This window comes from Luteibacter mycovicinus, from assembly GCF_000745235.1.
Taxonomy (GTDB): domain Bacteria; phylum Pseudomonadota; class Gammaproteobacteria; order Xanthomonadales; family Rhodanobacteraceae; genus Luteibacter; species Luteibacter mycovicinus.
The window spans coordinates 3027672-3143014 of the sequence record NZ_JQNL01000001.1 but is presented as its reverse complement, the minus strand read 5'-3'; the positions used below and the strand labels follow the sequence as shown (position 1 = coordinate 3143014).

At 64.7% G+C, this 115343-nt stretch carries 100 protein-coding genes and 1 pseudogene (2 of these 101 cut by a window edge); 48 read left to right on the top strand and 53 right to left on the bottom strand.

Annotated elements, in window-relative coordinates:
• Both FA85_RS13745 and xth read right to left on the bottom strand, forming a co-directional pair.
• Positions 1-1456, bottom strand: the 5' portion of a protein-coding gene (locus FA85_RS13745) for a hybrid sensor histidine kinase/response regulator (RefSeq protein WP_051943973.1). Its footprint begins 707 nt before the window's first position; the window shows 1456 of its 2163 coding nt (coding positions 1-1456); it begins with the start codon at positions 1454-1456; the stop codon falls past the left edge of the window.
• Positions 1457-1566: 110 nt separating this feature from the next.
• Positions 1567-2472: an exodeoxyribonuclease III gene (xth, locus tag FA85_RS13740; protein ID WP_036115924.1), complete on the bottom strand. Its 906-nt coding sequence runs from the start codon at positions 2470-2472 to the stop codon at positions 1567-1569.
• Positions 2473-2965: 493 nt separating this feature from the next.
• Here xth and FA85_RS13735 point away from each other — a divergent pair, with 493 nt between their 5' ends.
• Positions 2966-5992: a TonB-dependent receptor gene (locus FA85_RS13735; protein ID WP_036115926.1), complete on the top strand. Its 3027-nt coding sequence runs from the start codon at positions 2966-2968 to the stop codon at positions 5990-5992.
• Positions 5993-6090: 98 nt separating this feature from the next.
• Here the strand turns inward: FA85_RS13735 and FA85_RS13730 are convergent, their stop codons facing one another.
• The gene (locus FA85_RS13730; RefSeq protein WP_051974353.1) at positions 6091-6483 is read right to left on the bottom strand and encodes a hypothetical protein; all 393 of its coding nucleotides are present in this window, start codon (positions 6481-6483) and stop codon (positions 6091-6093) included.
• A 256-nt stretch (positions 6484-6739) separates the two neighbouring features.
• Here FA85_RS13730 and FA85_RS13725 point away from each other — a divergent pair, with 256 nt between their 5' ends.
• Positions 6740-7516, top strand: a complete 777-nt coding sequence (locus FA85_RS13725) for a ferredoxin--NADP reductase (RefSeq protein WP_036115929.1) — start codon at positions 6740-6742, stop codon at positions 7514-7516.
• Positions 7517-7586: 70 nt separating this feature from the next.
• Here the strand turns inward: FA85_RS13725 and FA85_RS13720 are convergent, their stop codons facing one another.
• Positions 7587-8249 (bottom strand): protein kinase family protein, encoded by a 663-nt coding sequence (locus FA85_RS13720; protein WP_197056546.1) that lies wholly within the window; start codon positions 8247-8249, stop codon positions 7587-7589.
• 83 nt (positions 8250-8332) lie between these two features.
• Between FA85_RS13720 and FA85_RS13715 the strand changes: the two genes are divergently transcribed.
• The 3 genes from FA85_RS13715 (at position 8333) to FA85_RS13705 (ending at position 11423) form a co-directional block, all read left to right on the top strand.
• Positions 8333-9103, top strand: a complete 771-nt coding sequence (locus tag FA85_RS13715; RefSeq protein ID WP_036115931.1) for a DUF3298 and DUF4163 domain-containing protein — start codon at positions 8333-8335, stop codon at positions 9101-9103.
• Complete coding sequence (locus FA85_RS13710; RefSeq protein ID WP_036115934.1) at positions 9103-9585, top strand: DUF456 domain-containing protein; 483 nt, start codon at positions 9103-9105, stop codon at positions 9583-9585. The genes FA85_RS13715 and FA85_RS13710 overlap by 1 nt, the downstream gene beginning before the upstream one ends.
• Positions 9586-9656: 71 nt before the next feature.
• Entirely contained in the window at positions 9657-11423 is a 1767-nt protein-coding gene (locus FA85_RS13705; protein ID WP_036115935.1) for a DUF885 domain-containing protein, read from the top strand.
• A 99-nt stretch (positions 11424-11522) separates the two neighbouring features.
• On the opposite strand, the gene trhA is transcribed toward FA85_RS13705, so the two are convergent.
• Complete coding sequence (gene trhA, locus FA85_RS13700) at positions 11523-12188, bottom strand: PAQR family membrane homeostasis protein TrhA (protein ID WP_036115938.1); 666 nt, start codon at positions 12186-12188, stop codon at positions 11523-11525.
• Between the two features lie 111 nt (positions 12189-12299).
• Between trhA and FA85_RS21010 the strand changes: the two genes are divergently transcribed.
• Together FA85_RS21010 and FA85_RS13690 are read left to right on the top strand one after the other, a co-directional pair.
• Positions 12300-13127 carry a universal stress protein gene (locus tag FA85_RS21010; protein ID WP_051943977.1) on the top strand — a complete coding sequence of 276 codons (828 nt, stop codon included), beginning with the start codon at positions 12300-12302 and terminating at the stop codon, positions 13125-13127.
• Positions 13128-13288: 161 nt separating this feature from the next.
• The gene (locus FA85_RS13690) at positions 13289-13957 is read left to right on the top strand and encodes an energy transducer TonB (RefSeq protein WP_036115941.1); all 669 of its coding nucleotides are present in this window, start codon (positions 13289-13291) and stop codon (positions 13955-13957) included.
• Between the two features lie 42 nt (positions 13958-13999).
• Here the strand turns inward: FA85_RS13690 and FA85_RS13685 are convergent, their stop codons facing one another.
• Positions 14000-14293 carry a hypothetical protein gene (locus tag FA85_RS13685; RefSeq protein ID WP_036115944.1) on the bottom strand — a complete coding sequence of 98 codons (294 nt, stop codon included), beginning with the start codon at positions 14291-14293 and terminating at the stop codon, positions 14000-14002.
• 163 nt (positions 14294-14456) lie between these two features.
• On the opposite strand from FA85_RS13685, the gene FA85_RS13680 reads away from it, so the two are divergent.
• Both FA85_RS13680 and FA85_RS13675 read left to right on the top strand, forming a co-directional pair.
• Entirely contained in the window at positions 14457-15035 is a 579-nt protein-coding gene (locus FA85_RS13680) for a cysteine dioxygenase (protein ID WP_036115946.1), read from the top strand.
• A gap of 46 nt (positions 15036-15081) precedes the next feature.
• Entirely contained in the window at positions 15082-16449 is a 1368-nt protein-coding gene (locus tag FA85_RS13675; protein ID WP_036115948.1) for an FAD/NAD(P)-binding protein, read from the top strand.
• A 160-nt stretch (positions 16450-16609) separates the two neighbouring features.
• On the opposite strand, the gene FA85_RS13670 is transcribed toward FA85_RS13675, so the two are convergent.
• Both FA85_RS13670 and FA85_RS13665 read right to left on the bottom strand, forming a co-directional pair.
• Positions 16610-17623: a zinc-binding alcohol dehydrogenase family protein gene (locus FA85_RS13670; RefSeq protein WP_036115951.1), complete on the bottom strand. Its 1014-nt coding sequence runs from the start codon at positions 17621-17623 to the stop codon at positions 16610-16612.
• Between the two features lie 22 nt (positions 17624-17645).
• On the bottom strand, positions 17646-18830 hold the full coding sequence (locus tag FA85_RS13665) for an MFS transporter (RefSeq protein WP_036118385.1): 1185 nt from the start codon (positions 18828-18830) through the stop codon (positions 17646-17648).
• Between the two features lie 115 nt (positions 18831-18945).
• Between FA85_RS13665 and cls the strand changes: the two genes are divergently transcribed.
• The gene (gene cls / locus FA85_RS13660; protein ID WP_036115954.1) at positions 18946-20367 is read left to right on the top strand and encodes a cardiolipin synthase; all 1422 of its coding nucleotides are present in this window, start codon (positions 18946-18948) and stop codon (positions 20365-20367) included.
• A 152-nt stretch (positions 20368-20519) separates the two neighbouring features.
• On the top strand, positions 20520-21281 hold the full coding sequence (locus FA85_RS13655; protein WP_036115955.1) for a carboxylesterase family protein: 762 nt from the start codon (positions 20520-20522) through the stop codon (positions 21279-21281).
• Between the two features lie 58 nt (positions 21282-21339).
• On the opposite strand, the gene FA85_RS13650 is transcribed toward FA85_RS13655, so the two are convergent.
• The 5 genes from FA85_RS13650 to FA85_RS13630 form a co-directional block, all read right to left on the bottom strand.
• Complete coding sequence (locus tag FA85_RS13650) at positions 21340-21732, bottom strand: hypothetical protein (protein WP_036115958.1); 393 nt, start codon at positions 21730-21732, stop codon at positions 21340-21342.
• A 30-nt stretch (positions 21733-21762) separates the two neighbouring features.
• A complete protein-coding gene (locus FA85_RS13645) occupies positions 21763-22995 on the bottom strand; it encodes an MFS transporter (protein ID WP_036115960.1) in 1233 nt (410 codons plus the stop codon).
• Between the two features lie 92 nt (positions 22996-23087).
• Positions 23088-24101 (bottom strand): Gfo/Idh/MocA family oxidoreductase, encoded by a 1014-nt coding sequence (locus tag FA85_RS13640; RefSeq protein WP_036115962.1) that lies wholly within the window; start codon positions 24099-24101, stop codon positions 23088-23090.
• 2 nt (positions 24102-24103) lie between these two features.
• Positions 24104-25096 carry an inositol 2-dehydrogenase gene (gene iolG, locus FA85_RS13635; RefSeq protein WP_036115964.1) on the bottom strand — a complete coding sequence of 331 codons (993 nt, stop codon included), beginning with the start codon at positions 25094-25096 and terminating at the stop codon, positions 24104-24106.
• Entirely contained in the window at positions 25089-25955 is an 867-nt protein-coding gene (locus FA85_RS13630) for a MurR/RpiR family transcriptional regulator (protein ID WP_036118388.1), read from the bottom strand. The genes iolG and FA85_RS13630 overlap by 8 nt, the downstream gene beginning before the upstream one ends.
• 202 nt (positions 25956-26157) lie before the next feature.
• Here FA85_RS13630 and FA85_RS13625 point away from each other — a divergent pair, with 202 nt between their 5' ends.
• The 9 genes from FA85_RS13625 (at position 26158) to FA85_RS13585 (ending at position 37763) form a co-directional block, all read left to right on the top strand.
• Entirely contained in the window at positions 26158-27201 is a 1044-nt protein-coding gene (locus FA85_RS13625) for a sugar ABC transporter substrate-binding protein (protein ID WP_051943979.1), read from the top strand.
• A 17-nt stretch (positions 27202-27218) separates the two neighbouring features.
• Positions 27219-28379 carry an ABC transporter permease gene (locus FA85_RS13620; RefSeq protein WP_036115966.1) on the top strand — a complete coding sequence of 387 codons (1161 nt, stop codon included), beginning with the start codon at positions 27219-27221 and terminating at the stop codon, positions 28377-28379.
• 11 nt (positions 28380-28390) lie between these two features.
• Positions 28391-29179, top strand: a complete 789-nt coding sequence (locus tag FA85_RS13615; RefSeq protein ID WP_036115970.1) for an ATP-binding cassette domain-containing protein — start codon at positions 28391-28393, stop codon at positions 29177-29179.
• Positions 29180-29194: 15 nt separating this feature from the next.
• Positions 29195-31165, top strand: a complete 1971-nt coding sequence (locus tag FA85_RS13610) for a bifunctional 5-dehydro-2-deoxygluconokinase/5-dehydro-2-deoxyphosphogluconate aldolase (RefSeq protein WP_036115973.1) — start codon at positions 29195-29197, stop codon at positions 31163-31165.
• Positions 31162-33087 carry a 3D-(3,5/4)-trihydroxycyclohexane-1,2-dione acylhydrolase (decyclizing) gene (gene iolD / locus FA85_RS13605; protein ID WP_036115975.1) on the top strand — a complete coding sequence of 642 codons (1926 nt, stop codon included), beginning with the start codon at positions 31162-31164 and terminating at the stop codon, positions 33085-33087. The genes FA85_RS13610 and iolD overlap by 4 nt, the downstream gene beginning before the upstream one ends.
• Positions 33084-33992 (top strand): myo-inosose-2 dehydratase, encoded by a 909-nt coding sequence (gene iolE, locus FA85_RS13600; RefSeq protein WP_036115977.1) that lies wholly within the window; start codon positions 33084-33086, stop codon positions 33990-33992. The genes iolD and iolE overlap by 4 nt, the downstream gene beginning before the upstream one ends.
• A complete protein-coding gene (iolB, locus tag FA85_RS13595) occupies positions 33989-34786 on the top strand; it encodes a 5-deoxy-glucuronate isomerase (RefSeq protein WP_036115979.1) in 798 nt (265 codons plus the stop codon). The genes iolE and iolB overlap by 4 nt, the downstream gene beginning before the upstream one ends.
• A 27-nt stretch (positions 34787-34813) precedes the next feature.
• Positions 34814-36337 carry a CoA-acylating methylmalonate-semialdehyde dehydrogenase gene (locus FA85_RS13590; protein ID WP_036115981.1) on the top strand — a complete coding sequence of 508 codons (1524 nt, stop codon included), beginning with the start codon at positions 34814-34816 and terminating at the stop codon, positions 36335-36337.
• Between the two features lie 115 nt (positions 36338-36452).
• A complete protein-coding gene (locus tag FA85_RS13585) occupies positions 36453-37763 on the top strand; it encodes a carbohydrate porin (protein ID WP_079521736.1) in 1311 nt (436 codons plus the stop codon).
• Between the two features lie 97 nt (positions 37764-37860).
• Here FA85_RS13585 and FA85_RS13580 read toward each other — a convergent pair whose 3' ends face one another.
• Positions 37861-38052 carry a CPXCG motif-containing cysteine-rich protein gene (locus tag FA85_RS13580; protein ID WP_036115984.1) on the bottom strand — a complete coding sequence of 64 codons (192 nt, stop codon included), beginning with the start codon at positions 38050-38052 and terminating at the stop codon, positions 37861-37863.
• 111 nt (positions 38053-38163) lie between these two features.
• Here FA85_RS13580 and FA85_RS13575 point away from each other — a divergent pair, with 111 nt between their 5' ends.
• The 4 genes from FA85_RS13575 to msrB all read left to right on the top strand — a co-directional run bounded on the left by FA85_RS13575 (position 38164) and on the right by msrB (position 40970).
• The gene (locus tag FA85_RS13575; RefSeq protein WP_036115986.1) at positions 38164-38874 is read left to right on the top strand and encodes an HAD family hydrolase; all 711 of its coding nucleotides are present in this window, start codon (positions 38164-38166) and stop codon (positions 38872-38874) included.
• Between the two features lie 165 nt (positions 38875-39039).
• Entirely contained in the window at positions 39040-39957 is a 918-nt protein-coding gene (locus FA85_RS13570; protein WP_240003822.1) for a YihY/virulence factor BrkB family protein, read from the top strand.
• Complete coding sequence (locus tag FA85_RS13565) at positions 39954-40301, top strand: glycine zipper 2TM domain-containing protein (protein ID WP_051943981.1); 348 nt, start codon at positions 39954-39956, stop codon at positions 40299-40301. The genes FA85_RS13570 and FA85_RS13565 overlap by 4 nt, the downstream gene beginning before the upstream one ends.
• Before the next feature lie 78 nt (positions 40302-40379).
• Complete coding sequence (gene msrB / locus FA85_RS13560) at positions 40380-40970, top strand: peptide-methionine (R)-S-oxide reductase MsrB (protein ID WP_036115988.1); 591 nt, start codon at positions 40380-40382, stop codon at positions 40968-40970.
• 91 nt (positions 40971-41061) lie between these two features.
• Here msrB and FA85_RS13555 read toward each other — a convergent pair whose 3' ends face one another.
• Together FA85_RS13555 and FA85_RS13550 are read right to left on the bottom strand one after the other, a co-directional pair.
• Complete coding sequence (locus FA85_RS13555; RefSeq protein WP_036115991.1) at positions 41062-43398, bottom strand: S9 family peptidase; 2337 nt, start codon at positions 43396-43398, stop codon at positions 41062-41064.
• A gap of 117 nt (positions 43399-43515) precedes the next feature.
• Complete coding sequence (locus tag FA85_RS13550; protein ID WP_036115993.1) at positions 43516-44328, bottom strand: SDR family NAD(P)-dependent oxidoreductase; 813 nt, start codon at positions 44326-44328, stop codon at positions 43516-43518.
• A gap of 173 nt (positions 44329-44501) precedes the next feature.
• Between FA85_RS13550 and FA85_RS13545 the strand changes: the two genes are divergently transcribed.
• Positions 44502-44960: a PA2169 family four-helix-bundle protein gene (locus FA85_RS13545; protein WP_036115995.1), complete on the top strand. Its 459-nt coding sequence runs from the start codon at positions 44502-44504 to the stop codon at positions 44958-44960.
• Positions 44961-45463: 503 nt separating this feature from the next.
• On the opposite strand, the gene FA85_RS13540 is transcribed toward FA85_RS13545, so the two are convergent.
• The 5 genes from FA85_RS13540 to FA85_RS13520 all read right to left on the bottom strand — a co-directional run bounded on the left by FA85_RS13540 (position 45464) and on the right by FA85_RS13520 (position 49910).
• Positions 45464-45985: a hypothetical protein gene (locus FA85_RS13540; RefSeq protein WP_036115997.1), complete on the bottom strand. Its 522-nt coding sequence runs from the start codon at positions 45983-45985 to the stop codon at positions 45464-45466.
• Positions 45986-46045: 60 nt separating this feature from the next.
• Positions 46046-46819, bottom strand: coding sequence for a YdcF family protein (locus FA85_RS13535; protein WP_036115999.1), 774 nt, complete (start codon positions 46817-46819; stop codon positions 46046-46048).
• 66 nt (positions 46820-46885) lie between these two features.
• Positions 46886-47257, bottom strand: coding sequence for a response regulator transcription factor (locus FA85_RS13530; protein WP_036116002.1), 372 nt, complete (start codon positions 47255-47257; stop codon positions 46886-46888).
• Positions 47258-47331: 74 nt separating this feature from the next.
• Positions 47332-47976, bottom strand: a complete 645-nt coding sequence (locus tag FA85_RS13525; RefSeq protein ID WP_036116004.1) for a response regulator transcription factor — start codon at positions 47974-47976, stop codon at positions 47332-47334.
• Positions 47973-49910, bottom strand: coding sequence for a PAS domain-containing sensor histidine kinase (locus FA85_RS13520; RefSeq protein WP_051943983.1), 1938 nt, complete (start codon positions 49908-49910; stop codon positions 47973-47975). Before FA85_RS13520 ends, FA85_RS13525 begins: the two co-directional genes overlap by 4 nt.
• Positions 49911-50164: 254 nt before the next feature.
• On the opposite strand from FA85_RS13520, the gene FA85_RS13515 reads away from it, so the two are divergent.
• Complete coding sequence (locus tag FA85_RS13515) at positions 50165-50725, top strand: helix-turn-helix transcriptional regulator (protein WP_176167815.1); 561 nt, start codon at positions 50165-50167, stop codon at positions 50723-50725.
• A gap of 3 nt (positions 50726-50728) precedes the next feature.
• Here the strand turns inward: FA85_RS13515 and wrbA are convergent, their stop codons facing one another.
• Positions 50729-51328 carry an NAD(P)H:quinone oxidoreductase gene (gene wrbA, locus FA85_RS13510; RefSeq protein ID WP_036116006.1) on the bottom strand — a complete coding sequence of 200 codons (600 nt, stop codon included), beginning with the start codon at positions 51326-51328 and terminating at the stop codon, positions 50729-50731.
• A 102-nt stretch (positions 51329-51430) separates the two neighbouring features.
• On the opposite strand from wrbA, the gene FA85_RS13505 reads away from it, so the two are divergent.
• The 3 genes from FA85_RS13505 to FA85_RS21940 are packed head-to-tail and all read left to right on the top strand — an operon-like array spanning position 51431 to position 52901.
• A complete protein-coding gene (locus FA85_RS13505) occupies positions 51431-51700 on the top strand; it encodes a hypothetical protein (protein WP_036116009.1) in 270 nt (89 codons plus the stop codon).
• A 59-nt stretch (positions 51701-51759) separates the two neighbouring features.
• Positions 51760-52716: a hypothetical protein gene (locus FA85_RS13500; protein WP_036116011.1), complete on the top strand. Its 957-nt coding sequence runs from the start codon at positions 51760-51762 to the stop codon at positions 52714-52716.
• Positions 52717-52724: 8 nt separating this feature from the next.
• Positions 52725-52901 (top strand): hypothetical protein, encoded by a 177-nt coding sequence (locus FA85_RS21940; RefSeq protein WP_156108800.1) that lies wholly within the window; start codon positions 52725-52727, stop codon positions 52899-52901.
• A 37-nt stretch (positions 52902-52938) separates the two neighbouring features.
• Here FA85_RS21940 and FA85_RS13495 read toward each other — a convergent pair whose 3' ends face one another.
• Positions 52939-54507: an alpha-amylase family glycosyl hydrolase gene (locus FA85_RS13495; protein WP_036116014.1), complete on the bottom strand. Its 1569-nt coding sequence runs from the start codon at positions 54505-54507 to the stop codon at positions 52939-52941.
• Between the two features lie 166 nt (positions 54508-54673).
• Here FA85_RS13495 and FA85_RS13490 point away from each other — a divergent pair, with 166 nt between their 5' ends.
• From FA85_RS13490 to FA85_RS21000, 3 genes are all read left to right on the top strand, one after another.
• Positions 54674-56329, top strand: a complete 1656-nt coding sequence (locus FA85_RS13490) for an alpha-amylase family protein (RefSeq protein ID WP_036116016.1) — start codon at positions 54674-54676, stop codon at positions 56327-56329.
• A 111-nt stretch (positions 56330-56440) separates the two neighbouring features.
• Positions 56441-57208, top strand: coding sequence for a helix-turn-helix domain-containing protein (locus FA85_RS21005; RefSeq protein ID WP_051943987.1), 768 nt, complete (start codon positions 56441-56443; stop codon positions 57206-57208).
• 130 nt (positions 57209-57338) lie between these two features.
• Entirely contained in the window at positions 57339-57788 is a 450-nt protein-coding gene (locus FA85_RS21000) for a MarR family winged helix-turn-helix transcriptional regulator (protein WP_051943988.1), read from the top strand.
• 4 nt (positions 57789-57792) lie between these two features.
• On the opposite strand, the gene FA85_RS13475 is transcribed toward FA85_RS21000, so the two are convergent.
• Positions 57793-58422: a LysE family transporter gene (locus tag FA85_RS13475; RefSeq protein WP_036118416.1), complete on the bottom strand. Its 630-nt coding sequence runs from the start codon at positions 58420-58422 to the stop codon at positions 57793-57795.
• Positions 58423-58550: 128 nt separating this feature from the next.
• On the opposite strand from FA85_RS13475, the gene FA85_RS13470 reads away from it, so the two are divergent.
• Together FA85_RS13470 and FA85_RS13465 are read left to right on the top strand one after the other, a co-directional pair.
• A complete protein-coding gene (locus FA85_RS13470) occupies positions 58551-59855 on the top strand; it encodes a NupC/NupG family nucleoside CNT transporter (RefSeq protein ID WP_036116018.1) in 1305 nt (434 codons plus the stop codon).
• A gap of 3 nt (positions 59856-59858) precedes the next feature.
• A complete protein-coding gene (locus FA85_RS13465) occupies positions 59859-60707 on the top strand; it encodes a PfkB family carbohydrate kinase (RefSeq protein ID WP_036116020.1) in 849 nt (282 codons plus the stop codon).
• Positions 60708-60854: 147 nt separating this feature from the next.
• On the opposite strand, the gene FA85_RS13460 is transcribed toward FA85_RS13465, so the two are convergent.
• The 10 genes from FA85_RS13460 to FA85_RS13415 all read right to left on the bottom strand — a co-directional run bounded on the left by FA85_RS13460 (position 60855) and on the right by FA85_RS13415 (position 72071).
• Complete coding sequence (locus FA85_RS13460) at positions 60855-61250, bottom strand: type II toxin-antitoxin system RelE/ParE family toxin (RefSeq protein ID WP_036116022.1); 396 nt, start codon at positions 61248-61250, stop codon at positions 60855-60857.
• Positions 61251-61472: 222 nt separating this feature from the next.
• On the bottom strand, positions 61473-64106 hold the full coding sequence (locus tag FA85_RS13455) for a M1 family metallopeptidase (protein WP_036116025.1): 2634 nt from the start codon (positions 64104-64106) through the stop codon (positions 61473-61475).
• 114 nt (positions 64107-64220) lie between these two features.
• Positions 64221-65477: a tetratricopeptide repeat protein gene (locus FA85_RS13450; protein WP_051943989.1), complete on the bottom strand. Its 1257-nt coding sequence runs from the start codon at positions 65475-65477 to the stop codon at positions 64221-64223.
• A gap of 87 nt (positions 65478-65564) precedes the next feature.
• Complete coding sequence (locus FA85_RS13445; protein WP_239740010.1) at positions 65565-66458, bottom strand: SDR family oxidoreductase; 894 nt, start codon at positions 66456-66458, stop codon at positions 65565-65567.
• A 217-nt stretch (positions 66459-66675) separates the two neighbouring features.
• Positions 66676-68610 (bottom strand): response regulator, encoded by a 1935-nt coding sequence (locus FA85_RS13440; RefSeq protein WP_036116030.1) that lies wholly within the window; start codon positions 68608-68610, stop codon positions 66676-66678.
• Entirely contained in the window at positions 68597-69448 is an 852-nt protein-coding gene (locus FA85_RS13435; RefSeq protein ID WP_036116032.1) for a sensor histidine kinase, read from the bottom strand. The genes FA85_RS13440 and FA85_RS13435 overlap by 14 nt, the downstream gene beginning before the upstream one ends.
• A complete protein-coding gene (locus FA85_RS13430) occupies positions 69445-70458 on the bottom strand; it encodes an ATP-binding protein (RefSeq protein WP_036116035.1) in 1014 nt (337 codons plus the stop codon). Before FA85_RS13430 ends, FA85_RS13435 begins: the two co-directional genes overlap by 4 nt.
• Positions 70449-70853 (bottom strand): anti-sigma regulatory factor, encoded by a 405-nt coding sequence (locus tag FA85_RS13425; RefSeq protein WP_036116037.1) that lies wholly within the window; start codon positions 70851-70853, stop codon positions 70449-70451. The genes FA85_RS13430 and FA85_RS13425 overlap by 10 nt, the downstream gene beginning before the upstream one ends.
• Entirely contained in the window at positions 70850-71212 is a 363-nt protein-coding gene (locus tag FA85_RS13420) for an STAS domain-containing protein (RefSeq protein WP_036116042.1), read from the bottom strand. The genes FA85_RS13425 and FA85_RS13420 overlap by 4 nt, the downstream gene beginning before the upstream one ends.
• Before the next feature lie 4 nt (positions 71213-71216).
• The gene (locus FA85_RS13415; protein ID WP_036116045.1) at positions 71217-72071 is read right to left on the bottom strand and encodes an STAS domain-containing protein; all 855 of its coding nucleotides are present in this window, start codon (positions 72069-72071) and stop codon (positions 71217-71219) included.
• 140 nt (positions 72072-72211) lie between these two features.
• Between FA85_RS13415 and FA85_RS13410 the strand changes: the two genes are divergently transcribed.
• Positions 72212-72562: a response regulator gene (locus tag FA85_RS13410; protein ID WP_036116048.1), complete on the top strand. Its 351-nt coding sequence runs from the start codon at positions 72212-72214 to the stop codon at positions 72560-72562.
• 14 nt (positions 72563-72576) lie between these two features.
• Here FA85_RS13410 and FA85_RS13405 read toward each other — a convergent pair whose 3' ends face one another.
• Together FA85_RS13405 and FA85_RS13400 are read right to left on the bottom strand one after the other, a co-directional pair.
• Positions 72577-72960, bottom strand: a complete 384-nt coding sequence (locus FA85_RS13405) for a nuclear transport factor 2 family protein (protein ID WP_036116050.1) — start codon at positions 72958-72960, stop codon at positions 72577-72579.
• A complete protein-coding gene (locus FA85_RS13400) occupies positions 72957-73880 on the bottom strand; it encodes a LysR family transcriptional regulator (RefSeq protein ID WP_036116052.1) in 924 nt (307 codons plus the stop codon). The genes FA85_RS13405 and FA85_RS13400 overlap by 4 nt, the downstream gene beginning before the upstream one ends.
• A 112-nt stretch (positions 73881-73992) precedes the next feature.
• Between FA85_RS13400 and FA85_RS13395 the strand changes: the two genes are divergently transcribed.
• From FA85_RS13395 to FA85_RS13385, 3 genes are all read left to right on the top strand, one after another.
• On the top strand, positions 73993-75057 hold the full coding sequence (locus FA85_RS13395; RefSeq protein WP_036116053.1) for an aldo/keto reductase: 1065 nt from the start codon (positions 73993-73995) through the stop codon (positions 75055-75057).
• Between the two features lie 83 nt (positions 75058-75140).
• A complete protein-coding gene (gene cycA, locus FA85_RS13390; protein WP_156108801.1) occupies positions 75141-76523 on the top strand; it encodes a D-serine/D-alanine/glycine transporter in 1383 nt (460 codons plus the stop codon).
• Between the two features lie 280 nt (positions 76524-76803).
• Positions 76804-82398: an autotransporter-associated beta strand repeat-containing protein gene (locus tag FA85_RS13385; RefSeq protein WP_036116056.1), complete on the top strand. Its 5595-nt coding sequence runs from the start codon at positions 76804-76806 to the stop codon at positions 82396-82398.
• Between the two features lie 37 nt (positions 82399-82435).
• Here FA85_RS13385 and FA85_RS13380 read toward each other — a convergent pair whose 3' ends face one another.
• Together FA85_RS13380 and FA85_RS13375 are read right to left on the bottom strand one after the other, a co-directional pair.
• A complete protein-coding gene (locus FA85_RS13380; protein ID WP_036116058.1) occupies positions 82436-83569 on the bottom strand; it encodes a hypothetical protein in 1134 nt (377 codons plus the stop codon).
• Positions 83570-83608: 39 nt separating this feature from the next.
• Complete coding sequence (locus FA85_RS13375) at positions 83609-84931, bottom strand: lysozyme inhibitor LprI family protein (protein ID WP_036116060.1); 1323 nt, start codon at positions 84929-84931, stop codon at positions 83609-83611.
• Between the two features lie 248 nt (positions 84932-85179).
• On the opposite strand from FA85_RS13375, the gene FA85_RS20995 reads away from it, so the two are divergent.
• Entirely contained in the window at positions 85180-85857 is a 678-nt protein-coding gene (locus tag FA85_RS20995; RefSeq protein ID WP_051943990.1) for a restriction endonuclease, read from the top strand.
• A 46-nt stretch (positions 85858-85903) separates the two neighbouring features.
• On the opposite strand, the gene FA85_RS13365 is transcribed toward FA85_RS20995, so the two are convergent.
• A complete protein-coding gene (locus FA85_RS13365) occupies positions 85904-91339 on the bottom strand; it encodes an autotransporter-associated beta strand repeat-containing protein (RefSeq protein ID WP_036116063.1) in 5436 nt (1811 codons plus the stop codon).
• A gap of 559 nt (positions 91340-91898) precedes the next feature.
• Here FA85_RS13365 and FA85_RS13360 point away from each other — a divergent pair.
• Positions 91899-92264 carry an outer membrane protein assembly factor BamE gene (locus FA85_RS13360; RefSeq protein WP_036116065.1) on the top strand — a complete coding sequence of 122 codons (366 nt, stop codon included), beginning with the start codon at positions 91899-91901 and terminating at the stop codon, positions 92262-92264.
• 71 nt (positions 92265-92335) lie between these two features.
• Here FA85_RS13360 and FA85_RS13355 read toward each other — a convergent pair whose 3' ends face one another.
• The 3 genes from FA85_RS13355 to FA85_RS13345 form a co-directional block, all read right to left on the bottom strand.
• Positions 92336-92803, bottom strand: a complete 468-nt coding sequence (locus FA85_RS13355; protein ID WP_036116068.1) for a hypothetical protein — start codon at positions 92801-92803, stop codon at positions 92336-92338.
• A gap of 67 nt (positions 92804-92870) precedes the next feature.
• On the bottom strand, positions 92871-94226 hold the full coding sequence (gene yjjJ / locus FA85_RS13350) for a type II toxin-antitoxin system HipA family toxin YjjJ (protein ID WP_239708953.1): 1356 nt from the start codon (positions 94224-94226) through the stop codon (positions 92871-92873).
• A 110-nt stretch (positions 94227-94336) separates the two neighbouring features.
• Entirely contained in the window at positions 94337-95260 is a 924-nt protein-coding gene (locus tag FA85_RS13345; RefSeq protein WP_051943992.1) for a LysR substrate-binding domain-containing protein, read from the bottom strand.
• Between the two features lie 81 nt (positions 95261-95341).
• Between FA85_RS13345 and FA85_RS13340 the strand changes: the two genes are divergently transcribed.
• From FA85_RS13340 to FA85_RS22180, 5 genes are all read left to right on the top strand, one after another.
• Positions 95342-96544, top strand: a complete 1203-nt coding sequence (locus FA85_RS13340) for an MFS transporter (RefSeq protein WP_051943993.1) — start codon at positions 95342-95344, stop codon at positions 96542-96544.
• An 11-nt stretch (positions 96545-96555) separates the two neighbouring features.
• Positions 96556-97317 (top strand): glucose 1-dehydrogenase, encoded by a 762-nt coding sequence (locus tag FA85_RS13335; protein ID WP_036116070.1) that lies wholly within the window; start codon positions 96556-96558, stop codon positions 97315-97317.
• 175 nt (positions 97318-97492) lie between these two features.
• A complete protein-coding gene (locus tag FA85_RS20990; protein ID WP_051943995.1) occupies positions 97493-98392 on the top strand; it encodes a restriction endonuclease in 900 nt (299 codons plus the stop codon).
• Positions 98393-98627: 235 nt separating this feature from the next.
• Positions 98628-98957, top strand: a complete 330-nt coding sequence (locus tag FA85_RS22185; protein WP_197056544.1) for a hypothetical protein — start codon at positions 98628-98630, stop codon at positions 98955-98957.
• Positions 98958-100075: 1118 nt separating this feature from the next.
• Positions 100076-100909 carry a metalloregulator ArsR/SmtB family transcription factor gene (locus FA85_RS22180; protein ID WP_081907590.1) on the top strand — a complete coding sequence of 278 codons (834 nt, stop codon included), beginning with the start codon at positions 100076-100078 and terminating at the stop codon, positions 100907-100909.
• Between the two features lie 19 nt (positions 100910-100928).
• On the opposite strand, the gene FA85_RS13320 is transcribed toward FA85_RS22180, so the two are convergent.
• From FA85_RS13320 to FA85_RS13290, 7 genes are all read right to left on the bottom strand, one after another.
• A complete protein-coding gene (locus FA85_RS13320; RefSeq protein ID WP_428977064.1) occupies positions 100929-101858 on the bottom strand; it encodes an alpha/beta hydrolase in 930 nt (309 codons plus the stop codon).
• A gap of 188 nt (positions 101859-102046) precedes the next feature.
• Positions 102047-103264 (bottom strand): aminotransferase class V-fold PLP-dependent enzyme, encoded by a 1218-nt coding sequence (locus FA85_RS13315; protein ID WP_036116075.1) that lies wholly within the window; start codon positions 103262-103264, stop codon positions 102047-102049.
• Positions 103265-103478: 214 nt separating this feature from the next.
• Positions 103479-103919 (bottom strand): lysozyme inhibitor LprI family protein, encoded by a 441-nt coding sequence (locus FA85_RS13310; protein WP_051943998.1) that lies wholly within the window; start codon positions 103917-103919, stop codon positions 103479-103481.
• Between the two features lie 104 nt (positions 103920-104023).
• Positions 104024-106651, bottom strand: a complete 2628-nt coding sequence (locus FA85_RS20985) for a T6SS phospholipase effector Tle1-like catalytic domain-containing protein (RefSeq protein ID WP_051943999.1) — start codon at positions 106649-106651, stop codon at positions 104024-104026.
• A gap of 16 nt (positions 106652-106667) precedes the next feature.
• A complete protein-coding gene (locus tag FA85_RS21925; protein WP_156108802.1) occupies positions 106668-107243 on the bottom strand; it encodes a hypothetical protein in 576 nt (191 codons plus the stop codon).
• 171 nt (positions 107244-107414) lie between these two features.
• Positions 107415-107693 carry a hypothetical protein gene (locus FA85_RS13295; protein WP_036116077.1) on the bottom strand — a complete coding sequence of 93 codons (279 nt, stop codon included), beginning with the start codon at positions 107691-107693 and terminating at the stop codon, positions 107415-107417.
• A 475-nt stretch (positions 107694-108168) separates the two neighbouring features.
• Entirely contained in the window at positions 108169-108828 is a 660-nt protein-coding gene (locus FA85_RS13290) for a hypothetical protein (protein ID WP_156108803.1), read from the bottom strand.
• 135 nt (positions 108829-108963) lie between these two features.
• Between FA85_RS13290 and FA85_RS13285 the strand changes: the two genes are divergently transcribed.
• Both FA85_RS13285 and FA85_RS13280 read left to right on the top strand, forming a co-directional pair.
• Positions 108964-109227, top strand: coding sequence for a hypothetical protein (locus tag FA85_RS13285; RefSeq protein ID WP_036116084.1), 264 nt, complete (start codon positions 108964-108966; stop codon positions 109225-109227).
• Positions 109224-109517 (top strand): hypothetical protein, encoded by a 294-nt coding sequence (locus tag FA85_RS13280; protein ID WP_036116086.1) that lies wholly within the window; start codon positions 109224-109226, stop codon positions 109515-109517. Before FA85_RS13285 ends, FA85_RS13280 begins: the two co-directional genes overlap by 4 nt.
• A 29-nt stretch (positions 109518-109546) precedes the next feature.
• Here the strand turns inward: FA85_RS13280 and FA85_RS13275 are convergent, their stop codons facing one another.
• The 4 genes and pseudogenes from FA85_RS13275 to FA85_RS13260 all read right to left on the bottom strand — a co-directional run.
• A complete protein-coding gene (locus tag FA85_RS13275) occupies positions 109547-110089 on the bottom strand; it encodes an energy transducer TonB (RefSeq protein ID WP_156108804.1) in 543 nt (180 codons plus the stop codon).
• 117 nt (positions 110090-110206) lie between these two features.
• Positions 110207-110851, bottom strand: a complete 645-nt coding sequence (locus FA85_RS13270; RefSeq protein ID WP_036116088.1) for a hypothetical protein — start codon at positions 110849-110851, stop codon at positions 110207-110209.
• Positions 110852-110893: 42 nt separating this feature from the next.
• Positions 110894-112603, bottom strand: coding sequence for a hypothetical protein (locus FA85_RS22175; protein WP_051944007.1), 1710 nt, complete (start codon positions 112601-112603; stop codon positions 110894-110896).
• Between the two features lie 644 nt (positions 112604-113247).
• Positions 113248-114897: pseudogene (locus FA85_RS13260) on the bottom strand (type IV secretory system conjugative DNA transfer family protein); the annotation flags it as partial.
• Between the two features lie 297 nt (positions 114898-115194).
• Between FA85_RS13260 and FA85_RS21520 the strand changes: the two are divergent.
• Positions 115195-115343 carry the 5' portion of an HNH endonuclease gene (locus FA85_RS21520; protein WP_156108805.1) on the top strand. 754 nt of this gene lie beyond the right edge of the window, so the window shows 149 of its 903 coding nt (coding positions 1-149); it begins with the start codon at positions 115195-115197; its stop codon lies beyond the right edge, outside the window.

Here is a 115343-nt window from a genome sequence, read left to right as displayed (position 1 = left end):
GCTCGAGGATACGACCGACGATCTCGCGGTTGGCCGCGTTATCGTCCACCACCAGGCAGTGCTGGGGGGCGACGCGACCGCGATGCTCGTCGAGCAGGTCGACCAGCGGCGTCTCCGCCACGCTTCGCGAACCGGCGGCCGCGCGGCGCAAGGGAAAACGCCAGACAAAGATGGTGCCGCCCATCGGATTGTCCATCACCTCGAGCGAGCCACTCATCTGCTCGGACACGTTCCGGACGATGTAGAGACCCAGGCCGACGCCTTCCTGGCGCCGGCTCTCGCCACCGCTGAGCTGATGAAAGGGATCGAACACGCGCTGCTTGTCGGCGTCGGCGATGCCGATACCGGTGTCGCTCACCGTACAGGCGATGGTCGGATCATGGCCGCCGACGCCTTCGCGCAACTCGATGCGCACGTCCACCGAGCCGCCGGGCGGCGTGAATTTCACCGCGTTGGAAGCCAGGTTCGACAGCACCTGCTCGATACGGCCCGGGTCGCCGCTGAATACGCCTTCCACCGATGCGTCGCGGGAGACGCTGAAGGTGACACGCTTCTCTGCCGCGTAAGGACGGCACACCGCGCCCACCGTACTCAGGACTTCGTCGAACGCGAACGTCTGGTGGCGCAGGTTGAAACTGCCGCCGGCAAACGACGCTACATCGAGGACGGCGTTCACCCGGTGGAGCAAGGCATTGGCATTGGTCGCCAGCAGCGCGACCAGGCCGCGCTGATCTTCCGACATCACCGAGGTGTCGATCAGAGACGCCGCATGAATGACCGTACTCAGAGGCGTACGCATCTCGTGACTCATCATCGAGATGAACCGGTGCTGCGCTTCACGCGACGCGATCGCCTCGGCGGACACTTCGCGCAAGGCATACATCATCCGGTAAAGCATCACCGGCAACACGATGACCAGAGCCAGTGCGTATAAGGCGTAGGCGGGACGACCCAGCCAGTAGCCATCGGGCGCCACGACCGCGAGGATCGCGACCGAGGCCACTACGCTGGCGGCGAACGCGCGGCGGCTGTACCTCACCCCGACGGCCACGGACAGGAACGGAAGGACGGCCGTCACCGTGATCACCAGCATGAACGCGGCCTTGAGCAGCACGGCCACGATGACGAAATTGGTGACGTTGCCGATAGCGTCGATCACCGGTGTCTCGCGTGGCGCCCCGGCACGGACGAACAGCATCCAGAAGGTGCTGAGGACGAACATCAGGACGGCGACCGGCACGACGTGATGCGATTCGGTGGCCATGGGCACCGGGCCATGCAGCCACGCGGCACTCCAGACGACGACGAACCCGAGGATCACTGCACGCATCAGCGAGACGTGGTACTCGCTGAAGCTGGCCACGATACGGTCGATGCGCGGATTGCGCAGACGCTTCGCGACCTCGCTGAGCATCACTGGCTCGGCGCGTTTACCGCTACCGCCATCGATCTTCATGCCAGCCTGAACCCGCGACTTCCCCCGATAACCTCCTAGTCTATGATCTTGCGCGCCGCTGGCAAGTGCGGGTAGCGCATTCATATTGGTAAATTCGTTTACGTCGGAACTTACGCAGTCTGCCCGGATTTCCTGAGGACGGTCTTTTTTGCGGCGGTCTTTTTCGTGGCCGTCTTTTTCGCGGCCGTCTTTTTCGCGGCCGTCTTTGTTGCCGCCGTCTTTTTCGTCGCCGCTGTCCGGGCCGGCTTGCCCAGTTCGACCCACACCGGCGCGTGATCGCTGGCCTTGGGCAGATCGCGTACCCATCGGTCGACATCGGACTTCTTTAGCCGGGTCGCCAGATCCGGCGACAACAGCAGGTGGTCGATCCGCAGCCCCCGGTTGCGTGGCCAGTGCTGCCGGAAGTAGTCCCAGAAGGTGTAGATGGTTTCGTCCGGATGCATCTGGCGCAGGGCGTCGGTCCAGCCCTGGGCCAGCAGACGCTCGTAAGCATGACGGCTTTCGGGCTGGAGCAAGGCGTCACGTCGCCAGTTTTTGGGGTCGTAGATGTCGCCGTCGGTCGGCACGACGTTGTAGTCGCCGGCCAGTACTACCGGATGACCGGAATCCAGCAATTGCCCGGCGTGCTGGATAAAACGCTCGAACCAGGCCAGCTTGTAATCGAACTTCGGGCCTGGCCACGGATTGCCGTTGGGCAGATAAAGGCAACCGACGAGAACGCCATGGGCCGCCGCTTCGAGGTAGCGGCTCTGGAGGTCCTTTCTGTCGCCCGGCAGGCCGCGGCGGCTCTCCACGGGATCGGTACCCTTCGCGAGGATGGCCACGCCATTCCAGGAGGCCTGCCCGGCCCAGAGGGCACCGTAGCCTGCGTCATGGATCTCCGCGACGGGAAACGCCTTGTCCACCGCCTTGAGTTCCTGCAGGCAGACGATGTCCGGCGCCTCGCGCCCGAGCCACTCCAGCAAGTGCGGAAGCCGGGAGCGGATGCCGTTGACGTTGAAAGTGGCGATCTTCATGACGCAGGACTTTTCCCGACCCGGGGTGGACAGCCGGTGACGGCGGCACGTTGATGCACCTCTGGCCTGCGCGACCTTTGGCACGCCTTTTGCCTCGATCCAAATGTAGACGGTGCGTGAAGGTTTGAGACCTCTGAAAATCCGCGTTTCGAAAAAATTTACACCCCTTGCGGATATGCCATTGGGCACCTTTGCGGCAAGACGTCGCGCCGGCATAAAAGCACCCAAATACCCATAGTTACACTTAATTTTGCTGCGGCGCAGCAAGACGTTTAGACGGCTGGACGGCCATCCGCCCAGACGGTGCGTGCTCTGGACAACCCGAATCGCCTCATGTACACCTTGCGTTAAGTCCATTTGGATCGAGGCAAATGGGCGTGTCGCGACGGAGCGCGGGGAGGGGTCTTTCGGCTCCGTGCAAAGCGACAGGCGGGGGCCTGTCGTTACGGCCCCGTGTTGCCGTCAATTAATGGCATCACTTTCCGGGGAAGGCATGAAGAACCATTTTCTCACTCGCAGGAGCGCACTCGCACTGGCGGTCTGTACCTGCCTGGGTGGCGTTTCGAGCGTTTACGCACAGTCGACGACGGGTAGCATCAACGGCAGCGTGCCCGCAGGCGCCAATGAGACCGTCGTGGTCGAGAGCGGCACCGGCTTCCGTCGCGAAGTTCCGGTGGACGCACGCGGCCGTTATGCCGTTAACCAGATTCCGCTCGGCACGTATACCGTGACCCTCATGCGCGATGGCGCAGCGGTCGATACACGCAAGGACGTGAGCCTGCGCGTGGGTGCGAGCACCGATATCTCGTTCAATGCAGCGAGCGCCGCACCTGCGTCCGATGCGACATCACTCAGCGGCGTCACGGTCACCGGCACAGCCCTTCCGAATATCGACGTCACGTCGGTCGATTCACGTACCGTGATCACATCCGAGCAGCTTGCCAAGCTGCCGTTGGGTCGCAGTGCGGAAGCGATCGCCCGCCTTGCACCTGGCGTGGTCAACAACGGCGGCGGATTCGCGAGCGACACCGGCCGCTCGGTCGCCAGTTTCGGCGGCGCCGCGGCCAATGAAAACGCTTACTACGTCAACGGCTTCAATACGACCGATCCACTCAACGCGGTGGGCGGCTTGCAGTTGCCCTATGGCGCCATCGACCAGCAGGAAGTCTATACCGGCGGCTACAGCGCACAGTACGGGCGTTCCGACGGCGGCGTCATCAGCCAGGTCGGTAAGCGCGGCACGAACGAATGGCACTTTGGTGCTCAGGTCCTTTGGGAGCCCGCCTTTGCTCGCGCAAGCGCTGACGACCTGCACTATGCGCGCGTCCCCGCTACCGCACCCGCGGGCAATCTTTACCAGCCAAAGAGCCAGAATGACCAGTGGACGACCACGGTCAGCGCTTATGCAGGCGGCCCGCTGATCAAGGACAAGCTGTTCTTCTTCGTCGCGGGTGAGTTTGAAAAATCCGGCCGCCGTAACGTGAACGCCGTGGGCAATAACACCCCGGCATCGACCAACGACTATAGATCACCGCGGTGGTACAGCAAGCTCGACTGGAACATCACCGATAGCAACATCCTCGAACTGACCGGCGCGTCCGACAAGCGCGAAGGTTCGGGCACGCGATACAACTACGACTACGCCAATCTTAACCGGACCAGCAAGATCGGTCCCGTCGATAACACGAAGACCGGCGGCGACCTGTATGTCGCCAAGTACACGAGCTACATCACGGACAACCTGACCCTCAGTGCCATGTACGGCCAGATGCGCTCGAAGAACTACGACCAGCCGGGCGACTATGACCCGACGTTGGCCCGGGTCGATAGCTCACAATTCCAGAATCCCGCACTGAACGGCGGCACCGCCATTCGCAATAATCAGGTCGATGACATCAGTCAGCCGGGCCGTAGCAATAAGGCGACGAACTTCCGTTTCGATGTCACCTATACGCTCGGTGACCACACGATTGCTGTCGGCATCGATAACGTCAAGTCGCGGGCAGACGACTTCGGCACGGCTAGCCCGGGTCCTGGATACGCCTGGAACTACGGCCAGCAGGCGGACCCCACGCAGCCGATTTCCGATGCTCCGGGCATCAACTTCGTACCGGGTACGGCCGGTTATGCCAACGGGGCGGGCGGCTACTACGTCAGCCGCAACGTCGTAAACAACCTGGTCAATGTGCGCTCGGATCAGCGGGCTCAATACATCGAGGATAAGTGGCAGGTCACGGACACCGTGCTGCTGTCGCTGGGCGTCCGCAATGACCAGTTTACCGACTACAACCAGTTCGGCCAGGCATTCATCACGCAAACGAAGCCGCAGTGGGCGCCTCGACTCGGCGCATCGTGGGACGTTAATGGAGATGGCAGCTTCAAGGTCTTCGGCAACGCCGGGCGTTACTACCTTGGCCTTCCTCTGAATCCGGCCACTGGCGCCGCCGCAGGCTATACGGCGACACAGCAGTACTACACCTACAGCGGAATCGATGCGACCGGTGCGCCGACGGGCCTGACTCAGATCAGCCAGCCAGTCTCGGCAAACAATTCGTACGGCATCCCACCCGATCCCCGTACGGTTGCGGGCAAGGGCCTGAAGGCTGAGAACCAGGATGAGTACATCCTCGGCTTTGACAAAACCTTCGGCGACCATTGGGTTTACGGTGCCAAGCTGACCAAGCGCGTGCTCAACTCCGCGATCGACGACTTCTGCGATGTCGGCCTCGTTACGGATAAGGCGGCGGCTCTCGGCTATGACATCGCATCGACGAACAGCTGCTACCTGATCAACGGTGGTCATTCCAACACCTTCACACTGATCGATACCGGCGGGAACGCCGTCAAAGTGCCACTCAGCCGCGAAGAAATGGGCTTCCCCGCGTTGAAGCGTCGCTATTACAGCCTCGAACTGTTCACCGAACACAACTTCGACGGTGTCTGGTACGGCAAGTTCGACTACGTGTTCTCACGCAGCTACGGCAATACCGAGGGTCAGGCTCGTACCGACACTCGCCAGGATGGTGCGGCCGGCAGCGTCGACTGGGATAACCGCTATGTCATGGAGAACGCCAACGGCCCGCAGGGCAATGACCATACCCACGTCTTCAAGGCGTATGGCTACTGGCAGTTCGCACCGGAATGGCAGCTGTCGGGCAACGTCCAGGCGATTTCCGGCGCACCGGAAGTCTGCACGGGCTACTACGGCGCGGGGCATACCGATCCGGTGTCCTACGGCAGCTCCTACCGCTATTGCAACGGCGAGCCGTCTCCCCCGGGTAGCCATGGCCGCCTGCCCTGGACGTTCCAGCTCGACCTCGGCGTGACCTACCGTCCGTCGTGGGGCGACCAGAAGCTCGCGTTCTCTGCGAACGTGTTCAATGTCCTAAACCAGCAGCGGGCGACGTTCCGTTATCCGGCAAGCGAAGGCCCGGCCAACACGCTCAATACGATCTACCGCGTACCGCTCTACACGCAGGATCCGCGTTACGGCCGTCTCGCCGTCACTTACGACTTCTAAGAAAGCGTAAACCCAGATCCCTGTGCAACTCTTGCGCCCCTTCCCGGACACCGGCACCTCCCCGGCCGATGTCCGGGGATCGGGCGCTCTTTTTTTGCTCAGCGGGCCTCGCCCGAGGCCGCCACCACCATCTCGATGTAGCCCAGAATCTCGGGAACCGGCAGGTCGAATATGCCCGCGTCGCCGTTGTCATAGGCCTGGCGCCACACGGCGTAGCCGTCTCGCCAGCCTTCATCGGCGTCGGCGGGACCGTCGGTGGTGAGCAGACTGGCGTCCAGCGTGGCGCGGGACACGGCGGCGTGGTTCATCGCCGGCTGCAGGCCGCCGGGTACGCGATGGTTGCGCAGCTTCACGCCGAGGATGGAAACATGGAAAACCTCGCCGTCTTCCGGCTCGTGGTCGATCTTGCGAATCGCTACACGGGAATCTTCCTCGCCGGGACGGGTCCGGTAGGTCCAGGCCTGGCCGGGGGCATAGGCGGGTTTCGTCACGATGGTTTCCTTGGGGCGCCTACAGACTGAGCATCTTAGCGGAAGCTTAAAGGCCAGCGCCCGGCCCCGCCCGAAGCGGCCTGTGGCGGAATGCCGTATCCTTACGTCCATGAGCGCGCAGCCGATGTAGGGTGCGACGCGTCGCGCGAGGCAGCGCGGCCCGGCGGGCCGCTTCCCCAGCCAAGAACCCCCAAGGGCTCCCGCGCACGGCGCGGAGGCTCCGTCCCTTCTTGTCTTTACCGAGGTTCAACGCACCATGGTGGCACTGGCGACCGAGCACGTGATCGACGTGCATCACTGGAACGACACCCTTTTCAGCTTCCGCACCACGCGGGACCCGGGTTTCCGCTTCGAAAGCGGTCACTTCGTGATGATCGGCCTGGAAGTGGACGGGCGGCCGCTGATGCGCGCCTATTCCATCGCCAGCGCGCATTACGAAGAGCATCTGGAGTTCTTCAGCATCAAGGTGCAGGACGGCCCGCTGACCTCACGGCTGCAGCACCTGAAGCCCGGCGATCCGGTCATCGTGAGCCGCAAGCCCACGGGCACGCTGGTGCTGAACGATCTGAAGCCGGGCAAGCGTCTCTACCTGCTGGGCACCGGCACGGGCCTGGCGCCGTTCATGTCGATCATCCGGGATCCGGAGACCTACGAGCGCTTCGACACGATCGTGCTGGCCCACGGCGTGCGTCACGTCAACGACCTGGCCTACTCCGACTACATCGAGAACGAGCTGCCGAAGCACGAGTACCTGGGCGACCTGGTGCGCGAGAAGCTCATCTACTACCCGACGGTGACCCGTGAAGCATTCCGGAACCGGGGACGCATCACCGACGCGATCGCCGACGGTGAGATGGCCCGGACGACCGGCCTGCCGCAGATCAATCCGGCCGAAGACCGCGTGATGCTTTGCGGTAGTCCCTCGATGCTGGAAGACATCTGCGTGTTGCTGGATGGCGAGGGCTTTCAGGCGTCGCCGCGGACGCGGGAGCCGGGGGATTACGTGATCGAGCGGGCGTTTGTGGAGAAGTAACGGAGCGTTTCGAGGAGTGGGGGGGTGCGGCGTCTTCGCTGCGTTGGCTTTTCGCGCGCGGGGCGCGCTCCTACTTGCGTATACGGCCCTGGCCTTCGTTGTCCCAGTAGCCGAAGATGCGGCGGGCGATGAGTTTGTAGAGACGTTTGCCGGTGGCCCGCCACAGGCGTGAATGCGGTGCCGGCTGGGCCAGGATGGCCTGCTGGCGCGCTGACAGGCGGTCCGGGGCATAGGTTCGCTTGTGTTTGAGCAGGTGGCGCAGGTCTTCCCGCGCCAGCAGGCGGAACAGCGAACCACGCCGGCCACGCGTCCAGGCAATCTGGAAATCCACCAGACCGGGCGTGCCGTCCTCGCGCACCAGCCAGTTCGGCTCCTTGGCGAGATCGTTGTGGACGATGCCGCGACGGTGCAGTGCGGCCAGCAGGCGAAGGGCCCGTGTGTAGTAGGCGGGGTCCAGCGGCCGGCCCAGCTGCATCGGCTGTCCCGCCATGTAGCTGCGCTCGAGCATCCGGCCATTCCACGCGAGTAGCCGTGGCACGCCGTCGATACCGTCCAGGCGCAGCAGCGCCCGCGCCTCGCGCGCGGCGGCGCGGCGTGCGAACCAGCGCGCCCACCAGCGTGCGGCAGCGATGTCGCGGCGGATAAGAACGACACCGTCGCGTTCCACGCGCTCGATGCGGCCGAGTTCGTCAGCCTTGAGCAGGGTGACAATTTCCGTCGTTGCGCTATGCACGCCCTTCCTTCGATTCGTTGACGCGCTCTGCGCTGCGCGGCAGCTACGCTAAGATGACGATTCTCGCAGGGAGAGAATGCCGAATGTTGTCGCGACACATCCTGTCGCTGTGTCTTGTCGCCGTCGGACTCGCCGCCTGCCAGGATGGCGCGGACCGTTCGAACGTCGGGAAGATGCCATCGCCATCCAGAGCGACCGCGCACAAGGATACCCAATCCAGCCAGGAAGGCCTCTACACGATGGAAGTGAAACTTCCCCAGCTGCCTACGTCGGCCGCGCCCTTGCGCGCCACGATCGAGCGCTACGTGGAGCGGCAGAAACGCGCCTTCCTCGACAGCCTGGATGCCCCGGGTGCCCGCGAGCAGGCGAAAGAGCTGCCCTGGGACCTCAACCTGGACATCGCGGTCGCGGCTCGCACCGATCGCTTCATCAACGTGCAGGTCGACGGCTCCGCCTTCACCGGCGGCGCTCACCCCGCGCCCATCGTCGACAGCTTCACCTACGACCTGCGGAAGCGGCGCGTCGTGGGCATTCGCGAGCTGTTCGACGATGCGCACGCGGCGGAGGGCGCATTCGCCACCGAGGCCCGGCGCCAGCTGCTGACCGCGCTGGACGATCAGGACGACCCGCTGTCTTCGGACAGCCAGCAGATCGACGCGGGTACGGCGCCGGACAAGGATCACTACCGCGTGTTCACCCTCCTCACGGGGCCCGACGACAAGGTGCACGGGCTGACCTTCATCTTCCCGCCGTATCAGGTCGCGCCGTATTCGGCAGGGCCACAGGCGATCGATGTATCCAGCGACGCGTTTTCGGCCTATCTGAAACCCGAATACAGAGAGGCTTTCCGCTGATGGACCTGTTCCTCTACCTGCTCGCCGCCGCCCTGATCGTTGGGGGCGTGGCGGGCGCGGTGCTGCCGATCCTGCCTGGCATCCCCATGATCTTCGGCGGCATCTGGCTCGCCGCCGCCGTGGACGATTACCAGCACCTGGGCGGGGGCTGGCTGGTGGCGATCGGCATCGTCGGCGCTGTGGGGGTCGCGCTGGACTTCGTCTCCGCCTCGCTGGGGGCAAAGAAAATCGGCGCCAGTCCGCGCGCCTTGTGGGGCGCGGGCATCGGCACGACCGTCGGGATGTTTTTCGGCCTGCCCGGCTTGCTGCTTGGCCCCTTTCTGGGCGCCGTGGCGGGCGAGTTGTGGTCGGGCAAGAGCGTGCTGCGCTCGGCCCATGTCGGTGTCAGCACCTGGTTCGGCATGTTGCTGGGCATCATCGCCAAGGCCGTGCTGTCGTTTCTGATGCTGGGAATGGCTGCCCTCGCCCTGCTCTTCAGCTGACCGCCGAAAGGCACATTGGCGGCCCCGACCCGCAAAGGCTAGTCTCGCCGGACTTCACCGGGGAGACACGCATGTTCAGACGACTGACCCTAGCGGCCGCGATCACGTTCGCGGTCGGCACCCTTCACGCCGAAACCGCGCCGCCGGCCTGGATCGCGCGCAGCAACGCCGATGCCCAACCGCTGCTGGACCTCACCGCCCGCTTCAGCCCCGAGTCCGCCACGGACATCGGCCTGAAAGGCTACGACGAGAAGACCGCCGATCTCGGGCCCGACGTGGACAAGCGCCAGCGTGCCGCGCTGGTCGAGGTGCGTCAGCAGGTCGCCAGACGCCTCGCCGAGGAGAAGGACCCCAACGTCAGCCAGGACCTGCAGATCCTGGCCAAGCAGATCGACGGCAACATCGAGGGTATCGATCTCAACGACAAGTATCTGCTGCCCTGGTTCGACGCCGGGCAGATGATCTTCAGCGGTGAGTTCTCTCTGCTGAACGCGCAGAGCACCCCGGAGCAGAATCAGGCCGCGCTGGGGCGGCTGAAGTGCTATGTCGGCATGGCGGCCGGTTGCACGCCACTGGTCGACCAGGCCAGGGCACGCACGACGGAGCGCCTGGGCGAAAAGGGCCTGCTCGGTCCGGTCAAGGCCGATGTCGAACAGAAGCTGGGCAACACGCAGCGCTATGTCGACGGCATCCGCAAGCTGTTCGCGGAGAAGAAAGTCGCCGGCAGCGACGAGGCGATGAACAAGCTCGACGCGCAGCTGAAGCAGTACAACGCGTGGGTGAAGAAGACGGTGCTGCCTCGCGCGCGTACCGACTTCCGCCTGCCCGAGCCGCTTTATGCGTACAACCTCAGGCAGGTCGGGCTCGACATCGCCCCGCGCGACCTGATCGGCCGCGCGCAGCTGGAATTCATGGAGACCACGTATGCGCTGCAGATGCTGGCGCCCGTCGTCGCCAAAGCCGAGGGTCTTCCCGATGGCGACTACCGCGACGTACTGAAAGCGCTGAAGAAAAAGCAGCTGGCGAAGGACAAGGTCGAGCCGGTGTATCACGAGGTACTGGGCAAGATCGAAAACACCATTCGCACGCAGCGCATCGTCGAATTGCCGAAGCGCCAGATGGCGATGCGCGTCGCCTCCGAAGCGGAGAATGCGCGCACACCCGCACCGCACATGGATCCGCCGCCCTTCGTCGGCAATACCGGCCAGCGTGGCACCTTCGTGCTGACCACCGGCAACCCACCGGCCGACGGCGACGCGACGCAGACCTACGACGACTTCACCTTCGAGGCGGCGGCATGGACGCTCACCGCGCATGAAGGACGGCCAGGCCACGAGCTGCAGTTCGCCGCGATGGTGGAACAGGGTGTATCGCTGACGCGCAGCATGTTCGCCTTCAACAGCGTCAACGTCGAGGGCTGGGCGCTGTATTCCGAAGCGGAGATGATGCCGTACGAGCCGCCGGCGGGTCAGTTCATCGCGCTGCAGTTCCGCCTGTTGCGTGCGGCGCGGGCGTTCCTGGATCCGATGCTCAACCTGGGCCTGGTGTCGCGCGATCGTGCGCACGACATCCTCGTGCACGACGTCGGCTTGTCCGAACCGATGGCCCGGCAGGAGCTTGATCGTTACACGCTCAATTCACCGGGGCAGGCGACGGCTTATTTCTACGGCTATACGCGCATCCTGCAGTTGCGCGCGGAGACGCAGACGAAGCTGGGCGACAAGTTCGACCGCAAGGCCTTCAATGATTTCCTGATCGCGCAGGGACTGTTGCCGCCAGACCTGCTGGCTGACGCCGTGCGTACGCGGTTCGTGCCGGCCGTATTGAATAAAAAATGACCGCCGCAAGGCGGTAACTACCTGTAGGAGCGCGCCTTGCGCGCGATGTTTTGGTGTCGCACGCGAGGCGCGCTCCTACAGATCGGCGGCCGGGACCGTTCAATGCCCCGGGGCATCCGGAATCACATAAAGCAGGATCGCCAGGTAGTGCAGCACACTGCCAGCGAGCACGAACACGTGCCAGATCGCATGGTGGTACGGCATCTTCCGCGCCATGTAGAACGGCACGCCGCCGGTGTAGCAGAGGCCGCCGGCCAGAAGCAGCAGAAGGCCGCCTGTCGGCACATTGGCACGCAGCGGTTCGATCGCCACCACGGCCACCCAGCCCATCGCCACGTACATCGCGACGGCCGCCTTCCGATAGCGTTTCAGCAGACCGAGCTCGGCGAGACTGCCGATGATCGCGACGCTCCAGATCGTCACCAACAGCCCCCAACCCCAGGCACCCGGGAGCGCCAATAACGTAAACGGGGTGTACGTGCCGGCGATCAGCAGGAAAATCGCGATGTGGTCGCAGGTGCGCAGGACGCGCTTCGCCATCGAACCTGGGATCGCGTGATACAGCGTGGACGCCGCGTAAAGCAGGATCAGGGAGCCACCGAATACCGAGCTGGCCACCACGGCCCGCGTGCCGCCGTACATGGCCGAGAACGCCACGAGCACGGCAAGCCCCGCGATGCTGAGCACGAGCCCGATCGCGTGGATCACGCTGCTGGCGACTTCTTCACCGAGGGGATAGCGCGGCTCTGCGCTGTCGAAGGACATGGGCTTTTCCGGAATACGTCGAACCCCGAGGGTAACCGATCCGGGGCGTTATTGAGAAAAGGTCGCAACTGGGACATTGACCGCACCGCCCCCGTCGTTGTTCCATGGGCCATGACCCTCGAACTGCTCGTGCATATCGCCCGACTTCCGCCGCAAGGCGCCGGCCTGCGTGCGGCCCTCAGTCTGGCGGCACGAATCGGTTCACGGCTCGACGCGCTGCACGTGGTCGACCTTCCCGCCGCCGCCTTCACGGTGCCGGAAGCCGTACCGATGCAGCTGGACGCGGTGCGCCAGCGCGCCACCGATGCAAAAGCGGTGTCGGGCGACTGGGCGACGCTCATGGCAGCCCGCGGTCTGAAGGGAAACTGGCGCGTCGGCAACGGCGACACGGTCACCCTGCTTACGCACGCGGCGGCGGGTTACGACCTGCTGGTGATGGAGCGTTCTTCGACGATGCGTGGCGATGCGCCGGTGGGTTTCGGTATCGTCTCGCGCACGGTGTTCGGTTCCAGTCGTGGCGTGCTGGTGGTCCCCGAGGCGGCGCCGGTGGAAACGCTGGGGGAGCACGTGCTGATCGCCTGGAGCGGCAGTCGCGAATCGGCACTGGCGGTGCGATCGTCGTTGCCCCTGCTGCGCAAGGCCGCACGCGTAACCGTCATCGACGGCAGCCGCGATGAAGACCTCGGGACCTGCGCGTTGCCCGACACCGACATCTGTGGCTGGCTCGACACGCACGGGGTGAAGGCCGAGGTGCGGCGTCTCGATGAAGGTGCACGTCCATCGCCGGGTCCCGCACTGCTCGAAACCGCGCATGCGGAAAAGGCCGATTTGATCGTGATGGGGGCCTGGGGACGGTCGCGGCTGTCGGAGATGGTCCTGGGAGGGACGACCCGGTATCTGTTCATGCAGTCGGATGTGCCCATGCTGGTAGCGCACTGATTGCGTCACCGCTAACCGGTATAGCCATCCAGACGTCCGCTATTGCAACTTCCCGCGAAGCCTGCCTAATCTGCCATCGGACCTGAACACGATCCCCGCCAGTCCCCGCTGGCCGTGTTCCCGACCGCGCTGCTCCTTCCCCCCATCGCAGGAGGTGGCTCATGTCGTTCGCTCGTCCGCACGTCCTTGCCGGAGTGCATCCGGATACCGTCCGCATCGTCGCGATGAGCGCGGCGATCGCCCTCAACGCCGCCGCGCTCATCGCCGTCATGCGGCCGATGGTGGCGGATATCGCCACGGCGCCCCTCGTCCAGGAACCCATACGTCTCATCGAGCACCTGACGGAGCCGACGCCGGTTCCGCCGCCGCCGATCGATCTCAAGCCGTTGCCGGTCAGACCGCCCCATCCGGTGACGACCGTGACCCGGCATGTCGAAAGCCCGCCCGTGCAGACGGCGGTGCCGACGGATGAGGGAACGGCGCCCATGGTGCCTCCGGCGCCCGTTCAGGTCGCTCCCGTCTCACCACCCGCTGTCCAGCCGGCGCCCGTCGAGGCCACGCTGGCTTATGTCTCGGCGCCCGCGCCGACCTACCCGCGCGCCGCTATTCAAGGCCGCATGCACGGCACGGTGACCCTGCGCGTACTGGTGGACGAAAGCGGTAAGCCGCTGGACGTGGTGATCGAGAGCAGCAGCGGCCATCCCGTGCTCGACAAGGCGGCACGCGATCAGGTGCTGGCGAAGTGGCACTTCCAGCCGGCTCAGCAGAACGGCCAGAAGGTTCAGGCCTGGGCGCGCATCCCAATCAGCTTCGACCTCAGGAATCTCTGAGGTCAAGGCGAGGGGAGCGACGCCCGTCGCTCCCCTTCATGCTCAACGCGAGGCGGGCATCACCACCACGTCCGGGCGACGGCGGGTGGCGCGTGCGACGGCCCAGACGATCAGCGCCAGCGCGGCGACCGGCAACAGCACCGGGATCAGGGCCAGGGCGACCATCGGAGCGACAAGGAGCAAGGCCAGCCCACCGATGGCGGCACCGATCAGACTGGCGAACACGCTGAAAACGCCGCCGATGATGCCGAAGACCAGCTTCAGCACCGCGCCGATGAGGGCGAATACCAGCCAGAAGCCGGCGGCCATTACGACAAGCGAGGTCAGGACGATCATGGCGTTGCACTCCGTGGAAGGCCGCCCGGTGGGCGGGTTCATGGCCTTGGATGCACGTACGGAATCGAAGGTTTAAAGCGTCAGTCGAAAGCGCGGGGTTACGAGGGTTTAACGGACGCCATGCTCCACTTCCCGCCAGTCGATTCTTGGGACGGCCCAGCACATGGGTAAGCGTTTTTCCATCGTCAGGGCCTTGCGCGACATCGCGTTCGACCTGTCGGATGTGGGGCACCCGGATCTCGCCTCCATGGGGCGGGAGGTCGGTCGTGCGCTCCACGCACACAGTAATGCGCTGACCGATCTGCTCGGCCCGCTGCGCGAACGCCGGAAGGGCTTCGAGCGGTGGATCCTGGCCGAGCGGTCGAAGCCGGCGGTCAGCGTGATGATCATGGTCTGGCCGCCCGGCTACGCCACGCCCGTGCACGATCACGGCGGGTTGTGGGGCCTCGAGGCCACCATCTCGGGCGCACTCGAGGTCGAATCGTTTGAAAAGGGCGAGGACCGGCATTCGCTTCGCAGTATCGGCCGCACCTGGCTGGGCCCGGGCGACGCGACCTGGTTCGACTCGACGGACACCCATGCCCATCGCTGCCGCAATTTGTCGCGGCATGACACGGCCCTCACGCTTCACGTGTACGGTGGCGATCTGGCACAGTACCTCGCGTATGAGCAGCCCGGTCCTTCGGGACACTGGATCGCACGACCGAGGCAATCGATCATCGCGGGACGCCTGACGGCCTGACGGTCTACGGCCCTCCACCCCAGCCATCGGGCGAAGGACCAAAAGCATGTTTCATAAAGTCGCCATCATCGGCGGTGGCGCTGCAGCGGCGACGCTGGTAAGTGAGTTGCTGGAGCGGCGTACGCCCCAGCCCTTGCATCTGGACTGGTATGCCGGCGCGCCGGATGCCGGGCGCGGTGTCGCCTACGGCACGCCCTCCGGGCGTCATCTGCTCAACGTCCGCGCGGCGTCCATGGGCATGTTCGTCAGCAAACCCGGCGGTTTTCTCGAGTACGCCCAGGGTCTCGACCCGAAGGTGAAAGGCTCCGACTTCCTGCCGCGCAGGCTGTACGGCGATTTCCTGCGCTCGCGCGTCGAGCAGGCGGTCATGAATGCCCGTTCGTTCGGGCACGATATCAACGTGCATCCGTTCGAAGCCGACTCACTGGTGCCCTCGTCCGAAGGCGTCACCATCGGCTTCGGCGATGAAACGTCGCGCGCGGACGCGGCGGTGCTGGCGATCGGCTCCCTGCCCCCGCGCCCCCTCGCGGGCGTGGAAGACGCCGCGATCGCCAGCGGTCGTTACGTGACGGATCCCTGGCCGTTCATGGCCGCGGCGCAGGACGACGACCGTCCGTTGCGCGTGCTGGTGATCGGCCTCGGCCTGACCGCGGTGGACGTCCTGCTGGAGCTGTCGGCGCATTGGCCGAAGGCGCACTTCACCGCTCTGTCGCGCCACGGCAAGCTGCCCGAGCCGCACCTGGCCGCCGCGTCGGCGCCCACGGATGACGGCACCGAACTCATCGAAGCCATGCGGGACGATCCCAACGTCCGTGCCTGGCTGCGCCGCCTGCGCGAAGCCACGGCCGGCGCGGAAGACTGGCGCACGGTCGTCGACGGCATGCGTCCGCATACCCAGGGTCTGTGGCGCGAGCTACCTGCCGCCGAGCGTGCCCGCTTCCTGCGTCATGCGCGCTGGGCATGGGAACGTGCACGCCATCGCATGCCGCCGCAGGTGGCCGCGTCGGTGGCGAAGCTCGAAGCCGAGGGCCGTTTCGAGCGCGGCCGCGGTCGCATGCGCGCGGTGAGGTTGTCGCAGGAAGGCAACCTGGATGTCGTGCGCGCCCTGCCAGGCGGTGGCGAATCCACGGAGTCTTACGATCTGGTCATCCAGACCGTCGGCCTGAATACCGACACTCAGCGCACGGAGCATCGTCTCGTGCGCCAGCTGGTGGTCGACGGGCTCGTCCAGCCCGATCCGCTGGGCATGGGCCTCCGCGCCGTGCCTGACGGCCACCTGCTCGATGGCAACGGCAAGGCGCGCGCCAACCTGTTCGCCATCGGGAGCATGCTGCGCGGGACGCTGTGGGAGTCCACCGCCATCCCGGAAATCCGCAAGCAGGCGCAGAACGTCGCCACCATGCTAATCGACTAAATGTAGGAGCGCGCCTTGCGCGCGACAGGGGGGTGCCCTGCGCGCAACAGGGAGTGTTCTGCGTCGCCGCCTTGTTGGCTTTTCGCGCGCGGGGCGCGCTCCTACGCGCGCGCGGGGGGCACGCTCATGCGCGCTCGAGGGGGCGCGCTCCTGCCGGTTGTCAGAATCCTTCCAGGACAATTTTTCCGATCGCCTTGCCGCTCTCGAGCAAAGCGTGCGCGCGACGCAGGTTGTCCGCATTCACCGTGCCCAGGTTCTCTCGCACGGTGGTGCGGATGACGCCCGCGTCGACCAGATTGGCCACCTCGTCGAGGATGCGACCCTGCTCGGCCATGTCGTCGGTGCGATACATCGACCGCGCGTACATGAACTCCCAGTACAACGAGAGGCTCTTGCGCTTCATCAGGCGTACGTCGATCGCCTCGGCCGGGTCGTCGATCAGGCCGAGTTTGCCCTGCGGCTTGAGCACGTCGACCAGCGCGGCATAGTGCTTCTCGGTGGCGGTCAGGCTGAGCACGTAGTCGACGCCCTCCGGAGCGACCGCGCGCACTTCGTCGGCCAGCGGCTTCGAGTGGTCCACCACGTGATGCGCACCCATCGACTCGACCCACGCACGCGTCTCGGGGCGCGATGCGGTACCGATCACCGTCAGGCCGGTGAGCCGGCGGGCCAGCTGCACCGCGATGGAGCCCACACCGCCGGCGGCGCCGACGACCAGCAGGGTCGCGGGGCGGCCCGTCGTGCCATGTGGGATGCCCATGTGATCGAACATCAGCTCCCACGCGGTCAGTGCCGTGAGCGGAAGTGCCGCCGCCTCGGCCATAGAAAACGTCGACGGCTTGCGGCCGACGATGCGTTCGTCGACCACGTGCAGCGCGCTGTTGCCACCGGGACGCTCCAGCTCGCCCGCGTACCAGACGCTGTCGCCCACCTTGAACCGAGTGACCTCGTCGCCGACCGCCATCACCGTACCGGCGACATCCCAGCCAAGGACCTTGTCGGCACCGGCGGGGTCGACGTTGCGGCGGATCTTGGTATCCACCGGATTGACCGAGACGGCCTCGACCCTGACCAGCAAATCGCGGGCGCCCGGCGAGGGGTCCGGCAGCTCGACATCCAGCAGGCTTTGCGTATCGGCGACGGGCAGCGACTTGCGGTAGACGACGGCTTTCATGCGTTACTCCTGGGAACGGGTATCAGGTGCCTGCGGGCACCGCCGGTGAGGCGCGGCGCTCCAGGGCGACACTGACCATCGTAGCAAGCAGCCCCGTGACGGTAACCGCAGCGCCCGCCAGACTTACCGTCGGCATCGGGAACCCGGCGGCCAGCACCGCGCCGCCAAGCCATGCGCCGCCGGCGTTACCGAGGTTGAACGCGGCGATATTGAGCGTCGAGGCGAGGTTGGGCGCATCGCCCGCCACATGCACCACGCGGGATTGCAGCGGCGCCACGGTGGCGAACGCGGCGATCCCCCAGACGAATACGGTGACGATGGCGCCCACGGTCGAATGCATCGTCCAGGCGAACACCGCCAGCAGCAGCGACAACACCACGAGGATGCCGATCAGCGACGGCATCAGTTTCCAGTCCGCCAGACGCCCGCCGAGCATGTTGCCGATCGTCGTGCCCAGACCGAACAGCACCAGCACCGCTCCCGTCCAGTGCGGGCTCACGTGCGATTCCTGTTGCAGGATCGGCGCGATATAGGTGAACACGGTGAAGACGCCGCCGAAACCGAGCACGGTCATCGCCAGGGCGATCAGTACCTGCGGTTCGCGCAGTACGCGAAGCTCGCGCGCCATGTTCGGGGCCTTGAGGTGGGGCAGCGCCGGGACCAGCCGGGCCACCGCGATCGTCGCGATCACTCCGAGCACCGTCACCGCCCAGAAGGTCGAGCGCCAGCCCGCCCACTGGCCCAGAAACGTACCGAAGGGAACGCCGAGCACGTTCGCAAGGGTCAGGCCGGCGAACATCAAAGCGATGGCTCGCGACCGCTGGTTGGCCGGCACGAGATGGGCAGCCACGATGGCGCCGATTCCGAAGAACGAGCCGTGGCAGAACGCGGCGACCACGCGGGCACCCATCAGCACCTCGTAATTCGGAGCGATGGCGCAGAGCAGGTTGCCGAGGATGAACAGGCCCATCAACAGCAGCAGAGCGCGCTTGCGTTCCAGCTTCGCCGTCAGCGCGGCCAGCAGGGGGGCGCCGACCGCCACGCCGAGGGCGTACCCGGAGACCAGCATGCCGGCCTCCGGGATGCCTACTTTCAGGTCGGCGGCGACTTCGGGCAGCAGGCCCATGATCACGAACTCGGTGGTACCGATGGCGAACGCGGCCACCGCAAGTGCCAGCAAAGGCAGGCGGGACGAAGAGGCATGCATGGGACGGGCTCGATGGAAAGCGATGACGTCCATTGTCCTCGCGAGCCATTCGTGTAAAAACACTCAACCGCGACAAACACTGTTGTCGCAAACTGGAAAGTGGAGACCCCGGCGCATGATCGCCACGCTCATCGCCATCGCCGCGCTATGCCTGCATGCCGCGGGCGTGCTCGCCGCCATGCACGCGGTCATGAACGCCCGCACGGCGCAGGGCGCCTTCGCGTGGGTGCTCGGGCTGGTCCTCGTTCCCTACGTCACGCTGGTGCCTTATCTGTTTCTCGGCGCCAGCCACTTCGGCGGCTACGTCGACCTGCATCGCCAGCGTCAGGCGCGCTTCTTCATGCTGCACGAAGAAGCCGCGCATCCGGGCCACACCGGCCTGCTCGCGCCGTCGGTCCCGGTACACGACGACCGCTACGACGCGATCGGGCGGATGATCAACAGCGCGATGCACGGGGGGCACGCCCTGGCCCTGCATATCGACGGGGAAGCCGCCTTCACCGCCATGTTCGCCGCCATCGCCCGGGCCGAGCGCTACGTGCTGGTGCAGTTCTTCATCATTCACGACGACGTTCTGGGCCGTCGACTGCGCGACGCGTTGCTCGAGCGCGCCGCGGCGGGCGTGCAGGTCTGCCTGCTTTATGACGGCATCGGCAGCCATGCCCTGCCCGACCGCTATGTGGAATCGCTGCGCTCGGGCGGTGTCGAGGTCCGTCGCTTCGCCACGCGACGCTGGCGCAACCGCTTCCAGCTCAACTTCCGCAATCACCGCAAGGTACTCGTGGTCGATGGCGAGCGTGGTTTCGTCGGCGGGCTCAACGCGGGTGACGAGTACCTTGGCGCGAACCCGCCGCTATCACCCTGGCGCGATACGCATATGCAGATCGAGGGGCCCGCCGTGGCCGATCTGCAGCGCGTGTTCGCCGAAGACTGGTACTGGGTCACCGGGGAACGCCCTCCCTCGCTGCCGCCGCCGGAGCGGTGCGGCCGTGCGTCGACGATGATCGTGGCGACCGGGCCCGCGGACCGGCAGGAGAGCTGCTCGCTGTTCTTCACCCAGGTCATTCATGCGGCGCGGCGGCGCGTATGGATCACCACGCCTTACTTCGTGCCGGACCCGTCCGTATTCGCCGCGTTACGGCTTGCCGTGTTCCGCGGGGTGGACGTGCGCATCCTGATTCCCAGCCGGCCGGACCACCGCACGGTGTTCATGGCGAGCACGCTGTATGCGCACGAGGCGATCGTCGCCGGTATTCGCATGTTTCGTTACCAGCCCGGCTTCGTCCATCAGAAGGTGATGCTGATCGACGAGGACACGGCGGTGGTGGGCAGCATGAACCTGGATAACCGAAGTTTCCGGCTGAACTTCGAGATTGCGGCGCTGAATGTCGATGAGGCGTTCGCGGGTGAGGTCGAAGCCATGCTGGAAGCGGATTTCGCGAAGTCCGACGAGGTCAATGCCAATGACTACCGGCGGCTGTCGTACCTGCGGCGGGTGGCCTTGCATGTGGCCCGGCTGTTCGATCCGGTGCTCTAACGGGCACGCATGCGACCGACGGCCCTGTCTCCCTTCGCCTGTAGGAGCGCGCCTTGCGCGCGACACCTTTTCGCGAGAGCCTTGAGAGACAACGCAAGAACATGTCGCGCACAGGGCGCGCTCCTACATTGGTACCCGACGGGATTCAGTCCATGCTCCGCACCCTCGCCTTCCTCACCGCCATGACCGCCGTCGGCGCCTCCGCCGCGCCCGCGCAGTTCGTCGAGCGCAGCGTCGACGTCGCCGGCAAGACCTACCGTTATCAGGTCTTCGTCCCCGCCGACATCAAGCCCCACCCGGCCGTCGTGCTGTTCCTGCATGGCAGCGGCGAGCGCGGCAGCGACAACCAGAAGCAGATGTCGCAAGGCCTGCCGCCGTGGCTGAAGCAGCACATGGATTTTCCGGCGGTGGTCGTGATGCCCCAGGCCCCGGACGATACCGCCTGGACCGACAAGGCCGATGCCGACATGGCGATGGCGGCGATGGAAAAGAGCATCAGCGAGTTCCATGGCGACCGTAAGCACCTCTACCTGACCGGCCTTTCGATGGGCGGCTTCGGCTCATGGCAGCTGGCGGTGGATCATCCCGGGACGTTCGCCGCGGCGGCGATCATCTGTGGCGGAGTGACGCCGCTGGAAGGCGAAGGCCAGCGCCTTTACGTGCACGGTGTACCGGCGGGCACCGATCCGTCGGCGTGGGTCGCACAGAAGATCGGCAAGCTGCCGGTGTGGATTTTCCACGGTGGCGACGACAACGTCGTGCCGACCGAGCAGTCGCGCAAGATGAATGCGGCGCTGCTCGCGCGGAAGGCCGAGGTGAAGTACAGCGAGTTCCCGGGGGTGAATCATGGCTCGTGGGAAAAGGCGTATGCGACGCCGGAGCTGTGGAGCTGGATGTTTGGGCATGCGCGCTGACGGCATTCACGCGTGTCGCCGGATTGAATCGCGCGCGGGGCGCGCTCTACATTGACGGTCAGCTGTTGCGCATGCCGTGCATCAGCTGTTTGAAGCCGCCGGAGAAAATCGCCCAGCCGAGGCAGACGCCGATCAGCGCACCCATCAGTTCGAACGACACGCGCAGGCCGATGCTGTCGGGATCGTGCACCGCGGCCAGCTTCAGGCGGATCAGGGTCGGCGACTGGATGGGGACGAAGTTGAAATAGAACAGGTCCCACAGGTCCTGCCCGGCGGCGAGCAATACCGACAGGGCGAACGCGACGCTGAGGTCCTTGCCATGGCTCCAGCCGTTGCTCTTGCCGAACGCCCGGACCAGCGCATAGAGGATGAAGCCGACCAGCAGCGCGATACCGCCGGTTTCGAGGGCACCGATGATGCCGAAGCCGGTCCAGCTGCGATCGTAGGGCATGGAGGGAACTCGTGAGGGGTCAGGACCTCATTATGCCCTTGCGTCGGCCGGTTTCCCGCGTGCGTTCCCATCGCGGCCAAAACGCAGATAAAGCGAGGCGGAGAGGATCACCGCCGCGATCGAGGCGAAACCCGCCAGCAGGAAGATCGCCGGGTAATCGTAGATGCCTGCGACCCATCCACCGACCGGACCGGTCAGGCCCAGGGCAACGTCGAGGAAGACGGAATACGCACCGAGCGCCGCGCCCCGGTTGTGCGTGCTGACGCGGCTGACCGCCTCCACACCCAGCGCCGGGAACAGCAGGGCGAAGCCCGAGCCGGTCAATGCCGCACCGATCATGGCCGCGTGCGGGGTCACGCCCAGCCACAGCACCATCAGGCCCAGCGCCTCCACCGCCAGCGAGACCATCGCAACGCGGTAGCCGCCGAAGCGATCCACCGCATTGCCGAACACCAGGCGCACGCCGATGAAGCAGCTGCCGAAGACCGACAGCGACACCGCGGCGCCCTCCCAGCCCCGGCTGGCGTAGTAAAGCGCCACGAAGGTCGACAGCGAGCCGAAGCCGATCGACCCCAGCGCCAGACCGGCGCCATAAGGCATGACCCGCGAGAGCACGCTCCGGAAAGGCAGGCGCTCGCCGTGGCTGGGTGCCACCGCCGCCTTGGCCAGGGCGATGGGGAGAGCCACCAGACCGAGCGCGAAGGAGATGACGCCCAGCGCGATGAAGCCATAGTCACGGGCCAGGATCACGCCAAGCGGCGCGCCCAGGGCGATCCCGCCGTAGGTAGCGATGCCGTTCCACGAGATCACGCGCGCAGTGTGCTCGCCGCCGATGCCGCCGATACCCCAGGTGATGGAGCCCGTGCCGACCCAGCTTTCGGCGAACCCCAGGCCCAGACGACTGAGCAGGATCAGCACCAGCGACAACGCGGGAATCTTCGGCACCAGCGCGGCCAGAGCGAGGAACAGGCCCGCAAGGGCAAGCACCACCAGACCGGCGAGCACCGTGCGCTTCGGCCCCATCGCATCCGCCATCCGTCCCGCGTGCGGCCGGCTCAGCAGCGTCGCGAGGTACTGCGCGCTGACCGCCAGACCGGCGAGAACCGTGGAGTACCCCAGCGTCAGGTGTGCGAAACCCGGCAGCACGGCCAGCGGAATGCCGATGCAGAGGTAGCAGATGAAGGTGAAGACGACGGCGGAAAGAATCCGCGCCGTCACGGCGAAACGCCGCCCGCGTTGGGGAACCAGGGATGGGAGAGACATGATGGGCCGATTATAGCGCCTCGATGCTGCACTGCGGCACGGCGCCGGGTGAAGCGTTTTTCATGGTCACGCCGGCGGTCGATGGTCGCCGGTCACAGGAGGACCGGCTGCCCGCTTTGCAGCGACTCGCGCAACGCCACAGCGATCCGCGTTGCCTCCACCGCATCGTCCATCGTCAGGTCGAACGGGGTGTCGTCGAGCACCGCATCGACGAAGTGCTTCGCCTGAGTCACGAACGCCGGCGCGAAACGCTCATAGAACGACGGGACCACGGTATTGCGCACGCCATTGGCATCCGCAATCTCCACCCGGTCCGCCCGCGGGTTACGCCCGATGCTGACCCGTCCGGCCGTCCCCGTCACGTCGGTATGCGTGTCATGCCCGTGGGCCTGCGTACGCGACGCATAGAACATGGCCATCCGGCCGCCTTCGAACTCGACGATGGCGATGCCGTTGTCCACGTCGCCGATGTCCTCCAGCGGCGGATACATCGCCACCGTACCGGTCGAATAGACCTTGGTCGCCTTCGGCCGGCCCAGCAGCCAGCGAGCCAGATCGACATCGTGCACGCTGCAATCGAGGAAGATGCCGCCGCTGGTCGGGGCGAACTTCAGGAAGGCGCCGCTCGGGTCGGCGAGATCCGTCGTCTGTGAGTACACCAGAAACGGACGACCGATGCCGCCGCCTTCGATGTGCATGAAGGCATGGCGGTAGCTTTCGTCGAAGCGGCGGACGAAGCCGACCATCGCCCGCTTGCCGGCCTTCGCCGCGTGGGCGGCAGCCCGGCGGCAGTCTTCCAGTTCCAGGGACAGCGGCTTCTCGCAGAACACGTGCTTGCCGGCGTCCAGCGCCTGCTCGATCTGCGTTGCGTGCAGCGAGGTGGGCGTGACGAGGAACACGGCGTCCAGCGAAGGGTCGGCCAGCATCTCCTCATACGAGGTGTGGATGGTCTCGACGCCCAGCGTGTCACGCGCCCACGCGCGCTCCGCCTCGACCGGGCTGCACACCGCCGCGAGCTCGGCGCGAGGCACGGCGCGCGCGAGGTTTTCTGCATAGCGCTGACCCAGGCGACCGAGGCCGGCCAGACCGATACGGAGGTTGGCCATCGTCAGATGCTCACCTCGACGACCTTGCCTTCGCGCCATGAGCGCGCGGCGGCTTCCGCCAGTTCCAGCGACTTGATGCCATCGGCAATGGTGGTACGAACGGGCGTGCCCGCGGCCAGCGCGTCGAAGAAGTGCGCAATCTCGGCCGCGTAGGCTTCGCGATAGCGCTCGAGGAAGAAGTGCTCCGGCAGGTCATGCGCGATGCTGGTCGACGTGTGCGAGACGACCTGGGTCGGCGCGACATTGCCCGCCTGCAACATGCCTTTGCTGCCGAGCACTTCGAAACGCTGATCGTAGCCGTACGCGGCGCGGCGCGACGTGTTGATCTGGCAGAGCTTGCCGCTCTTCGTCCGGATGGTGACGGCGGTGGTGTCGATATCGCCGGCTTCCTCGATCGCCGGGTCGGTCAGACAGCTGCCCATCGCGTGCACGCTCACGGCCTCGTCGGCCAGGATCCAGCGGAAGATGTCGAAATCGTGGATCAGCATGTCCTTGAAGATGCCACCGGAGCTCTTGATGTAGCTGACCGGCGGCGCGCCCGGATCGCGGCTGGTGACGATCAGCAGTTCAGGCGTACCCACTTCACCGGCATCGAGGCGCTTCTTCAGTGACGCAAACGTGGGATCGAAGCGGCGCTGGAACGCGATCATGCAGGTGACGCCCGCTTTCTCGACGGCGGCCTGGCACGAACGCGCACGCTCCACGTCGAGGTCCACCGGCTTCTCGCAGAAGATCGCCTTGCCCGCGGCGGCCGCGCGATGAATCAGGTCCGAGTGCGTGTCCGTGCTGGAGCCGATGACCACGGCACCGACCGCCGGATCGTTCAGCGCTTCATCGACGCTGGCGACCTTCGCACCGTGTTTGTCGGCGAGTTCCTGAGCGGAGGGCGCGTGCACGTCGATCACATAGCGCAGGCGCGCTTCGGGATGGCGGGCAACGTTGCCCGCGTGGATCTTGCCAATGCGACCGGCACCGAAAACGGCAACTTCAATCATCGTATTCTCCTCGGGGAAGTGTTTCTTCGACAGTCAGTTCGAGCTTGTAGGCCAGCGCGACGAACAGCGCCTGGCACAGGCACATGGTGCTGGTGAGACCGCGGAAGGCGAATGCGCTGCCCTCCTTCACCTTGAGCAGGACATCCGAGTGACGCGCCAGCGGACCGAGATCGCTCTCGGTGATGCCGAGCACGCCGGCCTTGTGCTGTTGCGCCACGCGCATGGCGTAAAGGGTTTCCTTGCCGAACGGTGGAAAGCTGATCGCGATCAGTGCATCACCCTTTCCGATGCTGCGCAACTGCTCGCGGAACATGCCACCCAGCCCGTTGACCAGGTGCACGCGCTTCTGCGTGTGCTGAAGTGCGTAGGCAATGTATGTGGCGATCGCGAATGAGCGGCGCACGCCGATCACGTAGATATTCTCCGCAGCGGCAAGCATGTCCACCGCTTTCTGGAAACGCACCTCGTCGATTCCGGCGGCGAGTTCGTCGAGACCGGCGCGGCTGGCGTCGATGAAGCGCGAGGCGATCTCCGCCGCCGGCATGCTGCCGGTGCCGCCCTTGATGACACTGCGGATGCGCTGTTTGTAGCTGCGCTGCGGCGCCGTCTGCGCGGTGAACGCGTTGCGGAACACCGCCTGCATCTCGGTGAAGCCCGAGTAGCCGAATCGCTGGGCGAAGCGGACGACCGCCGACGCGTGCACGCCACAGCCTTCGGCGATCTCACCGACGCGCTGGACCATGATGGAACTGCGATGTTCCTCAAGGTAACGGGCGACACCCTGCAGCTGGCGCGGCAGGGCCTCGAATTCATCGGCGATGCGCTGCATGAGGGCATCGGCTTCGCTGCGTTTGGCCATCAGGCGCTCCACGGGGGACCGGCGGCATTCAAGCACGATATGGAACAGATTTTCCATTTATTTTTTTGCTGCAATGCAAATTGCAACCATGGAAAAGCAGGTCCATGCTCGGTCCGCTTTCGGCAAAAACAGCGGCCGCCCGGCCGTCGTCGCAGTTCGATATCCATCACCCGACCGCACGGCGGTCATCTGTGGAGGCCATATGCGTTCCAAACTGATCCACGCCTCGTTGGCGGCAGCTCTTGCCCTCGGTCTCGGCCTCGCCGCCCCCGCCTCCCAGGCGGCGCCCGGCGACCGGTATGTTCTCGTCACCCACGCCGCCGACTCGGATTCGTGGTGGAACACCATCAAGAACTCCATCAAGCAGGCGGGTGAGGATTTCGGCGTCGAGGTCGACTACCGCGGCTCGGGCAATGGCGACCTGGCCGAAATGGCCCGCCAGCTCGAGTCCGCCGCCGCCCGCAACTACAAGGGCGTCTCCTTCGATATCGCCAGCTTCGCCGTGCTGAAGGCACCGGCGGCCAAAGTCTCCGCGAAGGGCATTCCCATCGTCACGATCAACTCGGGCACCCCGGACGAGAGCAAGAAGCTGGGCGCCATCATGCACGTGGGCCAGGGCGAATACGACGCGGGCAAAGCCGCTGGCGAACGGGCCAAGGCCAAGGGCATCACCAGCTTCGTCTGCGTCAATCATTACGCCACCAACAATGCCTCGTTCCAGCGTTGTCAGGGCTTCGCCGAGGCCATCGGCGTGAAGGACTGGCGCAAGACCTCGATGATCGACAGTGGCATGGACCCGACCGTGGTCGCCAGCAAGGTCAGTGCCTACCTGCGCAGCAACCCGAAGACCCAGGCGATCCTCGCCCTCGGCCCCAACGCCGCGGAGCCGACCATCAAGGTGGTCAACGACATGCACCTGGCCGGCAAGATCGACTTCGGCACGTTCGACCTGTCGCCCGCCATCATCAACGGCATCAAGTCCGGCACGATCCAGTACGCGATCGACCAGCAGCCCTACCTGCAGGGCTATATGGGCATCGCCGCGCTGGTCATCGCGCACGACCAGAACACCAAGGACCCGGCCAAGATCATCGAGGCGCTGAAGGCCAACCCGAAGTTCCAGGCCCGCCTGAAGCAGTACGACCTCAAGCCCGTCTACACCGCCACGGGCGTCAGTTCAGGCCCCGCCTTCGTCACGAAGGACAACGTGTCCACCGTCGAGAAGTACGCCGGCCAGTACCGCTGACCGTCGGGGAGTGAACCATGAGCGCCATCAATGAGAGCGTTTCCAACATGATCCAGGAAAACCGCGCGACAGCGCCGGAAGCACCGACCTCCACGGACGAACGCGTACGGCGGATCTCGCCGTGGCGCATCCTGCTCGACCGGCCCGAACTGGGCTCGATCGCGGGTACCGTGCTCGTCTTCGTCTTCTTCGGCATCTTCGCCGGCGGATCGGGCATGTTCGCGCTCGATGGCGTGATCAACTGGGCCCAGGTGGCGGGCTACCTCGGCATCCTCGCCGTAGGTGCCTGCCTGCTGATGATCGCCGGCGAATTCGATCTGTCGATGGGTTCGATGATCGGTTTCGCCGGCGTTCTCGTCGCCATCCCGCCCATGTACATGGGCTGGCCACTGTGGGCGTCGGTACTGTTCGCCTTCGCCGGATGCATGGCGCTCGGCGCTCTCAACGGCTACCTCGTGGTCCGGACGAAGCTGCCGTCCTTCATCGTCACCCTCGCTTTCATGTTCATCCTCCGCGGCCTGACCCTGGTGCTGTCGACCGGCTTCGCCAACAGCACCATCGTCAGCGGCGTGGGCGACAAGTTCGCCGAAGACCCGGTCATCAACGCGCTGTTCTCGGGCACCACTCTGCACTGGTTGTTCACCGGTCTGGCCGGCATGAACCTCATCGAGAAGCTGCCCAGCGGCGACCCGGTCGTCGGCGGCATCCCCAAGGTGCTGGTGTGGTGGCTCGTCATGGGTGTCGCAGCGGGTTTCGTCCTGGCCCGCACGCGCTTCGGCAACTGGATCTACACCGTCGGAGGCGACTCCAACGCCGCCAAGAACGTCGGTGTGCCGGTGCGCCGCGTGAAGATCTCCCTGTTCGTGCTCTCCGCGTTCTGCGCCTGCCTGTTCGGCGTGCTGCAGGTGGCCGACGTGGGCTCCGCCGCGGCCGATCGCGGCCTGCAGAAAGAGTTCGAAGCCATCATCGCGGTCGTCATCGGCGGCACCTTGCTCACCGGCGGCTTCGGCTCGGTGATCGGCGCCTGCTTCGGCGCGCTGATCTTCGGTGTCGTGCAGATCGGCATCTCGTATACCAACATCGATTCGGACTGGTACCGCGTGTTCCTTGGCGGCATGTTGCTGCTGGCGGTGCTGTTCAACCACTACATCCGCAGCCGCGCTGCGAGCACGAAGTGAGGAGCGCCACCATGGCCGACGATTACATTCTCGAACTCGACGACGTCAGCAAGTTCTTCGGTACCGTCATCGCGCTGCAGGGCGTGACCCTTCGCCTGAAACGCGGCGAGGTGCATTGCCTGCTCGGCGATAACGGTGCCGGCAAGTCCACCCTGATCAAGACGCTCGCCGGCGTGCACCAGCCCAGCAGCGGCGAATATCGTGTCGAAGGCAAGGCGGTGAGGTACAACTCGCCGCGCGAAGCGCTCGACGACGGCATCGCCACGGTCTACCAGGACCTGGCCCTCGTTCCGCTGATGAGCGTGGCGCGCAATTTCTTCGCCGGACGTGAGCCGCGCAAGAAGATGTTCGGCGTGATTCCGGTCATCGACATGCAGTACGCCAACGAAACCGCACGCGACAAACTCGCGGAGATGGGCATCCGCGTGCGCGATGCCGGCCAGCCGGTCGGCACGATGTCCGGCGGCGAACGGCAGTGTCTCGCCATCGCCCGCGCCATCCACTTCGGTGCGAAGGTGCTGATCCTCGACGAGCCCACGGCGGCGCTGGGCGTCAAACAGTCGTGCAACGTGCTCAAGCTCATCCACAAAGCCCGCGAGCGCGGCATCTCGGTGATCTTCATCACCCATAACGTGCACCACGCCTACCCCATCGCGGACAGCTTCACGCTGCTCAACCGCGGCCAGTCCATGGGCACCTTCGCCAAAACCGACGTAACGAAGGAAGCGGTGCTCGACATGATGGCCGGCGGTACCGAGATCCAGAGCCTGGTCGACGAACTGGAAGGCCGCGCGGCCTGAACACGGATAACCCCCATGCGTAGTCTCCTTCCCCGCTCCCCCTCCCGCCCCATCGATGTCGCCTGCCTCGGCCGGCTCGCGGTGGATCTCTACGCCCAGCAGATCGGCGCGCGCCTCGAGGACGTCACCAGCTTCGCCAAGTATCTGGGCGGGTCGTCGGCCAACGTCGCTTTCGGCACGGCTCGGCTAGGCCTGCGCTCGGCGATGCTCGCCCGCGTCGGCGACGATCATATGGGGCGCTTCCTCACCGAGACACTGGAAGCCGAAGGCTGCGACATCAGCCAGGTGAAGACCGATCACGAGCGGCTCACCGCGCTGGCGATTCTCGGCATCAAGGATCGCGAGACGTTCCCGCTGCTGTTCTATCGCGAGAACTGCGCGGACATGGCGCTGACGCCCGACGATATCGACGAGTCGTTCATCGCGCGCTGCCGTGCGCTGGCCGTCACCGGCACACACCTGTCGCAACCGGGCGTGCATGCCGCCGCCACCCGCGCGATCGAACTGGCGCGCAAGCACGATGTACGCACGGTGCTCGACATCGACTACCGGCCGGTGCTCTGGGGTCTGACAGGACGCGGCGAAGGCGAGCGCCGGTTCGTCGCCGCGGAGCATGTCACCGCTCATCTGCAGGCCAGCCTGCCCGGGTTCGACCTCATCGTCGGCACCGAGGAAGAGTTCCACATCGCCGGTGGCAGCGAGGACCTGCTCTCGGCACTCCGCGCGGTTCGCGGCATCAGTGCCGCGACGCTGGTCGTGAAGCGCGGTGCCGTCGGCTGCAGCGTCATCGAGGGGGTCATCCCTTCGGACATCGACGACGCGCCGACGTACAAGGGCTCGCGGGTCGAGGTACTCAACGTGCTCGGCGCCGGCGATGCCTTCCTCTCCGGCTTCCTTACCGGGTGGCTGGATGGTGAATCCATCGAGCGCTCGTGTGCCTACGCCAACGCCTGCGGTGCCATCGTGGTGTCCCGCCACGCCTGTGCGCCGGCGATGCCCGGTCGCGCTGAACTCGATGCCTTCCTGTCGCGCGACGGTGGCATCCGTCGCCCGGACCTCGATGCCGAGCTCTCGCATCTGCATCGCACGGCCGTGCCGCGCAAGGCGTGGAACGAGCTGTATGTATTCGCTTTCGACCATCGCACGCCCTTCTTCGAGCTGACGCGTGCCGCCGGCGGTGAGGAAGCACGCCTGCCACGGCTGAAAGAGCTGCTGGTCGAGGCGGTGGCGGCGACCGAGCGCGCCGGACAGCTACACGGACACATTGGCCTGCTCGCCGACGACCGCTACGGTCAGGATGCGTTGAACGCCGCGACCGGGCGTGGCTGGTGGATCGGCCGCCCCGTGGAAGTGCCGGGGTCCAACCCGCTGGAACTGGAGCGTGGCCGGTCCATCGGCAGTCAGCTGATCTCGTGGCCGGCGGAGCACGTCATCAAGTGCCTGGTCGCCTTCGATCCGGATGCCACGCCAATGGATCGCGTGGAGCAGGAAACGCAGATCCGCTCGCTCTACGACGCGGCGAAGATCAGTGGCCATGAGTTGCTCCTGGAAATCATTCCTCCGGGCTGCAAGGACCCTTCGCAGCGCGACGAGCTGGTGCTGCGCTCCATGAAGCGTATCTACAACCTCGGCATCCGTCCGGACTGGTGGAAGCTTTGCCCGCCGCAGCGGGGGGCGTGGGCGGCGATCGACGCCCTGATCGCCGAACGCGATCCGCACTGCCGCGGCGTCTTGCTGCTGGGCCTGAATGCGCCGGTGGAACAGCTGGCCGCCGGATTCGCCGACGCGCTGGAGAGCGTGACCTGCCGCGGCTTCGCCGTGGGGCGCACGCTGTTCAGTGAGCCGGCCAAAGCGTGGCTGTCCGGGACGATCGACGATGAGGCGCTGGTGAGCCAGGCGCGCGCGGCGTTCGAACGGATGATCGCGTTGTGGCGCGAGGGACGGCGGGTGCCGCAGGAGCGAGTCACTGAAGGTGCGGCGGCATGAACAGGCTGGAATCGTCAACCGGCCTGGCTCCCACCACCGCCGGTGCGACCGTGCGGCTCACGACGGCGCAGGCACTCGTACGGTATCTCGCGGCGTTGCACGGGCGCGATGCGGACAGCGATGAGTCGGCGCCGTTGTTCGGCGGCGTGTTCGCCATCTTCGGGCATGGCAACGTGGCGGGACTGGGCGAAGCGCTGTATGGCATCCGCGATGAACTGCCGACGTACCGTGCGCATAATGAGCAGGCCATGGCGCATGCCGCGATCGCGTATGCCAAAACGCATATGCGTCGACGCATGATGGCGGTGACGACATCGATCGGCCCGGGCGCGACCAATCTGGTGACCGCGGCGGCGCTGGCCCATGTGAACCGTCTGCCGGTGCTTCTGCTGCCGGGCGACATTTTCGTGTCGCGTGCGCCGGATCCGGTGCTTCAGCAGCTCGAGGACTTCTCCGACGGCACGGTGTCGGTCAACGATTGTTTTCGTCCCGTCTCCCGCTACTTCGATCGCATCATGCGTCCGGAGCAGCTGCTGACGGCCCTGCCCCGGGCCATCCGTGCGCTGACCGACGCCGCGCTGTGCGGCCCGGTGACGCTGGCGTTACCTCAGGACGTCCAGGCCGAGGCATACGACTGGCCGCTCGCCTTCTTCGAACCGCGTGAGATCGTGTTCCGCGCCCCGCAGCCGACCGACGATGAGCTGATGCACGCGCTGGATGCCATCGAGGCGGCCGAGCGCCCGGTCATCGTCGCCGGCGGCGGCGCGTTGTACGCGAAAGCCACACCGGAACTGCTCGCCTTCGCCGACAAGCACGGTGTGCCCATCTGTGAGACGCAGGCGGGCAAGGGCGCCCTGCCCTGGAATCATCCGCTGCATCTCGGCCCCGCGGGCGTCTGCGGGTCCACCGCGGCGAATGCCCTGCTCCGCGAGGCGGACCTGATCATCGCCGTGGGTACGCGACTGCAGGACTTCACCACCGGCTCCAACGCCCTGTTCGCTCATGTGCCGATCCTCTCGGTCAACGTCAACACCTTCGACGCGCTCAAGGGCAACGGCCTGGAGGTGATCGGCGATGCGGCGCGCGTGCTCGACGACCTCAGCTTCGGCCTGGAGGACTGGGCCGCTCCCGAAGCGTGGACGCTGCGCGCCCGGGACGTCGCGCGTGAGTGGGTCGACATCGTTTCCCGCATCACCGATGCGCGCCAGCCACCGGAAGGCCGTCTGCCCTACGACGGCGAAGTGATCGGCGCGGTCCAGCGTTCGTCGCCGCTTTCCGCACGTAGCGACATCGTCGTCTGCGCCGCCGGGACGCTGCCCGCCGAGCTCGAGAAACTGTGGCGCACGGAGACGCCCGGCGGGTACCACATGGAATATGGGTTCTCGTGCATGGGCTACGAGATCGCCGGCGGCCTTGGCGTCAAGATGGCCAGGCCGGATCGCGAAGTCATCGTCATGGTCGGCGACGGCAGCTACCTGATGATGAACTCGGAGATCGCCACCTCGGTGATGCTGGACGCCAAGCTCATCATCGTGCTGCTGGACAATCGCGGCTACGGCTGCATCAACCGCCTGCAGCAGGCCACCGGCGGCGCGCCGTTCAACAACATGTTCGACAACTGCGTCCAGGGAAAGCACGGTGCGCCGACGGTCGATTTCGCCGCCCACGCCCGCTCGCTGGGCGCCATCGCGGAACACGTCGCCGATATCGCCGGCCTAGAAGCCGCCATGGAGCGAGCCCGCGCCGCCGACCGCACCTACCTGATCAGCATCGACACCGACCACACGCGTACGACCGACGAGGGCGGCGTATGGTGGGACGTGGCGATCCCCGAAGTTTCCACGCGGGAGGCCGTGCGCGAGGCGCGCAGCGGCTACGAATCCGCCATCGTGGGCCGCAAGGCCAGGAACACGCCCGTATGAAGAACGATCCCATCCGTATCGGCATCAACCCGATTTCGTGGAGCAACGACGACCTTCCCTCGCTCGGCGGCGAGATCCCCTTGTCGACCGCTCTGACCGAAGGCAAGGCGATCGGTTACGAAGGCTTCGAGCTGGGCAATAAATTTCCCAGGGATCCCGTCGAGCTGCGTGACCTGATGGCCGGCTACGGACTCGACGTGGTGTCCGGCTGGTACTCCGGGCGTGTCGCCGAGCGCTCTGCGAAAGAAGAAATCGTCGCCGTCGAGAAGCATCTGCGCCTCCTGGCCGAGAACGGCTGCCAGGTCATGGTGTACGGTGAAGTCGCTCATGCCATCCAGGGTGAGCCGGTGCCGCTCTACAAGCGGCCCCGCTTCCGCACCGCCGACGACTGGAAGCGGTATGGCGAGAACATCACCGAGTTCGCGAAATTCACGCTGTCCCATGGCGTTCGCCTGGCGTATCACCATCACATGGGCGCCTACGTCGAATCCCCGGATGATGTCGACCAGCTGATGGCGCATACCGGCGATGAAGTCGGCCTGCTGTTCGACAGCGGCCACACGTATTTCGGCGGTGGCGATCCGGTGGCCGTGCTCGACCGCCATATCGCCCGCATCTGCCATGTTCACTGCAAGGACGTGCGCCCCGGCGTGGTGCGTCTGGCGCGCAATCGTCACTGGACGTTCCTGGAATCCGTGCTCAACGGCGCGTTCACCGTGCCGGGCGATGGCGTGATCGACTTCGCGGCCATCATCGATCGCCTGAAAACCCACGGTTACCGGGGCTGGCTGGTGGTCGAGGCGGAGCAGGATCCGACGGTGGCGCCCAGCTACCGTTACGCGAAGAAGGGTTACGACACGCTTCGCTCGTTGCTCGACCGCGAGATGGTCGGGGAGGTCGCATGAGTCTGCTCGTCAAGGCGATGCCCACCGGCGAAGCCATCGTCAAAGTCACGCCGGAAACCGCCCGCTGGCATCACGTGGGTTTCGAGGCGAGGCGTATCGAAGCGGGCTCGACCGTCAAGATCGCGCTGCCCGCCGACCGCGAGGGGTGTCTCGTGGTGCTCGTCGGGCGCGTCGATATCGCGGTGGCCGGCCACGCGTGGGAAGACCTCGGTGGCCGCGACAGCGTCTTCGACGATCGCTCGCCGCATGCCGTATATGCACCGCCGTCATCCGTGTACACGATCACCGCGCGGACCGATGCCGAGCTGGCACTCGCTTCCGCACCGGCCACCGGCAAGTTCGCCGCGCGCCTGATCGAGCCATCGTCGATGAAGCGTTCGGCGCGCGGTACGGGCGCGAACACCCGCTACGTCTGCGACATTCTTCCGGAAACCGAAGACGCCGAGTCGCTGCTCGTGGTCGAGGTGCTGACGCCCGCCGGTCACTCGTCGAGCTATCCGCCGCACAAGCACGACACGGACGCACTGCCTGAAGAAAGCGTGCTGGAGGAAACCTACTATCACCGTGTCGATCCACCGCAAGGCTTCGCGTTTCAGCGCGTCTACACCGACGAGCGCGACATCGACGAGTCGATGGCCGTCGGCAACCACGATGTGGTGATGGTGCCGCGTGGCTACCACCCCGTGGTGATGCCGCACGGTTACCGCGGCTACTACCTCAACGTCATGGCCGGTCCGCGCCGTGAATGGCATTTCCGCAACGATCCCGCCCACGAATGGATGATCGCGCGCTGACCGCGCCGCCATCGGAGTAAACAGAGCATGTCCGCCCAGCCGTCCACCCAGTCCCTCCCCCGCATCGGCCACTTCATCGCCGGCAAGCCGTACAGTGGTTCGCCCGCGGGCACCGCCCCGGTGTACGACCCCGCGCGCGGCGTGCCCGCCGCCGAGGTCGAGCTCGCCTCCGTCGCCGATATCGACGTCGCGGTGCGCGCGGCGCACGCCGCGTTCCCCGCCTGGTCGGAAACACCGCCACTCAAGCGCGCGCGCGTGATGTTCCGCTTCAAGGACCTGATTGAGCGCGACATGGATCGCCTGGCGCGCGTGATCGTCGCGGAGCACGGCAAGGTGCTGTCCGACGCGAAGGGCGAGATCGTGCGCGGCCTCGAGGTCGTCGAATACGCCTGCGGCATTCCCGAATTGCTCAAGGGCGAGTACACCGAGCAGATCGCCAATGGCATCGACGCCTGGACCATGCGCCAGGCACTGGGCGTCTGCGCGGGCATCACGCCGTTCAACTTCCCCGCGATGGTGCCCATGTGGATGTTCCCCATGGCCATCGCCTGCGGCAATACCTTCGTGCTGAAGCCCTCCGAGCGCGATCCGTCGCTCGGCGTCGAGCTGGCCAGGCTGCTCAAGGAGGCAGGACTCCCCGACGGCGTCTTCAATGTCGTCCATGGCGACAAGACCGCCGTGGACGCGTTGCTCGATCACCCGCTGGTTCGCGCGGTCAGCTTCGTCGGCTCGACGCCGATCGCCGAATACATCTACGCGCAAGGTTCGGCGAAGGGCAAGCGCGTGCAGGCTCTGGGCGGCGCCAAGAACCACATGATCGTCATGCCCGACGCGGATCTTGAAAAGACCGCCGACGCCTTGATGGGTGCCGGCTACGGCGCCGCCGGTGAGCGCTGCATGGCGATCTCGGTCGCCGTCGCTGTCGGCGAAGCGACCGCCGACGCACTGGTGGCAAAGCTCGCCCCCCGCGTGAAGGCCCTGCGCATCGGCAACGGCCTGGACGAGACCATCGAGATGGGACCTGTCGTGACCGGCGTGCATCGCGATCGCATCACCAGCTACATCGACGACGGCGAAGCGGCTGGTGCGGAGCTCGTGGTCGACGGACGTGGTTATCAGGTGGCGGGCTGCGAGCAGGGTTTCTTCGTCGGCGGCACGCTGTTCGACCGCGTGACGCCGGCCATGCGCATTTATAAGGAAGAAATTTTCGGGCCGGTGCTATGCGTGGTTCGCGTGCCGGATTTCGCCAGTGCGCTGAAACTGGTCGACGATCACGAATTCGGAAACGGAACGGCGATTTTCACACGGGATGGACAGGTGGCGCGCGAATTTGCCCATCGCGTTCAGGTCGGCATGATCGGAATTAATGTACCGATCCCCGTACCGATGGCTTTTCACAGCTTCGGGGGCTGGAAAAAGAGCCTCATGGGCGATCATCACGCGCATGGCCCCGAGTCGGTGCGGTTCTACACGAGGCAGAAAGCCGTTACACAGCGTTGGCTGAACCACGATGAAAGCGCGGGAGCCGAATTCGCGATGCCCACACATTAGTCTGACAAAAACATTATTATGCGGCGGTTGAATGCGCGGGGAGCATTGTGCATTGCAACCAAGATAATCAAAAGCCATAAACGTAAAAGCATAATTTTTTCAGGGAGAAGGGTACATGCTCAACAAACTCGCAAAGGGCCCCATCGCGGGCGTGCTTCTCGCATGCCTCGGTCTGGGCGCTACGGCGGCGCATGCCGACGACCTCTCGACCAGCAAATATCTGTTCGGCGACTGGAACGGTGAGCGCACGCGTCTCGAAGACGCCGGCGTCAAGTTCGACCTCGGGTACGGTGGCGAAGCCGCGCACAACTACTCCGGCGGCACCAAGAACATCACCCGCTATACCGACCAGTGGAAGCTGGGCGCTTCGTTCGATCTGCAGAAACTCTGGGGCTGGAACGGCGCCGCGTTCAACATCGTCGTTACCGACCGTAACGGTCGCAACATCGGTGCCGACGCCAACATCGGCAACAACCAGCTGATCCAGGAAGTCTACGGCCGTGGCCAGACCTGGCACCTGACGGTCTTCTCGCTGGTGCAGAAGTTCTTCGACGACCGCCTGACCTGGAAGATCGGCCGTCTGCCGGTCGGTGAAGACATCAACCAGTTCTCGTGCGACTTCCAGAACCTGACGTTCTGCGGCGCGCAGCCGGGTAACATCGTCGGCGATTACTGGGTCAACTGGCCGACCAGCCAGTGGGCGACGGTCATCAAGTTCGACACCACGAAGGAAACCTTCGTGCAGATCGCCGCGTATCAGGTCAACCCGAAATACGTCGACGACTCCTACGCGTCGCACAACGGTCTGAAGCCGAACTTCCCGAGCGGCACCACCGGCGCGCTGATTCCTCTGGAATTCGGCTGGAAGCCGTCGGTCAACGGCCTGCCGGGTTCGTACCGCGCCGGCGTCTGGTACAACACCTCCAAGGGTGACGACCTGTACCTCAACACCGATCATCAGCCGCTCGCCGAGTTCGGTGGCCGCGCGCTGCAGCACGACTCCCGCAAGGGCGCGTGGATCACCTTCCAGCAGCAGGTCAACGGCGAAGCCGGCGGCAAGGGCACCACGGTGTTCCTGAACATCGCTTCGGCCGACCACGCCACCTCGGCGACGAACAACCAGATCTCGCTCGGCATGGAGTACAAGGGCATCTTCGATCGCCCGAACGACTTCATCGGCGCGGCCATCGGTGGTTCGCACGCCAGCGGCTACGCTGCCAAGAACCAGCGTCTGATCAACTCGATCACCGGCTCCGACACCGTCGTCAACGACGGTTACGAGAAGGTTGCCGAAGTGTTCTACAGCTACTCGCCGATTCCCTCGATCGCACTGCGCCCCAACCTGCAGTACATCAAGGATCCGGGCGGCAGCAAGCAGAACGATGACGCGTTCATCCTCGGCCTGAAGATGTCGGTCGCGTTCTAAGCGATCTCATCGGTGGTTGATTGAAAAGGCCTGGGGAAACCCGGGCCTTTTCGTATCCGGGCTACCGCCAGCAGGGTTGGCTCCTACCGGAACGACCTCACCCATCGTTTTCCGCCGAAGCGGTCAGGTCGAAAGTGTCATCCCCCTCGTCGACCACCAGCCGCATCACGATCGGCCGGCAGCACACCTGGCAATCCTCGATATAGGTCTGGCTGCCGCCCGACGTATCGACGGCGATTTCAATGGTTTCCCCGCAATAGGGACAGGCAATATCGGTGAATTCGTACATATAGGGACCCTGTAGGAGCGCGCCTTGCGCGCGAACCGCTTTCGCGCCAACCTTGTAGGTTCCGCTTTACGGTTATTGCGCGCAAGGCGCGCTCCTGCAGGATCTGTATTCATGATCGATCTGGTCGGCTTCGACGGCGACGACACGCTCTGGCGCAGCCAGGAGTTCTACGACGACGCACAGGCGGCCTTCGAAGGCATCCTTGGTCGTTACGTGGATCTGACGGCGGATGGCCTGCGCGCATCGCTCCTGGCGACCGAGCGCGGTAACATCGCGCTGTTCGGCTACGGCGCCAAGGGCATGGCCCTCTCGATGATCGAGTCGGCCATCGAGCTGACCGATGGCCGGATCGAGGCGCGGGATATCCACCGTATCGTGCGGCTGGCCAAGGACGTGCTGAGCCATCCTGTCGATTTGCTGCCGGGTATCCGTGAGGCCGTGGAGGCCGTGGCCGCCCACCATCGCGTGGTGCTGATCACCAAGGGCGACCTTTTCCACCAGGAGGCCAAGGTGGCGCGCTGCGGGCTGGCCGACGTCTTCCACCGGATCGAGATCGTCTCGGAGAAGGACACGGCAACCTATACGCGCCTGTTCCGGGAGTTCGAGCTCACGCCGGACCGCTTCGCCATGGTCGGCAACTCGCTGAAATCCGACATCGCCCCGGTGGTCGCACTGGGCGGCTGGGGTGTCTACATGCCGTATCACAGCACCTGGGCACACGAGATGGTGGCCGATTTCGCCATGGGCGACCGGGTGATCGAGGTCGCCGGCGCTGAAGCCATCCCCGCAGCCATTGCCACCATGCACACCCGCGCGCCGTAGGAGCGCGCCCCGCGCGCGAAAAGCCAACGAAGCGGTGACGTCGCACCCCTCATCGCCCACAGCATTCCCACATTCCACGCCAATTTCGCGTGGTTGCCGCGAAGCTGCCCGATGAAACAAACGGGAGGCAGGCACGTGGATTCGAGGTTGAAGATGGGATGGCGGGTGGTCCGAACCACCATCAAGGGGTTCAGTGACGATGAGCTGATGACGCGGGCCGCCGCCCTCGCCTTCTACTCCGCGTTGTCCTTCGCGCCGCTGCTCGTGCTGTTGCTCTGGGTGGTCGCCTCACTGCGCCCCGAGTGGCAGGCGCAGCTGATCGACAGCCTGACCGGTCTGGTGGGCTCCCGCGCCTCGGATGCCGTGAAGCTCGTTATCGAGAACGCCAAGCAGAAGCCCAATGTCGGCAGCATGGCGGGGGTGATCGGCCTTGGCGTCACGCTGATCGGCGCTTCCGCCGTATTCGCCCAGTTGCAGGGCGCGCTCAACCGGGTCTGGAGCCTGCAGCCACGCCCCGGCAAAGCCTCGCACGCGATTCTGACCTGGCTGCGGGCCCGGCTGCACGCGCTCGGCCTGCTGCTGTCGCTGGCCTTCCTGCTGGTGATCTCCTTCTCGGCCAGCGCGATGATCGCGGTATTCGTCCGTGGCGGCACCACCGGCTGGCATGTGCTGGAGACGGCGATCTCGCTGGCTGTGTTCGTCGTCATCTTCGGCGCCATCTATAAGGTGCTGCCGGACGCGATCATCGAATGGCGCGACGCGGTCATCGGCGCCAGCCTGACCGCCCTGCTTTTCGTCGTCGGTAAGTTTGCCATCGGTATCTACCTCGAGCGCAGCAACGTAGGCGGCCCGTACGGCCCCGCCGGCAGCGTCGTCGTGTTGCTGGTCTGGGTCTATTACTCGGCGCTGATCCTGTTGCTCGGGGCCGAACTGACCGAAGCGGTCGCGGAGGCCCGGGGCACGCCGATTAAACCGCGGCCATACGCGATGTCCACCAGAACGGCTCCGGAGGGCGGGATTGACCCCTCCATCACGAGGTCAGCGGTATCCCTGTCGCAGCCCCAGAGAGAGGACAGATCATGAAGAACCATTTGCTCGCCGCCGCCCTGTTCGTTGTCGCCACGGGCGCCGCCGTTTCCGCCCCGCCGGCCGATGCCCAGACGCGTCGCAGCCAGCATCAGGTCTGCCGCGACGTCCAGACCAAGGAGATCCAGTCCAAGGATGACAATCGCCTGATCGGCACCGGCGTTGGCGCCGTGGCTGGCGGCCTGCTCGGCCACCAGGTCGGTGGCGGCAAGGGCAAGACCCTTGCCACCGTCGGTGGTGCCGTCGCCGGCGGCTACGTCGGCAATCAGGTCCAGAAGAACCACCAGAACAAGAACGCCCAGTACGAAACCCACCGCGAGTGCCATTGGGTCAACGACTGATCGTGTAAGCCAGACCCGCAAGGGCCGGTCTTATAGGGAGGGCGCCACCGAGCGCCCTCCCTGCTTTCCGGAGGCTCCATGCGCAACGCCGATCCTGCCCGCCGCCGCTTCCTGGGCGTCTTCGCCGCCACCGTCGCGGCATCCGCGTCCCTGCCCTTCCTCTTCCGCGCCACGCGCCCGGCGATGGCCGCCGACGCCCCGCCATCCCCCGGTGGCACCGTGACGATCGATGAATTCGCCGCCGACAAGAAGCCGCTGGGAGCTAAGGTCGAGGCGCGCGTGGTGCTGACCGACGACCAGTGGAAAGCCAAGCTCAGCAGCAAGTCGTATTACATCACCCGGCACGAGGGTACCGAGCCGGCCTATACCGGTGAGAACTGGGACCGGCATGACAACGGTATCTACCGTTGCATCGGCTGCGACACGGCGCTCTACGACTCGGCGACGAAGTTCGAGTCGGGCACGGGTTGGCCGAGTTTCTGGCAGCCGATTTCGAAGCGGAACATCGTTCAGAAAACCGACCGCAGCCTGATCGAGGAGCGGATCGAAGTGAAGTGCGCGCGGTGCGATGCCCACCTGGGCCACGTGTTCGACGATGGCCCGGACCCGACGGGGCTGCGGTACTGCATGAATGCCGGGGCGATGCGGTTCGCCGCCGTGACTGCCTGAGTGCGTACGTCAGGCATACCGGCTTGGTGGGAGCCGGCCCGCGCTGGCGAATACAACGAAAAGGGCCGCCTTCCGGCGGCCCTCTTTTTAATCAGCCACCCCGTGGCGGCATCGGTGTCAGCTGGAATTCCTTCGGCGGCGTTTCCCCCTTGAGGTAACGCACGAAGTAATCCCAACGGCGGCGTGTCATGTACGTCGTCGCGTCACCGTAACCGTGATGCGCGTTCGGGATCATGACGAGGTCGAAATCCTTGTTCGCCTTGATCAGCGCATCGACCACCAGCAGCGACTCGTACGGCGGGACGTTATCGTCGAACGTACCGTGCGCGATCATCAGGTGACCCTTCAGACCCGAGACCCACTTCTGGTTGGCCTGGTCGTCGTAATTGCTCTTGCCGTCCTTGTCGGTAACCAGAAGACCCTGCCACTTCTCGGCCCAGTCGTCTTCGTAGTTGCGGTTGTCGTGATTGCCCGACTCCGAGATACCGACCTTGAACACGTCGCCATAGCGGAACATCGCGGTCGCCGTGGCGTTTCCGCCGCCGGAGTGACCCCAGATACCCACGCGGTCGCCGTCCAGCCACGAGTACTTCTGCACCAGCTGCTTTACCGCCAGCACCTGATCCGGCAGCGTGTTGTCGCCGATGTTCTGGAAATAGGCGTCGTGGAAGGCCTTCGAGCGCCACGGCGTACCCATGCCATCGACGGCCACCACGACAAAGCCCAGTTCAGCCAGCGCCTGGTTGTCGCCGTGTGCGGGAGCGAAGCTGCGCGTGCGCACCGAGCCGGTCTGCGGACCCGGATAGATGTAGACGATCAGCGGGTATTTCTTCGACGGATCGAACTTCGATGGCTTGAACATCTGGCCGTAGAGATCGGTCTTGCCGTCACGTGCCTTCACCGTGAACGCGGTGGGTGGCACCCAGCCGATCGCCTTGAGACGCGAGATGTCCGCGCGTGCCACTTCCTTCACCGTGGCACCCGTGTCGGCACGACGCACCACCGCTACCGGCGGCGTGTCGATCGTCGAATACGAGTCGAAGAAGTACGTGCCGTCCTTCGACAGCGAGACGCTGTGATCGGCGTTTTCCGGCGTCAGCAGAGTCAGGCCCTTGCCGTCGAAGCCCACCTTGTAGAACTGCTGGTAGTACGGATCGACGCCCTTCTCGCGGCCGACGCCACGGAACCAGATCGTCTTCGTTTTCGGATCGATGCGCAGCACTTCGGTGACGTTCCAGTCGCCCTTCGTGATCTGCGACTCGAGCTTGCCCGTCTTCAGGCTGTACATGTAGAGGTGACCCCAGTTGCTCCGCTCGGAGAACCAGATCACCTGGTCGGTCTCGGGCACGTACTGCCAGTTGGCCATGCCGTTTCCGCTTTCGTAATACGTCTTGGCCTTTTCCTCGAACACCGTGCGCACGTCGCCGGTCTCCGGGTTGGCGACACGGAACCACTCATGCGTGTGGTCGCGCGAGGTGGAGACAAACGCGATGCTCCTGCCGTCGGCGGACCAGCGCACATCGTCCCACACGCCCGGGCTGCACGACACGTCGTCGCACAAGGTCGAGCGGTGCTGATCGGCGGGCATCTTAAAACGGACGACCTTCTTCGTCGGCACGTCGATCACGACGCGCTCGATCATGGTCACGTCCTTGTCGCCCGGCAGCGGGTATTTCCAGGTATCGACCTTCGGATGTCCTACATTGGTGCTGACCAGGGTCATCTCACCGGTTTTGCGCTGGTCCTGCTGGAACGTGGCGATCTTCTTCGAGTCCGGCGACCAGACGAGGATCGCCTCGTCGGTGTGCTTCCAGCCGGCATTGTCGGTGGCGTAACCGAAGTCCTTGATCCCGTCGGTGGTCAGCTGGGTCTCGGCACCGCTGGCCAGGTCGCGCGTCCACAGGTTCCAGTCGCGGATGAAGGCTTCGGACTTGCCGTCCGGCGACTTCAGGCCCGGCTCTTCGCCGTAGGCCTTGCCGTTGGCGTCTTTCCTGACCGCCGCCAGCTCGCACTTGCCGATGGCCTTGTCGCAGCTGTAGTTCTTGCCGCGAGAGGTAATGTCGAGGCCGTCGTCAGGGCGTACCGTGAAGGCGCTGACCGGGAGCTTGCCCGCATCGACCTTCTTGCCGGTGCTGGTGCTCAGCGCCGCCGCCACCTTGTCGCGATCGAACGCGCGTGATGCCTGACCCGTGGCCGCATCCACCGTGATGAACTGATCGCCATCCTTGTCGTGGTCGCGATACCAGAAGTGGCCGTCATCGATCCAGGTGACGCGCTGGACCGAGTGGTCCACCAGGGTGGCTGCGTTGCCGAGGAAGGAATCGGCGCGCTTGTAATCGTCCGTGGTAACGGTCTGGGCCGAGGCGGAAGCCCCGATCAGTCCGAGGAGGACGGCGCCGGAAAGCGCCGCGTTGCGTTTGGTCGACATGTGGGGTCCCCATGACAGCGACAACGGCGCAGGGCGCGCCGCGAACCGGACGAGGCTAGCCGCCGCCGGGGCGCCCGGCGTATGCCATAGGTCATGGGCCTGGGCCGCCGCAGGCCCTCAGTGGCTGCGGGGACCGGCCCGGAAGCGCCTGCCCTGCCGCTCCACCATGGCGAGGGCCACGCCGTCGGGCAGCAGTTTGAAAAGGGTCTTGATGACGCGATTGACCCAGCCATTCACGTAAACCGCCGTGCCCGAGTCAACGGCATCCAGCCCCTGGCGGGCCACGGTCGCCGCATCCATCCACAGATACGACGGCATTTTCGACACCAGCTCGCGGGAACCGGTGACGTCGTGGAACTCCGAATACGTGAAGCCGGGACAGACGGCCGTGGCGTGCACGCCGGTCCCCTTGCCCTCGAGCGCCAGCGACTGCGAGAACTTGATCATGTAGGCCTTGGAGGCCGCATAGAGGGTATGCCCCGCCGACCCGGGCACATGACCGGCCAGCGAGGCGACATTGACGATGCGGCCGTAGCCACGCGCTTTCATGCCCGGCAGCAGGCGCCAGGCAAGCTCCGTCGGTGCGGTCATCAGCACCTGGATAAACGCGGCATGCGCGGCCCAGGGCTGCTCTTCAAAATAGCCGGTGACGCCATAGCCCGCGTTGTTGATCAGCACATCGATCGTGAGGCCTTGCGCGTCGAGCGCGGCGACCAGTGCCTCGGGGCCGTCCGTCCGCGCGAGGTCGAGCGGCGCGACGATCGCCTCGACGCCGTAGCTGTCACGCAGCTCGGTAGCGAGTTTTTCAAGCCGGTCGGCACGACGCGCCGTCAGGACCAGATCGTGTCCGCGTTTCGCGAGTTCCCGGGCAAAGGCTTCACCGATGCCAGCGGAAGCGCCGGTGACCAGCGCGCGACGTTTGGATGCCATGGAAACTATTTCCTTGATGCATTACAGCGCTGAAGTATGCGCCACGCTTAGATGAACGGAGCCCACGTGTGTTGATGCATGCGACGCGACTTTCACGGCTCCGTGCACCCCCGGAACGCGAAGCTTGGGCTCCCGAAACGACTCGACCCGAGTCACCCCAAGGAGCCCAGACGATGACCAGCACCGACCACGATATCAAGGTTCTCAACAACCTCATCGAAACCACCATCGACAGCGCCGAGGGCTACGGCGAAGCCGCTAAGGATGCCGAGAATACGCGCTACGCCGCGACCTTCCAGGCCCGCGCTTCCGAGCGCCGCCAGGTGACGCAGCGTCTGCAGCAGCAGGTCCGTTCGCTCGGCGGCACGCCGGAAGACGACGGCACCGTGCTGGCCAAGGCGCATCGCATGTTCGTTGAACTGCGCGCCAAGATGAGCTCGAAGGACGACACCGCGATCGTCGACGAAGTCGAGCGTGGCGAAGACCACATCAAGGCGAAGTACGAAGACGCCCTGAAGGACACCGAGATCACCGCGGGCACGCGCTCGCTGATCAACGAGGCTTATGTCTCGGTGAAGAGCGGCCATGACCAGATGCGCGATCTTAAGCACGCGCTGCACGGCACGAACTGATTTCGCTGAAACTTGAATGATGAAGGGCGGAGCTTTGGCTTCGCCCTTTTTTTTGGGAGCGAAGCTGTTGAGGCAGGGGCGCCGTCGGCTGCCATGCTCCTCGCTAAGTCCTCCTTCGGCCTTCGCCTACGTGCGGAATCGCTCTGAGCACGACACCCGACGGCACCCACCCACTCATGAGGTTTCGTGGATGCAAAGCTACAAGCGAAACCAGAGGACCTCGTGTTGCAGCGCAATGCATTGACGACTTCACGATATGTGCAGGTAATGCCGCAGCGCCCAAGCCGCAGCGCTCTGCTCTACCCGCTCTGCTCGGCTAGCAAATTACTGTCGCGCTGAGAGGGAGTCGTCGGCTGCCGTTCTTGGAGCGCTTCCGCACGTAGGCGAAGGCCGAAGGAGGACCTAGCGACAAGAATGGCAGCCGACGGCTCCCTTGCCTCGGCTCCCTTGCCTCGGTCCCTTGCCTCGGAGCGGCGTTGCAGCCCCGAGGCCGAACCCAACCGTTACTGCGAAGAACCGGCGTCGTCTTCGTTCATCAGCGCGTTGATCTGGCTCTTGTGCGCTTCGTAGAAAGCCACGTTCTTCTGGTTGACCTTCTTCTGGTCGACGTACGCGGACATCTGCGGGTTGCTCTTGGCTTCGGAGGCGATGGCCGCATTGGTGACGGCGAGGTTCGCCAGCAGGAACTCACGCGGGGTGAAACCGTATTTCTTGATCAGCGGTGCGATGCGCGGATCGGCATTGGTCACCTGGGCGGCCAGATCGTCGAGCGAATGGATCTTCGAGAAATCCGTCTTCGCGTCCTTTGGCTTGATGCCCTGCGCCTTGGCTTCCTGCGAGACCTTGACGATGCGGTTGAACACGTCGTCGTTGAGGTCGTAGTTCTGGATGGCCTGCTTGTCGGCAGCCGGGATCTGCGAAGCCGGGTTGGCCGCGGGCGCCGGAGCGGCTTCCTGGGCGAACGTGGAAACGGGGACCACCGAGGCGGTCGCCAGCAGCGCGGCAAGGATATAGCGAGACTTCACGGGCAACTCCTTCAGGTACGGGTTCGTGCTGGACGGTAAAACAGCTTAAGGCGCCGGATGTTACGTATGCGTCGGCGGCGTTGCGTTTTCTTCAGGAATCTTCGGCGCGTTCCAGCCCATGACGTTGTAGAGGCGATAGCGCCAGACCCCGACGTATTCGTGGATCGCAAAGTCGGCGAACGACAGATTTTCCGACGTCGGCAGCCAGTCGTAGCGGGCGGTCACGTAATCGCCACGGACCGGTTCGCCATGAATGGCGAAATGTGAGAAATAGAGCATCGCCCGACGCAGGTGCACCGCCGACGAGACGAGCACCACCTTGTCCGCGCCGTAGGACACCAGCAACGGCTTACTGAACTGGGCGTTCTGGAAGGTGTTCATGCTCTGCGCTTCGAGCATGAGATCCGCACGCGGCACGCCGAGGCGATCCAGGCTGATCGCGTAAACGTCGGCTTCGGCCTGTTTCAGATGCATCGCATCGCCGCCACTGACCTCGACCTTGCAGTCCGCACCCGTCGCCTTGCACGCGCGATACAACTCGGCGGCGCGCAGGATGCGTCCGTTGGCGTAGAGGCTCGGCTCAATCCCCCCTGCTCCGCTACGGACGGTCCCGGCACCGAGCAGGATGATGACGTTGCGCTGGCCCCACTGGGTGACGTCGGGCGCATAACCGGACTGCAGGTTGCTCAACAGCATGCCGGTCAAAGGCCCGCAGCCGGCGAAGAACAGCCACGCGATCGCCAGCAGCATGAAGACGCGGCCGCTCAGGCGCCGGCGAAAACGCATCAGCACCAGGGCGATGACGAGGAGGAGCAGGAAGAGGGTCAGGGTCATGGGGCCGAGCGTAGCAAAGGCCGGTAACAATTGTGACCGCAAGCACCTCGCGCGCAGGGCGCGCTCCTACGGGACGCCCAGAGCCTTTTCGAGACAGGTGACGAGGGTGTCGCCGACGAAGGGTTTGCCGAGGTAGCAGAAGGCGCCGGCGGCCATGACGCTGTCGCGTACGTGGTCATCCTGAAACCCGGATACGAAGACGATGGGGTAGGTCCTGCCCCGCTCCAGGAGACGACGCTGCAACACGGTGCCGTCGATGCCGGGCATGTGGACATCGGTCACGAGACAGTCGACCCCGTCGTCGCCGCCGGGCCGGAGAAAATCCTCCGCCGAGGCGAACCCACGCGCTTCGTGCCCCAGCGCGCGGACGAGACTCACGGTGGCGAGACGCACCGCGTCGTCGTCATCCACAATCGCGACGATCCTGTTTCCGGCCAAGCTGGAATCCTCCGTGGCGCTGAGTGACGCTGAGTGACGCTGGCTACAGTGCGCCCGCGCGCAGCCAGTGGGAATCATACGGAGGTGTGTGCACCCAGCGCTTCGGACATCTTGACCAGTTCCGCCAACGATCGTGCCGCCATCTTGCGCATCACGTTGCCGCGGTGGATCTTCACCGTAATCTCGGACAGACCCAGCAAGGCGCCCACCTGCTTGTTCATCAGGCCCGTGGTCACGTGCCCCATGACCTCACGCTCGCGCGGCGTCAGCGACGCGTACGCCTGACGCAGCGTGTGCAGGGCATCGGCATCGCGACGGCCCGAGGCATCCCGCTCGATCGCGTTGGTCACGGCGTCCAGCATGTCCTGGTCGCGGAACGGCTTGGCCAGGAAGTCGAGCGCGCCGGCTTTCATCGCACGCACCGACATCGGAATATCGCCGTAGCCAGTCATGAAGACGATCGGCAGGGGGTTTTCCATCGCCAGCAGCTGGGTCTGGAAGTCCAGTCCGCTGACACCGGGCAGACGCACGTCGAGCACCAGGCAGCCCGGCGCATCCGCGTTGTCGCGGGCGAGGAAATCGGCGGCGCTGCCGAACGTGGCGACGGTGAGGCCGACGGAGCGGAACAGGGACGACAAGGCCTCGCGGATCGAGGCATCGTCGTCGACGATGCAGACGATAGGGGTCCGCGCGGCGTTGGCCACGGGCAAGCGGGTCATGCGCGCACCTCCTCGACTACCGCGACGGGCAACGTGAAATGGAAGATCGCTCCCCCCTCGGAGCGGTTGGTCGCCCACAGGCGCCCGCCATGAGACTCGACGGTCGTGCGGCAAATGGCAAGCCCCATGCCCATGCCGCCACCGCGCGTGGTCACGAAGGCGTCGAACAGGTGGGGAGCGATGTGCTCGGGAATACCCGTGCCGCTGTCCTCGACCTCCACCAGCAGGCCCTCGGCGGACGCCCGCCCGCGGATCAGCAGGACGCGTGGCCGGTACACGGCGGACATGGCGCGGATGGCGTTGCCCATCAGGTTCACCACCACCTGCTGCAGCTGCACGCGATCGCCGCGCGGCATGGGCGCGTCGCGCGCGATGTCCACCTCGAGCACGATGTGGTGCTGGGTCAGTTCACCCTCGAGCAGCCGCGCGCTCTCATTAACCAGCGCGCCGAGATCGAAGTGCACGTGCTGTCGCGGTTCCTTGCTGGCCAGACTGCGGACGCGGTGCACCACTTCACCGGCGCGTCGTGCGTCATGCACCACGCGCTCGATGGCGTCGCAGGCTTCGGTGAGGTCGGGTTCGGGGCGCCGCAACCAGCGAAGAGCAGCCTCCCCGAGCGTGACGATGGCACCGAGCGGCTGGTTCACCTCGTGGGCAATCGACGCACTCATCTCACCCAGCGCCGTGACGCGCGCGGCCTGCGCCAGCTCGGCCTGCATCGAGATCAGCGCCCGCTCGGCGCGCTTGCGGTCGCTGATATCCACGACGCTGACCAGCACGCGGTCATAGCGCGAGGTACCGAGCGGCATGCTCAGGGCGAAGAGCACCGTCAGGCGCTCGCCCTTGAGGTTGACCATGTGCGTTTCGCCTTCGGCCAGTCCATTGCCCTCCAGGACGGTGAGCAGGACCTGGCCGAACGTGCGATCGGTAGCGGGCAGAAACCGGTCGAGCGGACCGATCAGCTGGTCGCGGCTATGCGCACCCAGCATGCGCAGCGTCGCCTCGTTGATATCGGTGACGCGCACCAGACCGGCGGCTTCCCGGATGAATTCCGGATGGGCCTCCAGGTAGGAGGCCAGCTCGACCACGCCCTGCTCGCGCAGTTCGGCGAGACGCTCCACTACCAGGGTGTAATCCTCTTCCCAGAGTGAAAAGCGGGCGGTGTCGAAGATGCCCCGGTAGCGACGTTCACTGTCCACCAATGCCGCATCCGCGGCCCGGCGTGCGGTCACGTCGGTGCCCGCCTCGAGGATCATCCGCGGCGCACCGCGCTCGTCGCGCAGCAGGGCACAGCGTACGGAGACGATGACCACACGGCCCTCGCGATGCTCCTGAATCAGCTCACCCTCCCAGCGACCATCCCGGAAAAGCGCGGCGTCGGCCTTGACGCGATCGCCGGCGAAGGCGGTGGCCAGCAGTTCGCTGGCCCGTCGTCCCAGTGCCTCGTTCGCCGTCCAGCCGTAGAGCTGCTCGGCACCCGCATTCCAGAGCACGATCACGTCGTCCATGTCACGGACGAAGATGGAATCGTGGGTCAGCTCGATCAGGCGCGCCTGTCCCGCGATCGTCACCATGCGTTCGCGGTTGCGCAGGGCCAGCACGGCCGTGGTCGCGATGGCGGCGAGGCTGACGGCGCAGCGCATGGCCGGTTCCAGCGTCGGCACCCCATGCACACGCAGGAAGGCCAGCGTGGTCAGGAGCATGCAGGCCACCGCCGAGCCGATGATGGCGCGACGACTGCCCGTGGCGGCCATGAGCAGCACCACCACGAGGTACACGACCGCGACGGCCCCCTGCAGCGAAGTGAAGCTGTCGACGAGGAAGACGCACAGGGCCAGCGACGTTCCCGCGACTACCAGCAGCGCGGCCGCGCCCCTGCGCGGCTGCGCGACGGCGGCGTAGGCACGACTGTGCAAAGGCCTGTTCAGGGACATGGGCTCGGGTTCTGGCCTGGCGACGTAGACAGATTCGGCCGCGATCGTGTCCGAATGGGGTCAGGACGTCTTGCACGCCGGTGATGGTTTTTGACCGTTACGGCACAACCGCTACAAGAAAGCGCACGGGTCGATCGGTTAACCCTTTGGTATGGGACCGTACGACCGAACGTAGAATTCTGTCGACCCCCACTTCGCGCCTAGGCTGTCAGGATGGGCGAATGGCCCATGCCACGTCCGACATGGAGCCTACGATGCGATTTGAGACCGAAGCCTTCGCCGGGACCGCCAGCCTCCGCGCCGTCGATCCGTCCGTCGCCCACCTGCTCGAGCAGGCCCTGACCGCTGTCGAAACCGATCTGGCCACGACCCGTGCCTGCGTCGCCCAGGTGGCGGCCCTTCTGGAACGTGAGGAGAAGGCGCGTCCGGCCGCTCAGACCGTGCCGCCGGACCCGGTGGTTCGTCGCCGCGTCGGTGCGGGTCTCGCACCGTGGCAGGCAAGGCGCGTCTCCGCCCATGTGAACGACAATCTCGGCTTCCCGATCACCATCGATCAGCTCGCGGGCATCGCCGGTCTGTCGAGCAGTTATTTCTGTCGCGCCTTCAAGGACACCTTTGGCGATCCGCCGCATGCGTACATCATGCGTCGCCGCGTCGAACGGGCGCAGAGCCTGATGCTGCAGACCCGCGAGCCGCTCAGCCAGATCGCGCTGGCCTGCGGTCTCTCCGACCAGGCGCATCTGTGCAACCTGTTCCGCCGCCTGGTCGGGCAGAGCCCGAGCCACTGGCGGCGGTCGCGCTGGCAGGAAGCCTGAGCCTCAGCCGAAAAGTTTTGCGGCCACTTCGGCGATGTGCTTGCCCTGGAAACGTGCGCCGGCCAGTTCGTTTTCGCTCGGCTGACGGGAACCGTCGCTCGCGGCGAGGGTCGTAGCGCCGTAGGGACTGCCGCCGGTCACCTCGTCCAGCTTCAGCTGGCCCTGGAAACTGTAGGGAAGGCCCACGGGAATCATGCCCAGGTGCAACAGATTGGTGATGATCGAGAACAAGGTCGTTTCCTGACCGCCATGCTGGGACGCCGTGGACGCGAACGCGCCGCCGACTTTGCCGTTGAGCGCGCCACGTGCCCAGAGCGGGCCGGTCTGATCGAGGAACGCGGCCATCTGCGAGGTGATCCGGCCGTACCGGGTACCCGTGCCGACGATGATGGCGTCGTACGACTCCAGCTCATCCACGCGGGCGATGGGCGCGGGCTGGTCGAGCTTGAAATGGGCGTTGCGGGCCACGTCTTCGGGCACGGTTTCCGGCACGCGCTTGATGTCGACATGGGCACCGGCTTCACGGGCGCCTTCGGCCACCGCGTTGGCCATTTTTTCGATATGACCGTACGTGGAGTAATAAAGAACGAGGACCTTCGCCACGGTGGATCTCCTCTTTTGAAAGCATCGGGAATGACAAGGTAGGCACGCTGGCGTTTACGCCGCGTATCGGCGACGTCCCGCCAACGCATCGAGGTTAGTCGCATGTCGTACGCACGCATTGTCGATATCCGCTCCGCGCCGGGCCCCGCGCGCAAATCCCACGCCTGGCAGGTGCTGCGTGAAGCGGCCCGGCTCGAGCCCGACGAAGATGCCCGGATCGCGTGGTATCGCGAGGACCCGATCGGTGTGCTGGGTCGTGAGACCGCCGAAGCGCTGGTCGCTTCCGGAAGGTATGAGGAGGTGCTCGCGTTTCTGCGGGGTGTGCGGCGGGATCTTGGCCTTGGAGTACCGCACGGGTTCGGGGCGTTTTAGGAGGCTGGCGGAACCACCTCGCGCTAAAGTGGGCCAACCAGGGACGCCGGACCACCACCGTGTCGATCGAAGAAGCGACTACCCCCAGCCGCAACGAGCCACTGACCGCCGAGCGCGCCTACGAGCTTTACTGGGCCGACCTGCTCGGCGACGCGCCCACCTTTTTCTGCGTGGGCCACGCCTGCACGGCCCAGCTGATCTGCGCCTGCCTCGACAAAGCCGAGCAGAACCTGCGCATTCGCCCTTATTTCCGCTCGCGGCGCATCGAAGATCACGCGGCGAGCTGCGAAGTCGCCCACCCGGCGAACGAGACGAAAAAAGAAAAACGCCCCGACATCTTCGAGGCCGAACGCCCCGCCGATCATTTCCGCCGCCTCCCCGCCGTTACCGCCCCATCCGCGGAAAGCGCCGCGACCCGTGCAGGAGCCAGCCCCGCCGGCGATACCGCGGCAGCGGGCGCGACGCCCCGTGGCCCACGCCCCGGCGTCACCCCCCGCCCCAGCCACTACTATCGCCTCTCCTCGCTCGTCCAGAAATTCCTCGAGCACCGTCGCGACAAAGACCTCGCCGAGGCCGAAGTGGAGATCGGTGGAGAGACCACCACCTACGAGGCGCTGTTCCGCAACGTCTTTCGCCAGAAAGCCGCCGAGCTGACCGGAACCCGTGCGGTCTGGTGGGGCACGGCATCGCTGCGGGCCACCCGGGAAGGCGGGTATTACCTCCGCTTCTCGCGCCCGTTCCGGCACGACGACCAGGAACTGCGCCCGACCATCACGCTCACCGCGAAGGACATCGACGCCTATCCCGTGCGCAAGCTGCTTCGGGCGCGCCTCGACAAGCTCATCGCCGAGGCCGATGGCTATTGCGTGGTCTTCGTCTGGGCGAAGCCCTGGATGCCGAAGGATGCCGAAAAACCGTTCGTCCGCTTCTACGTCAACAATCTCGACCATATCGACGTGCGAGGGCCCGAGATTCTCGAAGAACTGAAGAACACCTCCCGGGTCGGTAACGGCTAAGATGCCGCATGGCCCGAAAACGACGCTTCCGCCTCCCCTTCGTGCGACACCCGCACGACGCATCGCATGAATTCGACGACGCCAGTTACGACGGTGGCGTGTCGGGCGGCGCGTACCTGCGACATGTGGTCGTGGTCGCCGCTCTGATAGCCATCGTCGCGGCGATCCTGCGCTGGGTGATGTGACGCGCACTGCCCGTATGGACGGCGGGACACCCTTCGGTCACGAGAGGTAGATACGCCCCTCCGAGGGACGCAACGGACCTTGCCGGATATCGCCATAGGTCGACAGCACGGCGCGGCCGGCGGGCTCGTCGATCGGAAGAACGGCTGGAACCTCCGTGAAGTTCAGGCACACCACGATGCGCTCGTCGCCATCGACTCGCTCATACGCCAGCGCCTGATCGCTGACACCGAGAATGCGGACACTGCCGATGCTCAATGCGCGTGAGGCGCGTCGCATCCACAGCAGCGATCGATACAACGACCAGATCGACGAGGGATCGGCAGCCTCGGTTTCCACATTGCGGCTTGCGACGCCGTCGCCGAGCCGAAGCCATGGTGTGCCGTCGGTAAAACCCGCCCCGGGTGCCGGCGTCCAGCGCATCGGGGTCCGCTGCGGGTCCCGGCCAAGCCCCTTGTCCGGCTCGTTGATCTCGAACGGATCACGGACCTCGGCGCGCGGAATGGCTACGTCACGCATACCGATCTCGTCGCCGTAATAGAGCGTCGGGGTACCGCGCAGCGTCAGAAGGAGCATCGCCGCGACACGCGCCTGCGCGTCGCCGACGCGCGAAGCGATACGCGGCTTATCGTGATTGCCGAGCACCCAGTTCGGCCAGCCACCGGGAGGCAAGGCCGCTTCGTAACGCTCCACCAGCGACCCGATGGTGCGCGCGTCCCACGCGGCGCCGATCAGCAGAAAATTGAAGGGCAGATTCGCGCCCTGCAACCGGTCGCCGTAGTAGGCGACGATGCGTTCCAGCGGAAGGTACAACTCGCCGATCAGTACGCGGTCGGGAAACTCATCGACGACGGCGCGCATCGCCGCGACCACGTCCATCGTTTCGGGCAGGTCCGCGATATGGGTCGGCAGAAAACGGTTGGCCTCGGAATCGATACCGTCGCGGTAGGCCGGATTGAGCGGATTGTCACGGAATTCGGCGTCCTTCATCACGTGGTAAAGCACGTCGACGCGGAAGCCGTCCACACCACGCCGCAGCCAGAACCGCATCGACTCGAACATGGCCTCGCGCAGCGCGGGGTGTCGCCAGTTGAGATCGGGCTGCTTGTCGAGGAAGAGATGCAGGTAGTACTGGCCCGTGCCTTCATCGAAGGTCCACGCACTGCCGCCGAAGTTCGACAGCCAGTTGTTCGGTGGACCGCCGTCGGGCGCGGGGTCGCGCCAGAGATACCAGTCACGGAACGCGCTGTCGCGCGAACGCCGGCTTTCACGAAACCAGGGATGCTCATCCGAGCTGTGATTGGGTACGAAATCGAGGATGATCTTCAGGCCCAGCGCATGGGCGTCGGCGATGACCGCATCCATCCGTTCGATGTCGCCGAACAGCGGGTCCACGCCGCGGTAATCACTCACGTCGTAGCCGAAATCGGCCATGGGCGAGGGATACATCGGCGAGATCCAGATGGCATCGATACCGAGGTCGGCAAGATAAGGGAGTTTGCCGCGCAGGCCGTCGAGATCGCCGATGCCGTCGCCGTTGGCATCGGCGAACGAGCGGGGGTAGACCTGGTAGATGACGCCGTTGCGCCACCATGAACGATCGGGCATGCGGTTTCCTCTGAGCATCGCCAACAGGGTTGCCTCCCAGCGGGGCGGGAGCGCCGCCAGCAGGCTGGCTGTCGGCGATGGCTGAGCCTCGCCAATCCGTTGTGTAGGAAACGCCTTCACACGTCCCCCCGTACGCTCTCGCGAACCCGAAGCCGCGAGTGCCGTCATGATCAACGACCTCTGGTACAAAAACGCCGTGATCTACTGCCTGTCCGTGGGCAGTTTCCAGGACTCCAACGGCGACGGCATCGGCGACTTTCAGGGTCTGAGCCGGCGACTGGATTACCTGCAGGGGCTGGGCGTCACCGCCGTCTGGCTGATGCCCTTCCAGACCTCGCCGTTGCGCGACGGCGGTTACGACATCGCCGACTATTACAACGTGGATCCGCGCTACGGCACGCTGGGTGACTTCGTCGAGTTCACCCATGCGGCGCGGCAACGCGGCATGCGCGTGCTGATCGATCTCGTGGTGAACCACACCTCGGACAAACACCCGTGGTTTCGCGAGGCCTGCCGCGACCCCTCGTCGAAGTACCGCGACTGGTATGTCTGGTCGAAGACGAAGCCGGCCACCGCGGATGAGGGCATGGTCTTCCCGGGAGTGCAGAAGAGCACCTGGACCTATGACAAGCGCGCGAAGGCCTGGTACTTCCACCGCTTCTACGATTTCCAGCCCGACCTCAACACCGCCAACCCGTATGTGCAGGCCGAGATCCTCAAGATCATGGGCTTCTGGACGCAGCTGGGTGTGTCGGGCTTCCGGATGGACGCAGTGCCCTTCGTCATCGCCACCAAAGGCGCCGACGTCAAGAAGCCGAAGGAGCAGTTCGACATGCTGCGTTCCTTCCGCGAACTGCTGCAGTGGCGGCAGGGCGACGCCATCATCCTTGCCGAAGCCAACGTGCTGCCCAAGGACGACCTGGAGTATTTCGGCGACGACGGCGACCGTCTGCAGATGATGTTCAACTTCCAGGTCAACCAGAATCTGTTTTATGCGCTGGCGGCGGCGGATGTGCGCCCCCTGGTCAAGGCGCTGGAAAAAACCAAACCACGACCGTCGACCGGTCAATGGGCGCTGTTCCTGCGCAATCACGACGAGCTCGATCTGGGCCGGTTGACGAAGGCGCAGCAGGCGCGGGTCTTCGCCGAGTTCGGTCCCGACAAGGACATGCAGCTTTATGACCGCGGCATCCGCCGACGCCTGGCGCCGATGCTGCGCAACGACCGTCGCCGGCTCGAGCTCGCTTACTCGCTGATGCTCACGCTCCCCGGCACGCCGGTCATCCGCTATGGCGACGAGATCGGCATGGGCGACGATCTTTCGTTGCCCGAGCGCGAGTGCGCGCGCACGCCGATGCAATGGTCGACGGAACGGCTTGCCGGGTTCACCGACGCGAAGCGTGCCGTCGGCAAGGTCATCAGCGACGGGCCCTTCGGCTACCCGCACGTCAATGTCGCCGAGCAGCGCCGTGACCCCGGCTCCCTGCTCAACTGGATGGAACGCGTCATCCGCATGCGCAAGGAGGTGCTGGAGGTGTCGTGGGGTGACTTCGAGGTCATGCCGCTGGATGACGACGCGATCCTGATGATCCGTTACACATGGCGGGGCAACAGCGTGATGTTCCTGCACAACATGTCGGACGCGCCGTGCGAGGCGGTGTTCCCGCTGGACGATCGCCTGACCAACCTGCTGTCGGACGATCACAGCGAGCAGGACCCGAACGGCCGCCATCGGATCCTGCTCGAGCCATACGGTTACCGGTGGTTCCGCGAGGGCGGACTGGGCTACATCCTCAAGCGCAAGGAAGTCGACGGCGTCTGAAAATCACCGGCGCGCTTATGAAAAATGAAGGGCTACCTCTAATGGGGGTAGGGAGGCGGTCCTTGCGTGCGCAATCCTTGGGTGGCCATCCGATATCGAAGGGGATCGGCCATGTACCGCGCCGAATCTGTCACCGCCAGCTGTCGTCCACGTACCGCCACGATCATCGTGGATCCGGTGCGCCGTTCGGCTGCCCTCGAACATCGTGGCGCGTCGGCGGCACACGGACGCGTCGACGATCTTCGCAACCGCGACCAGCTGACCGAGATCCATATCGACGCCGTCGACGGGCAGGATGACGATCTGCTGCTCATCTACCGCCCCACCCGCCCGGCCGATACCGAAAACGGGGGAGCGATCCTGTTCCGCTGCCAGACCGATGGAGTGATCCCCCACGGTCACCCGCCCGCGGTGCGCACGCTCGCGCAGGTGCTGTTCGACGGGCTCCGTGCCGAGGCGCCGAACGCTCCTCTGCTGGCGCATGTCGCCCTGGCGTTGCGCGCCATTCTGCCCTGCGCCGGCCCGCGAGCCGAAGCGGGCGCCGCGCGCGGCGGCCTGGCCGGCTGGCAGGAACGACGCGCCACCGCCTTCATGGAAGAGCGCCTCGACCAGTCGTTCCCGGTGTCCGCCGTCGCCGACGCCTGCGGGCTTTCGGTCAATCATTTTTCGCGCGCCTTCCGCCGGAGCCTGGGCAAGCCGCCGCATCGCTGGCTGCTGGACCGCCGGATCGACCGCGCGCGGGAGTTGCTCCGGGCGACCGCCATGTCGCTGGCCGACATCGCCCTGGCCTGTGGCTTCGCGGAGCAGAGCCACTTCACCCGGGTGTTTACCAGGACGGTAGGCATGCCACCGGGCGCGTGGCGCCGGAACGTCGACTGAGTCCGCGCCGCCGCCGGACGGAATCGACAAACACATGCGGTTTCAGTCAATCCATGGCGTCATTCCATGAGTATCCTTGCGCCGGGCAGAAGGCAGGACACTTCATCATGACCGTGCGATCCATCCGCCCATGAGCGGCCGCAACGACACGCCCACCGCCGTGGATCTGGGGCGGCGCCTGATGCTGGCCGGCTCCCGGCTTCGCGACGCCGTGGGCCGGCGCGCCCAGCGCGAGTTCGGCATCACGGCATTGCAGAGCGACATGCTGCTGTTGATGGCCACGCGCGGCAGCATGATCTCCACCGAACTGGCGGGCGCCTGCGGGGTCAACGCCAGTACCGTCACCCATGCCGTGGACGCCTGCATCGAGCGCGGCCTGCTGCGGCGCGACCGCAACGAGGCCGACCGTCGGCTGGTCAACATCGTGCTGACCGTGGCGGGCAAGCGCATGGCGGAGCGGGTTCGTGCCCTGATCGCCGACCTCGCCCGCACGGCGCTGGAGGGCGTCGGTCATCCGGATCTGGCTGTCCTGGCCGAAAGCCTGGCTCAGGTGACCAAAAACCTGGAACGTCCGTCCTGAGTCGTCAGCGCCTGACGCCCGCCCAGACCAGGTGCAGGCCGAAGGCGGTGAAGATCGCGCCCGCACCGCCGTCGATCCAGCGGCCGGCCCGCACGTAGGCCCGGCGCATGGCTGGCATCGCGAAGATCGCCGCCACCAGCCCGAACCACAGCACGGTCTCGGCCGTCACCATCGCCCAGAGGCCCCACCGCGCCGCGCCACTCATGCCGTCGCCTACAAACGCGGAGAAGATCGACGCGAAGTACACGGCCGCCTTGGGGTTGGCCAGATTGGTCGCCAGGCCGCGCATCAGGGCCCGCCCGGGGCTGGAACCACGGACATCGACCACGGGCACGGCGGCGTCGGGGGCCGTCTTCCACGACGCGCGCAGCATCTGCAGACCCATCCAGCACAGATAAGCGCCGCCGAGAATGGCGATTCCCCGTTCCAGCCACGCCAGCCGGTGCAGGAGCAGCTGCAGGCCGAGCAAGGCCAGAGCGGCCCATACCGCCACCCCGAGGGCAATGCCGATCACACCGGCAAAGGCCTCACGCCGCGAACGACTGGCGGCGAGCTGGGAGACGAAGAAAAAATCGGGCCCCGGCGTGATCAGGGCGACGATCTGCACGATCGCGATGGTGAGAAACAGATTCATGCCTCCGAGATTACCCGTCTTCACCCCAATTTCGCACTGTACCTTGCTCCACGAGACCACCTCCCGTAACCTCGCGTTTTTACAAGCGGTCACGGGGCTACCCCCGGCCTTCATAGGGGTAAGTCGCGATGCTGGGTCTGTTCGGCCACGTTTTGTTTGGCCTGTTCGGGTTGGCGGTGCTCATCGGCATCGCTTTCTGCTTTTCGAATAACAAGCGTGTGGTCGACTGGAAGCTGGTCGCCACCGGCGTCGCCCTGCAGATCGCCTTCGCCGCCATCGTGCTCAAGGTGCCGCTGGGTCGCGACGTGTTCGACGCGATCGCCACGGGCTTCGTGCATCTGCTGGATTACGTCGACGTCGGCTCGCGCTTCATCTTCGGCAGCCTGCTGGACAGCTCAAAGTTCGGCGTGATCTTCGCCGTCAAGGTGCTGCCCACCATCGTCTTCTTCGCCGCCCTCACCGGCATCCTGTACCACATCGGCGTGATGCAGCAGATCGTCAAGGGCATGGCCTGGGTGATCACCAAGGTGATGCGCGTGTCCGGCGCCGAGACCACCAGCGTCTGCGCCAGCGTGTTCATCGGCCAGACCGAAGCCCCGCTGACCATCAAGCCGTACATCGAGCGGATGACCCAGGCGGAGCTGATGACCGTCATGATCGGCGGCATGGCGCACATCGCCGGCTCCGTCATGGCCGCCTACGTGGCGATGCTCGGCGGCGACGATCCGGCGCAGCGCATGTTCTATGCGAAGCATCTGCTGACCGCCAGCGTGATGGCCGCCCCGGCCACCATGGTGCTGGCCAAGATCCTGGTCCCCGAGACCCAGGAGCCGCTCACCCGCGGCACGGTCAAGATCGACGTCGAGAAAACCACCGCGAACGTCATCGACGCGGCGGCCACCGGCGCGGGCGACGGCCTCAAGCTGGCCATGAACGTCGGCGCCATGCTGCTCGCCTTCATCGCCCTGATCGCCCTGGTCAACGGCCCGGTGCAGTGGCTCGGCACGGTCGGCGGCGACCACAGCCTCAACACCTGGCTGACCGTTCACAGCGGCCACGAGATCAAGCTCAGCCTCGAGACCATCTTCGGCTGGGTGCTCTCCCCGGTCGCCTGGCTGATCGGCGTGCCTTGGCAGGACGCGACCCTGGTCGGCAGCTTCATCGGCCAGAAGGTGGTCATCAACGAATTCGTGGCCTATGCGGATCTGGCGAAGCATCTGCCGGACCTGCTGCCGGAGAGCCGCCTCATCGCGACGTACGCGCTCTGCGGTTTCGCCAACTTCTCGTCCATCGCCATTCAGATCGGCGGCATCGGTGGCCTCGCCCCGAACCGTCGCGGCGACCTTGCCCGCCTCGGCCTGCGCGCCGTGCTGGGTGGTTCCATCGCCACGTTCATGACGGCGACCATCGCCGGCGTGCTCGAGCGATTCTGAGGCGTGTCGTCGGTACGCTTGCTCGTTGTCGGCGGTTACAGCGAGGAAGAGCGCTGGCAGACGCCAGCCCTTCCCCGCTCTGGCGAGCCTGCCTATGCCGACAGCTTCGAGCGTCGTCCGGGCGGCAAGGCCTTTCACCAGGCGGTCGCCGCGTCGCAGGCCGGTGTGTCGACGGGACTGATCGCCGCCATTGGTGACGACGTCATCGATCCCTCGGGGCTTCCGCCGCTGGTCGATGCGCGCTGGCAGTCGACGACCGGTGTGCGCACCGGGCGTACGGCCCTCATTGTCGATGCGAAAGGCCAGACCTTGTCCGCGCTGTCGTCGGGCGCCAATGACCATCTGTCGATGGCGTTCGTCGCGGCGCAGAAGGATCTGTTCGAAGGCGCGAAGATCCTCCTGGCTTCGACCGAAGCCAATATCGACACCATTGCCGCGACGCTGGACCTCGCGGGCGCGCACCGGCTCATCCGTATTCTCGATCCGGGCCCGCTGCCGCCGGGTCTGTCGGTACGCGAGTTCGCCAGCACCGATATCCTTCTGCTGAGCCTGCATGAATTCGCGCGGTGCTGCGGACGGTTTCTGTCGATCGACATCACCGCGAGTGCGGTGACCGGCATGGACGACACGACGATCAACGCCCTCGCCCGACGCCTTTGCGCGGGCACCGTGGTGGTGTCGCTGGACAAGAGCTGCCTGGTGTCGCACGGCAGCGATCGTTATGGCGATCAGGCGGATCTTTACCGCGTGCCGACCTGTGGCACCGGGGATGCGTTCAAGGGAACGCTGGCGGCACGGCTGGTGGATGCGCCGTGTTTTCGGGATGCGTTGATGGCCGCCTGCGCGGCTTAGGCTTGCTGCAGAGAAGCCCCTAGGTACTCATCCGAAAGGATGTTGTCGTCCGAAGGAACCTCGCGTGCGGATGCCGCGCAAATCGCCTCGAACTCTCGCATCCTTACATCGTCAATAAGACGAGCCTTATGGAAGGCCAGCATGTCTTTACGTGCGGATTCGATGATCTTGCTTGTCACAGCCAACCTCCAGTAGTGAACCTTCCTTAAGAGCCTGCGCGACCGCTTTCGTCGACATGGATAAAACGGTGTAACCGAGACACTGAAGCGCTCTCTTCTCCGAAGACGTGACGTTCGGCACATCGCTCTTCAGGAAGCCATGCAGGAAAACGTATCGCGAACCCATCTGTGCTGCCAACAGCGTGCGGTAACCACCACGCTTTCCACCACCTTCGCGAGCGATACGCTTTTTATAAAGCGCGCCGCCCAGATCGGCGTCCACCAAGCCGCGCTCCATTTCGCCGATGGCCTGACACAGAGCTGCGTCGTCGAGATGATGACGCCTTTGCCAACGTGCGAAGTCCCTTCGCTTGAGGACATTCATCCTTAGAGAGTTCCTGAAGTTTACCCATCACGGGCACGCTTCTCCACCCTAACGACCTCGCTCGTGGCTGCTCAGCCGTCAACGTCGCGCTGAGGCGTGGGTATCCACGTATATGCTTGTCATACAACCGACGGTCATTGTCGGATGGCCAAAATGCTCCTATCCGGAACACAAAAAAACCCGCCGGTCTCGCGACCGGCGGGTCCGCCCCTCAGCTGAGGATCAACCGTTTTTCTTTAACCACGCTTCCACGGCCGGGATGCGCTGCGTCAATACCTGATTGCGATAACGGACACCGGCGATCGCCGTGTCGGTGTCGCGGCGCGAGCTGGCGGCGATGCTCTTGTCCGCGAACGCCTTGATCCTGTCGGCCAGAGCGAGGTCGGACGAGCCAGCGGTCAGCATCGGGTAGAAACGCGTTGCCGACGTGGAATCGACGAGCTTGTCCACGGCATCCTTGTGCGCCACGGCGAAGTCGAACGCGAGTTCCGGATGCCGACGCGAGACGCCGGAGATGAGTGCCGCGCTGTTGGTCTGACCGGCTTCGCCGGTGAGGGCGAGGTCGAGCGCGCGCTGCGCCAGCGCGTCGTCGACGGGGTCGGCCAGCAGGCCATACAGGCGATCTTTCACCAGCGGGGATTTCTCCGCCTTCGCCTGTTCGTGCAGCTTGTCCCACGTCGCGGCGTCCGCGTTGGTCGCGACCACGGCAAGGATGGTCTTGCGCAACTCGGGCGGAACCTCGTTCGTCTCGTAGCGACGGCGCGCCTCGGCGATCACCTTCGCATCGCCCAGGTTGCCCAGACTGCCGATCAGGTGAGCGCGGAGATTGGCGACGGGCGCCTCTTCACCCGCCTTCGCCTCCCAGCCGACCTGAGCCAGCTTGGGCGAGAGCCGCGCGCTGGCGAACCTGCGCAGGGCGGCACGGCCCCTGGCATTGTTCTTGAAGTAGCTGTCCAGCGAGGTGAAGTCGGTGGCGATGTCGTCCCAGAGGAAGGGCGAGGCATCCAGCGGCGTCGCCTTGATCAGGTCGAGCACGTCGGACGCCGGCTGGAGGCCAGCCATGCCGAGCGCCCACACATCGGAGGTGATGCCCAGCTGGTCGATGGGATCCAGCTTCGTAAACGCGTTCTTCAGGGCCGTGAACTGCGCCGGTGCATACAAGGTACGGAAGTAAGCGGTCTGACCCGCATTGACCAGCACCGGACCGCAACCGGCGACCGTGACGGAGCCCGAGCCGTTCTCGAGCAAGGTCGTGGACGGTGCGCCACCGACGGTCTTCGCGATCACCGGCACATGCCAGAGTAGCGGCTTCTTGTCGGGCCGGTCACGGGTGAACTCGCCCTGCGAGAGTTTGAGCGTGGTCGAACCCGCGGCGCACGATACGGACTCGACACGCACGAGCGGAATACCCGGTTGCAGCGTGAAGTCATGCGCGATCGTGCTGACCGGCTTGCCGGCCGCGGCGTCGATCTCTTTCCAGAGGTCATCCGACACCGTGTTCTGGTACGCATGTGCCTTGATATAGGACTGCACGCCCTTCTGCCACGTGTCGGCACCGACGTAGGCTTCGAGCATGCGAATCACCGATTCGCCCTTGGAATACGTGATCGAATCGAAGGCCTGACTGGCCTGTTCGACCGTGTCGATCTTCTGCACGACCGGATGCGTGGTGGCGATCGCATCGCGGCCCATCGCCTGTTCGCGGATCGAAATGGCGTCGAGGTTCGTGTGCCACTCCGGGTGCAGACGCTCCGTGGTACGCGACGCCATCCACGACGCGAAGCCTTCGTTGAGCCACAGGTCGTCCCACCAGTTCATCGTGACGAGATCGCCGAACCACTGGTGAGCCATCTCGTGAGCGGCCGTGTTGAACACTTCTTCCTTGTCGGCCTGCGTGGAGATCGACGGGTCGAGCAGCAGCGCATACTCGAACGTGTAGATCGCACCCCAGTTCTCCATCGCCCCGAAGAACTGGCTCTGACCCGGCGACGCGATATTGTCGAGCTTCGGCAGCGGATACGGCACGCCGAAATACCCGTTGTATTCGTGCAAAACGGCCTTGGCCGAGTCGAGCGTGAACTGCGCCTGCGAGGTCAGGCCTTTCTGCGTGATCACACCGATCTCGACACCGTCGCTCATCGTGGTGGCGCGATCGAACTCGCCCACTCCGAAGAACAGCAGGTACGTCGACATTTTCGGCGTCTGCGCGAAGGTCACCTTCTTCAGGCCGTTGCCGACGTCTTTGCTCGTGGCGACCGGCATGTTGTTGACCGCCATGTCGGCCGACGGCACCGTGGCCGTGAGCGTGAAGGTGGCCTTGTACGCCGGCTCATCCCACGAAGGAATGAAGCGACGGGCATCGGAGTTTTCGAACTGCGTGTAGAGCGCGCGCTTCTTGCCCGACGTCCGGGTGTCGTAATCGATCGCGAAGAGACCGTTGGGCTGCGTACCGATCTTTCCCGTGTAATCCATCGACAGCGTATAGCTGCCGGCCGGTACGGCGTGATCGAAGGTGAAGGTCGCGGTCTGCGCATCGGCATTGACGGCGACCTTCGGCGCGGCGAACGTCACCTTGCCCTTGACCGGCGCCAGGGTAACGTTGGCGAACGCCATGTCCACCGCGTTGAGCGTGATCGACGTGGTGGGCTCGAGCACGTCGACCGTGATGGCGACCTTGCCGTCGAAGGCGAGCTTGTCGGCATGCGGCACCACAGCCACGTCGTAGTGCGACGGGCGCACGCTTCGGGGCAGCTGGGTGGTGGCGAGATGGCTGCTGTCGGCGGCTGGGGCGGCCGCGACGACGGCGGAGAGACCGGCGAGCGCGAAGGCGATCGCGCTGACGAGGGGAGTGCGCATGCGGGGGAGACCCTGGATTCGGTCCGCCGATGGTGGGCGCGTGTCGGTGCGGGGAGAAGCGCCGGAAGTCATGGACGCGGAAAATAGACGCCCAGGCCTTTCACCCGACGCCGGTCACCAGAACTGCCACCACTGCCGTTTTTCCAGTTTACGCAGCGCCTTGAGGTGACCGCGGGCCGCCGCCTTGCGATACCACGCCCGGGCGATGGCCAGGTTGGCGGGCACGGCGTCGCCGTGCTCGTGAAGTACCCCGAGCTCGAACTGGGCATCCGCGTGGCCCGCGTTCGCCGCCGACCGGTACAACCGTACCATCTCGTCCGGATTGCGCTCGACGCCGCGCCCTCCCTCGACCATGCGGGCCAACGCGAACTGCGCGCCCGTGTGACCGCGCTCCGCCGCGAGCGTCAGCCAGCGCACGGCTTCGGTATCGTTGCGTGCCACACCGTCGCCCGCCGCCAGTCGCTGGCCGAGCAGGAACTGCGACGCTGCATCGTGTGAACCTGCCGATGCCGGCCGCGCGCCGCCCGCGTCCTGCACGACCGCACGGCGATCGTCGGAGGCGATCAGCTCATCGAGCAGACGCCTGGCTTCGCCATCGCCCTGCTCCGCCGCCTTACCCAGCCACAGACGCGCCTGTTCACGATCGCTGTCCAGATCGCTGGTCTCGAGGTAGATCTTGCCGAGCTCGAACTGCGCATTGGCACTGCCCAGTTCAGCCGCACGGCGGTACTGGCGTGCGCCCATGACCGGGTCGCGCGCCACGCCGATGCCGTCGCGGAGCATGTGGGCGACGCTGCACAGCGCATCCGCGTAGCCGACCGCGCCGGGCTGGCCGCGTTCGACCGCCTTGCTGTAGTACGTGAAGGCGAGTTCGGCGTCGCGCGGCACGCCGCGGCCAAAGTAATGGGACACGCCAAGATTCACACAGGCCTGGACATGGCCCTGGTCGGCGGCAAGCCCCCACCAGCGGAGGGATTCCGCCCGGTCGACGTTCACACCCTGCCCGCGCGCATACAGGGAACCCAGCGCGCACTGGGCGTCGGCGAAACCGGCTTCGGCCGCGCGGCGGTACCAGCCGGCCGCCTCGAACGGATCACGCGATACCCCCAGGCCGTCGGCGTAATGCGCGGCAAGCCGGCACTGGCTCTCCTGGTGCCCCTGCTCGGCGGCACGCCGGAACCAGTGCGCCGCGCGCTTCGCGTCCGGCGTCACATGCGCCGTTCCCTCAACGTAAGCGTTGGCCACACGAAATTGCGCCTGCGCATCGCCAAGCTGGGCGTCTTTTTCCATCCGGCCGAACCGCTGCAGCGCGTCCATCTCGGCGGCATAACGCCGGTCGCCGAGCAGCGAGCCACCTTTTGCTTCCGACATCCCGTTTCCCCTGCAAACGCCTGTCGATCGTGGGCGCATGATAGGGGAACGGGAGGTCCGGGGGTATCCGCGTTTTTGGCAGTCGGCTTACGGGTTGCCCGCGCCACCGGAGGCACCCACGATCTGTCCGGTTTCGTAGGTCGCTTCGGACGATGCGAGCTGGACGTAGATGGGCGCGATTTCGGCAGGCTGGCCGGGACGACCCATGGGCGTATCCGCACCGAATTTCTTCAGATTCTCTTCGGTCTGGCCGCCCGACACCTGCAGCGGCGTCCAGAACGGGCCCGGCGCGACGCCGTTCACACGGATGCCCTTCTTGATCAGCTGCTTCGCCAGCGCCTTCGTAAAAATCATGATTCCGCCCTTGGTGGTGGCGTAATCGAGCAGGTTGGCCGAGGGGCTGTACGCGTTGACCGAGGTCGTATTGACGATGGCGGCACCAGGCGGCAGATGCGGCACGGCGGCCTTGGTGATCCAGAACAACGCGTAGAGATTGGTCTTCATCGTCCAGTCGAAATACTCGGTGGAGATGTCCAGAATGGAATCGAAGCTGTGCTGGCGTCCCGCGTTATTCACCAGGATATCCAGGCCGCCGAGGCCATCGACGGCTTTCTGCACGAGCTGCTTGCACCAGTCTTCATCGCGGATGTCGCCGGGAAGGGCTACGCCCTTGCGTCCCGCCTTGCGGATCAGGTCGATGACTTCTTTCGCATCCGCCTCTTCATCCGGCAGGTAGCTGATGGCGACGTCGGCGCCTTCACGAGCATACGCGATCGCGACGGCACGGCCGATGCCGGAATCGCCGCCTGTGATCAGCGCCTTACGGCCGGCAAGCCGACCGCTGCCCTTGTAGCTGGTTTCGCCGTGATCGGGTCGGGGATTCATTTTGCCGGCAAGGCCGGGCCACGGTTGATTCTGTGCCGCGAAGGGTGGTTTCGGAAAACCCTCGCGGGGGTCCACCAGCCCGCGTGTGCCACTCACCCCTGTAGCCGTCGCACCGACGGCGGCAAAGGTGGGGCCGGCAAAAGCGGCGGCGGCCGCACCGAGTGACGCGGTCTGGACGATGCGACGCCGTGACGCGGAAAAGTCGTCGGTCATGGAAGGTCTCCTGAATAAAAAGATGCTGAACGCCTCAGCATCCGCATCTCCAGTCGACGAACCGTCGTTGTCGCGCGAACGCGGGGCGACGAACCCCGCTTCAGTCAAGCATGTTTCGCACACGCTCCAGAAGGCCATCGATCTCGAAGGGCTTGGTGATCATGTCCATGCCGGGACCGAGAAAACCCGTGCGCTCGGCGGCGCTTTCCGCATAGCCTGTCATGAACAGCACCGGCAGCGTCGGCCGCCAGGCCCGGCCGACCTCGGCGAGCTCCCGCCCGTCCATGCCGGGCATGCCGATGTCGGTCAGCAGAAGGTCGATATCGTCGTCTCCGCGGAGGATGCGCAGTGCCTCGCCCGTATCTTCCGTGGCGACACAGACGTAGCCGGCCTCGCTAAGGATCTCCAGGGCCATCATGCGCACCGACTCGGTGTCCTCGACGATCAGGACGCGCTCGCCGTTGCCGCCCGCCAGGGGACCGCGGTGCGGCGTCGGCGTGACGACCTCGCCCTCGCCGACCGGCAGGAGCAGGGACACGTCCGTGCCTTCCCCGACGACGCTGCTGATCCGCGCATGGCCGCCGGACTGGCGCGCGAAGCCGTAAATCATCGACAGACCCAGGCCCGTACCCTGCCCCACCGGCTTGGTGGTGAAGAACGGTTCGAAGACCTTATCCAGGATGGACGGCTCGATACCCGACCCGTTGTCAGAGACCGTCAGCATCACGTAGTCGCCGCTGGGCAGCTCGGCGTCGCCGCTCACATGAGTGAGTCGCGTCGACACACGGACCGTGCCTCCGCCGGGCATGGCATCGCGCGCGTTGATCACCAGATTGATCACCGCGTTCTCGAGCTGGTTGGCATCCACGCTGGCGATCACCGGCGTGGATGAGAGGAACAGGTCCAGCGTCACGTGCTCACCGATGGTCCGGCGCAACATGTCTTCGAGCGACAGGATGCGCTCGTTGACGTCCGTGGAGCGCGTGTTGAGCGGCTGCTGACGCGCGAAGGCAAGCAGACGATGCGTCAGTGCGGCCGCGCGACGGGCGGAGCCCAGTGCGGCGTCGGCGAATCGTTGCACGCCTTCCGGCTTGCCGGATTCGACCTGGCGGTTGATCAGGTCGATACCCGTGATGATGCTGGTCAGCAGATTGTTGAAGTCATGCGCGATGCCGCCGGTGAGCTTGCCCAGCGCGTCCATTTTCTGCGCCTGCACCAGCTGTGACTCGGTACGTTCGCGCTCGGCGATCTCCAGCGCCAGCTGCATCGTCGCGGTGTCGATCTGTTCGAGCTGCTCGCGCTCGCGCCGGCGCTGTTCGGTGACGTCGTCGACGAAGACCAGACCGGTGTCGTCGCGGTGCGGGGTCATCCGCCACTCGGTTTCGCGGATGCCCGTGCGGGATTTCATGCACAGCACGCCGCGCCAGCGATGCTTGTCGGCGACATGCTGACGCATCTGCGCCAGCAGCTCATCCTGGCCTACGTCGAAGCAGCCATCGAGCTGGTCCGTTCCGCCGGCCTCACCGACGAGGCGACGGAACGCCTCGTTGGACTCGACGACGGACAGGCTTGCATCCACGACGGCGATGGGCGCGGCGATGCTGGTGAATATCTCGCGGAAGCGGGCCTCGGACTCGCGCAGCGCCAGTTCGGTGTCGCGCACGCGTACGAGCGTGCGGATCGTCGCCAGCAGGACATCGGGGTCGACCGGATGCACGAGATACGCATCCGCGCCGTTTTCCAGGCCGGTGATCATGTCGCCCGTTTCGATCGACGCCGCGGACACGTGCACGACGGGAAGCAACAGCGTTTCGGGTGTATCGCGCAGCTTGCGCACGATATCGAAACCGCTCATGTCGGGCAGGTTCACGTCGAGCACGAGGCAGGCGATGTCGTTGCCCGCGATCATCGCGAGACCTTCGGTCCCCGTCCCTGCCTCGAGCACGGTGTAGCCGTGCCGTTCGACGGTGCGCCGCATCGCGTAGCGCGTGGGGGCGTTGTCGTCGACGATCAGGATGCGGTTATTGCGCGGCATCGAGCGCCTCCGTCGGCAACTTCAGGGGCAACACGACGTGGAACACGGAACCGACACCGGGCGTGCTCTCCAGGCCGACTTCCCCGCCCAGCAGATGGGCGAACTGACGGCACAGCGACAGGCCGAGACCGGAGCCGCGAACGCGCTTCTGCAGCGGCGAGTCGATCTGGGTGAAGTCCTCGAACAGGATGCCTTGCAGGTCTTCGGGGATACCGATGCCGGTGTCGCTGACGGCGAAGCGGACGAAGTTACCCTGTTCCATTTTCGCCGTGACGCGCACTTCCCCGCGCGGCGTGAACTTGAGCGCGTTGGAGACGAAATTGCGCAGAATCTGAGCCAGCTTCTTGTCGTCGGTGTAGAGCTTCGGCATGCCCTCGGGCGCATCGAAGATGAGGTCGGCATCCGTCGCATCGACGATAGGACGGAACATGCCACGCAACGCGGTGAACAGGTCCATCAGTTCGAACCATGCCGGCGAGATGGTGATCCGGCCAGCCTCGATCTTCGCGAGGTCGAGCAGGTCGTCGACCATATCGCTGAGCTCGCGCGCCGCACCGCTGACGAAGCCCAGCTGCTTATGCTGTTCATCCGTGAGTGGGCCGTCGAGTTCGTCGTCCAGCAGACGCGTCATGCTCAGGATGGAACCGAGCGGTGTACGGAACTCGTGGCTCATGTACGACAGGAACCGGCTTTTCAGCTCCGAGGCCTGGCGCAACTGCTCCGCCTGGGAGTCGAGCTCCGCGTACAACGCGAGCACACCCTGGTTGGTTTCTTCCAGCTCGGCCCGCAGCGCGTCATTTTCGGCGCGCAGGCGTTCGATCTCTTCGGGATCGCTCATGCCGTGGCCTCCAGTCGTATCGCAAAGACGGTTGCATCATCGCGACCACGACAGAAATCCCGGTGAAGGAGCGCCGCGATCACCGCCGGGTGGCGAGTGCCGAGGCCGGGATAATCCTTCAGGGACCAGCGCGACTGCAGACCGTCGCTGTGCATGATCAACAGGCGGCCGGCCACGTCGGGGAAATCGAACGCCTGCGCCCGACGCGCCTGCACGCCCACGATGCCCGGATGCGAGGCGAGCCCGCGCGAACCGTCCAGCGTATGCAGCCCGGCGGAAATATTGCCGATACCGGTGTAGCGAAGGCTTTCGCTCCTGCGGTCGAACCGCGCGACCGCCACCGCACCGCCACGGCCGCCGTGCATCGCCGTGTCCAGCAAGACCATCAGGCTCACGGGTTCCTCGAACGGCGTCGCTCGCCAGGCGTCGATGCACGCGCGCGCGGCCTCGTGCGCCGCGACGCCGTGGCCGAGCCCATCGACCATCACGATCTCCGCGGCGTCGGCGTTGAGTGCCATGCCCCAGCCATCGCCGGAGACCGGCTCGCTGTGCAGGGCATGGTGACTCGCACCAAAGCGGATGTCCGCGCGTGTGAAGCCCTTGGGATACATGCGCGCCAGCACGACCGACCCTCGCGCGTCGGCGTACATGTCCATGATATCGGCCTGACGCTTCACCGCGCCCAGGCCCTCACCACGTGTCCCCCCCGTGGAAAAACCGTCGGGCAGGCAGTCGGCCAGATTGAATCCGGGGCCGCGATCGACCGCGATGATCTCGACACCCCGGGTATCGATCCCGGGGACGGTGGCCACGTGAATCTCGCCACCACGGGCGTGCTTAAGCACGTTGGTGGCCAGTTCCGTGGCGATCAGGGCGACACGTCCCGCGTCAGTGGCATCGAAACCGGCCTGCGTGGCGATCTGTTGTGCGACACGCCTCGCCTGGCCGATCTGGCTGGTCTCTTCGACCGGCACGACGTCGGTCAGGCCACCATCGAAGGTCAGGTCCATTTGCAGATCATCACCCGGGTGCCAACGCCCGGCGTGCTCTCCACCGAAAAGTCGTCGACCAGACGCTTCGCGCCCGTGAGGCCGAGACCCAGGCCACCACCGGAGGTCCACCCATCGGTCATGGCCAGTTTGAGATCGGGGATGCCGGGGCCTTCGTCGCGAAAGACCAGACGCAGGCCCTTGCGACGTTCTTCCTCCAGGATCTCCCAGTCCATGTCGCCGCCACCGCCGTAGATCACGGCATTGCGAGCGAGCTCGCTGGCCGCCGTGATCAGCTTGGTCTGGTCGACAAGACGCAGGCCGCACTCGACCGCCAGCTTACGGGCGGTCTGTCGCGCCAGAACCACGTCCTGCTCGATGCGGACGGCTTGCGACCCGCTCTTGAGTACGCTCATTGGTCGTGCACGCGTTCGCGTAGCAGCTTCATGCCGCGCTCGACGTCCAGCGCCGTGCTGATCCCGGGAAGCGTGAGGCCGAGTTCGACGAGGGTGATGGCGACCGCCGGCTGCATGCCGACGAGCACGGTTTCGGCATCCATGATCCTGGACAGGCCGGAGATCGTCCCGATCATGCGGCCGATGAAGGAGTCGACGATATCCAGTCCGGAGATGTCGATCAGGACGCCACGCGCCGACGTGCGGCTGATCCGCTCGGACAGATCGTCCTGCAGCGTCAGCGCCAGCTGGTCATGCATGTCGACCTGGATGGTGACGAGCAGGAACTCGCCCATGCGCAGGATAGGGATGCGGTCCATGGCGTCAGTCGGCCCTGGAGACCGTGATGCCCGAGCGCTTCAGCGCCAGCGCCAGCGCATCGGCGAGGTTCGCCTTGGTCACGATGCCCTGCAGGTCGAGGCCCAGGTGCACGATGGTCTGCGCGATCTGGGGACGCACGCCGCTGATGATGGCATCGGCGCCCATGAGACGGATCGCCGTGACCGTCTTGAGCAGGTGCTGCGCCACCAGCGTATCCACCGTGGGCACACCGGTAATGTCGATGATGGCGATTTCCGAGCCGGTCTCGACGATACGCTGGAGCAGCGATTCCATGACGACCTGCGTACGCTGCGAGTCCAGCGTGCCGATCATCGGCAGGGCCAGCACGCCTTCCCAGAGCTTCACCACCGGGGTGGAGAGTTCGAGCAGTTCTTCCTGCTGCCGGGCGATGACCTCTTCGCGGGACTTCTGGAAGGCACGGATCGTGTGCATGCCGAGCGAGTCGAGCAACTCCGAAATCGCCCAGAGCTGCTGTGCCAGCTCGACCGGCTCGGACGCATAAACGGTCTGCAGCAGGTCGAACAGGGGACGCTTCAGCGAGAAGATGAAGCTGGCCGTGGCCTGAGAATCGAAACCCTGCTGGGCGCGGCTGCGCGAGAGCTTTTCGAGAAAGGCACGCGTTTCGGACCACTCCTGATTGGCGATGCTCCCCTCACCGGCGTTGGCACCCCCGACCAGCAGGCGGAGGAAGTCGCGGGTCTGGCCGTCGAACTCGACCTGGTTGATGCGGGCGTCCCGTGACGCGCCACTGGTCTCGAGGTTGGCCTGCCAGGTGGCCAGCAGCTGGGCCTCGTGCGTGCGAATGGCTTCTATGGTGCGCTGGCTCAGTGCGGTCATGGTGATCCCCCTTAAAAGTCATATGATGCGTGCCCGTCGGGCGCAATGGAATAGCACCCACCGGACGACTTTCATTGACATCGGGTTCACGTCGGAACCGGTATCTGCCTCGCTGTTAACTCCTTCAAAAGTATCGTCCCATGACCACTGACCCGAAGCTTGTCGTCCTGCTCGTCGAGGACGATGACGCCATCCGCGAACTCACGGCGATGATCCTCGAGGGGGATTACGAGGTGCACACCGCGCGCAACGGTGACGAAGCCGAGGCCTGGCTGAAGACGGGCAAGGCCAACCTGCTGTTCACCGACGTGCGCATGCCCGGCACGGTGTCGGGTCAGGAACTCGCCACGCGCCACAGCGACATGCCGATTCTGGTCACGTCCGGCGAGGCGAAAGAGCAGCATGAATGGGTTCGCGAGCCCATGGGATACCTCCCCAAGCCGTACGACCGCAAGAGCCTGCTCGCCGCCGTGCAGCGGCTGGCCGCCTGAGTCGCTGCCGTCGGTCAGCCGCGGTCGATCACCCGCGAAATCCTGCTGTCGCGGAAGCTGAATTCCGAGGCGCCCTGCATCTCGATGATGGTGCCCGCGCCCGGCCCGTCGGGGATGTCCTCGGCGATCTCGCCGTGGAAATCGATCGTCGCCACCACGACCTCGCCCTCGTCGCGTAGCTCGACTATAGTCTGCGCCCGCGAGGCGAACAGCGCGGCGCCGACGCGGGCGAGCTTTTCGAAGTCGGCTTTGCCATCCGTCGCCACGGCCAGCTCACCCGCCGCATGGTGCTCGAAGCGCACGTCATCGGTGAGGGTCACCAGCATGCCTTCGACATCGAAGCGGTTGTAGGCATCGATATAGGCCTCGATCAGGGCCTGGTGATAATCGGCGGTCATGGCATGGCTCCCTGGATGGCGTCGGGCGCGTGGCGTTCGCGCAGAAAGTCGATGAAGACGCGCAGCTTCCGCGGCATGTGCATTCGACTGGGATAGTACACATGGAACGCCTCGAACGTGGGCCAGTAGTCTTCCAGCACAGGGACCAGGCGGCCCGCGTCGAGGTCTTCCCGCACCAGTGGCTCGAAATGGCAGCCGATGCCGACACCGGCCCGCGCCGCGCTGAGCAGCACATCGCCATCGTTGCTGACGAGGGCGGGTGTGGTCTCGACCTCGACGATACGGCCGTCCTGCTCGAAGTCCCAGAGCATCACGCTGCGTTCGTTCGCGAGGCGAATGGATACGCACCGATGATCGAGCAGGTCCGCGGGCGTGCGTGGCAGGCCGTGCCGCGCGACGTAGCCGGGCGAGGCGAAGGTCGCGATGCGCTGCGGACCGCCGATCGGTACCGCCACCATGTCCTTCGCGAGGCTCTCGCCGATACGAAAGCCCGCGTCGAAACCGCCGTCGATCAGGTCGAGGAAGGTGTTATCGCAATGCAGGTCGACGATCACCTCCGGATAGGCGGCCGTGAAGGCAGCCAGGTGCGGCAGGACAATGACATCCGCCACGACACGCGCGAGGTTGATACGCAACAGGCCGGCGGGCGATTCACGCAACTCGGTGACCGTGTCCATCGCGTGTGACAGGACATCCAGCCCGGGACGGGCATCGTCGAGGAAACGCTGACCGATCTCGGTGACGCCGACCCGGCGCGTCGTACGGTCCAGCAGACGCACGCCGAGGCGCCGCTCCAGATTCCGCATCGATTGCGACAAGGCCGAGGGCGACACGCCCAGCTCGGCGGCCGCCCGGGTGAAACTCGCGTGGTGCGCCACGCGCGCGAAGGCGGCGATGGCGGGCAGCAGGTCGGACGACATCGGGCACCCCCATTGTGAAGCCGGACTTCATAGCCTATGGCGAGCAACCCCATTTATCCAGCGGAATAGGGCGCCTATCGTTCCAGCCTCTTTCCCGTTCCTGGAGTGGACCATGAGCAAGCGACTGAACGACTACCTCACCCTCGGCCGCTCCGGCCTGCGCGTCAGCCCGGTCTCGCTGGGCACGATGACCTTCGGCGACGACTGGGGCTGGGGCGCCGCCGAAGTGGAATCGCGCCGCATGCTGGACATCTATATGGAGCGCGGCGGCAATTTCATCGACACCGCCAATTTCTACACGGGCGGTACGTCGGAGACCTTGCTCGGCAGGTTCCTCGCCGGCCGCCGCGACAACGCCGTGATCGCGACGAAGTATTCGCTCAACACCGAGCCGGGCCATCCGAACGCCGGCGGCAACCACCGCCGCAACATGGTCCGCGCGGTGGAAGCGAGCCTGCGCCGTCTCGATACCGACTACATCGACCTCTATTACCTGCATGTCTGGGACGGGCTGGCACCGATCGAGGAGATCATGCGCGGCTTCGACGACCTCGTCACCGCGGGAAAGATCGTTTACGCCGGCATTTCCGACACACCGGCATGGCAGGTCGCGCGCATGCAGACGCTGGCCGATCTGCGCGGCTGGGCGCCACTGGTGGCCTTGCAGATCGAGCACAGTCTGATCGAGCGCACCGTCGAACACGATCTCCTGCCGATGGCGCAGGAGCTGGGTCTCGGCGTGCTCGCCTGGTCGCCGCTGGGCATGGGCATGCTGACCGGCAAGTACACGCGCGAAGACATCGAGAAGCATAAGGGGGCGGATGTGTGGAGCGGTACGCGCTCTGCCGTCGTGTCGGGGATGGGCGGTTTGAGCGAGCGCAACTTCGACATTGTCGACGTGCTCAGGCAGGTTGCCAGCGAGCTTGGGTATTCACTGGCGCAGACAGCGATCGCCTGGCTTCTGGCGAAGCAGATGCCGACGGTGATTCCGATCCTCGGTGCACGCACGGCGGAGCAGTTCGAAGAAAACCTGGCGGCCCTGGAGGTGACGTTTACGGATGCGCAGTTGCGCCGACTGGATGAGGCGAGCGCGGTCACACCCATTTTTCCGCACTCGTTCCTGCCGCGGGTGATGCCTCAGGTGCTGGGTGGGGCGAGCGTGGTGAGACCTCGCTGAGCCCACGTCGCCGGAACACACTGAGAATCCTTGCCGGATAGGGGCCACCCCCGTATGTTCACCGCTTCCGTCCCGACCCGAGCATGCCGATGTCCCTTCCGCCGGAGCAGTCCCCCGAGCAGCACCTCAGGCGCAGCCTGTCCAATCGCCACCTGCAGCTGATCGCCATCGGCGGCGCCATCGGTACCGGCCTGTTCATGGGCTCGGGCAAGACGATCAGTCTTGCCGGGCCGTCCATCCTCTTCGTCTACCTGATCATCGGCGTGATGCTGTTCTTCGTCATGCGGGCGATGGGCGAGCTGCTGCTGTCCAACCTCGAGTACAAGTCGTTCATCGATTTTTCGACCGACCTGCTCGGGCCATGGGCCGGATTTTATTGCGGATGGACGTACTGGTTCTGCTGGATCATCACCGCCATCGCCGATGTGATCGCGATCTCCTCGTATGCCCAGTTCTGGTTCCCGGGACTGGCACCGTGGATACCGGCGGTACTGTGCGTGGCGCTCCTGCTGGTGCTGAATCTGACGACGGTCAAACTGTTCGGCGAGATGGAATTCTGGTTCGCGCTGATCAAGATCATCGCCATCTGCGCACTGATCGTCACCGGCTTCGGCATGGTGGCCTGGGCGTTCAGGTCGCCCGATGGCCACGTCGCCTCCCTGTCCAATCTGTGGAGTGACGGTGGCTTCTTCCCGATGGGCATCGGTGGCTTCTTTGCCGGGTTCCAGATCGCGGTGTTCGCCTTCGTCGGTATCGAACTGGTCGGCACGACAGCCGCCGAGACGGCCGACCCGGAGCGCAACCTGCCCAAGGCGATCAACTCGATCCCCGTGCGCATCATCCTGTTCTACGTGCTCGCCCTCGTGGTGATCATGTCGGTGACGCCGTGGCGCCAGGTGGTGCCGGGCAAGAGCCCGTTCGTCGAACTGTTCCTGCTGGCCGGCATCCCCGCCGCGGCCAGCCTGATCAACTTCGTAGTGCTGACCTCGGCCACCTCGTCCGCCAACAGCGGCATCTTCTCGACCAGCCGCATGTTGTTCGGTCTGGCCGAAGAGAACCACGCTCCGTCGGCCTTCGCAAAGTTGTCCAGGGCCGCGGTGCCTTCGCGCGGCCTGCTCTTCTCGTGCATCTGCCTGCTGGGCGGCGCGATGCTGGTTGCCGTGGTGCCCAACCTCGTGACCGCATTTACGCTGGTGACGACCCTGGCGGCGATTCTCTTCATGTTCGTGTGGTCGCTGATTCTGGCGGCGTATATCGCGTACCGGCGCAAGCGCCCGGAGCTCCACGCGGTGTCGTCGTACAAGATGCCGGGCGGCGTGTTCATGTGCTGGGTGTGTCTGGCGTTTTTCGCCTTCGTGCTGGTGTTGCTGGCCCTGGAAAGCGATACGCGTCAGGCGCTGATCGCGAGCCCGGTGTGGTTTGCGATTCTGGCGATCGGCTATGCCCTGCGCCGCCGCAAGGCGTGAAACGCTGACAGGCTCAGCTCCCACCGGTGAGCTGGCGGGTGCAAGCCACACCGGAACGTCCCTTAGCTCATGTCGGTTGCGATCGAAATCCGCCAGTAAAGGAAAGCCGCCAGGCGCCGATACACCAAATATGTGACATGCGTCACACTTGGTGGTGGCCACTCAAAATTGCACCTACGGGTGCGTGAGACGGCGATCACAGGGATGCCCTGCCCGTCGTCGAGGCAGGGCTTCGGGGGACGCGCGCGCGCGGTCGCTAATCAGCAGGGGTTCGTGCCACATGGTTATCCGTTTTCGCCCGGCGGCACGCACGTCGGTATACGGTGCGCGCGTGCCGCGCCGTCGTACCCTGACGCTCTGCATTCTTGCCGCCTGCGCTGTGACGCCGGCCATCGCCTTTGCCGGCCAGGACAACGGTGGCTCCCGCCAGAACTACGCCGGTGCCGGCGGATCGGGATCCGGCTCACCGGGCGGCGGTGGTGTCGGCGGAGCCGGCGGTTATTACCAGCTCAACTTCTTCAGTTACAGCTCGAACGGCAACGGCAGCGCGGGCAACGCGGGCTGGGCGGGCAGCGGCCCTGGCGGCGCCGGTGGCGCCGGGGGCAACGCCTCGATCACCACGTCGGGCCCAAGTACCTTCGCCGCGGCGACGTTTACCGGCGGCAACGGTGCCAACTCGACCAATGGCGCGGCGGGCGGTGGAGGCGGCGGCGTCTCGGTCTATTTCACGACGGCGGGCAACACGGTTCCCGTGGGCACGACGCTTCGGGGCGGCAGCGGCGGCAATGGTGGCGATGACGTCGGCGGTGGTGCGGGCGGCGGCGGTGGCGGCGGCTCCGGAGCGTCGCTGGCGAACGGCGCGACGCTCACGAATGCCGGCCTGATCGTCGGCGGTAACGGTGGCGCCAGCGGCGCAGCGACCGACCCCACCCGGCAAGGCGCCGGCGGCGGTGGCGGAGGTGCGGGCGTGTGGCTGGCACCCGGCACCACCTTTACCAATCAGGGGACGGTCACCGGGGGTAACGGTGGTGTGGCACGTGACACCGGTGGTGCGGGCGGCGGCGGTACAGGCATCGTCTCCGACAACGGCGGCGCCTCCCTCGTCAACGCCGGCACCGTCATCGGCGGGCTGAGCGGCACGGGCGCACGGGCTCATGCCTTCGACCTCTACGGCGGCAACAACCTCCTCACCCTTTCGACCGGCACGTCGCTGACGGGGGACGTTTATGCCTATGGCGCATCCAACGAGTTACGCCTGGGTGGCAACGGCTCGACAGCCAGTAACGTCTCCGGCTTCGACGTCGTTTCCGCGACCGCCAACGCGAGCTGGGCGCTCAACGGTGCGTTTCTGCGGGGTGGCAGCACGCGTTTCGAGATCGCCAGCGGCGCGACGGCAACACTGGCCGGTGCCGTCACCGGCGGCGGCGACGTCATCAAGAACGGCGCGGGCACGCTGACCCTGTCTGGCAGCAATACGTATACCGGCACCACCACGCTCAATGCAGGCGTGCTGGCGCTGACACAGTCCAATAACGCGCGTGCGCCGTACATCGTCAACGGCGGCACGCTGCAACTGGGAAGCGGCACGTACAACATCGGCAACCTGTCCGGTACCGGCGGTTCGATCGTGGGACCGGGCGTGTTCAACGTTCAGGAGTCCACTGCCGCCACGTACGCGGGCGATGTCGGCGTGGCCTCCTTCCAAAAGGCCGGCGCCGCGACGCTGACGCTCACGGGTAACGTGACCTCGGCCCAACTCGCCATCGGCGCCGGCACGCTGCAGCTCACCAACAACGCGAACACGCGCGTCGTCGGGGGGAACATCGCCAATCAGGGCACCCTGGCGATCCTCGGCACGGCGGCGACGACGATCAGCGGCAACCTGTCCGGCACCGGTAACCTGACCATCGGCGGCACGGGCCTTGTCGCGCTCGGTGGCAACAACAGCTACACCGGCGGCACGACGGTCGCCAGCGGATCGTCCGTACGCGCCACCAGCAACGCGGCCTTCGGCAGCGGCACGCTGGCGCTGGCAGGTAACAACGCGCTGACCCTCACCACCAACGGCATGTCCATCGCCAACGCCATCACGCTCGGCGGCGCCACCAGTCTCGGCGTCCCCACGGGTCAGTCCGCCACGCTGTCGGGCGCTATCACCGGCGCAGGCGGCATCGTCAAGAGTGGTGACAGCACGCTGACGCTCAGTGGCAACACTTCCTATACGGGCGGCACGTCGCTCTCCGGCGGCGTCCTGGCCCTGACGCAGTCAAACAGCGCACGAGCGGCATACAACATCACCGGCGGCACACTGCAGCTGAGCGGCGCGACGTACAACCTCGGCAACCTGACGGGTACGGGTGGCAGCATCACGGGGACGGGACTGCTCAGCGTGCAGCAATCCTCCGATGCGACGTACGCCGGCAATGTCGCCATCGGCACGCTCTCGAAAACCGGCAGCGCGTGGCTCACGCTGAGCGGCGCGCTGAACGCCGATCACATCGTGATCGATGCCGGCGCGCTTCAGCTGTTCGCCACGAGCGGCACACGCAGCATCGCCGCCGATGTCGTCAACCGGGGCGTTTTCAGCGTGGTCGGTTCGGCTGACCAGACTCTGGCTGGCAATCTGTCGGGCAACGGCAGTCTCGCCTTCGGCGGCAGTGGCCTGCTCACCATCGCGGGAAACAACAGCTACAGCGGCTCGACCTTCATCGATACGGGTACCCGCGTATGTGCCACCAGCAGCACCGCCTTCGGTTCGGGCCTGGTGGCGGGCGCCCAGTTCGCCCTCGACTTCGGCGCCGACGACCTCTCCGTCGCCAATGACTTCAGCCTTGGCAGCGGCGTGACGTTCAACGTCGACGCCGGCCGCAGTGGAACACTCACGGGCACGATCTCCGATATCTCCGGGCTGACCAAAACGGGCACCGGCAAGCTCATCATCGACGGGCACACGACCAACACCGTTGCGACCACCGTGGCGCAGGGCACGCTGACCGTCGGCTCCGTCGCCGGGTCGGCCGCGTACCTGCATGGCGATGCACTCGTGCAGAGCGGCGGCACGCTGGCCGGTCATGGACGCGTGGATGGCGATGTGACCATCGCGTCCGGCGGCGGCATCAGCCCCGGCAACAGCGTGGGCACGCTCAGCGTCGGTGGCGATCTGACGATGCAGTCGGGTAGCAGCCTGAGCTATGAACTCGGTTCGCCTGGCGCGGATTTTCTCCACACGGGCATCGGCGATCGCGTAAGCGTCGGTGGTGACGCGTCCTTCGACGATGTGACGCTCCATCTCGTCACGTCATCCGGCTTCGGCGCCGGTGTCTACCGGCTGTTCGACGTAGGTGGCTTGGCCACCTTTACCAACGGGGGCATTCAGCTGGGCTCGACGCCGGCCGGGGCCCGCCTGACCCTGCGCTATCTTGCCGCCGATCACGCGATCGACCTGCTCAGCACGCAGGGCACCACCCTCTCCTTCTGGAATGCGGACGGTCGCGCCTCCGCCACGACGATGGGCGGTGGAGACGGCACGTGGTCGCTCACCTCGGTGAACTTTACCGACGCGACCGGCAGCGTCACCGCGCCCATGTCGCCGCAGCCCGGCTTCGCCGTCTTCGGCGGAACGGCGGGCACCGTGACACTGGACGCGAGCGCGGGCGACATCGCGGTGACGGGACTGCAGATAATGAGCGACGGCTATCGTCTGACCGGCGCGCCGCTCGTCCTGGCGGGTGACGCCAGCGGCCTGGCCAATGTGCGGGTGGGCGACGGTTCGGCGTCAGGCGCAAACGTCACCGCGACCATCGACAGCGTCGTCCAGGGCACGCACGGACTCACGAAGACCGACGCCGGCACGCTGGTGCTCACGGCTGACAACGCGTGGAGCGGCGGCGTTGCCGTCAACGGCGGCCGGTTGTCCATCGCACGCGATGCCAGCCTCGGCGATGCATCGAATGCGGTGACGCTGGACGGTGGCGTGTTGCGCAACACCGGAGCTTTCGCCAGCGATCGCCACGTTTCCGTGGGAAGCGGCGGAGGCGGCATCGAGACTGCGAGCGATTTAGAGCTCACACAGGGCATCACCGGCAGCGGTGTGTTGCACAAACTCGGTGCGGGAACCTTGCTTCTCACGGGAACCAACAGCTACAGCGGCGGCACGTCGGTTGACGCCGGCACACTGATCGTCGGCGACGGTGCTCACGCGGGCTCGCTCATCGGCTCAGTGGTCGACAACGCGACGCTGGTCTTCGACCGTGCCGACGATGTCACCTTCGATGGCGCGATGTCGGGCACGGGTCGATTGATCAAGCGCGGTGTGGGTAGTTTCGCCATCGGCGATGGCTCGGCATTCACAGGCGCAACGCAGGTCGATGCCGGAACGCTCGACCTGCGCGGTACGCTTGGCGGGAGCGTGACGCTTGGGAGCGACGCGGCACTGACGGGCCAAGGCGCCATCGGTGCACTCGTCGCTTCGAACGGCAGCAGCCTCAGCGTCGCTGGCGATGGCACGACCGGCAGCTTACGCATTACGGGGAACGTCACGCTGGCGGCAGCCTCGCGCTATATCGTGACGGCGACACCTGCCGGTGCAAGCGACCTGATCGCCGCCAGCGGAACCGCCACCCTGCAAGGCGGGCTCGTCGATGCACGCTTCAGCGGCACGACGGTGAAGCCGTCGACGCGCTATACCATCCTGACCGCAGCGGGCGGCGTGACTGGCACCTTCGACAGCGTGACCGTCGACAAGCCCTTCCTCACGCCACGGCTGGCTTACGGTGCGCAAGCCGTCTATCTCGAACTGGATCGCAACGATATCGCTTTCGCGACGCTGGCGACGAATCGGAACGCACGATCGACTGCCACGGCGATTCAGTCGCAGGGCATCGGCGGCGTATTGTTCGATACGCTGGCGGTCCTCGGCCATGCCGACGTGATGCCTGCACTCGACAGTCTTACCGGCGCCGTCTACGCCTCGTCGCGCAGCGCGCGCACGGACGACGCGCGCCAGGTTCGCGACACCGTGCAGCGACACCTCGACGCCTCGAATGACGACGCGCTTCCCGGCAACGGCGCATGGACGGCTACCTGGGGACATTGGGGTAACGCGGGCGGCAGCAGCGCGATCGGGTTCGAACGCGTGCGATCGAACGGCGGCGGCCTGCTGGCCGGTCTCGACCGTGACCTTGATGGCGTACGCGTCGGCGCGCTTGGCGGTGCCGGCGACCTGAGCACGCGCAGTGGCAACGACAGCGTCAACGCGAAGAGCCGCGTCGCGGGCCTTTATGCCGCCGCCACCGTCGATGCGTGGCAGCTCAGTGCAGGCGCGACGTATGCATGGCAGCGTATGGATGCGCATCGTGGACTCGACGTTCCGGGCCTCGCCACGCATCACGCCTCGGCGCGCTACGACGGCAACCTTGCGCAGGGATGGCTCGATGCCGGTTATCGCATCGCCGTGTCGGCCGCTTCGCTCACACCGTTTGCGAATGTCGCGCGTATCCGCACGCAGCAGGATGGGTTCACCGAGCAACAGGCCGATGCGGCGCTTGCGATACGTGGCACGCGTGAAAACGCCACGGTCGTCACCGCCGGCCTGCGTAGCAGGATGTCTATCGGGGACGGTATCGACGCGCACGCAAAGCTCGGTTACCAGCGCGCCTATGGCGATCTCACGCCGATCGATCGTCAGCGGTTCCTCAATGGCGGCGACACGTTCATCATCCAGGGCGCCCCGCTCGCGAGAAACGCCGGTATCGCTGACCTCGGCCTGACCTTCGCCATCGGTCGTCATACGACGGTGGGCGCGAGCTACCAGGGTCGCTTCGGCGGTGGAGGGAAGGATCAGGGCGCGAGGCTGGACGTCGCGGTGCGCTGGTAAGCGGGCTGCGCAATGCCGAACGCGCAACGCAAAGGCGTTATCTCGACCGCCTTTCCTCACCATAGCCCACCGGGAGTTGTCGGCCAGCGGAACGCGTCGTCATGGGTGCGGCATCGAACGTCGTCCACGATGCGTCCGCGTGGCCGTCGTCCAGCCAGCGTAGCGCCTGCTCGATCGTTTCCTTCAGGTGCCCCGGGCCCGGTGGGTCCCCCGCACACATAAGCTGATGATCGCCACAAGCTATGTAGCGGATGGCCATACCGCGTCCACTGGCGAGAAGTGTTGCGACGCCCTGCCGGAATGCGTCAGGCGACCAACTCGCGTCGCGACCGCCCTGAACCAACAACAGGTGCACCGCGGCGGGAAGACGGCGAATCAGGTCCACACCGGAGATCTGCGCCGAACTCGACCATCGGGACATGGGCTGACCCTGCCAGAGCACGGGCGACTGGGGGTGCTTCTGTGCGAAATCGAGCTTGCTTCGGTACTCGCGAACGCTTGCCACGCCTTTTTCGTCCACTCGATCCGAGAACGCCTGATCCACGCGCTGCCTGAGCTGGTCAGCCACCTGCGAGGTACCGAAGCCCGAGATCAGGACCAGATGCGTCGTGGCGGTATTCCCTGCCGCCAGCGCCGCTGCCATGAGAGCGCCATCGGACGTGCCGACGATCATCACGGGCCGCCCGGCGACCCGACCGTCGGTGATGTCATGCAAGGCTCGGCCGTATGCGGCCATGACATCCTCGAACCGATTGGCCTCAAGGAAGGCCGCCGGGCAACCTTCGCTGAGGCCGTGCTCAGGCGCGGCGAACTGCCGTGGAATGCCCGGCGGCTCCACCACGTAGACATCGACATCGCGCAAGCGAGGCAGCGCGAACATCTCCAGTCCGGCATGCGCCTTGCCATCCTTGTCCAGGGCCAGAGCACCGTCACAGCCGGAACCGGGAACGAAGATCACGATAGGCTTCTGTCCGGGCTCACCGTCGCCATACCGGTAGTAGCGACTGCGCACCACGTTGCCGTCGACCAGTTCCGTGCCGGTCACCGGCAGCGTGGCGGGGATGCCCGTCGGACGGAACGTCTGACGAGCTTCGTCCGCGTGAGCCGGCCTATGCGTGGCAAGGCCTACCGCCAGCACGGCCATGGCAGTCAGAATGACGTAGCGTTTCATGGGCTATCCCTGAATTTTTTTTAGCCGGATGGACTCGACTCAGTGCGGATCCGGCGCGGGCACCGGCACCATCGACGACAGCAGGAACGCGCCGCGCTTGACCTCGATGTAGGCGGAGGCGACCGGCTCGAGCTGGCCGGCCTTGAGCCGCCACGCGGAGACGATCCAGTCGTCGTTGACGCGCCAGCCGACGTGACCGTGGTCGATATAGCCGAGCAGCGTTTCTCCACGGAAGGTCAGCGGAAACAACGTGCCTTCGGCGCTGTAATCCGCCATCGAACCGTCCGTGAAACCGGTGCCGAAGTCCGGCAGGCTCGGCCGCGTCTGGCTCTTCTTTGCTGCCATCCCGTCGTCAGCCGTCGCCGCCGCGTACGCCGCGGCATACGCCGCCTTGTCGGCGCCCTGGGGCAGCCGCGCCAGCGTGTCGGCAAGCGGACTCCGGTCGAAGCGGTTGGCGACGGTCATCGCGGTCGCCGCAAAATCGTCACACGGTGACTGCTTCGGCGCGCAGGCGCTGCCCTTGATCGAAAGCGTGTGGTCGAAGCGCGCGACCAGCAGCGCGTCCTTGCCGAAGGCCTTTCCTTCCCAACGGGCGGCCTGCACCCTCAGCTCATCGGCCCCGCCATAGCCCACAACCACCGCCGCGTAATCGCCGGCAATCTTCACTAGCTCGTGCGACGACATGCAGTCGGCACCCCAGGCGTCCGGAGCCTCGACGGCGATAGCCTTTTTGCCTTCGATGCGGAACGGCGTTTCCGACCAGCAGTTCGCCGTCCCCTGCAACGAATACACGGAACTCACGGGCGATCCCGCGAGAACGCGGTACTGCGCGTCGCCGCTTCCTTCAGTGAGCGCGTTCGCGACGGTCTTATCCGCCTCGTAGGGAAAGTCGGACGGCTTGCTCATGTCGCTGCTCTTCGCGACCACCAGCGGCACGCCCTTGGCCGCCAGCCCGTGAAGCACGTCGTATTGGCTGCCCGAGAGCTTCGGCAAAGCGGCGGCGATCACGTCCAGTGGTTTAGGAACGGGTGAGTCCAGACCCTTCAGGAAGTCGATACGGTCGCGATACCGGGCCACGTCACCGGACAACGTCTTGCCTGGCTCGTCGCGTATCTGGCTGCTGATTGCTTCATCGCGACTGGCCAGCCAGTGACGCTGATCGAGCTTGAGCGCGTCGGCTTTGCCGGGGTGGCCGGCCAGGGCGGCCTTGAACGCGTCGCCCAGCTCGCCGTCGAGCGCCGAGACGCCGGGCGATGCGCAGATCGCTTTTTCGATCGGGGTGGAGGCCTTCGCGCAGTCGAAGCCTGCGGCGTAGCTGAGCGCGGGCGCGAGTACCGCGGCGCCGATGAAGATCGATCTCATGGGATGTCGCAAAACGATGTCCTTGCTTCGTCGAGTACGCAGATACTACTTACGAGTGAAAACGATTACCTACTTAGGCAATGCGATGTAGGCGTTCGCCTACAGGAATCCACAGAATAACGCGCTATATTCCACAGCATCCAGCGACGTACCAAGGGGGCGCGACGCTCGATCAGGGGGAATACCATGGCAGTCCTGCACGGCGCCCATGGGCGCGACTTCCGGTCGATCATCGCGGATCGCTGGCGATGAGGTTCACCAAACCTGTGCGTTTTCGGCACGACGACGCACTCACCCGTGTATCGCGGAGTGAGTTCGAGCGACTCGTCGCCACCTACTATCGGGAACGAGGCTACATCGTCGAGCATGCCGGCCCGGATCTCGCGGGTCACAGTGACGACGTCGGCATCGGCAGCAACCTCACGCTGACGCGTGGCGACGAAATCACCGTCGTTCAGTGCAAGCACTGGGTCGCACAGCAGGTGCCGCACCATGACGTGCACCAGTTGATGGGCGTCATGCATGCCGCCGGGGCCACCCGCGCCATCGTGGTCAGCTCGGGTGAATTCACCCGCCCCGCCATCGAGGCGGCGTCGCGGTTTCCGCATGTCACGCTGATCGACGGGGTGGGCATACGCGCCATGCTCGGCAAGGTCTCCGAGCCGCCGCTTCCCGTACTGTCCGCCAATGACACCGCGCCCTGGGCCGACGTGGACGACCGGACACCAGGTCGCGCGCCGGTCTTCGCCGCCGTGGGTGCCGTGATCGTGATGGCTTTGATGCTGTGCGTGATGTACGGCGTGTACATCCACGAGATCCAGCGGGCACAGATGCAGGCCATGCAGCAGTCGGCAAGCCAGCCTCACGCCGGAACGGCGGAGCGCGTGGCACAGACTCCCGCCCCGGTCGTACCCGACGTTCCGTAAGTCGGAACGGCCCGGGCGCACGCCGAAACGTGGCCCGGGCCTTCGATCAGAACACCCAGTTGAGTGCCAGGCGAGCCGACTGGTCCTTCGCCTCGCTGGCGAACTGACCATTCCACGAGGCATCGATGGTGACGGTCGGCGTCGCGAGGAAACGGACACCGAAGACGCCCACGCCCGCATTCTTCCCGACCGGCGTGCCCATCACTTGGAACGCGTTGCCGCCTTCGAGGAAGCGCTGCTTGCTGCTCGTGTCGGTGTCGCCGGCCGCGTGCTGCCAGCCCACGCTGCCGAAGATGCCGAAGCGGCCGTCTTCGCCGAAGTCCTTACGCCCGCGTACGCCGAGGGTGCCGTAGGTCAGGTCGCTCTTGCTGCCCATCACGTGCAACGCCGCATTCGAACCGCGCTCGTCGGACGAGTTGGTGCGAAGCTGCTGCTGGGCGATGTTGAGGAACGGCGCCAGCGCACCGCTGTCCCAACGGAACTCGTAGGAGCCTTCGACGAAACCCTGCAGCGAGTGCGCCTTGGTGGTGCCGCTCAGGCGACCGGCCAGCGAATCCACGTCGACCGTGCGATGCGTGTCGATGTCGTAACGCGAATAGATGCCGCCGGCCTGAATCATCACGTCGCCGAGGTCGGCGCCGCCATAGATCGCCGCCGTCAGCGTATTGCCGCTGGCGGAATCGTCGCGCGCATCGGCGGAGACACGACCGCTGCCGAGCGCCACACCGATACGCGAGCGATCCGCGATGCCCTTGTCCGCACCGACGAAGACGCCGCTACCGCTGGCATCCAGCTTCGACGCATTGCCGTCTTCTTCATGGTGGCCGCGATGGCCCCATGCCGAGGCCCACGTCGCGAACGAGTCTTCCGTTTCATCGGCGAACTGGGTCAGCAGGTGCTGGTTGATCGCTTCGCGCTTGTAACGGTCGTCGTCCGCGATGGCACCCTGCAGGTTGGCGTGAATTTCACCCGACAATTGGTCGTAGGCACGACGTGCCGAAGCGGCGTCGAGCTTCACCACCGTGTCGAACACAGGCTGGTCCTCGCCGATCGATTCGATCGCCGCTGCCGTCGCCTTCTGGTTGCGGGTAGCACCGATGTCGGCAAACAGGATGTCGTTGCGGATGAGCGTGAGGTTCAACGCGTTGGCGGTGTACGCCAGCTGGGGTGTCAGGAACGCGAGGTTGCTCGACACATTGCTGAACGTGCCACTGACACCGTTGGCGGCGGTCAGGATCGTGTACGTCGCGGTCGGGCTCCACTTGCCTGCGGCACTCGCAAGGCTGACGACCGAGCCCCCTTGCAGCGTCGCCTTGCCGCCGACGCTGACCGTGTCGCTCTTGCCGGTATTGTCGAGGTCCAGCGAGTACTGCGTGCCGGCGGCGACGGTGAGGTCGCCCGCGGTGGCGAGCTTGCCGATGCCCGCACCGCCTGGCGACAGGATCGATCCGCTCTGCAACGTGACGTTGCCCGCGGTGCCGTTACCGGTGAACGTCGTGCCGCTGGCGAAGGTGAGCGAGCCGCCGAGCGAGCCGTCGACCTGGAGGCTGCCCGAGCTCACCGTGGTCGAGCCAGCGAATGCCGAGCTGTCACCGGTGAGCTGCAGATTGGCTGCGCCGAGCTTGCTGACGGTACCCGCGCCGCTGAGCACACCGCCGAAGCTCGTGTTGTCGGCGCGCTGGAAAACCAGCGCACCGTTGTTCACGACATTGCCCTCCAGACTGCCGCTGGTCGCGCCGTTGCCGATCTGCAGCGTACCGGCGTCGATATTGACGGCGCCCAGCGAGACCGCGTTCGCAAGCAACAGCGTGCCCGTGCCGGTCTTGTGCACGATGTCGAGCGAGGTGTCGCTACCCGCCGCGGACGACACCGCGCCGGTCAGCGTCGCGGTGCCCGCGCCGGTGTCGAGCGTGGTCTCGCCGCCGACGACCACCGAATTGGCCAGCGTCGTGCCGGGCGCGTACAGCGCGACGCGACTACCGCCATTGAGCACCAGCGTACCGGTGCCGATGGCGCCGTTCGCGGCGAGCTGCAGCGTGCCGTTGACCACGGTGTCGCCGGTGTAGCTGTTGGCATGATCGAGCAGCAGCGTGCCCGGGCCCTGCACGGTGAGCGTACCCGCGCCAGTGATGCCGCCGTGCCAGTTGAAGACGTTGCCCGCATCGGCGACCGCCAGCGTGCCGCCCGTGCCGGAGGCGAGGGTCAGCGCCCGGTCGGTCGTGGTGAAGGACGTGCCGGTAATACCCAGCGTGCCGCCCTGAAGCGTCACACCATTGGCGGCATCGCCCAGGTTGTTATCGGCAGAGACGGCAAGCGTGCCACCCGAAACCACGGTGTTACCCGTATACGTATTGGCCGCGGTCAGCACGAGCGTACCCGCGTCGGCCTTCTCCATGCCCTGGTTGCCCGTCAGCACGCTCGACACCGTCGCCGTGTACGGCGCACTGCTGGCCGTACCGTCGCCGACTCGGATGATCGGCGTCGTGCCATCGGTGGTCAGCAGCTGTACCGAGTCACCGGTCAGCGTGTAGCCGTCGGTGAGGAACTGCATGCCCGTCGCCTGGAGCTGGCCTGGCGTACCGTCGACCGTGACCGTGCCCGCGGCGCCACCGAAGATGGCAAAGCCCGGCTGCGGCGACATCTGACCGTTCGGCTGCGTGCCGGTGGCGTCGGTCCAGTTCGGCGCGGTGGTCGACCAGACGCCGGTGCCGCCGCCCATCTGCGTAGCGGAGGCGAGGCCGTTGGCGTTCCAGAAGCTCAGGTTCGAGGTCGAGTTATCGATCAGGTTCACCTGGCCGAAGCTGGTCAGATACTGCAGCGTCAGCGGGTGGCCCGCCGGCGTCGTGCCGAGCACCAGACCGCCGTTGCTCGTGCTGAGCGTGCCACCGGTGCTGAAAAGATTGTAGACGCCGTTGGTCATGCCACCGGCATCGACGACGTTGAGCGTGGCACCGTTGAGAGCGAGGTTGCCCGACACGACCACCTGGTCGCCCGAGCCAAGCCCACCAAACTCGGCCTGCAGCGTGCTGCCCTGCTCGAGGGTGAGATTGCCGTCGACCGTCAGCGTTCCTACGGAATTGCCCGGCGACAACGTACCGCCCGAGAGGACGTCGACGTTCGTCGCGATGGTGCCGTGGCCACCGAGCGTGCCACTGCCATTGACCGTGACGCCGGCACCCGCGCCGTTCGGGCCGCCAAGCACCGCCGTGCTGTTCGCCGCGCTGCCGACGATCAGGCTGCCGGCGCTGACCGTGGTGTTCCCCGTGAAGCCGCTGCCGTCGCCGTCGAACAACAGCTTGCCCGCGCCGTTCTTCACCAGCGCACCCGCGCCGCTGAGATCGCCCGTAAAGCTGACGTTATTGGAACGGTTGAACGACAGCGTGCCGTTGTCCACCACGTTGCCGGTAAGCGCACCGGTAGTCCCGCCACCACCGACGGCGAGTTCCGTCCCGGACTGGAGCGTGATGTTGCCGGTCGACGTGAGCGTACCGGTCAGCACCGAGCGGCCGGCCGACGACAACGCGAGGGACTGCACGTTGACCGTGCCGGTGATGTTGAGTGGTGTGGCGCCCGCAAGCGTCGCGTTCTGCGCCGTGAGGTTACCCAGCGTGGCGATGGCGTTATTGGTGCTCGCAAGGACGAAGTCGCCGGTCGTGCTGCCCGTCAGGGTCCCGACCACTACGCCGCCCGCGGTCTGCGTGACACTGTCACCGGTGAGCGTCAGCGTGCCCGTCGCCTGCAGATCGTTCTGCAGTGTGATGGCGGTGCCGGTCAGCGTGACATTGCCCGTGGCGCTGACCGGACCCACGGATAACGCGCTGTTCGAAGCAATGGCGATATTGCGGCCCGTCGCGGTCAGCAGTCCGGCAAAGCGGTTGCCCGCGTTGGTCATCGTGATGTCATGACCGAGCGCGGTGAAGACACTGCTGCCACCGAGCGTGACCACGCCGCTGGCGGTGATCGTGCCACCGGCGGTGACGCTGAGGGCGTCGGTGCCGGCGGTCACGCCGTTGAAGCCGATGTTCGAGGCGCTGGAAAACAGCGTGGCGCCGTCCAGCGTCACGCCACCGAGGTAGGTCTGCGCGCCGGTCGTCTGCACGGTGCCCGCGGTATGGGTACCGCCGGTGTGGCTCAGCGCCAGCGAGCCGGTAAGGTTGACGTTGTCCAGCGTCAGGCTGCCCACGCCCGTGCTACGGACGTTGCCCGTGCCGGTAAGGTCGCCACCGAGGTCGATCGAGCCGCCGTTGGTCGCGTTGAAGACGACGTCGGCCGTGCCGCCGTCGAGCGTGACGCCATTCAGTGATACGGCGGCATCCGCGACGATCGAGGCGCTCGCGTTACTGGCAAGCTCGATGGCGCCTTGAATCACGGTACCCGCGTGCAGCCCCAGCACATTGCCGGCGCCGTTGAAGAGCACCGCCGATGCATGGCCGCCGGTGAACGCGCCACCCGCGAGGGTGCCGTAGTTCTCGATGTCGGCGCTGTCCTGGGTCACGATCGCGTTGCCCGCCGCGCCGTTGCCGGTCGCCGTACCACCGGCGATCGTGCCATTGTTGGTGACGTGCAATCCCGAGGCCAGCGCACGGATACCGGCGCCGGACGCGCCGCTGCCGCCCGACGCCGAATTGCCCCCACCGGCGGCGCCGCCCACGCCGCCTGTGATCGTGGCTCCATTGGCATTGGTGACCTTACCCGCCGTACCCGTGATGAGTACGCCGTCGCCACCACCGCCACCACCGCCACCGACCGAGACGCCGGTGGTGCTGCCCGCGCCACCCGCGCCGCCGGCACCGCCCGTGATCGACTGCCCTGCTGACAGATTGAGAACGAAGCCGCTGGCGACGCCCGACACCAGACCGGCCCCACCGCCACCGCCCCCGGCCCCACCGGCAATCAGATCCTGCCCGCCACCATGTCCGCCCGCGCCGCCCGTGATGGTGGTAGCGGAAACGTTGTAGCTCGTCGCCGAGGTATAGACACCCGCGCCGCCACCGCCACCGCCACCCGGGGCATGGCCCGTGCTGCCATCCCCGCCGCGTCCGCCGACGATCACCGTGCCCGGCGCGCCTACCGTACCACCCGCGCCACCCACGCCTGTCGCCCCCTCGGGGTCGTCGATGCCTGACGCGCCCGAGCCACCCACGCCGTTGTTCGCGGATGCGCCGTCGATCACGCTCGCGTCGAAGGACGAATCGACATGCGTCGCCTGCCCGCCCGTCCCGTTACCCGCGCCGCCCGCGCCCGAGAGGACCCTTCCGGCCGCCGCGGAGTTGCCGGAGCCGCCAGGCGCCGCGTTCTGCGCGAAGACCACGGCAGACGATAAGCAAAGGCCGGCTGCCAGCAACGCGCTGAACAGACGCGTCATCCGCGGCGGCGCGGCATTCGTGCCGTCCGCTGCGGCGCCCTCGCTCGACGAGAGTTCCGAAGCGACCTGGACAACGCGCAGGGCTCTGTTCCATACGAGACGGTAAGTGCGATTCATTCGATGTTCCCCTGGAGATATCGTGGCTGGCCTGGGCAGCACAACCGATGATTGTCGATCTTTGGAAACAGACACATGCGTCCGCCATCCATGCGGTGGCCTCCCTGATGTGCCTGTCAGAAACTGTGACGTAGTTCGCGAAGTGCGCTCACACGGGCACGCGCCAGCGGTCCACGTGCGTCGCAAAGAGATGCGCCTCGCACGGAGAAACGTCGCGATTCATGGATATGAGCTTTGGCGCGTGTGGAGCTTGCAGCCTGCGCCGCGCAATGGCGGCGGGGATCCCTGACCTTCAACAACTGACTGCTCCGTCCGGTGGCGCAAATGAGGTAGCCCATGGTTTTGGGCGGAAGAGAGGCTACCGGGAAGCGGTGCGGAATGTAAATAAGGAGTTGACGTCGTCGATGTCGGAGAACCCGCATGCCGGGGCCGCGTCCGCGCAGCGGCATAGGACTAGTCTGAAAATGCGTGAAGACAGCCCCAAACGGTTTCTTGCCAACGCACAATGGGCGGTCGTCAGCTGACGATATCCCCACGCAAGACCATGAGAGGAACTCATATGAAGATCGCTGGAGCTTTCGCCGTCGCAGCCCTGACCGTCGCCGCCATGGCCGGATGCAGCGCACTCGACCACAAAACGGGCACCCAGATCAGCCAGGAGACCCTGAACTCCTTCACCAAAGGCAAGACCCGCCGAGAAGATGTCATCGCCGCCATCGGCCAGCCGCCAAAGAAGTCCGAGGTGATGGGCAAGGAAGTCTGGAACTATACGTTCACACGTATCGCCGCCATGCCGTTCCAGCCTAACGAGCACGAAGACGCCGTCTTCGAATTCGACAAGAAGGGCATTCTTCTCAATGCCTACAAGACGAGCGGAAGCGCGGGACAGAGCGGTAACGCGCTGCTGGATGCCGCGGGCATGTAATCGATGCGCTACCCAACAGCCCGACAGCCCGCTGGGTAGCTATCCACACCGAGCGAGCGGTTTCGCCGTCGTCAGTCGTGACCCCGCGAAATCCTTGCACGATGAATCCCGTTGATTTCCGCCACCGCACGATTGCCTTCGTGTACGTGCATCAGAAGGATCTCACTGCTCTTCGTAAAGCGGTGACCGATCCGCACCCGGTAGGACCTGGCGGCCCAGCTGAAAAAGCCCGTATGAAACGAGGCTTCGTCCAGGTCACGCCACTTCACTCCACTGACGCCGCGGTTCCACGGAAGGATGCCGCTGCGTACCCAGATGCCGTCGTCGTTGACGAAGAGGCGAACCTCTCTTGCCTCCATGACCGCGTAGACGAACCAGGCCAAAGCCAGCACCGCAAGAATCGACCGATACAGCACGGGGAGGAACCAGGCGATGACGAGCGCGGCAGCGAGGGTCACGACGGGACGAACATAGGCTACCCAGGACAGGCGGAACGCGGTGGCCGGGACACCGGTGTCGAAGCGTTCGATGTTGTCCATAACCAGGGTCCTGAGTGCGGGCAGGGAGAAACTTTAGCAGCAGGGCCTGCGCCGATCACTACGGATGTCAGGTATCGAAGCGCTCGCGCAGGCGGGCTATCGCTTCGATATTTGCCTTGGCGATATCGTGGAATCCCTCACTGATTTCCGCATGCTGACTAACACGCGTCCAATAGATCACAGCCCAGCGTGCAGCGCACAGCCAGTACGTCATATCCCCCGGACTCGGCACAGCGGGCTGGAAGACGCGGGGTGGTATGGCGCCATTTGAAGCAGGCCGATATAGCATAGGCAACATGTCGTAACTCGGTGTCACCGCCATTGGCAGCGTGTCATCGAGGAAGAACGAGAGGTTACCGAAGTGCATGTCGGTGTTGCCGATCAGCCGGCCGAACCACCAGCGCTGACGAACCTGCGCCAGCGATGCGTCGTCGATCCACCCAGCTTCATGCATGCGCCTGGCAGCAGTGGCCCAGTCGTCGCGGTTGCCGTCGTGCGCATCGCTCCACGCCGCCAGACTGACGCAGCCTCGCCGCCCGTAGGCGCCTATGCGATCGAAGCGGGTCGCTTCAAGGCAAAGGCGGCCTTGCGACCAGATCAATTCGGTAGGCGCACTGGCGTTGCCTTGCTCGGCCAGGAGCTGGCCAGCCAGGTGCTCGCAGATCAGGAGATCAGCCCAGCGCTGTGCCGTAGCACCGGCTTCCACCGGCTCGGTGAACTTGACAATGACGTGGCGGGTGGCACCTTCCGCGTCGATCACCGTGGCTGTGAACTTGGGCTGCTCGCCTGCCGCCGATGATCCGACGGCTTCACCGGCGATGGCTACATTAGCCATGTCACCGTAACGAGACCATCGAGTCTCCTCGGCAACGACGTCGAACTCACTTTGCAATGCACGCTCGAGCGCAGCCTCGCCCAGAATGAAATTTCCCGGACCATCCTCGCCGTGACGGAGTAACGCCGTAAGTACCGCGTCGTTGTCCCAGAGCAGCACATCGGCGGGCAGTCCCAATTCGCGCGACCAGCGCTGCGCGAACTGGCGGCCAAGAAATCCTTGTGGCCGTTGGTCGTCGAGGAACCAGGGCACACCGGGAAACAGCCCATCGACGAACTCGTCGCGCAACCACACCGGAGTGGCCCCTGTCAGAAGACATCCGCCGCCGTGCAGCGCCGCAAGTAGGCCAAACTCGTGAGGTCGACCTTGCGCATCGACTCGGAAAAGCGGCCACTCGTAACCGAGACCCCGGACATCGCGCCGTGCTGCATAACGCGTACGCCTGGCTCGACCAAAACGCGTCACCTCCGCCCCACTGGTGTCGAGCAACCGGGAAATCGTCGGCTGGCTGACGCCGAGTGCCTCGCCCAGATCTCTCGCGCTAAGTGGCCCGCGCCGACGAAGCACGTTGATCAAGGTCTCGGTCATGGGCGCAGGCTTTGCCATCACTGAATAGATACTTGAATAGATACTTTTTGTCAAAATCTCTATAAATCAATTAACTATAGACTTCATGCGTCCATATGTTGAATAGATTCTCAGAGGCTTGATGGCTGAACCTGGGCGAGTATCGTCGTCGGCGTTTCCCCCACAAGCCATTCGACAAACCGGTTGACCGAGCCACCTTCGTCAGACTCCCGACCGACGATCGCGACATACCCCGTCCGCACCACCCGGATATCCGCCAGCGGCGTCATCAGCCGTCCGTTGGCGACATCCATCTCCAGCATCGGCAAGGGCCCGATGCCGATACCCAGACCATCCTCGATGGCCTGGCGGGTCACAAAGAAATGATCGAAGCGCTGGCGCGGAAGTCCTGCGAGGTGATGTACACCGGCGGCCTCGAGCCAGTCACGCCAGTCGCCCGGTCGTGTCTCCGTGGCGAACAGCGTGTGGCCCTGGATATCGGACGGTTTCAGCACGGGTTGGCGGGCAAACAAGGCAGGACTCATGATCAGCGTATCGACGTCATCCAGCACGGGGACGACGCGATGCTGAGGCAACAGGCGATCGCGCCCAGGCCCACGCCGAATCGTCACATCGACGCCGCCGCGCAGTTCCTCGAAGAGCGTCGATACCGTGGTGACAACGATTTCAGTGTCCGGATGCCCGGCGTGAAAGCGGCCCAGCCGGGGGATCAGCCAGCGCATCGCGAAACTGGTCGGCGCGCTGACGCGCACGATGCGCCGTGCGCCTGGCTGTCCGCACGCCTCGGCCGCCACCACCAGGCGATCGAACGACAGGCCGATCTCGGCGGCGAACAGCCTCGCGGCCGGCGTCGCCACCATGCGGCGACCGTCCTTGACGAAGAGCTTCTGGCCCAGCCACGTTTCCAGCACCGCGATCTGCCGGCTGACGGCACCGTGAGTCACGCCGAGTTCCGCCGCCGCGTCGGCGTAACTGTCCGTCTGGGCGGCGACTTCGAAGACCCTCAGAGCATGGAGAGGTGGCAGGTTGCGCATGGCTATCCGTGATTTATGCTCACGCATAAGGTGAGTCATGGTTGTCTTGTTGATTATTTCTCGCTTATCTAGCATAGCCGCATGGCAGCCTCGACCGACCTCCCCGTCACCTTCGACGGCGAACGCACGCCCCAAGCGCCTCGTTCGCGCAACCTGCTGGCCGCGTGCTTTACCCACGCACTGCATGACGGCTATACCGACGGCCTCTATGCCTTTCTTCCCGTGTGGCAGGCGCAGTTCGGTCTGTCCTATGCGGCGCTGGCCCTGGTGCGCGCGCTTTATTACGGCACCATGGGTGGCCTGCAGATTCCCGCCGATCGCGCCCTGCGTGGCGTCTCGGCCCGAGCCGCGCTGATACTTGCGACCGTCATCGCGGCCATGGGATTTCTGATCATGGCGCTACCCCTGGGCTTCGCGGGACTCTGCGTCGGCCTCGTCGTGGCGGGCGTGGGTTCGAGCATCCAGCATCCACGCGGTTCGATGCTCGTCACCGACAGCTACGGCGACGCATCGCGACGACCGCTGGGGATGTACAACTTTTCCGGCGACCTCGGTAAGGCCATCGTGCCGGCGCTTGTCGCGGTGACGTTGCCCGTGCTCACCTGGCGCCCCGTGCTGGGATTGATGGCGCTGCTTGGCATCGTTGTTGCGCTGGGACTGAGGTCCTGGGCGCCGGAGACTCCCGTGATCGCACGCGCCAGGGTAAAGACGCAACGTGGTCACGGCCGTGGCGGCTTCGGGATCCTGACGACCATCGGTGCGCTGGATACGGCGACCCGCATGGGCTATCTGCTGTTCCTCCCGTTTCTGATTCATGCCAAGGGCGGCAACTCCCCGACCGTGGGCGTCGCGCTTGCTCTGCTCTTCATCGGTGGCGCGCTGGGCAAGGCGACCTGCGGATGGCTGGGTGAGCGACTGGGTGTGGTCGGGAGCGTCATCGTGACCGAGGTCGCCACAGCCGCGCTGATGGCCGCGACGCTGCTCACACCGCTGACACCGACGCTCATCGTGCTGCCATTGCTCGGTGTCGTGCTCAATGGCACATCATCGGTGCTTTACGGGACGGTGCCGGAGCTCTCCGACGGTGACACCGGTCGCGCGTTCGCGGTCTTTTACACGAGCGTGGTCGTTTCGGGCGGCGCCGCGCCGATCCTGTACGGCGCCATTGCCGATCACAGCAATCAGACGATCGGCATCCTCGCCTCGGCCGCGACCGCCGCCCTGATTGCGCCGCTGGTGATGTTGCTGAAGCCTCATCTGCGCGCCACCGCTTCCACGACATAAGGGTTCCGACCATGACTGACGATTCGCAGGCACCGCTCATCCTGATCACCGGCGGCAGCCGGGGCATCGGCGCGGCCACGGCACGACTGGCCGCCGCCCAGGGCTACAACGTGGCGATCACCTTCGTCTCCGACGAGTCCGCGGCACTCGCCGTCGTTGCCGATGTCGAAGCGGCCGGACGTCGCGCGCTGGCCATCCGCGCGGACAGCGCCGATCCCGGGCAGATCGACGGGCTCTTCGCCGCGATCGACCGCGAGTTCGGCCGCATCGACGTGCTGGTTAACAATGCAGGCGTTCTCGCGCAGCAGTCCCGCCTGGAGGACCTGAGCTTCGAGCGGATGCAGCGCATTTTCGCGGTCAATGCGATTGGCCCCATCCTCTTCGCGCAACACGCCATACGACGGATGTCGCATCGCCATGGCGGCCGGGGCGGTTCCGTCATCAACGTGTCGTCCGCTTCCGCACGACTGGGCAGCCCGAACGAGTATGTCGACTACGCGGCGTCCAAGGGCGCGCTCGAGACCTTCACCACTGGCTTCGCCAGGGAAGTCGCCGCCGAGGGCATCCGTGTCAACTGCGTGCGCCCCGGACACATTTACACGGACATGCACGCCAGCGGTGGCGAGCCGGGACGAGTGGACCGCGTCAAGGAATCCATACCCATGAAGCGCGGCGGTCAGCCCGACGAGGTGGCACGGGCGATCCTGTGGCTTGCAGGTGCCGAGGCCTCATTCGTCACCGGCACCTTTCTGGACGTGACCGGGGGCAAGTGAGCCCCGGCCCGCGACACCAGGTCCCGGCGTACCGGGCCGAATCGGCATACATGATCATTGCCCACCGCGTCGCCGCCTGAGTACCATCGACCCGGAACGCCCGGACCGTGCGCGAAACCTTCGACACCCGGACGTCAGGGGAAGACATGGAGTTGAACACATCAGGCGCCGGCCAATGAGCCGCCGCTGGAAACCCGTCCGCTCGCGCTGGACCGACCCGCTCACCCAGGTGCGCTGGGATGACTTCGAGCGACGCGTCGCCGAGTATTACCGTGGGCAGGGCTACCGGGTGGATCATTCCGGCACGGGTGTTGGCTACGCCATGGCCGATGGCGGTATCGACCTCAAGCTGTACCGCGATGGCGAATACATCGTCGTGCAGTGCAAGCACTGGAACACGGGACAGGTGCCGCATAACGCGGTGCATGAACTGATCGGCGTGATGCACACGGAGGGCGCACAGCGCGCCATCCTGATCTCCTCCGGCGAGTTCACCGATCACGCCATGCGGTCAGCGGCGAAGTTCATGCCGATCCAGCTGATCGGCGGTGCGGAGATACGGAGCATGCTCGGGCCGATTCCCGAGGTGGACATGCCGCCGCTGGATGACAGGCCGAGCTGGGTGATGGCTGGCGACGCGCATGGCAGGCGTGGGAGACCCACGTCCAGCACGCCGATCGTCGCCTTTGTCGCCGTGGTCGCGGTGCTCCTTCTCAGCTATCTGTCCATCCCGCGCATTTTCGACAACATGGGCAAATCGCTCATCCAGTCGACCTCGCAGGGCACAGCTAACACCCATGCGAGCGCCAATGCACCGACGCCGCATTACGCGACGCGGCCGAGCGATTACTACTCATCCAGGCTCGCCACGCCACCCGTGGTGTCGCACCAAAGCTACGCGACCATGACCCAGCCGACCGCCGCGCCCCGGCCCGCGATCACGAGGCCCGACGGAACGCCGGTAGTGACCGGGTCGACCCCGACATCCGAGGCCGAGATCGCGACCTGGCAAAGCGAAAACGCGAAGGCCATGAAGATTCTGGAGAAGACTACGCCTGAGCTCGGCACCCAGTGACCCGCAACACATTCCATCACCCGGCCCGTGTACGGTCATCTCCAAACGTCTTAAGTCAGGTTGGCCGTGTGGGCTTGCCGCGACCCAGCGTTTGATGGAAAGCTCGGGCCGATTGATCATTACTGGCTCAAGACAGACACCCAAGACGCTGGCATGGGCACCGCGCAAGCGCGTGCAAATGTGGGAAACCAGTCCGATTTACCATCCCGAGCCCCTATCTATCCCACCCATAAAAATGAAAACGCAGATCATTGCTCTCATGCTCGTAGTCGTTTCGATGACATCGTGTTCCAAAAGCGATAACAGGTCAGTTCTCGACCAGCACCAGGGGTATGCCTGCAAGGCACCGGCAAGAACTGTTTATGCTGCATGGGGGCAGGCGGGGCTTTCGAAGTCATGTATCGATATAAACGGAAAACCAGCTGGCACGCTGATGACCGCAGAGTGGGGTCGCATCTTTTCGATTGAAAACTTCGATGCAGACGGCCAACATCGCGTATTAGACGTATATGACGAGGCGGGCAATGTCTCCAGACATGTCGTTGACCACAAACCCTCTCCATGAGAGAAATGTAATGACCCAGCTTCCTGCACGGGTCACGCCGCTACGTCAGCGCGCCAAATGCAACCGATGTAGCAACTCAGCCACCGTCAACGAAACCCCACACGTCTCAGCGATGTCGGTCTCTTATGGTGTCTCGCGGCAGCGGGACTATCGATACTGCTTCTCAAACTGATTTATCACCATTCGTGGTTTTCGTCTGTTTATTCGTGTTAGCTCTTGCTACGCACGTAGCCTGTTGGCTGCTGACCGTAGTGTCGGCGTTCGGAGTTATGCAGAACTTCAAAGCGTCGTCAGACCGGTTATCGAAACGAACGTTATGGAGCCCCCTCAACGCCATAACCGCCCCTTCTTTGTTAACCGAGACGTGGCTGAAGTGGCGCCTATAGTGATGCTACCGACCCTTAGTGGCGAGATCGACAGAGGGAGCTTCTTGCTGCTGCTTACAGTAATGGGTACATCTGCATTCATGTACGTATCGATGCGATGCCGCCCTTCGTGGGACACACAATACGTTTGGTCCGAAATGGACTGGAACCGGGACGGAGACACTTCGCTTTTTGAATTCTTGGAGGCCAGTGACTTGGGGCGACGAAATGCTCAGCGTGGTCACATGGTGTGTCGCGAGCACTACGCGCTGAAAGACGCATCTACCCTCCGCCGCGAATGTCCCAAGCCATGACGAACAAGCTCGGGCTACAAACCTATTTCCGGACAATCGCATTACATCACGGTGACGAAGACGACCGTCAGCCGTTGAATGAAAGACCCGGCGCGACGTCGAGGAGCAAGAACGATCCTCCACACCCACCGCCGCGCTACGCAATGCGGACGGCTCGCCCACCCTGTCGATCACCGTCTTGCATACAGCCACGGGAACAGCCGATACCGTCGCACCGGCGGCGCCGAACGCGGATATCGCAGCGAAGGCGATTCCAGGCGCGCGCATTCAACACCTGAACGGCGTGACCCACTACGACTTCCTCGGCGACTGCTAGGCGGGATGTGCCGTTCTGCCTCAGTGCAAGCAGGCGGCGCACCAGACGGAGGCCCATGCCACCGCGGTGGCCAAGGCCCCCGAGGTATTGCAAACCCACTGACAGGGGCATACAGTGAACCACATGGTTCACTATCAAGCCCGCCTCGACGCCACCTTCGCCGCCCTCTCCGACGTCACCCGACGCGGCGTGCTGGAGCAGCTTGGCCGTTCGGACGCCTCGGTCAGCGACCTCGCCCAACGTTTCCACATGACCCTTACCGGCATGGGCAAGCACGTCAGCATTCTGGAAGAGGCGGGACTCGTGACCACGGAGAAGGTCGGGCGCGTGCGCACCTGCAGGCTGGGGATACGTCAGCTGGAAGAAGAAGCCGCCTGGATCGAGCGGCACCGCGAACTCTGGAGCGCGCGCTTCGACGCGCTGGATGAAATCGTCGCCACCTTAAACGCGAGGAGAAGGCCAATGGCAAGCGAAGGTAGTTCAGCCGCAATCAAGCGCACCGCCGTGGAACGCAAAGGCGACCGCGAGCTCGTTGTGACGCGCACGTTCGATGCGCCGGTGCATCTCGTGTTCGAGGCGTGGCGCAATCCGGAGCTGTTCAAACGCTGGTGGATTCCGAAGTCCGCCGGCATGTCGCTGGTCTCGGGCGACATGGACATCCGCACCGGCGGCACGTATCGCCTTGTGTTCAAACATCCGGCCTTCGATCAGCCGATGGCGTTCTTCGGTACGTACAAGGAAGTGACCGAGAACACGCGGCTCGTATGGACGAACGAAGAAAGCGACCAGGGCGCGCTGACCACCGTGACGTTCGAAGAAAAGGACGGCAAGACGCTGGTCACCCTGCACGAACTGTATCCGACGGAAGCGGCGCGCGACGAGGCGATCGCTGGCTCGGCGGAAGGCCTGCCGGAACAGTTCGCGCAGCTGGACGAGTTGCTCGCAGCGAGAGCGTGATCCGCCAGAGCATGCGTTTTCAGTGGCTGATACCGATCGTCCGCATCCAGGCTTCGGCCAGTGCCGGCCATCCATTGATCGGCAGGTTCGTCGACCGCAGGCCAAACGCGTGCCCGCCCTGTGCATACAGGTGCATTTCCGCGGGCACGTGCTCCCTGGCCAGCGCGGCGTAGTAGACCAGCGACTGATGCACGCCGTCCGTGTAGTCGTCCTCCGCCTGGACAAGAAATGACGGCGGCACATGGGCGGTGATCGGAAGATTGGGATTGGCTTTGTCGTCGTCCGTGGCGAGATGCCCCGGGTAGATCAGCATGGCGAAATCCGGCCGGGCACTTTCCTTATCGGCAGCATCCACCGGCGCGTATAGTTTGCGGTCGAAAACCGTGCTGATTTCCGCCACCAGAAAGCCACCCGCCGAAAAGCCCAGCACGCCGATCTTGTGCGGATCGACCTTCCACTCCGCCGCATGCGAGCGCACCAGTCGCATGGTCCTTTGCGCATCCTGCAACGACGGCGTCGACAGCGCGCGGTTGTGCGGGCGGCAATCGCAAGCCGCCACATAGGGCAGACTCGGCACGCGATACTTCACCAGCACGCACGTGATGCCCCGGGACGTCAGCCAGTCGCATGCTTCGGTGCCCTCGAGATCCATGGCCAGAATCTCGAAGCCACCTCCCGGAAATACGACGACTGCAGCACCCGTATTCTCGCCTTTCGGTGTGTAGACCGTCATGGTGGGCTGCGACACGTTGCTGACGGTTACCATCGGTTTGCCGCCGAACGGCTTCGTGCTCGTCCTGACATATTCCGGACCGGGCATAGGCTTCGCCGCGGGCGGCGCTTCCGGCCACAACGGTATTTGCGTGTGTCCGGCGGTGGGCTGCCAGACATCGGTGCTTGCGTTTACGTTTGCGGCAAACGCGATAAGAAACAGGCTGATGATCCGGATGTTCACGACGTCCCCTCTCGTTTTTTCCGATTCTGGGCGCCGCCTCGGGTGAATGCCTGTCGGCTTTCTGGCTTTTACGAGGCGACGGGCGTGCGGGACAGCGTCTTCGATCCTCCATGCGGAGTATCAGCCCAGACGAATTGTCAGGAAGCGACCGAGAACAGGGAGCCGCTGGCGGATGGACGTGCTTAGCGGGGGATGTCCACTTGCGTCAGCCACGCCACCGTCCGCTCAACGTCTTTCACCGAATGCCAGCCGTGCAACGCCACGCGCAGGTAGCCCTCGCGTGTACTCGTACCGATCTTCTGCTTCGCCGCTGCCGCGAGAAGCCGCTCGGCGCGATCGTCCTCGACACGAAACGACAAGGTCGGTCCGAGTCTGTCGGATTCCAGCAAGCCCTGAAGACGCGCGACGTCGGATGACCATTCCCCGTGGGGAAGCAGTCGTTCCAGTAACAGCCGTTGCAACGCCACGACGTGCGCCTGGATGGCGGGCGCGCCGCCACTGTCCAGCAACAGCTGCACGGAATGACCGAGCGCGCCACACGAAAGAATCGACGGGCTACCCGCCTCCAACCGGCGTCCTTCGCTCGCCCAGAGGTCGCCCCCATCCGCCTGCGTGCCCGACTGTGAAAACGCCGCGGGCGCGGACAGCCATGTACCGAGAGGCACCAACCGCGGGCGAAACGTCGGACGGGTCCACATCACGCCCTGCCCCTGCGTGCCGAGCAGACCCTTGTGACCGCCACTGACGAAGGCATCCACATGCGTAAGCGAAGGGACCATCGTGCCAGCGCCCTGGATACCGTCGACCACGAGATGCACGCCACGAGCGGCACAGCCCTCCCCCAGACGATCCAGATCGAGCCGTGTGCCGTCCTGAAAGCGGATCCATGACACCGACATCAGTCGCGTATGCGGTGTGATCTGATCGAGCAGGCGTTGCTCGGGATCGATGCCAAGCATGGGTGGTGTGGGTTTGGCGGCCATCTGGTCTGGCCACAGCTCCACCTCGCGGCAGACGACGCCGCGTGCTGAGAGCGCCAGCCAGGGCAGGCGATTGCTCGAGAACTCCCCGGCGGGGATAAGCACCTCGTCACCCGATTGCCACGGGTACCCCAGCGAGATCGCTTCCAGCCCGGCCGACGTGCAGGCGACGAGGCTGATGTCGGCTTCGTCGACGGCGAAGAACGCCGCGCTCGCGTGACGCAGGCGCGCCTGGACGTCGAGGAAGTCTTCCTGCCAGCGTAGGTTCCAGGGCTCGAGTTCGGTTTCCAACAGCGCACGTACACCGTCCGCCGCGACGCGAGGGATGGGGCCATCCTTGCAATGCGCCAGCCAGAGGACGTCGGCTGGCAGTTGCAGGGCATCCCGTGGGATCGGGGGGATGCCTGGCGCGGGGGACATGGCGGAATCCTTGCTGGCTCGGGACGTGGAATGTTACCTCGCCTCGGTAACTTTAGTTCCATACTGGTATCGGGTCAGTCCTGACCAACACCCCTTCACCTCATCACGCTTGACGGCCTGACGGATGCGTCGGTCTCGGAACAGTGCAAAACCGCGGCAGCCATGACCGCCGTCTACAGAGGTCGGCCGCCGGTCCCGCAAGCGGTTATGTGACTTACTTGCCGAGGCGCTGCTCCAACTTCGTCGCGCGCGCCTCGGTCTCGTTGACCTCGCAATCCGCCGCCACGATCTGGTCGGCAGTTCCGGGATTATCGGGCAATACACACTTCGTGCTCTTTCGCGCTATCCATTCCCGCTCTTCGCTCCGAAGACGGTCCTTCTCGTCAGAGGGAAGGCGGGACATCAGCGTCCGGTAATTCCAGTTAAGCCGCTTGTCCTGATAAGCAAACTCGACGTGCGCGCACTGGAGCACAGCGGCTGTCGTCGGCCCACTTCCGCCGACGCAATCCGTGTATGCCTGTCGCAAATGCGACTTTGGCTGCTCGGCTATGGATGGCTGAGCATATGCGGTGGCGACCGCTGCCACGGCAACGCAAAGGAACGAGCAACGGGCGCGCCCAGCCGCGAGCGTTAACAGACGAGCCACTCCATCCATCGGCCGTTCCTTAGCATTTCGGGGTGATGAGCGGCGAGAGTAAGCAGCCGCCCACCATCGATCAACCCCACGACACCGACTTGAACGAAAGGCAAGAAGGCGCCCTACCGCGCCATGGACGGCCCCGCCGCACCCTGAGTCTGGGTGTCGGCCTGCTGCCGATCCATCGCGCGTTGCTGACTCTGCTGCTGCGCCTGCTCATGCCCCTGGAATTGCTGCATGGCTTCAGGCCATTTGGCTGCGCTTTGCTCCATGGGGGTATTAGCCTCCGCGGTCGGCACCTTCGTCTGCAAGTCAAACAGGTGGTCGCTCCGGCCTGGCGGGGTCTGCACCGCCCACATAGCCTCGCCTGTCGTGGACAGAGCAACTTGGTCGACGCGCTTCAAACCGTCAGCGCGAGCCTGAACCGTCAGGGCTGAAGCTATCTGGTCGGTGTGCTGATCAGGTGTGCGGCCCATGTTCCTATCCAGAGCCGCGACGTGACCTTGGACTTGCTTGAAGAAAACATTGTCAGGGTGGGCAGGGTCGTCCAGGCGTGTCGGCAGCGTACGCTTCATGTCGCTGACGGTGCGCTCGGCCAGATTGAGTTCTTCCGTTGTACGGGCATCTGCGGGGTTGGTACCGTAGATCATTCCGGGCCTGGACCATTCGCCATCCTTGCCGTGGGTGTACGTCTTTCCGTCCGAGGCAAGAATTTTGTCTGTTGGCGCGGCCAGCGCGTGGTGCACGGCTTCTGGCATCGGGCCATGCATCATCCAACCGTTCTGCTCGTAAACAGATGCGTAGCGTTGCGCTACACCGATCGGCGACTCGGCGGCGTTACGCTGAACGGTCTGCTTTGCGAGCAGTTCGAGATCCGAAGCTCGCTGCGGTGTCGCGACCTCCATGTGGGAACTTGTCATCCCATGCTCCAGGACGCCATCAACGACATGCCTGGACCACTGATGGGTCTGCGGGTCACGCGTCCAGGGGGCATCCCGCAGGCTTGGTGTGTCGCCCGCAGCGGCCGGCTGCGTGAAGGGGTCACGCGGTGAGTACTCTTTTGCCAGAGCTAGTTCCGTTGCCGTATTGGCTGCCTGATATGACAGCTGACTAGACAGCGTGTCACCGGCGATCAGACGCTGACCTTGAGGCGATTCAGGTAACGGTGGAATGTCGCGTATCCATCCAAGTTTCTCGTCACTGCGCCATGTATTACCTTGTGTGTCCGACTGATGATTGATCCGATATTGATCGATCTCGTCACCGATCCTGCCGCCACCAATGAACCCGACCGTCATTCCGACGGCACCGGCGACGAACAGACCTGGCCCCGACTCTACGCCAGCTGCCGCGGCTGCGGTACCGAAGACCTCGGCGCCGGCCCAGCCACCGACGTTGCGGCTGGCGAAGTGAAGCCCCTGGGACGTCGCCGCCGTCATGTTGCCATCGCCGATCGAGTCTGAGATCTGGTGAGCCGTATGCCCAACGTCGGCAACGGTTGCAACGCCCCCGACGACGCGACGCAGCGTGGGGCCGAACGGCACCGATTTTCCGGCTTCAGCGATTTGCTCTGCGGTAGCAGAAGGAATGGATGCTCTGCCGGACTCCATATTGCCAGGTGCGATAAGTACCCGACGCCTGACGAGTCCTTCATTCAGTTCCGCGCTCACCGCCTCGGGCCGATGCGGCGCATCGCCCGCACCCGTCACGTTGCGCGGTGCGAGTCTCTCGTTGGTTCCGCTCGGCTCTCCACGAACACCAATGCGCGGGTCGGCCCGGAAGACAAACTTGCCTTCGCTCGATCGATGAAGAACGTTATAGCGCTCATCCGTCGGCTCGAACTCCTTTTGCAGGTAGGGCTTGTCGCTCAGGGCGTTGCAGTAGTCGCGCATGAGGTTGCCGCAACGAATGGACAGACCGTCACGCTGGTAGCCGCCCCCGACGTCGGAATGTGCACCAGGCACCATGACGTTCAGGAACCGGCCGTCCTCCGAAAGCCCGGGACGAATGATCTGGTCCGAGGGGAACGTAGCGCGCAATTCGTCGGACGAAGTGATTTGAAAGCCCGATACGACCGACGGCGGAAGGCGTCGATCAAAACGCATGGGGACACCGGTAGCCACAGGGTCGAATAGCCCCACTGACTGAATCGTCTTGCCAGGCTCTACGAGGAGGCGGCTGTACCCGATGCTTCCATCAGCGGCCCTGAACTCGCTTGCAAGCTCAGGGATGCCTCGCTCGTCAAGATACCGGGTAAATCCGGCGGCCTGGCTTCCACCACGGCTAAACCCGATGCTGTGCACGCGGATGGCCGCTTCAGGGTCTGATTGCATCCATTTATTTGCTTGGCGAACAACGTCCGTATACGCTTTTCGAATATTTTCTTCGTACGAATGACCCAATGCCGAGTCTGTCTTAGACGCCCAGGATCCTTCCTGCGTGCCCGGGCCTTCGACGTATCGGGCGTAGATCTGGCGATTTCCCGCGTGATTGATCGCCTCAATCTCGTCGTGAATTTTCGCGACATTCGTCGCATGCTTCGGATCGGTAAATTTGTTGTTCCCTGTCCCGTCAAAGGCGACGACGATAAGTTTTTCGTGCGGGTTTTCAGAGTGAATCAAAACTGGCACATGAAACCGACTCAGCGACTGGCTGGCCTTTTCATAGGCGGCAAGATGGTCGGCGGTTGCAAGATCATGGCCAACACCGTCGTGGGGCAGCCCATCAACACTCGTACGTGAATCCGTCATTTAGAGCGCTCCATGCTCAGTAGGTATGGGTCCATGCCTGAATCAGCTCATTGCGAAAATGGCTTCGATCGTTCCCGGGTATCTGCTCCGCTTCGGTCGCAACAAAAGCGCGCATGTAGACGCTCACCGAGCGATCATTCACTTCAACCAGGATGTCCGGACTGACTGGCTCGACGGATTTTGCATCCAACCAGGCCTCCTTTACTTCATCGCGCTTGACCGAATGAAGGATCAAACGATCTCGAAACATCTCATCCAAATCGATCGAGACAGAGTGTGACTCGCCATCGAGAGAGACCCACTCAACGTCGACCGGTCCTGGGAATGTCCGCCCTTCGAACGGAAGGATGCTATGACCTCCGTCCCATTCGTCGCGCCAATTCTCGAAGGGAAGCGGCCCCGACGGCCGGTCGTGCGCTACATCATCACCGTCCCAGCGCCGAGTTCCAAACTGATGGCGGTTGTAGATAATGCTGCATGCTAATGTGTTGAAGCAGGCTGCCCCGAAGCCATGGCTATGAAACCGCAGAGGCCACGGCTCTTTTCCAAAGAGGGGACCAGCTAGTCCAGGAAGGGGGTGGTGTGAAGGCATCAGCGATTCTCCATATCGGCATGGGTCCCAGTCCATCGCCTTCCATTAGCATGGCGATGCGTGGGAACTAAGGCGCAGTCTACAGATGGCCGAAGCCTGTAAACAGCGGCCTGGATGAGCTAGGCGCGAAAAATGAGATGGGCCGCACCGTAAGCCCGGCCTTACGCAGGTTCAATCCGCCCTCGCCTGCTCCCAACACATCCGCACATGCGCCTGCGCGGCACACTGCACCCCCATATTCGTCAGCGCGCCAATGGCCTCGAGCCCCAGCGCCATGCGCCGGCAATCCACCGAATCCGCCTCATGAATCAGATCGGCCAGTAGCCCTGTAAGCCCGCGCGCGAACTGAAGCCACTCGGTCGCTTCATTCAACAGCGCATGCGCCGTTGCTTCCGGATCCGCGTGATAGCACAGCGGACCTTCTGTCTGATGTTCCTTCGATACGGACATCGCAGTCTCCTTGCTTGCCGCCTCTCGCGTTTCCAGGTGCGGCACGCCAGGCACAACCGGGCGTGCCGCGGATCAAACGGATTCGCGGGTTCATCGGCTGCCTGAGACCAGGCGCCGGGGCGGCGTGATTGACGAAGTATGTGGCGGCGTCAGCGCGCTTTGCGGTTCAACGGCTGCGGCCGCGGTTCTTCAACCGTGTCTGCGAGGTCGGCAGACGTCCCGGTGACCGGTGGGGTTGTCGCCGGGGGGATCCGGCGGGCGAGCGAGTACCGTATGATCGGGGGTAGCCACGATGCACTTCCTAGAGTTTATTGTGGTCAGCGGCCCTCTGGTGTTGGTAGCACCCTTGGGCCGCGCTTCTCACCGCTTTAAGCGATGGTTGCCTGCGAGGCTTCGACAGCGACGACGCAGGCAACGGGGTGAAACTAGCAAATCAACTTGCGGTTGTCTGTAGGCGCAACCGATCTTGTGGTCGTTAATTGCCGAACACGCTTACGTCGTGCAACAGGGCGGGCCTTTTATCGGTATGTCCCACGGTCGACGATGCGACCTTTCCGTTGCTTGCCATCACGTCCGTGACCGTACGCCCGGTGAGGAAGTTGGTCGAATAGCGGGTTTCGGCCTGGGAGTCCGTCTCGAAGGACTCCTCATCACTGCCCACGAGTGTCCAGGCACCTTTGTAGAACTTGTAGTGCAGCCTGACGCCAGCGTGGCAGGTGGCGGAACAGGACACGCTGTAATGGAGGGTCAATACACCACGGTCCTCGATGCTCAGATCCTCGACGCCGGCACGGTACGTGTCCGACGCCCTGGACTGCTCCGTAAGGACGAACGTTCCGTCGGCGCGTTGCAGCAGAATGAAGAGCTGCGCCTGGTTCACCGACGAGGCATCCCACTGGACGACACCCGCCCAGTCGTCGCGCCCGTCTCCGTTGAGATCACCTGTCGCCTTGATGATCCAGCCAATGGGCTTACCGAAGAGCTTCGTCAGAAAGGCTTCGGAGCTGGCGACGACGGTCCCGAGGGGAGGCACGACAGGTGGATAGTCAGGATCGTCGCGCTGTGCCGATGCATGGCCGCTGCCGAGCAGCGTGGCCATCGTAAGTGCCAGTGCCCGTCGTTTTCCGTACGCCATATTCCCCCCTTGATGGCGGCAAGTATGCCGCGTGGGTAAGGGACCTGCCTATGGGCTGAACAATCGCCCGTGGCTTGAGAAACAAGTCGAACACCTTGCGGTACATTTCGGCGGCACATCAAAGGAGTGACTTACATGGCATCGGGAAGGACACCGCAGGCGCGCTCGCGGCTAATCCTGCTCATCCTTGCAGCGACCCTGCCCTTCACTGCCGCGGCGGAAGCCCCGCCCAAACGCGTCGATATTCCGGCCATCGGCACCCGAGCGCTCAATGCGCTCGGAAGCCTGAATGCCTCCGCCGACCTCTCGTCACCGAGCTTCCTCAAAGCGCTCAAGCTGCCCTTCAACACACCGGCATGGAAAGCTTCGCTGCGTGCAAGGCCAGGCTCGACGCGATGAAGGAAGACCTAAAGGCCTGGTCGAGTACGCCCATCGAGAAGAACGGCAACGTGTGGGGAAAACAGACCAGCCCGACGACGGGCGTGGAGATACTCTCCGCTCGCCGCGCACGTTTCGTCGACTACCGTGTGATGACCAACTACGACGTCACCGACCCGAGCCAGGTGCGTGCGCAATCGACCACTACTGAGACGACGTATACGTGCGATGGTCGGGTGCTTAGTGGTGTGACGGAGAACTGGGCGGGGATGGAGATGTTTATGACGTTGGATGACGTGCCGAAGAAGTAGCCTGCACATTTTCCGCGCATGAGCATCGACTACTGACCCCCGGTCACCCGCGGCTTGCCATCGACGAGCTCGAACTGAAACGCATAGTCCAGACTGAAAGGCGCATGCTTTTCCACCTGGCGAATGTTCCCCTTGCCATCATCGACGTCCTGCACCACCGTCATCGGTGAGTACTTCCACTGCATCACGGCCTGCTGGCATGCCGCGAAGAAGGCCTGGTGCACAGCTTCGGCCGACGCACCGAGATCCCTGACCTCGGTGACGTGCCCGTCCTCACCGACGATTGCCTTGACGCTTATGGTTTCGGTCGGGAGCTTCTTGCTTATCCATGCGTCGGGATAGATCGGCGCATCGTGCTCGACGGGCTGAGCGCCGTAGGCATGCTGGTCGCGCTTGAGCTGCAACTGACCAGCCGACATGGCAGGGATCAGCTGGTAGCTGACGGCGCCTTTCCCGTTGACTGGCGGCTCATGAGGCGCGATCGCTGGCGCTGTCGTGCAGCCACTTAAGGTCAGCGTCAGCACGATCAAGATCAGCAATGAACGGGATGGCTCCCGCTTTGCCATACGCATCGTTCGTCCTCTCATGCATCCTCCCTGGGCAGATCGAGTCAGACCACCGTCGGATCGCCGCGCTCGTCGCGACCCCTTGCTTCAAACCTTACCCCGCGAAGACGGCCTACGGCGACCTCAATTTCCTGCGGAGGGGTCTGTCCAGCTTGCGGCCTTCTTCGCGGCGGCCTCTACCCTGGCATAGTAGGCAAGCGCGGTCTTCTGGACGACGTCTGGCAACGTCTTGAAGCTGTCGCCCGGCGTGCGAGTGATCTCGTCGCTCGCCTGGTTCGGCAGGCTGCCCCGGATGGCGTATTTCTTGTCCTTGTAGACCATGATGAGCTTGACGACGGTGGCGTCGAGGCCATCGCAGGCCGTCCAGTAGGGAACCGTGACCAGAGCGTTGCCGTCGCCGGCATCGATGACGTCGACCAGAGGCGTCAGCAACCGCAGGCCGCAGAGCTCACTGCCGTTGTTGTCCTTGATCTCCCATCGGGTGTCATAGCCACCGTGGTCCTGGAGGAAGCCGTAGGCGTGGAGGGTGACGTAGTCGTTCGGTTCGAGCTTGGGACCTTGCTTGTTCGCGCCGAAGGCGAGGATGCGGAAGTTACCGTATTCGTCGCGGTATTCGAGGCCTTTGAGAAGCTGGGCGCCGTTGTCGTAGTAGGTGGTGACGTCTTCGAGGTCGGGGCCGGTGAGAGGCGCTACGCCGAGGTCTTTGGCCGACACCGACGCGGAGAGGAGGCAGAGCGTCGCAGCAATCAGTGGCACCTTGAACCGCATGGAAATGGACCTTGGCGTTAGTCTCCCGGGACGCATCCTACCCTAACCTCCCATCGACATGACCGGACCACTCTGCTGAGCGCTCTGCGCCTGAGCCTGCTGCTCCTGCATCATCTGCTGCTGCGCCTGCTCCGTCGCCTGGAATTGCTGATTGCTTTCCTGCGCGGGCGGAGGCGCTCTGTTCAGGTCGACGATTGCGCGGGTACCGACGATCTCCCCCGTCATCATCAGGCGGTCGCCCTGGACGTCCAGCGTTCGGATTTGACCCGCTTCGATGCCGCCCTGCTTCGCGGCCAGGGCGATCTGAGCCAACCGGTCCTCGGATGTACCTTCAGGAAGTAATTTCCGAAGCTCGCGATGCAGTGGACCATCCGCTGCCGCCTCGATGGGCAGATACCTGTTCTTATTCACTCCATCCGCCGTGTGATCGAACCGGTGCGGCGCTGAGGGCAATTGGGTGCTGTCGAAATACGGCCACGACGATCTCTTGCCGAGGTCCATGCCCTCTCTCTCCAGAAGATCCTCCTTGAGACCGATCGCCCCCATATCGATCGTCATTTCGGATACCCCCTTGCGCCCGAGGGTGGACGATGCCTCGGCTGCGATGATCTCCTGCAGCGGCCACCTTCCGTAGTAGTTCGCATAGTCGCTCGCATGGCTATCGCCCAGCGCCATGGGCCGCTCAATGCTCTTCTCTGTAACGTAGTCCTTCGACGGCCGATCAAAGTAATGCTTGCCCATAGCCTCTATGTTCGATGGCATCTGCGACAGCGTCAGATCCGCATTAAATGTGAGATCGGGCCGCCCGATGGACCGCATGGGTGATTGTGGATCGCGCTCCACAAAATCGCCCGTACGGGAGGTACTCACCATCGCCATATCATTAAGGGTGGTACCTGGCTTCAGCTCCTTCTGGCGACTGACCAGCGCATTCCATCCTGCGATCTCAGCTTTGGACTCATCCTCACGGCTTCCCTGGATATAGTGCTGCATCGGATCAGTGTAGTCGTGAACATTGCCCCGACCAGCGGCAACCCGCTTGATCGACGCGTTAAATTCGTTCACCACTCGGACTTTATCGCTCCGATTAAACCCGTGTTGGATTTCGTGACCGATCACAAACGTGAGGTCATTAACATCGAACTTTCCGATTGATCCGTTGCCGGAACGGGTCATCAGCGCGGGAGCCGGCAGATTCATGGTGTGCGTAACGCCGTCGTAGGTACCGCCAGCGGCCAAGCCAAGTCGAAGAACCGCAAAGTGTTCGAGGGCGTAATGATCAGGTGCAGCGGCGTCGGGTGTCATCGCAGCTCGTCGCACCTCCCTGACTAACGCGGGCGACCCGTTCAATGTGCTCTGGAGATTGGCCGACATGTCGGACGACACCCGCTGTTGCACTCCACTGGCATCGACGTAAGTGCTATTCGAAAATGCCACGATCATCGATTGCACACGGACTGTCGCGGCAAGGTCGCTACCCGTCGCTGCGCTGCTCGAGGAGAACGCCGACGCAGGCAGCGATACGATGCCGGACGATTTCTCGTATTGCCCCACGGAATTCTGATTGCCGCTGGCCTCGTCTAAAGCGAAACCGTTCAGATGACCGGTGGCGGCAGCCGTATTCAAGCCGTCCAGCGTCCTGGACTCCACGGCTATCGCATTTCGCACTTGCGAGACCTGATCATGGGTCACGCCCGGTTGCGATGAGAATTGATGGATCGCTGCTTCAAGCTGATGGTTTGGACGCGACACTGACAGGCTCCTTGCCTTGGGACTCAATTGTTGGTGCGCATGGACCTGACGCACGTAACCGCCTTACCGCCGATGAGGCTCTCTTGCGTTTCAACGGCCAGCGCGATGTCGCCCTTGAAATAAAGCCACGACAGGCGCTCACCGAGTTCGCCACGCTGCTCATCTTCCTCATATCCCGATGCCCTGAGGGTGGTCCTGTAGGTCTCGAAGGGCAACTCGCAGACGGCGCCAATGTCGGCCGCTCGGTCGCGGTTATAGAATTCGAAAGCCACGCCACGCTTTACGGCACGGCTTTCCTGAATGAAGTTCACGAAGTAGATCCAGCCGCCGCCGAGGTCGGCGCTCTGGTATCCGGCGATGCCGTCTTGCATCTCGAGTACGATGCCCATCGCCTGATTGATGCTGGCGACGGACACATCTGACCTCAACGTCAGCCCCGATATATACGTAAGCATTTTTAGCGCGGCCGCCTCGGCACTCATGGACCGCGCCACGCGCCCTTCGGAAACCACCTTCGCCGGCGAAGGTCTTGCAACCGATTCACCCAGCGGGTTTCCCGCCGCTGCCTGCAAGAGCCCCGCGATCACCATGCCGGTAAGCGCGGACGCTGAGATCGCCTTTATTCCCATGATGTCTGTCCCTTCGATGTCCAGTGCCCGAACCTCAACCTTCGGCATCAACCGGCTAGTAAACCGCCGATCCTCGTAATACCTGATCTTGTCGCACTTCACCGGATGCGGGATACCCTCGAACAGGATCACCTCTTTGTCCGTCCCCATCGCCTTCAGCTCCTGCGGCAGCATCAAGGCCCGACGCTCGTCCGAATGGCTGACTGAGCGCTCACGTCCCTTGCTGACGCTCTCCTTGCGCACCGTCGTATAGCCGAGCATGTCCGAATAGTCGTTCGCGTCCTGCTGCTCCCGGGGCGCGTAGATGATCTGCATGGCGTGGTTGGTGATGATCGTCCGCGAGACGTCCTTGCCGTAGGTCGCATCCAGCTGCGCCATGCTCTGGATGATCGGTAGCAGGCGGATGTTGTAGCCGGCCATGTACGAAACGGACGACGCCAGGATCTCCACCTTGCCGATCGACGTGAACTCGTCCATTAGCAGCAGACACTGGTGCTTGAGGTCCGGGTTGTTCTGCGGGAGCTCCCTGGTGTTGACGTTGATCAGCTGGCTGAAGAACAGGTTGATGATCAACCGGCTCTCGGCCAGCTTGTTCGGCTGAATGCCGATGTAGATCGTCATGCGCTTCTTGCGCACGTCCGTCAGCAGGAAGTCATTGTCGCTCGTGGCCGCGTCCAGCACCGGATTGATCCAGGCGTTGAGGGGCTCCTTGAACGTGCCCATGATCGACGCGAAGGTCTCTTCCGCCTGCGACAGCAGGTTGGCGAAGGCACGCTTCGCTTCCCGACTCAGGAATGACTTCTCCGACAGCCCACGCAGATACGCCCGCAGGTCCCGACCGTCGCCCGAGGACAAACGGTACACCTCGCCCAGGGTCGGGAAGCGCAGCGACTCCCTGGCCACGTTGAGCCGCCACTCCACGTCGTAGTTCTCGAAGAGGTACAGCGTGAACGCGGTAAAGGCGTTGCGTGCCTGGCTCACCCAGAACTTCTGGGCCTCGTCGCCATCGGGGTACAGCATCGCCGCGATCGACTGGATATCCGAGATCCGGAACGATGGCTTCGGTGAGACGTAGCTCAGCGGATTCCAGCGATGCGTGCGCCGGTCTTCGGCAAACGGGTTGAACAGGTAGATCTCCTGCCCCTGCGATTTGCGCCATCCACTGGTAAGGTCGAAGTTCTCCTGCTTGATGTCCAGGACCACCATGGATTCCTGGTACTCGAGCAGATTGGGGATGACGACACCGACGCCTTTGCCCGAGCGCGTCGGCGCCGCGAGGATGACGAACTGCTGGCCGGAGAGGCGAACGAGCTCGCTACCGAATTTGCCTACGACAATTCCGTTGGGCGATTTCTTAAGTAGACCGGCTTTGGCGAGATCGGATCGGCGAGCGAAACGAGAGTCGCCGTGGAGCGCGCGGGGCTTCGTCTTGAGCAACGGGACGAGTATGGCGATCCATGCGGCGAGCGGCACGATGAAGCCGACGGCGCCGGCGCCGGCGAGCTGGATCTTCCAGACGTAGGGGGCGTATTGCGGCAAGGCGATCGCTTGCCAATAGAGCCACCAGAGGTTCCAGGTGAGTTGGGTCTGCACGCCGATGAGCGTGAGGGTGAGGAAACCTGAGAGGTAGAGGGCGCCGGCGACTGCGGCGAAAAGCAGGGTCAATCCTAGACAGAACTTGGCCTTCCAATGCACTCGCTGGAGCTCCTTGCGCTGGGAGGGGCGGAGGATAGCGAGGGGCGATGGAAACGCAACTAATTGAAGCAACGAGACATTTGAGAATTAGGGACAACTGGCGGCGTACGGCCGTCTGTGCACCCAGAACGCGCCTGCCTGTCGCTGCACATCAGAGCTAGCCGAGTGATGAAGGGCGTCCTTCCATCGTCAGCGCCTTGAGCATATTCTTACGAGCAAGGGGGCTTCGGCCTACAAGTAGTTTTCGTCCTAGGCGAAGGGGCCGACGTGGCGTTCTGGTGGGTGAATCACAAGCAGTCGTGGAAGGCCGAGACAGGGAGAGGGATTCTTTGGGCTCCGCTTGCTACAGCAAATGGTAGGGAATATCCGCCTTACTCGAATATGCGGCTCGCCCAAGCTGGTGACATCGTGTTCTC

Bases quoted from the DNA above. Each gene is read 5' to 3' on its own strand.
- FA85_RS13725 (WP_036115929.1), top strand. From the start codon at position 6,740: ATGGTGGCACTGGCGACCGAGCACGTGATCGACGTGCATCACTGGAAC.
- FA85_RS13280 (WP_036116086.1), top strand. From the start codon at position 109,224: ATGAAGGAAGACCTAAAGGCCTGGTCGAGTACGCCCATCGAGAAGAAC.
- FA85_RS13355 (WP_036116068.1), bottom strand. From the start codon at position 92,803: ATGGACAACATCGAACGCTTCGACACCGGTGTCCCGGCCACCGCGTTC.
- FA85_RS13490 (WP_036116016.1), top strand. From the start codon at position 54,674: ATGATCAACGACCTCTGGTACAAAAACGCCGTGATCTACTGCCTGTCC.
- FA85_RS21000 (WP_051943988.1), top strand. From the start codon at position 57,339: ATGAGCGGCCGCAACGACACGCCCACCGCCGTGGATCTGGGGCGGCGC.
- FA85_RS13630 (WP_036118388.1), bottom strand. From the start codon at position 25,955: ATGGCCAAACGCAGCGAAGCCGATGCCCTCATGCAGCGCATCGCCGAT.
- cls (WP_036115954.1), top strand. From the start codon at position 18,946: ATGATCGCCACGCTCATCGCCATCGCCGCGCTATGCCTGCATGCCGCG.
- FA85_RS13290 (WP_156108803.1), bottom strand. From the start codon at position 108,828: ATGGCGTACGGAAAACGACGGGCACTGGCACTTACGATGGCCACGCTG.
- trhA (WP_036115938.1), bottom strand. From the start codon at position 12,188: ATGTCCTTCGACAGCGCAGAGCCGCGCTATCCCCTCGGTGAAGAAGTC.
- FA85_RS13625 (WP_051943979.1), top strand. From the start codon at position 26,158: ATGCGTTCCAAACTGATCCACGCCTCGTTGGCGGCAGCTCTTGCCCTC.
- FA85_RS13555 (WP_036115991.1), bottom strand. From the start codon at position 43,398: ATGTCGACCAAACGCAACGCGGCGCTTTCCGGCGCCGTCCTCCTCGGA.
- cycA (WP_156108801.1), top strand. From the start codon at position 75,141: ATGCCGATGTCCCTTCCGCCGGAGCAGTCCCCCGAGCAGCACCTCAGG.
- FA85_RS13710 (WP_036115934.1), top strand. From the start codon at position 9,103: ATGGACCTGTTCCTCTACCTGCTCGCCGCCGCCCTGATCGTTGGGGGC.
- FA85_RS13525 (WP_036116004.1), bottom strand. From the start codon at position 47,976: ATGACCCGCTTGCCCGTGGCCAACGCCGCGCGGACCCCTATCGTCTGC.
- FA85_RS13565 (WP_051943981.1), top strand. From the start codon at position 39,954: ATGAAGAACCATTTGCTCGCCGCCGCCCTGTTCGTTGTCGCCACGGGC.
- FA85_RS13365 (WP_036116063.1), bottom strand. From the start codon at position 91,339: ATGAATCGCACTTACCGTCTCGTATGGAACAGAGCCCTGCGCGTTGTC.
- FA85_RS13580 (WP_036115984.1), bottom strand. From the start codon at position 38,052: ATGTACGAATTCACCGATATTGCCTGTCCCTATTGCGGGGAAACCATT.
- FA85_RS13455 (WP_036116025.1), bottom strand. From the start codon at position 64,106: ATGCGCACTCCCCTCGTCAGCGCGATCGCCTTCGCGCTCGCCGGTCTC.
- FA85_RS13295 (WP_036116077.1), bottom strand. From the start codon at position 107,693: ATGTCCGTATCGAAGGAACATCAGACAGAAGGTCCGCTGTGCTATCAC.
- FA85_RS13275 (WP_156108804.1), bottom strand. From the start codon at position 110,089: ATGCGTATGGCAAAGCGGGAGCCATCCCGTTCATTGCTGATCTTGATC.
- FA85_RS13680 (WP_036115946.1), top strand. From the start codon at position 14,457: ATGGGTAAGCGTTTTTCCATCGTCAGGGCCTTGCGCGACATCGCGTTC.
- FA85_RS13515 (WP_176167815.1), top strand. From the start codon at position 50,165: ATGCGATTTGAGACCGAAGCCTTCGCCGGGACCGCCAGCCTCCGCGCC.
- FA85_RS21940 (WP_156108800.1), top strand. From the start codon at position 52,725: ATGGCCCGAAAACGACGCTTCCGCCTCCCCTTCGTGCGACACCCGCAC.
- FA85_RS22185 (WP_197056544.1), top strand. From the start codon at position 98,628: ATGAAAACGCAGATCATTGCTCTCATGCTCGTAGTCGTTTCGATGACA.
- FA85_RS13520 (WP_051943983.1), bottom strand. From the start codon at position 49,910: ATGTCCCTGAACAGGCCTTTGCACAGTCGTGCCTACGCCGCCGTCGCG.
- FA85_RS13685 (WP_036115944.1), bottom strand. From the start codon at position 14,293: ATGATCGTCCTGACCTCGCTTGTCGTAATGGCCGCCGGCTTCTGGCTG.
- FA85_RS13655 (WP_036115955.1), top strand. From the start codon at position 20,520: ATGCTCCGCACCCTCGCCTTCCTCACCGCCATGACCGCCGTCGGCGCC.
- FA85_RS13535 (WP_036115999.1), bottom strand. From the start codon at position 46,819: ATGACCCTGACCCTCTTCCTGCTCCTCCTCGTCATCGCCCTGGTGCTG.
- FA85_RS20985 (WP_051943999.1), bottom strand. From the start codon at position 106,651: ATGACGGATTCACGTACGAGTGTTGATGGGCTGCCCCACGACGGTGTT.
- iolG (WP_036115964.1), bottom strand. From the start codon at position 25,096: ATGATTGAAGTTGCCGTTTTCGGTGCCGGTCGCATTGGCAAGATCCAC.
- FA85_RS13285 (WP_036116084.1), top strand. From the start codon at position 108,964: ATGGCATCGGGAAGGACACCGCAGGCGCGCTCGCGGCTAATCCTGCTC.
- FA85_RS13360 (WP_036116065.1), top strand. From the start codon at position 91,899: ATGAAGATCGCTGGAGCTTTCGCCGTCGCAGCCCTGACCGTCGCCGCC.
- FA85_RS13380 (WP_036116058.1), bottom strand. From the start codon at position 83,569: ATGAAACGCTACGTCATTCTGACTGCCATGGCCGTGCTGGCGGTAGGC.
- FA85_RS13690 (WP_036115941.1), top strand. From the start codon at position 13,289: ATGTCGTTCGCTCGTCCGCACGTCCTTGCCGGAGTGCATCCGGATACC.
- FA85_RS13545 (WP_036115995.1), top strand. From the start codon at position 44,502: ATGACCAGCACCGACCACGATATCAAGGTTCTCAACAACCTCATCGAA.
- FA85_RS13435 (WP_036116032.1), bottom strand. From the start codon at position 69,448: ATGAGCGATCCCGAAGAGATCGAACGCCTGCGCGCCGAAAATGACGCG.
- FA85_RS13550 (WP_036115993.1), bottom strand. From the start codon at position 44,328: ATGGCATCCAAACGTCGCGCGCTGGTCACCGGCGCTTCCGCTGGCATC.
- FA85_RS13345 (WP_051943992.1), bottom strand. From the start codon at position 95,260: ATGCGCAACCTGCCACCTCTCCATGCTCTGAGGGTCTTCGAAGTCGCC.
- FA85_RS13705 (WP_036115935.1), top strand. From the start codon at position 9,657: ATGTTCAGACGACTGACCCTAGCGGCCGCGATCACGTTCGCGGTCGGC.
- FA85_RS13495 (WP_036116014.1), bottom strand. From the start codon at position 54,507: ATGCCCGATCGTTCATGGTGGCGCAACGGCGTCATCTACCAGGTCTAC.
- FA85_RS13650 (WP_036115958.1), bottom strand. From the start codon at position 21,732: ATGCCCTACGATCGCAGCTGGACCGGCTTCGGCATCATCGGTGCCCTC.
- FA85_RS13415 (WP_036116045.1), bottom strand. From the start codon at position 72,071: ATGACCGCACTGAGCCAGCGCACCATAGAAGCCATTCGCACGCACGAG.
- FA85_RS13375 (WP_036116060.1), bottom strand. From the start codon at position 84,931: ATGAGATCGATCTTCATCGGCGCCGCGGTACTCGCGCCCGCGCTCAGC.
- FA85_RS13665 (WP_036118385.1), bottom strand. From the start codon at position 18,830: ATGCATGCCTCTTCGTCCCGCCTGCCTTTGCTGGCACTTGCGGTGGCC.
- FA85_RS13335 (WP_036116070.1), top strand. From the start codon at position 96,556: ATGACTGACGATTCGCAGGCACCGCTCATCCTGATCACCGGCGGCAGC.
- FA85_RS13735 (WP_036115926.1), top strand. From the start codon at position 2,966: ATGAAGAACCATTTTCTCACTCGCAGGAGCGCACTCGCACTGGCGGTC.
- FA85_RS13645 (WP_036115960.1), bottom strand. From the start codon at position 22,995: ATGTCTCTCCCATCCCTGGTTCCCCAACGCGGGCGGCGTTTCGCCGTG.
- FA85_RS13270 (WP_036116088.1), bottom strand. From the start codon at position 110,851: ATGCGGTTCAAGGTGCCACTGATTGCTGCGACGCTCTGCCTCCTCTCC.
- msrB (WP_036115988.1), top strand. From the start codon at position 40,380: ATGCGCAACGCCGATCCTGCCCGCCGCCGCTTCCTGGGCGTCTTCGCC.
- iolB (WP_036115979.1), top strand. From the start codon at position 33,989: ATGAGTCTGCTCGTCAAGGCGATGCCCACCGGCGAAGCCATCGTCAAA.
- FA85_RS13615 (WP_036115970.1), top strand. From the start codon at position 28,391: ATGGCCGACGATTACATTCTCGAACTCGACGACGTCAGCAAGTTCTTC.
- FA85_RS13340 (WP_051943993.1), top strand. From the start codon at position 95,342: ATGGCAGCCTCGACCGACCTCCCCGTCACCTTCGACGGCGAACGCACG.
- FA85_RS13410 (WP_036116048.1), top strand. From the start codon at position 72,212: ATGACCACTGACCCGAAGCTTGTCGTCCTGCTCGTCGAGGACGATGAC.
- FA85_RS13310 (WP_051943998.1), bottom strand. From the start codon at position 103,919: ATGGATGGAGTGGCTCGTCTGTTAACGCTCGCGGCTGGGCGCGCCCGT.
- FA85_RS20990 (WP_051943995.1), top strand. From the start codon at position 97,493: ATGAGCCGCCGCTGGAAACCCGTCCGCTCGCGCTGGACCGACCCGCTC.
- FA85_RS13475 (WP_036118416.1), bottom strand. From the start codon at position 58,422: ATGAATCTGTTTCTCACCATCGCGATCGTGCAGATCGTCGCCCTGATC.
- FA85_RS13430 (WP_036116035.1), bottom strand. From the start codon at position 70,458: ATGGACCTGACCTTCGATGGTGGCCTGACCGACGTCGTGCCGGTCGAA.
- yjjJ (WP_239708953.1), bottom strand. From the start codon at position 94,226: ATGACCGAGACCTTGATCAACGTGCTTCGTCGGCGCGGGCCACTTAGC.
- iolD (WP_036115975.1), top strand. From the start codon at position 31,162: ATGAACAGGCTGGAATCGTCAACCGGCCTGGCTCCCACCACCGCCGGT.
- FA85_RS13460 (WP_036116022.1), bottom strand. From the start codon at position 61,250: ATGAATGTCCTCAAGCGAAGGGACTTCGCACGTTGGCAAAGGCGTCAT.
- FA85_RS13420 (WP_036116042.1), bottom strand. From the start codon at position 71,212: ATGGACCGCATCCCTATCCTGCGCATGGGCGAGTTCCTGCTCGTCACC.
- iolE (WP_036115977.1), top strand. From the start codon at position 33,084: ATGAAGAACGATCCCATCCGTATCGGCATCAACCCGATTTCGTGGAGC.
- FA85_RS13400 (WP_036116052.1), bottom strand. From the start codon at position 73,880: ATGTCGTCCGACCTGCTGCCCGCCATCGCCGCCTTCGCGCGCGTGGCG.
- FA85_RS21010 (WP_051943977.1), top strand. From the start codon at position 12,300: ATGACCCTCGAACTGCTCGTGCATATCGCCCGACTTCCGCCGCAAGGC.
- FA85_RS13470 (WP_036116018.1), top strand. From the start codon at position 58,551: ATGCTGGGTCTGTTCGGCCACGTTTTGTTTGGCCTGTTCGGGTTGGCG.
- FA85_RS13405 (WP_036116050.1), bottom strand. From the start codon at position 72,960: ATGACCGCCGATTATCACCAGGCCCTGATCGAGGCCTATATCGATGCC.
- FA85_RS13395 (WP_036116053.1), top strand. From the start codon at position 73,993: ATGAGCAAGCGACTGAACGACTACCTCACCCTCGGCCGCTCCGGCCTG.
- FA85_RS13590 (WP_036115981.1), top strand. From the start codon at position 34,814: ATGTCCGCCCAGCCGTCCACCCAGTCCCTCCCCCGCATCGGCCACTTC.
- FA85_RS13450 (WP_051943989.1), bottom strand. From the start codon at position 65,477: ATGTCGGAAGCAAAAGGTGGCTCGCTGCTCGGCGACCGGCGTTATGCC.
- FA85_RS21005 (WP_051943987.1), top strand. From the start codon at position 56,441: ATGTACCGCGCCGAATCTGTCACCGCCAGCTGTCGTCCACGTACCGCC.
- FA85_RS21925 (WP_156108802.1), bottom strand. From the start codon at position 107,243: ATGCCTTCACACCACCCCCTTCCTGGACTAGCTGGTCCCCTCTTTGGA.
- FA85_RS13670 (WP_036115951.1), bottom strand. From the start codon at position 17,623: ATGAAAGCCGTCGTCTACCGCAAGTCGCTGCCCGTCGCCGATACGCAA.
- FA85_RS13620 (WP_036115966.1), top strand. From the start codon at position 27,219: ATGAGCGCCATCAATGAGAGCGTTTCCAACATGATCCAGGAAAACCGC.
- FA85_RS13315 (WP_036116075.1), bottom strand. From the start codon at position 103,264: ATGTCCCCCGCGCCAGGCATCCCCCCGATCCCACGGGATGCCCTGCAA.
- FA85_RS13640 (WP_036115962.1), bottom strand. From the start codon at position 24,101: ATGGCCAACCTCCGTATCGGTCTGGCCGGCCTCGGTCGCCTGGGTCAG.
- FA85_RS22180 (WP_081907590.1), top strand. From the start codon at position 100,076: ATGGTTCACTATCAAGCCCGCCTCGACGCCACCTTCGCCGCCCTCTCC.
- FA85_RS13505 (WP_036116009.1), top strand. From the start codon at position 51,431: ATGTCGTACGCACGCATTGTCGATATCCGCTCCGCGCCGGGCCCCGCG.
- FA85_RS13425 (WP_036116037.1), bottom strand. From the start codon at position 70,853: ATGAGCGTACTCAAGAGCGGGTCGCAAGCCGTCCGCATCGAGCAGGAC.
- FA85_RS13440 (WP_036116030.1), bottom strand. From the start codon at position 68,610: ATGCCGCGCAATAACCGCATCCTGATCGTCGACGACAACGCCCCCACG.
- FA85_RS13715 (WP_036115931.1), top strand. From the start codon at position 8,333: ATGTTGTCGCGACACATCCTGTCGCTGTGTCTTGTCGCCGTCGGACTC.
- xth (WP_036115924.1), bottom strand. From the start codon at position 2,472: ATGAAGATCGCCACTTTCAACGTCAACGGCATCCGCTCCCGGCTTCCG.
- FA85_RS20995 (WP_051943990.1), top strand. From the start codon at position 85,180: ATGAGGTTCACCAAACCTGTGCGTTTTCGGCACGACGACGCACTCACC.
- FA85_RS13385 (WP_036116056.1), top strand. From the start codon at position 76,804: ATGGTTATCCGTTTTCGCCCGGCGGCACGCACGTCGGTATACGGTGCG.
- FA85_RS13675 (WP_036115948.1), top strand. From the start codon at position 15,082: ATGTTTCATAAAGTCGCCATCATCGGCGGTGGCGCTGCAGCGGCGACG.
- FA85_RS13610 (WP_036115973.1), top strand. From the start codon at position 29,195: ATGCGTAGTCTCCTTCCCCGCTCCCCCTCCCGCCCCATCGATGTCGCC.
- FA85_RS13575 (WP_036115986.1), top strand. From the start codon at position 38,164: ATGATCGATCTGGTCGGCTTCGACGGCGACGACACGCTCTGGCGCAGC.
- FA85_RS13585 (WP_079521736.1), top strand. From the start codon at position 36,453: ATGCTCAACAAACTCGCAAAGGGCCCCATCGCGGGCGTGCTTCTCGCA.